This window comes from Lysinibacillus sp. NPDC096212 (assembly GCF_044763105.1).
GTDB lineage: Bacteria > Bacillota > Bacilli > Bacillales_A > Planococcaceae > Lysinibacillus.
Genome location: NZ_JBIWFQ010000024.1, coordinates 1 through 87,574 on the forward strand (window position 1 = coordinate 1; position 87,574 = coordinate 87,574).

The 87,574-nt window shown below is 36.6% G+C and carries 79 protein-coding genes, 1 rRNA gene, 3 pseudogenes and 1 other annotated feature; of the genes and pseudogenes, 64 read left to right on the forward strand and 19 right to left on the reverse strand.

Annotated elements, in window-relative coordinates; all coding sequences use genetic code 11:
* Positions 1 to 93: ribosomal RNA gene (gene rrf, locus ACIQ7T_RS20040) — 5S ribosomal RNA — on the forward strand; the annotation flags it as partial.
* Positions 94 to 718: 625 nt separating this feature from the next.
* Here rrf and ACIQ7T_RS20045 read toward each other — a convergent pair.
* Together ACIQ7T_RS20045 and ACIQ7T_RS20050 are read right to left on the reverse strand one after the other, a co-directional pair.
* Positions 719 to 1,267: a GNAT family N-acetyltransferase gene (locus tag ACIQ7T_RS20045; RefSeq protein ID WP_370077024.1), complete on the reverse strand. Its 549-nt coding sequence runs from the start codon at positions 1,265 to 1,267 to the stop codon at positions 719 to 721.
* A gap of 220 nt (positions 1,268 to 1,487) precedes the next feature.
* A complete protein-coding gene (locus ACIQ7T_RS20050) occupies positions 1,488 to 2,201 on the reverse strand; it encodes a hypothetical protein (protein ID WP_402872918.1) in 714 nt (237 codons plus the stop codon).
* Between the two features lie 239 nt (positions 2,202 to 2,440).
* On the opposite strand from ACIQ7T_RS20050, the gene ACIQ7T_RS20055 reads away from it, so the two are divergent.
* Together ACIQ7T_RS20055 and ACIQ7T_RS20060 are read left to right on the forward strand one after the other, a co-directional pair.
* Complete coding sequence (locus tag ACIQ7T_RS20055; protein WP_402872921.1) at positions 2,441 to 3,622, forward strand: PDZ domain-containing protein; 1,182 nt, start codon at positions 2,441 to 2,443, stop codon at positions 3,620 to 3,622.
* Positions 3,622 to 3,852, forward strand: coding sequence for a DUF2198 family protein (locus ACIQ7T_RS20060; protein WP_402872923.1), 231 nt, complete (start codon positions 3,622 to 3,624; stop codon positions 3,850 to 3,852). The genes ACIQ7T_RS20055 and ACIQ7T_RS20060 overlap by 1 nt, the downstream gene beginning before the upstream one ends.
* Positions 3,853 to 3,904: 52 nt before the next feature.
* On the opposite strand, the gene ACIQ7T_RS20065 is transcribed toward ACIQ7T_RS20060, so the two are convergent.
* Both ACIQ7T_RS20065 and ACIQ7T_RS20070 read right to left on the reverse strand, forming a co-directional pair.
* Complete coding sequence (locus tag ACIQ7T_RS20065) at positions 3,905 to 4,231, reverse strand: AzlD domain-containing protein (protein WP_370076690.1); 327 nt, start codon at positions 4,229 to 4,231, stop codon at positions 3,905 to 3,907.
* Positions 4,228 to 4,959 carry an AzlC family ABC transporter permease gene (locus ACIQ7T_RS20070; protein WP_402872926.1) on the reverse strand — a complete coding sequence of 244 codons (732 nt, stop codon included), beginning with the start codon at positions 4,957 to 4,959 and terminating at the stop codon, positions 4,228 to 4,230. Before ACIQ7T_RS20070 ends, ACIQ7T_RS20065 begins: the two co-directional genes overlap by 4 nt.
* Positions 4,960 to 5,083: 124 nt before the next feature.
* On the opposite strand from ACIQ7T_RS20070, the gene ACIQ7T_RS20075 reads away from it, so the two are divergent.
* The 8 genes from ACIQ7T_RS20075 to ACIQ7T_RS20110 all read left to right on the forward strand — a co-directional run bounded on the left by ACIQ7T_RS20075 (position 5,084) and on the right by ACIQ7T_RS20110 (position 18,835).
* Positions 5,084 to 5,635, forward strand: a complete 552-nt coding sequence (locus ACIQ7T_RS20075; protein WP_370076694.1) for a helix-turn-helix domain-containing protein — start codon at positions 5,084 to 5,086, stop codon at positions 5,633 to 5,635.
* A gap of 11 nt (positions 5,636 to 5,646) precedes the next feature.
* Positions 5,647 to 6,276 carry a TVP38/TMEM64 family protein gene (locus ACIQ7T_RS20080; protein WP_370076696.1) on the forward strand — a complete coding sequence of 210 codons (630 nt, stop codon included), beginning with the start codon at positions 5,647 to 5,649 and terminating at the stop codon, positions 6,274 to 6,276.
* 358 nt (positions 6,277 to 6,634) lie between these two features.
* Positions 6,635 to 10,144 carry a helicase-exonuclease AddAB subunit AddB gene (gene addB, locus ACIQ7T_RS20085; protein ID WP_402872931.1) on the forward strand — a complete coding sequence of 1,170 codons (3,510 nt, stop codon included), beginning with the start codon at positions 6,635 to 6,637 and terminating at the stop codon, positions 10,142 to 10,144.
* Position 10,145: 1 nt separating this feature from the next.
* On the forward strand, positions 10,146 to 13,862 hold the full coding sequence (gene addA / locus ACIQ7T_RS20090) for a helicase-exonuclease AddAB subunit AddA (RefSeq protein ID WP_402872934.1): 3,717 nt from the start codon (positions 10,146 to 10,148) through the stop codon (positions 13,860 to 13,862).
* Positions 13,863 to 13,961: 99 nt separating this feature from the next.
* A complete protein-coding gene (locus ACIQ7T_RS20095; RefSeq protein WP_370076704.1) occupies positions 13,962 to 15,128 on the forward strand; it encodes a DUF418 domain-containing protein in 1,167 nt (388 codons plus the stop codon).
* A 373-nt stretch (positions 15,129 to 15,501) separates the two neighbouring features.
* Positions 15,502 to 16,404 carry a fumarylacetoacetate hydrolase family protein gene (locus ACIQ7T_RS20100; protein WP_370076706.1) on the forward strand — a complete coding sequence of 301 codons (903 nt, stop codon included), beginning with the start codon at positions 15,502 to 15,504 and terminating at the stop codon, positions 16,402 to 16,404.
* Between the two features lie 184 nt (positions 16,405 to 16,588).
* Complete coding sequence (locus ACIQ7T_RS20105) at positions 16,589 to 16,954, forward strand: YisL family protein (protein ID WP_370076708.1); 366 nt, start codon at positions 16,589 to 16,591, stop codon at positions 16,952 to 16,954.
* A gap of 414 nt (positions 16,955 to 17,368) precedes the next feature.
* Entirely contained in the window at positions 17,369 to 18,835 is a 1,467-nt protein-coding gene (locus ACIQ7T_RS20110) for an alpha-amylase family glycosyl hydrolase (protein WP_370076710.1), read from the forward strand.
* A gap of 95 nt (positions 18,836 to 18,930) precedes the next feature.
* Here ACIQ7T_RS20110 and ACIQ7T_RS20115 read toward each other — a convergent pair whose 3' ends face one another.
* Positions 18,931 to 19,788: a DegV family protein gene (locus tag ACIQ7T_RS20115; protein ID WP_370076712.1), complete on the reverse strand. Its 858-nt coding sequence runs from the start codon at positions 19,786 to 19,788 to the stop codon at positions 18,931 to 18,933.
* 485 nt (positions 19,789 to 20,273) lie between these two features.
* Positions 20,274 to 21,083, reverse strand: coding sequence for a Cof-type HAD-IIB family hydrolase (locus ACIQ7T_RS20120; protein WP_402872939.1), 810 nt, complete (start codon positions 21,081 to 21,083; stop codon positions 20,274 to 20,276).
* Between the two features lie 120 nt (positions 21,084 to 21,203).
* Here ACIQ7T_RS20120 and ACIQ7T_RS20125 point away from each other — a divergent pair, with 120 nt between their 5' ends.
* Positions 21,204 to 21,968, forward strand: a complete 765-nt coding sequence (locus ACIQ7T_RS20125) for a prolyl oligopeptidase family serine peptidase (protein WP_370076716.1) — start codon at positions 21,204 to 21,206, stop codon at positions 21,966 to 21,968.
* A 53-nt stretch (positions 21,969 to 22,021) separates the two neighbouring features.
* A complete protein-coding gene (locus ACIQ7T_RS20130) occupies positions 22,022 to 22,330 on the forward strand; it encodes a metal-sulfur cluster assembly factor (RefSeq protein WP_370076718.1) in 309 nt (102 codons plus the stop codon).
* A gap of 554 nt (positions 22,331 to 22,884) precedes the next feature.
* Here ACIQ7T_RS20130 and ACIQ7T_RS20135 read toward each other — a convergent pair.
* The gene (locus ACIQ7T_RS20135; protein WP_370076720.1) at positions 22,885 to 23,571 is read right to left on the reverse strand and encodes a Crp/Fnr family transcriptional regulator; all 687 of its coding nucleotides are present in this window, start codon (positions 23,569 to 23,571) and stop codon (positions 22,885 to 22,887) included.
* Positions 23,572 to 23,840: 269 nt separating this feature from the next.
* Between ACIQ7T_RS20135 and ACIQ7T_RS20140 the strand changes: the two genes are divergently transcribed.
* The gene (locus tag ACIQ7T_RS20140) at positions 23,841 to 25,967 is read left to right on the forward strand and encodes an ATP-dependent Clp protease ATP-binding subunit (RefSeq protein WP_370076721.1); all 2,127 of its coding nucleotides are present in this window, start codon (positions 23,841 to 23,843) and stop codon (positions 25,965 to 25,967) included.
* Between the two features lie 48 nt (positions 25,968 to 26,015).
* On the opposite strand, the gene ACIQ7T_RS20145 is transcribed toward ACIQ7T_RS20140, so the two are convergent.
* Positions 26,016 to 26,210, reverse strand: a complete 195-nt coding sequence (locus ACIQ7T_RS20145; RefSeq protein WP_370076723.1) for a YjzD family protein — start codon at positions 26,208 to 26,210, stop codon at positions 26,016 to 26,018.
* A 992-nt stretch (positions 26,211 to 27,202) separates the two neighbouring features.
* Between ACIQ7T_RS20145 and ACIQ7T_RS20150 the strand changes: the two genes are divergently transcribed.
* Entirely contained in the window at positions 27,203 to 28,141 is a 939-nt protein-coding gene (locus ACIQ7T_RS20150; protein WP_370076725.1) for a beta-ketoacyl-ACP synthase III, read from the forward strand.
* A gap of 30 nt (positions 28,142 to 28,171) precedes the next feature.
* Positions 28,172 to 29,413 carry a beta-ketoacyl-ACP synthase II gene (fabF, locus tag ACIQ7T_RS20155; protein ID WP_370076727.1) on the forward strand — a complete coding sequence of 414 codons (1,242 nt, stop codon included), beginning with the start codon at positions 28,172 to 28,174 and terminating at the stop codon, positions 29,411 to 29,413.
* A gap of 793 nt (positions 29,414 to 30,206) precedes the next feature.
* On the opposite strand, the gene trpS is transcribed toward fabF, so the two are convergent.
* Positions 30,207 to 31,196 (reverse strand): tryptophan--tRNA ligase, encoded by a 990-nt coding sequence (gene trpS / locus ACIQ7T_RS20160; protein ID WP_402872946.1) that lies wholly within the window; start codon positions 31,194 to 31,196, stop codon positions 30,207 to 30,209.
* A 104-nt stretch (positions 31,197 to 31,300) separates the two neighbouring features.
* Positions 31,301 to 31,534, reverse strand: a binding site (T-box leader).
* A gap of 638 nt (positions 31,535 to 32,172) precedes the next feature.
* Here trpS and spxA point away from each other — a divergent pair.
* The 8 genes from spxA (at position 32,173) to ACIQ7T_RS20200 (ending at position 39,061) form a co-directional block, all read left to right on the forward strand.
* Complete coding sequence (gene spxA / locus ACIQ7T_RS20165; protein ID WP_024362527.1) at positions 32,173 to 32,568, forward strand: transcriptional regulator SpxA; 396 nt, start codon at positions 32,173 to 32,175, stop codon at positions 32,566 to 32,568.
* 435 nt (positions 32,569 to 33,003) lie between these two features.
* Positions 33,004 to 33,672, forward strand: coding sequence for an adaptor protein MecA (mecA, locus tag ACIQ7T_RS20170; RefSeq protein WP_370076731.1), 669 nt, complete (start codon positions 33,004 to 33,006; stop codon positions 33,670 to 33,672).
* A gap of 180 nt (positions 33,673 to 33,852) precedes the next feature.
* Positions 33,853 to 34,641: a competence protein CoiA gene (locus tag ACIQ7T_RS20175; protein WP_402872950.1), complete on the forward strand. Its 789-nt coding sequence runs from the start codon at positions 33,853 to 33,855 to the stop codon at positions 34,639 to 34,641.
* An 81-nt stretch (positions 34,642 to 34,722) separates the two neighbouring features.
* The gene (locus ACIQ7T_RS20180; protein WP_402872953.1) at positions 34,723 to 34,962 is read left to right on the forward strand and encodes a hypothetical protein; all 240 of its coding nucleotides are present in this window, start codon (positions 34,723 to 34,725) and stop codon (positions 34,960 to 34,962) included.
* 48 nt (positions 34,963 to 35,010) lie between these two features.
* Positions 35,011 to 36,822: an oligoendopeptidase F gene (gene pepF / locus ACIQ7T_RS20185; protein WP_370076735.1), complete on the forward strand. Its 1,812-nt coding sequence runs from the start codon at positions 35,011 to 35,013 to the stop codon at positions 36,820 to 36,822.
* A 472-nt stretch (positions 36,823 to 37,294) separates the two neighbouring features.
* Positions 37,295 to 37,435 carry a hypothetical protein gene (locus tag ACIQ7T_RS20190; RefSeq protein WP_402872956.1) on the forward strand — a complete coding sequence of 47 codons (141 nt, stop codon included), beginning with the start codon at positions 37,295 to 37,297 and terminating at the stop codon, positions 37,433 to 37,435.
* Positions 37,436 to 37,556: 121 nt separating this feature from the next.
* On the forward strand, positions 37,557 to 38,000 hold the full coding sequence (locus ACIQ7T_RS20195; protein ID WP_402872959.1) for a hypothetical protein: 444 nt from the start codon (positions 37,557 to 37,559) through the stop codon (positions 37,998 to 38,000).
* Positions 37,985 to 39,061, forward strand: a complete 1,077-nt coding sequence (locus ACIQ7T_RS20200) for a hypothetical protein (RefSeq protein ID WP_402872962.1) — start codon at positions 37,985 to 37,987, stop codon at positions 39,059 to 39,061. The genes ACIQ7T_RS20195 and ACIQ7T_RS20200 overlap by 16 nt, the downstream gene beginning before the upstream one ends.
* A gap of 487 nt (positions 39,062 to 39,548) precedes the next feature.
* On the opposite strand, the gene ACIQ7T_RS20205 is transcribed toward ACIQ7T_RS20200, so the two are convergent.
* From ACIQ7T_RS20205 to ACIQ7T_RS20220, 4 genes are all read right to left on the reverse strand, one after another.
* Positions 39,549 to 40,358 (reverse strand): DsbA family protein, encoded by an 810-nt coding sequence (locus ACIQ7T_RS20205; RefSeq protein ID WP_370076741.1) that lies wholly within the window; start codon positions 40,356 to 40,358, stop codon positions 39,549 to 39,551.
* Complete coding sequence (locus tag ACIQ7T_RS20210; protein ID WP_132363931.1) at positions 40,351 to 40,758, reverse strand: globin domain-containing protein; 408 nt, start codon at positions 40,756 to 40,758, stop codon at positions 40,351 to 40,353. Before ACIQ7T_RS20210 ends, ACIQ7T_RS20205 begins: the two co-directional genes overlap by 8 nt.
* 216 nt (positions 40,759 to 40,974) lie before the next feature.
* Complete coding sequence (locus tag ACIQ7T_RS20215; RefSeq protein ID WP_402872965.1) at positions 40,975 to 41,763, reverse strand: lytic transglycosylase domain-containing protein; 789 nt, start codon at positions 41,761 to 41,763, stop codon at positions 40,975 to 40,977.
* Between the two features lie 39 nt (positions 41,764 to 41,802).
* Positions 41,803 to 42,387, reverse strand: a complete 585-nt coding sequence (locus ACIQ7T_RS20220) for a CYTH domain-containing protein (protein WP_370076745.1) — start codon at positions 42,385 to 42,387, stop codon at positions 41,803 to 41,805.
* 357 nt (positions 42,388 to 42,744) lie between these two features.
* Between ACIQ7T_RS20220 and ACIQ7T_RS20225 the strand changes: the two genes are divergently transcribed.
* The 7 genes from ACIQ7T_RS20225 (at position 42,745) to ACIQ7T_RS20255 (ending at position 48,401) form a co-directional block, all read left to right on the forward strand.
* On the forward strand, positions 42,745 to 42,915 hold the full coding sequence (locus ACIQ7T_RS20225; RefSeq protein WP_402872969.1) for a hypothetical protein: 171 nt from the start codon (positions 42,745 to 42,747) through the stop codon (positions 42,913 to 42,915).
* 78 nt (positions 42,916 to 42,993) lie between these two features.
* A complete protein-coding gene (locus ACIQ7T_RS20230) occupies positions 42,994 to 43,377 on the forward strand; it encodes a UPF0738 family protein (RefSeq protein WP_370076747.1) in 384 nt (127 codons plus the stop codon).
* A 62-nt stretch (positions 43,378 to 43,439) separates the two neighbouring features.
* Positions 43,440 to 44,111: a GTP diphosphokinase gene (yjbM, locus tag ACIQ7T_RS20235; RefSeq protein ID WP_370076749.1), complete on the forward strand. Its 672-nt coding sequence runs from the start codon at positions 43,440 to 43,442 to the stop codon at positions 44,109 to 44,111.
* The gene (locus ACIQ7T_RS20240; RefSeq protein WP_132363921.1) at positions 44,108 to 44,902 is read left to right on the forward strand and encodes an NAD kinase; all 795 of its coding nucleotides are present in this window, start codon (positions 44,108 to 44,110) and stop codon (positions 44,900 to 44,902) included. Before yjbM ends, ACIQ7T_RS20240 begins: the two co-directional genes overlap by 4 nt.
* Before the next feature lies 1 nt (position 44,903).
* A complete protein-coding gene (locus ACIQ7T_RS20245) occupies positions 44,904 to 45,812 on the forward strand; it encodes an RluA family pseudouridine synthase (protein ID WP_402873017.1) in 909 nt (302 codons plus the stop codon).
* 757 nt (positions 45,813 to 46,569) lie between these two features.
* Positions 46,570 to 47,946, forward strand: a complete 1,377-nt coding sequence (gene mgtE, locus ACIQ7T_RS20250; protein ID WP_370076751.1) for a magnesium transporter — start codon at positions 46,570 to 46,572, stop codon at positions 47,944 to 47,946.
* A gap of 53 nt (positions 47,947 to 47,999) precedes the next feature.
* A complete protein-coding gene (locus ACIQ7T_RS20255; protein WP_370076753.1) occupies positions 48,000 to 48,401 on the forward strand; it encodes a hypothetical protein in 402 nt (133 codons plus the stop codon).
* Between the two features lie 64 nt (positions 48,402 to 48,465).
* Here ACIQ7T_RS20255 and ACIQ7T_RS20260 read toward each other — a convergent pair whose 3' ends face one another.
* Entirely contained in the window at positions 48,466 to 48,990 is a 525-nt protein-coding gene (locus ACIQ7T_RS20260; protein WP_402872974.1) for a CotY/CotZ family spore coat protein, read from the reverse strand.
* 134 nt (positions 48,991 to 49,124) lie between these two features.
* Between ACIQ7T_RS20260 and ACIQ7T_RS20265 the strand changes: the two genes are divergently transcribed.
* The 6 genes from ACIQ7T_RS20265 to ACIQ7T_RS20290 all read left to right on the forward strand — a co-directional run bounded on the left by ACIQ7T_RS20265 (position 49,125) and on the right by ACIQ7T_RS20290 (position 52,428).
* Entirely contained in the window at positions 49,125 to 49,529 is a 405-nt protein-coding gene (locus ACIQ7T_RS20265) for a YhcN/YlaJ family sporulation lipoprotein (protein ID WP_370076756.1), read from the forward strand.
* A complete protein-coding gene (spoVAC, locus tag ACIQ7T_RS20270) occupies positions 49,529 to 49,984 on the forward strand; it encodes a stage V sporulation protein AC (protein ID WP_370076758.1) in 456 nt (151 codons plus the stop codon). The genes ACIQ7T_RS20265 and spoVAC overlap by 1 nt, the downstream gene beginning before the upstream one ends.
* Positions 49,978 to 50,973 carry a stage V sporulation protein AD gene (locus ACIQ7T_RS20275; RefSeq protein WP_370076760.1) on the forward strand — a complete coding sequence of 332 codons (996 nt, stop codon included), beginning with the start codon at positions 49,978 to 49,980 and terminating at the stop codon, positions 50,971 to 50,973. Before spoVAC ends, ACIQ7T_RS20275 begins: the two co-directional genes overlap by 7 nt.
* A 16-nt stretch (positions 50,974 to 50,989) precedes the next feature.
* A complete protein-coding gene (gene spoVAE / locus ACIQ7T_RS20280) occupies positions 50,990 to 51,349 on the forward strand; it encodes a stage V sporulation protein AE (RefSeq protein WP_370077030.1) in 360 nt (119 codons plus the stop codon).
* A gap of 65 nt (positions 51,350 to 51,414) precedes the next feature.
* Positions 51,415 to 51,618 carry a YjcZ family sporulation protein gene (locus ACIQ7T_RS20285; RefSeq protein ID WP_370076762.1) on the forward strand — a complete coding sequence of 68 codons (204 nt, stop codon included), beginning with the start codon at positions 51,415 to 51,417 and terminating at the stop codon, positions 51,616 to 51,618.
* Between the two features lie 561 nt (positions 51,619 to 52,179).
* A complete protein-coding gene (locus ACIQ7T_RS20290) occupies positions 52,180 to 52,428 on the forward strand; it encodes a stage VI sporulation protein F (protein WP_132363905.1) in 249 nt (82 codons plus the stop codon).
* A 279-nt stretch (positions 52,429 to 52,707) separates the two neighbouring features.
* On the opposite strand, the gene ACIQ7T_RS20295 is transcribed toward ACIQ7T_RS20290, so the two are convergent.
* The 3 genes from ACIQ7T_RS20295 to ACIQ7T_RS20305 form a co-directional block, all read right to left on the reverse strand.
* Positions 52,708 to 53,136, reverse strand: coding sequence for a GNAT family N-acetyltransferase (locus ACIQ7T_RS20295; protein ID WP_370077032.1), 429 nt, complete (start codon positions 53,134 to 53,136; stop codon positions 52,708 to 52,710).
* A 1-nt stretch (position 53,137) separates the two neighbouring features.
* Positions 53,138 to 53,653 carry a YjcG family protein gene (locus ACIQ7T_RS20300; RefSeq protein WP_370076764.1) on the reverse strand — a complete coding sequence of 172 codons (516 nt, stop codon included), beginning with the start codon at positions 53,651 to 53,653 and terminating at the stop codon, positions 53,138 to 53,140.
* An 81-nt stretch (positions 53,654 to 53,734) separates the two neighbouring features.
* Entirely contained in the window at positions 53,735 to 54,454 is a 720-nt protein-coding gene (locus ACIQ7T_RS20305; protein ID WP_402872981.1) for an alpha/beta hydrolase, read from the reverse strand.
* Positions 54,455 to 54,566: 112 nt separating this feature from the next.
* On the opposite strand from ACIQ7T_RS20305, the gene ACIQ7T_RS20310 reads away from it, so the two are divergent.
* From ACIQ7T_RS20310 to ACIQ7T_RS20355, 10 genes and pseudogenes are all read left to right on the forward strand, one after another.
* A complete protein-coding gene (locus ACIQ7T_RS20310; protein ID WP_370076768.1) occupies positions 54,567 to 55,148 on the forward strand; it encodes a phosphatidylglycerophosphatase A family protein in 582 nt (193 codons plus the stop codon).
* A gap of 598 nt (positions 55,149 to 55,746) precedes the next feature.
* On the forward strand, positions 55,747 to 56,364 hold the full coding sequence (locus ACIQ7T_RS20315; RefSeq protein ID WP_402872984.1) for a thermonuclease family protein: 618 nt from the start codon (positions 55,747 to 55,749) through the stop codon (positions 56,362 to 56,364).
* Between the two features lie 952 nt (positions 56,365 to 57,316).
* Entirely contained in the window at positions 57,317 to 57,847 is a 531-nt protein-coding gene (locus tag ACIQ7T_RS20320) for a hypothetical protein (protein WP_402872987.1), read from the forward strand.
* 965 nt (positions 57,848 to 58,812) lie between these two features.
* Complete coding sequence (locus tag ACIQ7T_RS20325; RefSeq protein WP_402872990.1) at positions 58,813 to 59,490, forward strand: response regulator transcription factor; 678 nt, start codon at positions 58,813 to 58,815, stop codon at positions 59,488 to 59,490.
* Positions 59,491 to 59,889: 399 nt separating this feature from the next.
* Entirely contained in the window at positions 59,890 to 60,921 is a 1,032-nt protein-coding gene (locus tag ACIQ7T_RS20330) for a siderophore ABC transporter substrate-binding protein (RefSeq protein ID WP_370076778.1), read from the forward strand.
* Between the two features lie 19 nt (positions 60,922 to 60,940).
* On the forward strand, positions 60,941 to 61,957 hold the full coding sequence (locus ACIQ7T_RS20335) for an ABC transporter permease (protein WP_370076780.1): 1,017 nt from the start codon (positions 60,941 to 60,943) through the stop codon (positions 61,955 to 61,957).
* A complete protein-coding gene (locus ACIQ7T_RS20340; RefSeq protein WP_402872994.1) occupies positions 61,954 to 63,018 on the forward strand; it encodes an iron chelate uptake ABC transporter family permease subunit in 1,065 nt (354 codons plus the stop codon). The genes ACIQ7T_RS20335 and ACIQ7T_RS20340 overlap by 4 nt, the downstream gene beginning before the upstream one ends.
* The gene (locus ACIQ7T_RS20345; RefSeq protein WP_370076784.1) at positions 63,015 to 63,767 is read left to right on the forward strand and encodes an iron ABC transporter ATP-binding protein; all 753 of its coding nucleotides are present in this window, start codon (positions 63,015 to 63,017) and stop codon (positions 63,765 to 63,767) included. The genes ACIQ7T_RS20340 and ACIQ7T_RS20345 overlap by 4 nt, the downstream gene beginning before the upstream one ends.
* 311 nt (positions 63,768 to 64,078) lie before the next feature.
* Positions 64,079 to 64,399: pseudogene (locus ACIQ7T_RS20350) on the forward strand (thermonuclease family protein); the annotation flags it as partial.
* Positions 64,400 to 64,731: 332 nt separating this feature from the next.
* Positions 64,732 to 65,496 (forward strand): SDR family oxidoreductase, encoded by a 765-nt coding sequence (locus tag ACIQ7T_RS20355; protein ID WP_402872997.1) that lies wholly within the window; start codon positions 64,732 to 64,734, stop codon positions 65,494 to 65,496.
* Positions 65,497 to 65,745: 249 nt separating this feature from the next.
* On the opposite strand, the gene ACIQ7T_RS20360 is transcribed toward ACIQ7T_RS20355, so the two are convergent.
* Complete coding sequence (locus ACIQ7T_RS20360; protein ID WP_402872999.1) at positions 65,746 to 66,903, reverse strand: MFS transporter; 1,158 nt, start codon at positions 66,901 to 66,903, stop codon at positions 65,746 to 65,748.
* A 93-nt stretch (positions 66,904 to 66,996) separates the two neighbouring features.
* On the opposite strand from ACIQ7T_RS20360, the gene ACIQ7T_RS20365 reads away from it, so the two are divergent.
* The 3 genes from ACIQ7T_RS20365 to ACIQ7T_RS20375 all read left to right on the forward strand — a co-directional run bounded on the left by ACIQ7T_RS20365 (position 66,997) and on the right by ACIQ7T_RS20375 (position 69,928).
* Complete coding sequence (locus ACIQ7T_RS20365; RefSeq protein WP_370076790.1) at positions 66,997 to 67,371, forward strand: MerR family transcriptional regulator; 375 nt, start codon at positions 66,997 to 66,999, stop codon at positions 67,369 to 67,371.
* A gap of 305 nt (positions 67,372 to 67,676) precedes the next feature.
* Positions 67,677 to 68,657, forward strand: coding sequence for an aldo/keto reductase (locus ACIQ7T_RS20370; RefSeq protein WP_370076792.1), 981 nt, complete (start codon positions 67,677 to 67,679; stop codon positions 68,655 to 68,657).
* 14 nt (positions 68,658 to 68,671) lie between these two features.
* Positions 68,672 to 69,928, forward strand: coding sequence for an MFS transporter (locus ACIQ7T_RS20375; protein WP_402873002.1), 1,257 nt, complete (start codon positions 68,672 to 68,674; stop codon positions 69,926 to 69,928).
* A 185-nt stretch (positions 69,929 to 70,113) separates the two neighbouring features.
* Here the strand turns inward: ACIQ7T_RS20375 and ACIQ7T_RS20380 are convergent, their stop codons facing one another.
* Positions 70,114 to 70,986 carry a glycine betaine ABC transporter substrate-binding protein gene (locus tag ACIQ7T_RS20380; RefSeq protein ID WP_370076796.1) on the reverse strand — a complete coding sequence of 291 codons (873 nt, stop codon included), beginning with the start codon at positions 70,984 to 70,986 and terminating at the stop codon, positions 70,114 to 70,116.
* A 1,314-nt stretch (positions 70,987 to 72,300) separates the two neighbouring features.
* Here ACIQ7T_RS20380 and ACIQ7T_RS20385 point away from each other — a divergent pair.
* From ACIQ7T_RS20385 to ACIQ7T_RS20450, 14 genes and pseudogenes are all read left to right on the forward strand, one after another.
* Complete coding sequence (locus tag ACIQ7T_RS20385) at positions 72,301 to 73,794, forward strand: helix-turn-helix domain-containing protein (protein ID WP_370076798.1); 1,494 nt, start codon at positions 72,301 to 72,303, stop codon at positions 73,792 to 73,794.
* 159 nt (positions 73,795 to 73,953) lie between these two features.
* Positions 73,954 to 74,310, forward strand: a pseudogene (locus ACIQ7T_RS20390) (protoglobin domain-containing protein); the annotation flags it as partial.
* A 390-nt stretch (positions 74,311 to 74,700) separates the two neighbouring features.
* Positions 74,701 to 75,128 (forward strand): annotated as a pseudogene (locus ACIQ7T_RS20395) (methyl-accepting chemotaxis protein); the annotation flags it as partial.
* Positions 75,129 to 75,143: 15 nt separating this feature from the next.
* Positions 75,144 to 76,142: an HD domain-containing phosphohydrolase gene (locus tag ACIQ7T_RS20400; protein ID WP_402873006.1), complete on the forward strand. Its 999-nt coding sequence runs from the start codon at positions 75,144 to 75,146 to the stop codon at positions 76,140 to 76,142.
* A 435-nt stretch (positions 76,143 to 76,577) separates the two neighbouring features.
* On the forward strand, positions 76,578 to 78,296 hold the full coding sequence (locus tag ACIQ7T_RS20405; protein ID WP_370076804.1) for a methyl-accepting chemotaxis protein: 1,719 nt from the start codon (positions 76,578 to 76,580) through the stop codon (positions 78,294 to 78,296).
* 211 nt (positions 78,297 to 78,507) lie between these two features.
* Positions 78,508 to 79,077: a manganese efflux pump gene (locus tag ACIQ7T_RS20410; RefSeq protein WP_370076806.1), complete on the forward strand. Its 570-nt coding sequence runs from the start codon at positions 78,508 to 78,510 to the stop codon at positions 79,075 to 79,077.
* 249 nt (positions 79,078 to 79,326) lie between these two features.
* The gene (gene isdC / locus ACIQ7T_RS20415; RefSeq protein ID WP_370076808.1) at positions 79,327 to 79,932 is read left to right on the forward strand and encodes a heme uptake protein IsdC; all 606 of its coding nucleotides are present in this window, start codon (positions 79,327 to 79,329) and stop codon (positions 79,930 to 79,932) included.
* Entirely contained in the window at positions 79,932 to 81,401 is a 1,470-nt protein-coding gene (locus ACIQ7T_RS20420) for an NEAT domain-containing protein (RefSeq protein WP_370076810.1), read from the forward strand. The genes isdC and ACIQ7T_RS20420 overlap by 1 nt, the downstream gene beginning before the upstream one ends.
* Before the next feature lie 265 nt (positions 81,402 to 81,666).
* The gene (locus tag ACIQ7T_RS20425) at positions 81,667 to 82,941 is read left to right on the forward strand and encodes an NEAT domain-containing protein (protein ID WP_370076812.1); all 1,275 of its coding nucleotides are present in this window, start codon (positions 81,667 to 81,669) and stop codon (positions 82,939 to 82,941) included.
* 15 nt (positions 82,942 to 82,956) lie between these two features.
* Positions 82,957 to 83,874 carry a heme ABC transporter substrate-binding protein IsdE gene (isdE, locus tag ACIQ7T_RS20430; protein WP_370076814.1) on the forward strand — a complete coding sequence of 306 codons (918 nt, stop codon included), beginning with the start codon at positions 82,957 to 82,959 and terminating at the stop codon, positions 83,872 to 83,874.
* Positions 83,875 to 84,006: 132 nt separating this feature from the next.
* Positions 84,007 to 84,972 carry a FecCD family ABC transporter permease gene (locus ACIQ7T_RS20435; RefSeq protein ID WP_370076816.1) on the forward strand — a complete coding sequence of 322 codons (966 nt, stop codon included), beginning with the start codon at positions 84,007 to 84,009 and terminating at the stop codon, positions 84,970 to 84,972.
* A gap of 6 nt (positions 84,973 to 84,978) precedes the next feature.
* Positions 84,979 to 85,749, forward strand: a complete 771-nt coding sequence (locus ACIQ7T_RS20440) for an ABC transporter ATP-binding protein (RefSeq protein ID WP_370076818.1) — start codon at positions 84,979 to 84,981, stop codon at positions 85,747 to 85,749.
* A 12-nt stretch (positions 85,750 to 85,761) separates the two neighbouring features.
* Complete coding sequence (gene srtB, locus ACIQ7T_RS20445) at positions 85,762 to 86,520, forward strand: class B sortase (protein ID WP_402873014.1); 759 nt, start codon at positions 85,762 to 85,764, stop codon at positions 86,518 to 86,520.
* A 387-nt stretch (positions 86,521 to 86,907) separates the two neighbouring features.
* The gene (locus ACIQ7T_RS20450) at positions 86,908 to 87,435 is read left to right on the forward strand and encodes a YceI family protein (RefSeq protein WP_370076822.1); all 528 of its coding nucleotides are present in this window, start codon (positions 86,908 to 86,910) and stop codon (positions 87,433 to 87,435) included.
* The last annotated feature ends 139 nt before the right edge of the window (positions 87,436 to 87,574 follow it).

Here is an 87,574-nt window from a genome sequence, read left to right on the forward strand (position 1 = left end):
CACACCCGTTCCCATACCGAACACGGAAGTTAAGCTCTTTAGCGCCGATGGTAGTTGGGGGCTTCCCCCTGTGAGAGTAGGACGTCGCTAGGCACCTGAAAAAGCCGAGGATTTATTCCTCGGCTTTTTTATTTGCAATTTTTCAGCAGATTAACCCAAATAATACCATGAAATGGTTGTGGTTTCTGCCGACTATCTAGCCAAAGGTGAAAAATAGACGATGGAGCAAAATATCAAGCACCAGCTGACGAAGATGCAGGACCTAGAGATTTGTTTGGAATAAAGTTTGATTAAAATGCTTTCTTTTCCGGTAATTTAGTATACGGATTTTATAAATAAGTTTGATTTTTATTTGTAGTTCTTGTTGGACTAAAGAGCGGCATAAGGATACTCTGCCTTTTTAACCTCAAGCGTGTGAAGAGCGCTAGCCCAACGGTAGGTGGGAGATGAATTTCGGTTTAGCATAGCCAAAAACTTTTGATAACTAGCTATATGAAGTTCTTGGATCACTCGATATATGAGGTTGCTGGAAAGAAAATAGAGTGCGAAAACCAAGCGATTCGGTTCCTGTGTAAAATATCTAACGTACCAAAAGAGCGTCCACACGTTGGACATCTAGGGTCAGAACACTCCGAAGTAACGCTCAGGGAGACAAAAGGTTGCTTTCGTCGTGGAACTGGGAAGCTCTCACTTTAAGCTTTGCTAAGTGGCGAGCAGTTCACATTCGTTTGAGGTCTCCTTTAATGATTGAGTACATATATAAATCATCAAATTTTCCACAAGTATATTCATAATGCCTCAATAAACCTTCTCTTTTAAAGCCCTGATTTTCTACTAATTTTTGTGATGATAAATTCGCAGGATCAATTAGCGCCTCAATTCGTTCCATTTCAAAATGTTTATAGCCATATTTAATAACAGCTTCTAAAGCTTCACCAGCTATTCCTTGGCCCCAATATTTTTTATTTAATTCAAACCCTATTTCAGCTCGATAATGTTTAGGGTGCATATTAAGAAAGCCGCAACTACCTATAACAACACCAATATTTTTCTGTGTAATTCCCCACCTTATACCTGTACCTTCTTCCAATATAGATTTATACCATCTTATTTCGCTCAAGACGTCATTTGGGGATTCGTATGGTTCTAACCCCATATATTTAACAACGTCTTTATCTGATAGGTATTTATACATATCGTTAGCATCCTCTGGTGTCACTTCTTTTAAAATTAACCTTTCTGTTTCTATGATCGGAAATTTACTCATCATACAGTCTCCCTTTATAAATATTGGATTTAATAATCTTATAATATATTCTATTCTAGAATTTCTCACTTACATTATGACCAAACTATGCCCTTACGCAGCTAAACTGCATCGTTAGTAAAAAGCATCTCAAGTTGTAGAAACAACTTTGATAGCGCAATATGAAAAATAGCGACTTCTACAACTCAAGATTGTAGGAATTTTTATTATATTACTGGTATTATTTTTTTAGATTTGATAATTCATAGTTAATAACTTCCTTTATCTTATCGTTTCCAATTGCTCCATTATGGAATGTATTAGAATCGCTCCAGTAAAGCTGTCTAAATGAAACACCATTATTAAGTTCAATCCCCAAAAATATACGTGTACCTTCTAGCTTACCTACATCAATTAATGATTGTACATCTTCTAATTTTAATTCATAAAATGCGGCTAGGAACGTATCCTTGGAAGACTGTGAGAATGTGTGTATTCTCTTGCCATCTTCAGTGCTTTCAAAATAGATATTCTTCACCAACTTATCCATAGGGTAAAGTTCTCCTGCTGTTTTTGCCATTTTATTTGTGTTGGCTACATAAACATCATCATTTGCAGCAACAATCAAGGAAGTTGGATATCCTTTTATTTCAGAAATGATTGTTCCTTCTTTTAAATATGTCGCATCACCATTTTGCATCTTGTGATTACTGCATGCACTGTCAGCCATCTTATATGTCACTTTACCAAGTTCTTTACCTTTTTCAATCGTTATAGGGAGATTTTCATTTGCTGGCTCTGGAAAATAATGGGCATATTCTATATCATTAATCATCAGCACATCCACCCATTCAATTATCGCATCAGGACATCCTTTATGAAAAGTGAAGTTACTGCAAGAAGATAACAACAAAGCAAATACAGAAATCAATAGCATATTTTTAAAAACTTTCAACATAACACCTCCTAGTTATTAGACACTTATCACAGATTTAAGTTACAATTAAAATAGGAATATTCAGATTTATTCTTAGGGATGGAAATCGACACACCTGCAACGTTTTAACTTAAAATCCGCTGAATACGATAAAAAAATAAGAATAGAAAGCTTTCTACTAGATTGTACTACGCAAGAGTGTAGTCGTTTGATACAATAAAATCATAGTATTCAAGATAGAAACGGCGGGTGTTCGTATGGTTAGTGATATTTTAATAGAAATTGTAACAGCGATTGGCCGCTTTTTAATCAACCCATTAATGTATATCGCAATTTTATTTGCGGTTTTATTAGGTTATAGTCGTGTAAAGCAGGAGCGGAAATTTTTTAATAGACGTATTATTTGGGGTTGGACAGAGCTAATTGGTCAATGGAAATATGGGTGGCTAAATGCCCTCCTCATTTCACTAATAAGTGTTGGGTTAGGTTTAACAGTACCTAAAGCCTTTTTAATGATTTTAATCGCTATTTCTGCGTTGGCATTATTATTGTTCTTCATTAATGCACTTTCACCTATTTATACAATGGGGCTTGCGACATTAGCAATGTGGTTGATGTACCATTATAATTGGACATATTCTTGGTGGAAAATCTCTTTAGAAGGTGTAAATTTACTTGATGGTTCCATTATAACGATTACGATTTTAGCAGGTCTATGTGTGATTGCTGAGGGTATGTTAATTCGCCGAACAGCAATGAAGATAACGACACCGAGAGTTGAAAAGACGAAGCGAGGTATGCAGGCAATTGTCTATCGTTCAAGAAATGTATGGGTATTGCCAATTTTCTTTGTAATACCTGGTGATATTATTCCGGTAGATTTCCCTTACTGGCCGCAATTTACATTAGGAGAGAGTACCTTTTCACTCGTACTATTTCCACTTGTTATAGGCTTTTCAAAGCTTACTAGAAAAGAATTACCGACTTTGCAATTGCCTAAAATTGGCAGAGTAGTGCTAATACTAGGTCAGTTAATTTTAATAGGTGGACTTGCTGCAGCGCTGGAGCCATTTATTGGCATTATCACGTTGGCAATTGGTGTAGTGATTCGTATCATCATTTCAATCTTCTACGCGCTGCAGGATAAAACGGACATTTATGCGGTTGCACCAAGTTCAAAGGGCGCTATTATTGCGGCAGTTTTACCTGATTCACCAGCTGAAAAAATGGGCTTACTGGCAGGGGAATGTATTCGTAAAGTAAACGGTCAGGCCATTTTTACTGAAAATGATTTATACGAGGCTTTGCAATTAAATGCTGCCCATTGTCGTCTAGAAGTAGTAGATCGCAACAATGAAATACGCTTAACACAGCATGTTATCTATAACAATGATCATTATCGTATTGGATTATTACTAGCTGAGCCGAGGGATATTTGATGGATGTTTTCGGGAAAATGATGTTAGCGTTATTTTTACCAGCTTTACTCGTATTATTGTTTACTAGAATTACGTTTAATCGGTATGTCGCTTTAATATTGGCAATTGCTCTTATTGCGGCATCTGTCTATGCAGGTTATACTTCGCCGCCTATTATCTTCGTAATCGATGCATTTTCGTTAACAGTAGGCTTTTGGCTAGCGAGTAAAATGAAAAAAAACAAAAATTAATATAAAAGGTCAGTCAAAAGTGATAGCTTTCTCACTTTTAAGACTGACCTTTTTACATGAAAAACCTTACGGCTGCCATAATGATAACCCCTGCTACAACTGTAATAGATAAGCTTTTGGTAACAAGTGCAATCATAAGCGTTGGCACAAAGGTAATAAATACGGGCCAATTGAGTGTAACAATTTTTCCGCTTTCTGTATCCAATAAGTTTTCGATGACAAGAGCACTCAAAATACAAACTGGGATAAAGCTTAGCCATTTTAATACAACCTCAGGTAGCTTCACATTTCGGACGAATATAAACGGAATAATACGTGGTAGCCAGGTGACAAGTGCACAGCCAATGATGAGCCATACCATAGTAGCAGTTGTCGTCATTTATCTGTCACCACCCCTATAGTTGCTACAATAACTGTTGAAAGAAGAACAGCCACATGCGAAGGCATAATATAAGAAAGACCATACATAATAACAACCATATAGCCGATTAATATAAGATAATGCATTATTTTACTTTTACCTACACTGTTAAGCTGGAGAACAAGAAGTGCCACAAACATAGCAATCAATGCGAAATCTAAGCCCCATTTTTCAGGAGTTGCTACCCATTGTCCTAAATATGCACCAGTTACACAAGATAGAATCCAAAATGAGTAAGCAGTTATGTTCAGCCCATCCATCCATTTGCCATGTAATTTACCGGTTTGCATTTGCTTTGTAACGGCTACACCAAATGTTTCGTCCGTCAATAATGTGCCGAAACCAATATTTCTTAGCATGGAATAGCGTGTAAAATGAGGAGCTAATGTTAAACTCATTAATAAATGGCGTAGATTTACAACAAAAATGGTTACAATAATAGCAGAAGCAGGGCTATTCGTTAAAAGAAGTGCACAAAAAATAAATTGTGCGGAGCCTGCGTAAATGAGTATCGTTAAAAGCGCAATTTCGAGTACAGATAACCCAGAAGCGGAACCTACAACACCGAAAGCGAGTCCTATGCTAATATATCCGAGTAAGGTGGGGACACAATCTTTAACGCCTTGTAAAAAGCTATCGTCTGGCGTGTTTGCTGTTTCATTCTGAAAATCGGTTGTACTTGTCATAAATAGATCGTCCCTTCTTATAAATTTCCATGTATAATAATGGTGGAATAGTCTGATAGTTCGTGATGTTTATTAAAGTATACATATGTCTTATAAAATAAACAATAGAAATTGGTGAATAAAAATGGAGCAAATGAGTCGAAATTTGGCATTTCAATTAAAGAGGATCCGGCAGCAACGTCATTTAAGCTTAGATGATGTTGCCAAAGCTACAGGGGTAAGTAAAGCTCAACTTGCCCAAATTGAAAAAGGAGAGGCAAATCCTACAGTATCAACGATTTGGAAAATTGCTGCAGGAATGCGCACTTCATTTTCTTCATTATTACAAGCACCAACAGCACACTTTATGAAATATAGTAGTAAGGATGCGCCACGTGTAGATGAAGATGAGGGACGATATCGTGTGTATTCCATCATTCCTTATAATCCAGATCGTGGCTGGGAACTTTATAGGGTTGAAATGGAGCCCGGTGCTTTCAGGAGAAGTGAAGCCCATACAGAAGGGGTAGAAGAAACTGTGACTGTAATCCAAGGGCAGGCCATTATTTCTGCTGGTGAGATGCATGAATTACTAGAAGAAGGGGATACACTAGTATTCTCAGGACATCAGCCACATGAGTATAAAAATACTTCGGAAAAGTTAACGATTTTACATTTAATTTTGCAATATAAATAGAGGTGTCGATTTTGAGTGAATGGTTTACTGTAGATAATATTGAGCAAATTGCGGCACAATATCGAACGCTTGGCCCAATCATTGGTTTATTTTTAACGTTTATAGAGGCGTTTTTTCCGTTTTTACCTCTGGTCGTGTTCGTTGTCGCCAATGCGAGCGCATTTGGTTTATGGTTAGGTTTTTTATTATCATGGATAGGATCTGTAGCGGGGTCATATGCAGTATTTTTGCTTGTCCGACATTTTGGCAACCATCCAAGGCTTCGATTTGTAACAGGCAGTAAAAAAGTAGAGAAGCTAATTAAATGGGTAGATATGAATGGTATTAGTCCATTATTCGTGTTACTTTGTTTTCCTTTTACACCCTCAATCATTGTAAATATTGTAGCGGGGCTATCCCATATTCATAAAAAGTATTATTTTGTAGTGTTATTGGCTGGGAAGTTCGTTATGATTTTAGGAATGAGCGTGCTTGGTTACGATTTGAAATCGCTCCTAACAAGTCCTGTAAGACTGATTATTGCTGCTGTTGCGATTGTCTTGCTTTGGTGGGTTGGCAAGTTTATGGAGAAACGATTAAATGCGCGTGTAGAGAAAGACTTAAAACATGCGAGAAAATTGACGAAAAATCATCAACGTTAAAAGTTGAATATGCACATCTTACCCCTTTTATCATGTAAAATGAGAGAAGGGGTTTTTTATCTTCATTAATAAAGGTAAGGCAATGCTCGAAAAACATTGAGTAGCGCTTAGATAAAATATTTTAAAATGCATAGGTAGAGTAGCAAAGTGATCAGGTCAGTGCGAAAAGTGATCAGGTAGAGTAGCAAAGTGATCAGGTAGAACCGCAAAGTGATCGGGTCAGTGCGAAAGGTGATCAGGTAGAACAGCAAAGTGATCGGGTCAGTGCGAAAAGTGATCAGGTAGACCAGCAAAGGCCAGGTGTTCCACAACAACTATCACTTTTTAAAATAGATAATTAACAGGAGGGGAAAAGTACATGACATTGCGTATCGTATCAGGACGTTCAGGGACGGGTAAATCAACGTTTATTCATCAAGAGATTGTCGAGCAATTAAAAACAGAGCCGTTAGGTCATCCAATTTTTGTAATTGTCCCCGACCAAATGTCGTACTCAACGGAGTATGAGCTAACGAATAAGCATGGCTTGCAAGGCTTAATTCGTGCACAGGTCATGACATTTAAACGATTGGCATGGCTAGTGTTACAGGAAACGGGTGGTATTGCTCGAAAAGAAGTAAATGGCTATGGTTATCGAATGCTTATCCGTAAACTTTTAGAGGAACAAAAAAGTGAGTTTTCGTTATTTCGACAAGCAGCTGGGAAACGAGGCTTTACAGAAGAAATTGAAACGCTATTACGAGAGTTTAGTCGTTATAGTGTAAAAAGTTCGGTGTTAGCTGAAGTGACAGCGTCTTTGCAGGCCATTGATGCGCCTAATACATTGCAAGCGAAGGCTAATGATTTACAAGTAGTTTTGCAAGCTTTGGAGGAACGACTTGGCACGACATATGTCGATAGTGAGGGGTATTATCCGATTTTAACCGAGCAACTAAAATGCTCCGAGACGATGAAGCAGGCGTCCATTTATATAGATGGTTTTACAGCATTTACGGTAAGAGAATTAGAGCTTGTAAAAGAGTTATTGAAGGTGACGAAACAGGTAACGGTAGTTCTTCCCTTTGACCATATCGATGAAGTTTATGATGAGCAATCTTTATTCCATGAAGCCGCTTCTACGAATCAACGTTTACACGACATTGCATCTGAAGAAGGCATTGAAGTTGAAGCACCACTGCACTTCTATAATACGTATCGTTTCCAGTCTAGTGATTTACAACATATGGAAACTCGATTTGCTGATATGGTGCCTCAAGCGAAAGAAACTTCAGGTGATGTAATGGTGCTTGAAGCATCTAATCGACGTGCGGAGATACATGCCATTGCCCGGGAAATAACAAAGCTGACGAGAGAGAAGGGGTATCGTTATCAAGATATAGTACTTCTTTATAGACAAGCAGAAGTTTATGACCCGCTCATTACAACGATTTTCCAACAATACGAAATTCCTATTTTTACAAATTCGAAAAAGACGATGCTGCATCATCCTTTAATTGAACTTAGTCGATCTGCTTTAGAGGTTATTACTTCTAATTGGAAATATGAACCGGTTTTTCGTAGCGTGAAAACAGATTTATTTTTCCCGTTACATGCTGAATTAAATGTTTGGCGTGAGCGAGCGGATCGTTTAGAAAACTACTGTTTAGCACAAGGCGTCTTTGGAGAGCGCTGGTTTGAGGAAGCTCGATGGTTTTTCAAAAAGTATCGCGGACTTGAATTCCATTCACGCGTACAAACGGACGAAGAACGTGCTATGCAGGCAGAAATCGAGGCTATTCGCGACGAAATTCGGCAGCCGCTTAAATCATTACAGGACAAGCTGGAAGTGGCGACAACAGGTAGAGAAGTAGCGACAGCTTTATTTGAGTTGATTGAGCATTTAAATGTTTATGAAAAGCTTCAAGCAATGAAAGATCGTGAACTAGATCGAGGCGATGCATTAGCTGCAAGTGAGCATGATCAAGCGTGGAAAGAATGGATTGCAGTGCTCGATCAGTTTGTGTATATGTTTGGTGAGCAGGAGATGTCCGTGGAGGAAGCGGCGAAAATTTTAGATGAGGGCTTTGATACATTAGAATTTTCGCGTATCCCGCCTACATTAGATGAGGTCATGGTAGCGACAGTTGATTTAGCTCGTTTATCGAATATAAAAGTCGCTTTTGTCTTAGGAATGAATGATGGAGTCTATCCAACTCGTATGGATTATGAGGGATTGCTGTCAGATAACGAACGTGAATGGTTTAGTCAAATTGGCTATGAGCTAGCGCCGACGTCTAAAAATCGTTTACTGCAGGAAAATTTCTTGCTATATCGAGCTTTAACTACGCCATCCGATAAATTATATATGTCCTATCCAACGGCAGATGAAGAGGGCAAGGCACTACTGTCTTCACTCTATATAAAGAAAATTATCGGCAATGATAAAATGGCTGGCCTTTTGAGTGGTGTCGAGGTCGAGCGAGTTGTAATCGATCCAATTGAACTACTGGATGAAAGTGCATTACCGTATTTACGCCATCCACGTACAGCTTTAGCACATTTAATGGTGCAAAAACGCCAAGCTGAACATAGTCGTGAGCTAGCGCCAGAGTGGCTTGCCTTACAAAAATTTTATAGACAGGACCCTTATTGGGCACTTATTTATGATCGAGTTTTACATCCAATCACTCATAAAAATGAAGCTGAGCCCTTAGAAAACTACATCACTCAGGAATTATATGGTCAAAAGCTAACATCTAGCGTGTCTCGTGTTGAGAAATATTTCCGTTGCCCATTCTCGCATTTTACAACGTATGGGCTTCATCTTGAAGAGCGGGCAGAGTACAGACTAGAAACATTTGCAATGGGCGATTTATTCCATGAGGCATTGAAATGGATTACGGAGGAGACACACCGTCTGCAACTATCATGGATACGTTTAACAAAGCAGCAAATTAAACAATTAGCACGTCAAGCCGTAGAGCAAATTGTGCCGGTATTTTCTCATCAAATCTTACTATCTAGTGCACGTTATCGTTACATTCAACGCAAGCTTATACGTATTGTCGAGCGAACAATGACGGCACTTACGCAGCATGCGAATGTATCCCACTTTAAGCCAATTGCCATTGAGGCATCATTTGGACCGGGACAAAATGAACAGCTTCCTCCACTTGAAATAGATTTAACAGGTGGTAAGAAAATGTTTATGCGGGGTCGTATTGATAGGGTAGATAGTGCGTCTATTGATGACCGCTCTTATTTACGGATCGTCGATTATAAATCATCCGCTCGTGATTTAGATTTGAATGAGGTTTATCACGGTTTGTCTCTACAGGTACTAACGTATCTAGATGTGGCGATGGAAAACGCTTCTTATTGGCTGCCAGGTGAGGCGGAGCCAGCTGGGGTTCTTTATGTACATGTCCACAATCCAATGCTAAAGCTTGATAAGGATTTAAGCGACAGTGAAATTGAAGAAGACCGTTTAAAACAATACAAAATGAAAGGTCTTTTGTCGGAAAATGCGGAGGCCATTTTATCGATGGACGAGCAATTAGAGGAATCGAGTGGGCATTCAAAAATTATTCCTGTCTATATGAAGAAAGATGGGACACCATCAGAATCTCAGTCACGGGTTGTACCTGTAAATGATATGAAAAATCTACAGCATTTTGTACGGCGCAAGCATCAAGAGGCTGGTGATGGAATTTTAGCAGGGGATACGTCCATTAGTCCTTATAAACTTAAAACAAAAACAGCATGTGATTACTGTCAATTTACGGCGGTTTGTCAATTTGACCCATCTGATGGCAAGCAAAGCTACCGTCAGTTACAGCAAGCAAAACCGAATGATATCGTTGAGATAATTCGGAAGGAGATGAAGTAAGTTGGTACAAAAAATACCTGAAAAGCCAGCGGAAGTGACATGGACTGATGACCAGTGGAAGGCCATCTATGCAAGCGGCCAGGATACACTTGTATCGGCTGCGGCAGGCTCTGGTAAAACGGCAGTTCTCATTAATCGTATGATTGAAAAGGTAGTGGCGACAGAGAATCCCATCAATGTCGACGAGCTACTTGTCGTAACATTTACAAATGCATCCGCTGCTGAGATGCGTCACCGTATGGCGGAGGCGCTTGAAAAGGCTATTGCAGAAAATCCAACTTCCAACCATTTGCGACGCCAGCTAAGCCTTGTCAACAAAGCACAAATTTCAACGCTGCATTCTTTCTGCTTAGCTATTGTGAAGCAGTACGCCTATATGCTAGATATTGATCCAGGCTTTCGTATAGCAAATGAGGCAGAGGTCGCTTTGTTAAGGGACGATATATTAGCAGAAGTATTAGAAGATGCTTACGATTCTGAGGATGAAGCACAGGTTCAAGCAATCTACCGTCTTGTTGATAGCTTTACATCGGATCGTGATGATCAGGCGATAGAAACCTTAATAAGCAAGCTTTATGATACGTCTCGTGTTCATGCAGAGCCTCAAAAATGGCTTCGTAGTTTACCAGAGACATATGACTTAGCAGCGGACGTGACCATTGATGATTTAGAGCTGTCGAAATATGTAAAGTTAACCGTCAAGCATAGTCTTGAGGAGGCATTCGTCTTAATTTCTGAAATGCGTGCCATTACGCTACAGCCCGAGGGACCTGCACCATATGCTGAAACTGCAGAAATGGATTTTGCCATGATTCAGGAAGGCATTCGCATTAGTCGTGAAGGAACGTGGCAGGAACTCTTTGATTATTTTGGCACGGTGAAATGGTCAACTTTAAAGCGTGTATCAAAGGATGCTTTAGTGGATGTGGAGCTACAAGATCTTGCTAAGAAAAAACGTGAGGCAGCAAAAAAAATTGTGAACAAGCTTAAGGAGACTTTTTTCGTTCGGACACCTGCACGCTTGCTTGAAGAAATACGATTAATGGGTCCGACGATAGGAACATTAGTCGAATTGACGAATGTTTTTAGTGAACAGTTCCGCATGGCAAAATTAGAACGAGGAATTATCGATTTCTCGGATTTAGAGCATTTCGCATTGCAAATTTTAACTGTAGAAGTTGAAGGTGAATTACAGTCTTCACCGGTTGCACTAGATTTGAAAAAACGTTTTAAAGAAGTACTTGTTGATGAATACCAAGATACAAATATGCTTCAAGAAACAATATTGCAGCTTGTGAAAACAGGTAGTGAGCAAGAGGGAAATCTGTTTATGGTTGGGGACGTCAAACAAAGCATTTACCGTTTCCGTTTAGCAGAACCGAAGCTTTTTATGCGAAAATATAGCGAGTTTCTAGAGACCCCAGATTTAACGGGAATGCGTATAGATTTAAACGCTAATTTCCGTAGTCGACAAGAAGTGTTGAACGCTACAAACTATGTATTTGCACAAATTATGGGTGAGCGTGTAGGGGAAATTCTTTATGATGAAAATGCTTCATTAAAGCCAGCAGCGCCGTATGATGATAAAGAAGTTCCGGTAGAGCTAGTCATCATGCATCCTCCTGACGAAGAGGCGTTGGACGAAGAGGCGGAAGACATTGCAATCGACGCCTCTGAACTAGAGGAATTAAAAAAATCACAGTATGAGGCACGTTTTATCATTGAGCGTATTCGGCAGATGATGGAGGATGGGACAACCGTATTCGATACAAAAACGAAGACAGAACGGCCATTAAAATATAGTGATATTGTGATTTTAATGCGTTCAATGACATGGTCAACTGATTTAGTTGAGGAATTTAAGCTTGCGGGAATCCCTCTCTATGCGGAGTCCTCTAAAGGATATTTTGATGCGCTTGAAGTTATGATTATGCTGAATGTACTAAAGGTTGTCGATAATCCATATCAGGATATTCCTTTAGCTTCAGTGCTACGCGCACCATTTGTTGGCTTAACAGAAAATGAGCTAGCAAAAATACGGTTAGCAGATAAAAAAGCGCCATTTTATGATGCATTAAGGCAATTTATTCGAAGTGATGGACATGGTGTGCAATCAGACACTTTTGTGAAGCTTCAACGATTTATGCTAGCATTTGAAAACTGGCGAGATTTAGCACGACGTGGTTCGCTGTCAGATTTAATTTGGAAAATTTATTTAGACACGCATTATTATGAGATGGTTGGTGCTATGCCAAATGGTAAGCAGCGTCAGGCCAACTTACGCATTTTACATGACCGTGCTTTAATGTATGAGAAAACAGCCTTTCGAGGACTATTTCGCTTTTTACGTTTTATTGATCGTATGCGTACGCGTGGAGATGATTTAGGAACAGCTAAATCGATTGGAGAAAAGGATGATGTTGTGCGTCTTGTAACGATCCACTCTTCAAAAGGTTTGGAATACCCTGTTGTCTTTGTTGCAGGGATGGGGAGACCGTTTAATAAAATGGATTTCCACAATCCGTATTTATTCGATCAAGATTTTGGCCTTGCAGTGAAGGCAATTGATCCAGAAAATCGTATTACGTATACATCTCTACCATTTTTAGCGCTAAAGGAGAAAAAGGAGCTTGAAATGCGGGCTGAGGAAATGCGTGTATTGTACGTAGCGATGACACGTGCGAAGGAGCGACTTATTTTAGTAGGCTCCGTGAAAAATTGGAGTAAAACGCTCGATAACTGGCAGGATGCTCAAAGTTTACCGGTGGATGCCCCATTACAAGAGTATTTACGCGCGAGAGCTAATAGCTACTTTGATTGGCTTGGGCCTGCAGTTGCTAGACATGCAGATTTTGCAAAAATTGCTTCTTCTTCCTATAAGGCATCTGAAGATGTATCACATTGGTGGGTACGAGCTGTAGAAACAAGCCATTATGCGTATGACATACAGGCGTTAGAGGATGAGATACAGCCATTGCTAGAAACGCCAGAGGACGAAGCTTTGCTGTCGGAAATTACGATGCGTTTTCAAACACATTATGCATTTCAGAAATCAACACAAAAACGCTCTAAAACATCTGTAAGTGAAATAAAGCGTATAGAAAATCTACAGCGGCAGGAGGAGCCTGAATATTACTTTTCAGTACCTTCTAAGCAAAAAATGACGACTATTGCGCCCCGTCCAACCTTTTTACAGGACAAACAGATGACAGGTGCAGAAATAGGAACAGCTGTCCATACGGTCATGCAGCATGTACCTCAAAACGGCTTTACGGATGTACAGGAGGTTAAGGAGTTTGTCGCTCATTTAGTGGCAAGGCAGCTTCTGACCGAGGCTGAGGGCAAGGTTGTTCCATGGAAAAAAATATATAATTTCTTTACAACAGATATTGGACAACGCTTTAAAAAAGCAAAAACAATCCGAAGAGAACTGCCATTTACGATTAGTAGGGTAGATGAAGACGGCGACGCTCAAATTGTACAAGGGATTATTGATTGCTTATTTGAGGATGAGAATGGTGAATGGATTTTGCTTGATTATAAGACAGATCGTATCCAATCGCATTTTGCAGAGGAACCAGCGCTAACGAAGGAACTTTTAGACCGATATGGTGTTCAGCTCAGAGTTTATAGTGAGGCGATAGAATCTATCCTTCAAATCAAAGTGAGTGATAAAGTTCTATATTTATTCGATATTGAACGGGCTTTACATGCATAAGTGAACGAGGTGAAAACAGGGCTATCTGATATAGTTTCATAATAAGGGAATGAATTTAGAGAGCCTTGTTTTCGCCATATACATAGAGGAGGCTATTTTGTGGAGTTAAAACCGACAATGTTGCAGGAACGCATCGCAACATTAGATATTTTACGTGGTATTAGCTTACTAGGTATTTTACTCGTTAATATGTTTGCCTTTTATTTGCCAATGCCATATATTGATTTGGCATCATGGTTTACAACACCGTCAGATATGGTGTGGCAGCAAAATTTAGATATTTATGTACAAAGTAGCTTTTATCCACTGTTTGCCATGTTATTTGGCTATGGACTCGCTATGCAATGGCAGAAAGCACAAAGCCGTGAACAAAATTTTTATGCGATAGGACTGCGAAGACTTTCTGTATTGTTTGTATTTGGTTTAATACATGCTGTGCTCATTTGGTGGGGCGACATTTTAATGATGTATGCATTTTGTGGCATTTTTTTATTGCTTTTACTACGTCTACATCCTATTTGGTTATTGTCAATCGGTATTATGATTAACGGTGTTATGCAAGTTTTTATGTTATTTATTGTAGGGTATATTAATTTTAATACGAAAATTGATGAGTATTTAGATATCACTTCGGTAGAGCAGGCGATAACTGCTTACGGAACGGGTAGTTGGATGGATGCATTTATGCAACGTTTAACCGATTTATCTGTTCAGGCGGGAATCGGCATGTGGTTTGTGGTATTATTTACAATTTTACCATTTATGTTAATTGGTGCTGCGGCTTCTAAATGGCGTTTAGTGGAACGAGCGAAGGAGCTAAAATGGCTTTGGCTGGCATTAGCAATAGCTGGATTAGCAGTTGGTATTTTCATCAAGAGCTTACCGATTATGTTTACACGTACGTATTTATTAGACTACATGAAAGTTTACATAGGTGGTCCAATTTTAGCAGTAGGCTACATTGGGCTCATCGTTTTACTTTGTTTATTTCCAACTGTATCAAAGTTGCTTAGTCCTTTTGCCAAAATGGGACGCATGTCGCTAACGATGTACATACTTCAATCGATCATTGGAACATGTTTATTTTATCAATTCGGATTTGGCTGGTATGGAAAAGTGAGCGTCGCAACAGGCGTGTTAATAGCAGTCAGTATTATTATTATCCAAATGATTGTGGCAGAAATTTGGCTAGCGAAATGGCAACAAGGTCCGCTAGAGGCTTTATGGCGCAAGTTAACGTATAAAGAGAAAACTAAAGTAAGTTAATTGTATTCAGCGTGTCGGCAACATATAGTTAATGAATACGTCTTGTATAATAAGAATAATTAATCGTGACTTGGCTCATTATTAAAAGTTGGGATAGCATTTGTTAAAACGTATGTTATGTATATAAGTTGATTGTAGTGGAGGATGGGCGACTCCTTGGGGATCAGCGTCACAGATGAGACCCTGGAGCGATCAACGCGAGTGAAGCGGCTCATCGGACGCCCCCAGGAAAGCGCCCATCCGGAACGGAAATCAACCCACGTTATGGTGATGAGCCCACGATTTAATAGGAATAAAAATAGTTATCGCAAAAGTAAGGCAATTCCTATAATATTGTTGTATCATGTAGAAAAAAGAAGGAGCTCTGAAAATCATGAAAATTTTATCATTTAAATTAGGTGGACATGTAAGCTTTGGACCAAAAGTAAAAAAAGAAGAAGCGGTATGGGATGTACTCGCTATTCAAAATGAACTTCAAGTTCTCCCTTCTTTTTCAAGTTCAATTGTAGATGGCATTGCTCTAGGCTTTGATTTTGTTGAACAGATTCGTAAATTAGTAGAAGCCGCTGAAAAATCAGATCGCGCTAATAGCTTCAAACGTGAATTTACAGCGATCGAGTGGTTATCACCGATTCCACGTACACCAAAAAACATTATGTGTATTGGGAAAAACTATGATGAACATGCTAAAGAAATGGGAGCAGAGGCAGCTCCAACAGACTTAATGGTATTTACAAAATCTCCGACTGCTATTGCTGCTGATGGCCAAACAATATCTATCCATGCCGATCTTTCATCTAAAATGGATTATGAAGGCGAATTAGCTGTTGTCATTGGTAAACGCGGTAAAAATATTCCGAAAAACTTAGCATACGATTATGTATTTGGTTACACGATTGCCAATGATATAACAGCGCGTGATTTACAAGAAAAACATAAGCAATTCTTCATAGGAAAAAGCTTGGAAGGAACTTGTCCACTTGGACCTTACCTTGTAACAAAAGATGAAATTCCGAATCCACAAGATTTAACAGTGGTAACAAAAGTGAATGATGAAGTACGCCAAAACGGCTCAACAAAAGATATGATGTTCACTGTAGAATCATTAGTATCGATTTTATCTCAGCATGTAACATTAGAGCCAGGTGATGTTATTTTAACGGGTACTCCAGCGGGTGTTGGTAAAGGCTTGAATCCGCCACAATTTTTAAAAGCTGGGGATACTGTGAAAGTGTCCATTCAAGGCATCGGTACTTTAGTGAATCATTTTGAATAATTTTTTCAAATCCGCGTGAGTTTACCTCCGCGGATTTTTAACTTCTTTCAGTAGATTCCGGACACAATTATGCAGAGGCATAATTGATGTATATTATATGAACACTATTGTAATGTTTGAAACCCTTTCCATCACATGGTAGGATAGAGTTTGATAGAAAAAAGAATATGAGGTGGGGACAATAATGGATTTCTTAACTAGCCGAACGGATGCGCATATTACTACTTGGGTAGTTGCAATCGTAATCTTTTTAATTGCAGCATTAATGGGCAAGCAGTCAAAAGGCTTACATATGACATTACGTTTATTCTACATTTTAATTATTATTACTGGTGGGGCACTATTCTTTAAATACCAAGCTGGAGATCCAATGCTATATGGTCTTAAATTCTTAGGCGGTATTTTAGTCATTGGTATGATGGAAATGGTATTAGTTCGTCAAAAGAAAAATAAACCAACTGGCCTGTTTTGGATTTTATTTGCAGTATTCTTATTCATTACATTATTTTTAGGCTTCAAACTGCCAATGGGAATAAATTTCTTGGCATAATTATTTTGAAAAGTCGTGAAGATTTCGCTTCACGGCTTTTATTTTTGGGGGGAAGTTAAATCGCTCAGGTAGCTTGAAAAACTGCTCGGGTAAGCCGGAGAAGTGATCAGGTAGGTCGGAAAACTGCTCAGGTATGCCAGAAAAGTGAACGGGTAAGCCGAAGAAGTGATCAGGTAGCCCAGAAAAGTGATCGGGTAAGCCGAAGAAGTGATCAGGTAAGCTGAAGAAATGCTCAGGTCCCCAAAAAAATGCTTGGCTCCCCCGACCAAGCCCCAAATGAATTGATTAGGAGAAGTTGACACCTTTTTGTCGTAATTAATTTTGCATTTTCGGAAAATATTTTTAAATGATAGCGACGTGACTATTTTATTTGGTAAAATGACGATGGATTGGTTTGAAAGAGAGGGAATAATAGTGAAATTCAAGAAGTGGATAAGTGCGACAGCTGCATCGCTTTTACTAGCAACTACATTAGTGAGTGCTACACCAGTTGCACATGCTGATGAAGCAACGACAAGAACGATTGCAGAAGAAAGCATCTATGATTTACTCGTTGACCGTTTCTTTAATGGTTCGGGCACTAACGATTTTGATACAAATACGCAAGACCCTACTAAGTTTGCAGGTGGCGATTTTGCAGGTTTACAGGATAAACTAAAATTTATCGGAGAGATGGGCTTTACAATTGTTTCGATTGGCCCTGTTTTTGCCACTGAAAAATATGATGGATCGATGCCGACGAGCTACTCTACAATTGAGCGTCATTTTGGGACATCTGAGGAGTTCCAAAGCGTCATTGAGACCTATAAAGCTAAAAATGTATCGATCATGGTTGATTTCCCGCTAAACAATGTAAGTCCGAATCATGAGTGGGCAAAAGATCCAGCGAAAAAGGATTGGATTACTTCAACAAATAATGGACAAGTACAATGGGACTTAAAAAACAAAGATGTACAAGAAGCACTTATTAAATCTGCAACAGATTTTGTCTCTACATATGATGTTGGTGGGGTGCGTTTAACAAATATTGCTGGTGCCGATACAGGATTTATCAATGCAGTGATTAAGGCATTAAAAGATTCGAAAAAATCGCTCTATGTGATTTCTAATGAAGAAAGTGATGCAAACTTTGATGCAAGCATTTCACCGGCTACAGCTGATATTTACCGTAATATATTTAAAAATGTTGATATGGATTCTTCTAAGTTGATGGACCCATTAAAAGGTGAAAAGCCAACTCAAATTATGGTGGATTCGCTAGAAACACGTCGTTTTACATTTGATTCTGCAGCTGAAAATATGTTCCCACCAACGCGTTTGAAAATGGCTATGGGTGCTTTATTTATGATGCCAGGGATTCCAGTTGTGCAATATGGTACAGAAATTGCGATGAACGGGGAAACAAAGCCAGATACGCACCAAATTTTCAACTTTAAAACAGATGATGAGTTAATCGAATATATTAAAAATGTTCAATCGTTACGTAATAAATCTGAGACATTACGAAATGGTGATTTTGAAGTTATTACAAATGAAAATGGCCTACTTGTATTTACACGAACATCTGATAAAGAGAAATGGGTCATCATGGTTAACAACACTAGTAAAACACAACGCGTTGATTTAACACCTGCTCAGCTTGGGGAAGGTAAAATGCTAAATGGTATTATACATGAAGAAAAAGTTCGTATTAATGAAAAAGATGTGTATCCGGTTATTTTAAATCGTGAAATGGTAGAGATTTATCAAGTTAGAGATGATGAAGGATTAAATGTACCTTATATGGTAGCACTAGGATTAGTATGGGTTATATTCATAGGATTTGTAGTTGTTATTATTAGACGAGGTAAAGTACGTCGTAAGGAGCAAGATGTTCAATAATAAAGGGGCTTAATCCCTCATTGATTTTACAGGCAGTTAATACAAGATAAAATGATAACCCCCTTCAACACTTTTAAGTGCGGAGGGGGTTTTTGTTAAGCTTGATAGCTTTTATTCGTAAAGAAGATGGCAATTGTACCTGGTCCAACGTGTGAGCCGATTGCTGAGCCAATCATTGTTACTTGAATGGCTTTTGGCGAAAATCTTTTTTGGATAGAAGCCTTTACTTCGTTGGCAAAGTCCACATCATCACTATGACTAATACCAATAATTTTCTCAGAAAAATCATCGCCGCGTTCTTGCATTAAATCTAACATGCGAGTGATGGCTTTTTTGCGTCCGCGAGATTTTTCAATCGGCACAAGTTTACCGTCCTCTACATTTAAAATTGGTTTAATGCTTAGGAGCCCTCCAAGAAATGCGCTTGCCTTTGATACACGCCCACCTTTAGCAAGGTAATCTAAATCCTCAACTGTAAATAAGTGTTCCATTTGTGGGGTAAGAGCTGTGATTTTTGCTTCGATTTCTTCCAATGAAGCACCTGTATTTCGAAGTCGAACCGCTTCTTCGACTACTAGACCAAAACCAAGTGAAGCACATTTAGAATCGATGATCGCTAATTTAAGGGAGGGATATTGCTCCTGCACTTGATTGCGAATCATGACTGCCGTATTATAGGTGCCTGATAATTCCGATGAAAAGGCAATATAGATCCCTTCCTCTTCATTCTTTGCTAGATTTTCGAAATGGTTGAGAAAAATCTCTGGTGATACTTGGGATGTTTTTGGGCGAGCTCCTTGACGAATAGCATCGTAAATTTCTTTGGAATCAATTGAAATGACATCATCATATTCATTATTGTTCAATTGCACTCGTAGTGGAAGAAGTTCAACATTGTTTTCTTCATAGTAAAACTTTGGTAAATCACATCCACTATCAGTAAAAATTTTCATCATTTGTCCCCCTAATTTAATATTCTATATGAGAAGTTTTCAAATACCTATACTACATAACAGGTGAACAAGTGTCGAGCTTTCACTTTCCACTTTATGTTTCTCTAAACTATTTCTAATGAAATATTATATAGATATATTATCATATCGAGTTTCAGTATAATTGCAACCCAGGATTTTTAACTTTATTCAATAAGTACCTATCGAATAAAGAGTACTTCTGAATAAAGTTAAAATGAAAAAATGACTCATTACCATAACGTGGTTGATTTCCGTTCCGACTGGGCGCTTTGACGTGACAGCAACAGCACCGATGTTGGTCACGAAGGCGTTATCATAGGACGTGATGGTTTTAGCCTTCGTTCCTCTGTTGCTAATCCCCAAGGAGTCGCCCAATCTCCACTCCAATCAACTTGGTATACGTTTCAACAGGTGTCATCCACAATTTTTGGTGATGATCCAGAAAATGGGGTATCACTACTTAACTAGGTTAATTTCAAGCGATCGATGAGTATTTTAGCAATGCCATCGTCATTATTGGTTGTGGTAATTTCATTAGCAATATTTTTTAAAGTAGGAATGCCATTGCCCATTGCTACACCGATGCCGGCGTAATCGATCATTTCTAAATCGTTATCTTCATCACCGAATGCAATAATACGCTCGCGTGGAATACCTAAATCTTTTGCTACATGAGCGATTCCCACTGCTTTATTTAAGCCACGGCGAACAATCTCAATAATGTGAAGTGGAGCACCCCAGCGACGATGTTCAATGACCTCTGCATGAACAGCCTGTAAATGATCACGGATAATCGTGGAATTTACTTCATTCGCTTGAATCAGTAAACTAGTTGGGTTATCAAGTAAATGGGTATAGAGGTCTCCAAGAGTAATTTTTGGATTCCCCATATTAAAAATGTTTAATATCCGTTCATTCTCTGTATGCACATAAATATCGTCCTTAACTTCTGCAATGATATTTTCGTATTGATAGCTATTGATGGAATCAACGACATCATGCACTACGCCTAAATCAATAGGAGTATGCTTAGTCTGCCAAGCAGCATTTTTCGGGTGGTGGACGTAAGCACCATTAAAATTCACGATGGGCGTTGTAAGGCCAAGTTCGTGATAGTATATATCACTCGCACGATAAGGACGACCTGTAGCAATCATCACTTGATGACCTTGTTCCTTTGCCTGCAATAATGTTTTTTTAGTTTTGGCTGAAATTTGTTGTTGGTCCGTTAATAACGTACCATCTAAGTCTAAAACGATTAAATGCGGTTTCATAGCTCATTGCCCCTTTCCTATAATTTGAATAGTATCTCTTTGTAAACCATACGTCAAAATTTTGTCACATAGAGAAAAGTTTGCTAACATAAAGATAGACAAAAGTTGGGAGTGACAAAGATGATTGTTGAAAAAGAATTGTGGGGAGATATTCCTTTATTACATATACATACAGAAAATATGAATGAAAAAACCCCAGTAGTTATTTTTTTACATGGTTTTATGAGCGCAAAAGAACATAACTTACATTATGCATACCAATTAGTAGGCAACGGGGTGCGTGTCCTATTACCAGATGCAAAATTACATGGCGACCGTAGTGAAGGACTATCTGAGATGAAAATGAGCTTACATTTTTGGGATATTGTTTTAAATTCTATTCATGAAGTTGAACAATTATATAATGAATTAAAGAATAAAAAATTATTAGTGGATGATAAAATTGGCGTTGCTGGTACATCGATGGGTGGAATTGTAACATCAGGCTGTTTAAAGCGTTATGACTGGATTAAAACAGCAGCAGTATGCATGGGTGCACCAGGGTTTCTTAAATTAGCGGAGTATCAATTACAGCAATTCGCTAAAAGCGGTGTGAATTGGCCAATGTCAGAAGAAGAAGTACAACAAACGAATGAACTTCTTGCTAAATATGATGTCAGCCTAACACCAGAAAAATTCGCAGGACGACCTGTGTTATTTTGGCATGGGGAATTAGATAAAACCGTTCCTTTTAATGAAACGTATAATTTTTATTTAACTTTACGCAATTATTATGAAACAAATCCAGAAGACTTAAAGTTCTTAGCTAATAAAAGAGCGGGCCATGCTGTGTCACGAGATGGTATGTTAGCAGCAACTGAATGGCTTGCACAGCATTTGGCATAATAAGATGCATCTGCTATGATTAAGTTAACACTGTGACGGAAGGAGAAATACAGATGGATCAAGATATGAAAGACAGCATGTTCGGTGCATTAGAAAATGTAATTGACCCTGAGCTTGGTATTGATATCGTCAACTTAGGTTTAGTATATGATGTAGAGTTAGATGAAGAAGGTGTAGCAACCGTTACAATGACGCTAACGTCTATGGGCTGCCCAATGGGACCTGTTATTGTTGATCAAGTGAACACAGCTTTAGGTGAGCTTCCTGAGGTGAAAAGTACAAATGTCAACATTGTATGGAATCCACCTTGGTCAAAAGATAGAATGTCACGCTATGCCAAAATGGCATTAGGTGTACGCTAAGTCCACTTAAAGCACGATAAAAAATCCCCGCTTATAACACATAAGCGGGGATTTTTTCTGTTTTTGAAATACAAAATAGTTAAAGTAATCTTTGTGACTGTGGCGTGCTTTAAATGAAGAAGATTTCTGTTCCAAGCTACTCATCATAAAACAACAGAAGAAACTTATAATAATGACGCTATTGTATATCTGGTGTTGCTGACGCTTTACTATCTGAAATACAACAATTGTTGCTGTCGCTTCGCTTTCGCACAGACAAAACATTGTTGCTAAAGTTTTTTGTTGTATCACTATGAATTTTAGTAACATGCAAGAAGATACACGCTATGTGATGTGGTTGATTGGAGTGGAGGCTGGGCGACTCCTCGGGGATCAGCGTCACAGATGAGACCCTGCAGCGCAGCGAAGCGGCTCATCGGACGCCCCCAGGAAAGCGCCCAGTCGGAACGGAAATCAACCCCTCGCTTTGCAGAAGAGTCTTACTTTATTTCTTTACATAATAGAACACAAAATCCCCACTTATAACTCATAAGCGGGGATTTTGCATGTTGCTATTAATCAATACGACATATTTGTAACGGACAATTTTCACAGGCGATTTCATCCTTTAAAAATTGTAAATCGTGAATGGTAATATAACCTTTTTCGAAGGATATGATATTTTGCTTCTTTAAGTCATTAAGCATGCGATTAATCATTTCTCGACTCGTCGCACATAAATTAGCGATTTCTGTATTTGTTAATGGGAGATCAATATAAATAGTGTCATTTTCTAAAGGCTTACCATAAGTATTTGAAAGGCGGATAAGTGTTGAAAATAAAGCGCCCTTTTTACCATTTAAAACTAAATCGCGCAAACGACTTTGATGTTTTAAATTTTCTGTTTGCAACCACTTCATATATTCCACCATTAAATTAGGTTGTTCCACTAGTAAAAGTTCCAATGATTCACGGCTTAGTACATATAAACTAGAGGGTTCTAAAACTTTAGCAGTCATAGAATTATACGTAAGGTTACAAAATAATGAGCTTTCTCCAATAATACTGTCTGGACCACAAATACGAATGGTTAATTCTTTCCCATTCTCTGTTTCCTGACTAATCGAGATTGCTCCTGTTTTTATATAATAAATTTCTTTCGCACGTTCGCCCTCTAAAAAAATTTTACTATCCTTATTCACTTTAATAAAAACACCGTGTTTTTGAAAAAGATCGTGAAATTTTTCTTGTATATTATCCATAATAGTCATATCTTCAACACATCTCTTTCTTTTTACGTAAAAATTGTTTAATTATTACAAAATAAGGTGAACAATTTACTAAATCTAAGAAATATACTTTTATTATAACGTAATTTTCCAGTTATAAGTGAAGAAATTTTAGGACTATTTCTTTGCTATGATTTGTCGTGTGTTGTAAAATAAAGTTAGTCAAAAAAGGTCAAACATTTTTAATGAAACAGAATGGCGAACGGGATTCCGCTTAACATTATTGAAAAGGAGTGCTAAATATGCAATTTCAACAAACAAATGACAAAAAACCATTAGAACAATTTGGACGTAATTTAATTGAAGAAGTAAAAAACGGTAAAATGGACCCGGTAATCGGCCGTGATGAAGAAATTCGGAATGTTATTCGGATTTTAACACGTAAAACGAAAAATAATCCTGTCTTAATAGGTGAGCCTGGGGTTGGTAAAACAGCTATTGTAGAAGGATTAGCCCAACGTATCGTAAAGGGCGATGTGCCTGAGGGGTTAAAGGATTGCATACTGTATGAGTTAGATATGAGTGCCTTAATAGCAGGTGCTAGTTATCGAGGACAATTTGAAGAGCGCTTAAAGGGTGTTTTAAAAGAGGTAAAAGACTCAGAGGGGCGCATTATTTTATTTATAGATGAAATTCATACGATTGTTGGCGCTGGTAAAACGGAAGGTGCGATGGACGCTGGGAATATGCTAAAGCCAATGCTTGCACGAGGTGAGCTACATTGTATCGGAGCTACAACATTAGATGAATACCGTATGTATATTGAAAAAGATCCTGCTTTAGAGCGTCGTTTCCAACAAGTGCTTGTACGTGAGCCATCTATTGAAGATACAGTTTCCATTTTACGAGGCTTGAAAGAGCGCTTTGAGTTACATCATGCAGTACGCATTCATGACCGTGCGATTGTAGCGGCAGCAGAGCTTTCAGATCGCTATATTACAGAGCGTTTCCTGCCAGATAAGGCCATCGATTTAATCGATGAAGCATGTGCGATGATTCGAACAGAAATTGATTCCATGCCACAGGAATTGGATGCAGTAAAACGCCGTATTATGCAACTTGAAATTGAGGAACAAGCACTACGTAAAGAAAAGGACGAGGCAAGCAAAAAGCGACTAGAGCAACTCAGTGATGAATTAACAAAGCTGAAAGAATCTTCTGAGGGTATGCTTAAACAATGGGAAACCGAAAAAGGGGCGTTACATGGCATTCAGAAAAAACGTGAAAAACTAGATAAATACCGTCGTGACTTAGATGAAGCAGAAAGTAAATATGATTTAAATAAAGCAGCCGAACTACGTCATGGGAAAATTCCTACGCTTGAAAAGGAAATTCAAGAGATGGAAAAACAATTAGAGAATGGTACGGAATCACGTATTTTACGTGAAGAGGTAACAGCTGATGAAATCGCATCTATCGTCTCACGCTGGACAGGGATACCAGTGACGAAATTAGTAGAAGGTGAGCGTGAAAAATTATTGCGCTTAAAAGATACATTGCATGAGCGTGTAGTCGGACAAGATAATGCTGTACAACTTGTTACAGAAGCGGTATGGCGTGCTCGAGCTGGTATTAAAGACCCGCATCGACCAATTGGTAGCTTTTTATTCCTAGGGCCAACAGGTGTTGGTAAAACAGAGCTTGCGAAGGCACTAGCGGCACAGCTGTTTGATTCTGAGGATCATTTTATTCGCATTGATATGAGTGAATATATGGAGAAGCATAGTGTATCACGTCTTGTAGGGGCACCTCCAGGCTATATTGGTTATGAAGAAGGTGGACAATTAACAGAAGCTGTTCGCCGAAATCCATATTCAGTAGTATTATTAGATGAAATTGAAAAAGCTCACCCTGATGTTGCAAATATTTTACTGCAAATTTTAGATGATGGACGCATTACGGATAGCCAAGGTCGTATGGTCAACTTTACGAACACAGTGGTTATTTTAACTTCTAACATTGGCTCAAACTATTTAATGGAAGCAAAAGAAGAAGATGTAGCAGTTGAGGATTTAGTGATGGCTGCACTTCGTCAACACTTTAAACCAGAGCTGTTAAATCGAATGGATGATATCATTATGTTCCATGCACTATCGGCTGAGCACTTCACAGCGATTGCTTGGAAATATGTCGAACAGCTTATCAAACGAGTTGCAGAGCAAGAAATTACTTTACAAGTAGAACAAAATGTAATTGACTGGGTTGTAGAACAAGGAGCAGATGCTCAGTTTGGCGCTAGACCACTAAAACGCTTCGTGCAACGTTATATTGAAACTGCGGTTGCAAAAGAATTGCTTCGTGGTGAAGTATTACCAGGAGAAACATTGCACATTAGAATGCATGATGGCCAATGCATCGTTGAAAAATAACAAAAAAACCTGTTCCGCATTGAGCGAAACAGGTTTTTTCTAGTTGAATTAATGATTGTCTGCAGCTTCTGGAGTTGACTCGTTTGGAATAACTGCACCGATGATGAAAACAAGAATTGTAAATACAACTGATGTGACAACAGCAGTTTGGAAATCAAAATCTGCACCAAGTACAGCGCTTACTACGTAGTTTACCATTGAAACTAGTAGGAATGACCATATGAATGTTACGATATATTGCATTAATTTCACCTCAACCGAACTTTTTTATATCATTATCATATCATAACATAAATCGAAAAAAAAAGAACCTTTTCTGTGAAACATGGCGAATTTGTAACAACGATAATCATCAATTGAGAACATTTTAGATGGCAAAATATTCGATTGGTTCATATCTATTTTCGATTTCCTGCTGTTCTATTATTCAAACCAATGTTGTAGTTCTAAGTTATTTCATACCGAGGTGGCTTATTTTGGTCATCTGTGATGCGTTGGTCATTATTAATTTGAAACTTTTCTACGTACCATTCGTATTATAACTAGACAATTCTAATTTTATAGAACTGAATAAAGGGAGAAATGAATTTTTTGAACCATTGAATGAAACAATTACTTTTTGTGATTTACTTGATTACCATTGCGGATGCGTATTACTCAACGTTGTTTATTGAATCAAAAACACCACCGCAACACCAGACGATTAAAGCGTCAGCCATTACGTTGGCACAACTACGGTAGCAAACCTAACAAAAAGAAACGTACAACACGTCGTTTGAAACCTTCTGTGTTGCAACCCATCAAGCGATTTCTTCAGAGCACTAAGTGTTCAAAAGAAAACGTGATCCTTAACGACCTATTAGAGAATAGTTTGGACGTACGCAGATTCATGCGAGCCACCTTTCATCTTTTTACGATATCGACTTTTACGATGTTGATAATAGCAATTGTTAGACTAAAGCTGCAGATCTATTTGCAGCTTTTTTCATTAACCACCATTATTAAATTTTTCAGCCTCACTTATCCTCAAAAATACGCTTTTTCCTGCATCAGTTCTAAAAGTTGTAGATGACATTTGTTAAATCGTATGGCATGTATATAAGCTGATTGGAGACCATTGATACTACTAGTTTTAAGACGTTAAATTTAATTCATCTTGCACCTCTCCTTCATTATGAGTTATAATTATGACCAGTTACTAATAATTGATAGTAAGAAAGCAGAGGGGTTGCTAAATGAACGCTGGTATTATAGGAATTGGCAAATACGTTCCGGAGAAGGTCGTTACAAATTTTGATTTAGAAAAAATGATGGACACTTCGGATGAATGGATTCGAACACGCACGGGGATTGAAGAACGTCGTTTTGCCGCAGATGATCAGGATACGTCAGATTTAGCAGTAGCTGCTGCTAAGGAGGCTATTGCAAAAGCAGGTATTACGCCAGAGGAAATAGGCTTAATCCTTGTTGCAACTGTAACACAAGATCAAAACTTTCCAAGTGTAGCATGTATGGTTCAGGAGCAAATCGGAGCAGTCAATGCAGCTGCGATGGATCAAGCGGCTGCTTGTGCAGGATTTATATATAGTTTAGTGACAGCAAAGCAATTTGTAGAATCAAATGCTTATAAATATGTCTTAGTAGTAGGTGTTGAAAAGCTGTCGAAAGTACTTGATTGGGAAGATCGCAATACTGCTGTATTATTCGGTGACGGTGCAAGTGCAGCGATTGTTGGTCCAGTATCAGAAGGTAGAGGTATTTTATCATTTGAGCTTGGAGCTGACGGCACAGGTGGAAAGAACTTGTATTTAACACAGCAAGATACAATCGCTATGAATGGCCGTGAAGTATTTAAGTTTGCCGTTCGTCAAATGGGTGAATCTGCAGTAAACGTTTTAGAAAAAGTAGGTTTAACAAAAGAAGACGTAGATTTTTTAGTGCCGCATCAGGCGAATATTCGAATTATGGAATCAGCTCGTGAGCGTTTAGAGCTACCACCGGAAAAAATGTCAAAAACGATTCACAAATATGGGAATACGTCGGCAGCATCTATTGGTATTTCCTTGGTAGATGAGCTTGAAGCAGGTAAGATAAAAGATGATGATTTATTAGTACTTGTTGGATTTGGTGGTGGCTTAACATGGGGCGCCGTTACAATAAGATGGGGAAAATAAAAACGAAAAATGCTTGAGGGGAGTAAGACAATGAGTAAACGACGAGTAGTAATTACAGGAATTGGCGCAGTTACACCACTAGGAAATAGCATCGAAGAAACATGGACTAACATTAAAGCTGGAAAATCTGGCGTTGGCGAGTTAACACGTTTAAATAAAGATCTTTTCGCAGCGAAAATTGCTGCTGAAATAAAAGATTTTAATATAGAAAAGTATATCGAACGTAAAGAAGCCCGTAAAATGGATCGTTTTACACAGTATGCCTTAGCAGCGTCTATCATGGCGATGGAAGATGCACAATTAACAATCGATGAAGAACTAGCACCACGAGCAGGTGTCTGGATTGGCTCTGGAATCGGTGGGATGGAAACATATGAACAACAGTTTTTAACTTTCCAAGAGCGTGGAGCAAGACGTGTAAGTCCATTCTTTATTCCAATGATGATTCCAGATATGGCTTCAGGCCAAGTATCGATTCACTTTGGAGCAAAGGGTATTAACTCTTGTTCAGTAACTGCTTGTGCTTCAGGTACAAACTCCATTGGGGATGCTTTTAAAGTAATTGAGCGTGGCGATGCAGATGTTATGATTTCTGGTGGTGCAGAGTCGCCGATCGTTACGATGGCAGTAGCAGGCTTCTGCGCAAATACTGCATTATCTTTAAATACAGATCCGGAAACAGCTTGCCGTCCATTCGATAAGAATCGCGATGGTTTCATCATCGGTGAAGGTGCGGGTATTGTTATTTTGGAAGAGTATGAGCACGCAAAAGCCCGCGGTGCAAAAATCTATGCAGAAGTTCTTGGCTACGGTGCAACAGGGGATGCGCATCATATTACAGCTCCAGCTCCAGAAGGAGAAGGTGCTTCTCGTGCAATGATGCAAGCTTTAACTGATGGTGGCGTAGAAGCTTCTCAAGTAGACTATATTAACGCACATGGAACAAGCACACCATATAATGATTTATTTGAAACACAGGCAGTAAAAACAGTCTTTGGTGAACATGCCTATAAGCTTGCGATGAGTTCTACAAAATCAATGACAGGTCACTTATTAGGTGCAGCTGGTGGTGTTGAAGCTATTTTCACAGCGCTAGCACTGAAAGAAGGCATTTTACCACCGACAATTAATTTAACAGATCCAGATCCAGATTGTGATTTAGATTATGTACCGAATGAAGCTCGAAAAGCAGAGATTCAATATGCTATGAGTAATTCACTTGGGTTTGGTGGACACAACGCTAGTCTACTATTCAAAAAAATCGAGGAATAATAAAGTAAAACTTTAATCAGTGGGTTTCATCTCCCACTGATTTTTATAGTTCACCATTCGGGCTTTTACAGGCAGTTAATTAAGGTGTCATCATATTAAATAAAGTAAGGCTTTTCCGCAAAACGAGGGGTTGATTTCCGTTCCGACTGGGCGCTTTGTTGCTGTCGCTTCGCTTTCGCACAGAGCAAAGCTTCCTGGGGGCGTCCGATGAGCCGCTTCACTCGCGGTGCTCGCTCCAGGGTCTCATCTGTGACGCTGATCCCCAAGGAGTCGCCCAGTCTCCACTCCAATCAACCGCTCTGCAGCAAAACGTCTTTATATGCGGAAAAATAGTGGCAGTAACAACAGATGTACAGTCGCTTCACTGCTATAAGTCTATTCTGTTTGATTAGTCTTTCAACAACATAAAAAAACGTCAGCCAATTTACGTGGCTGACGTCTTTTTTTATAGTTTTGTGAATAGATGATAATTAAGAAGAAATAGAAAGGATGCCCTTATCTTGTTCCGACTCTTTTTATTTTTAATGAGCTATGGCTTATTGATTCTCTCAGTAGGGAATCTCATTTTGTATTTGAATTATCGGACACTCGGATATTCCTGGCTAGTAGTTTTTAAGTTCATGGCACAAACATCAGCATTTTATATGGCCATTGGTTCAGCCATTGTGTTATGCGCTGTTGTGCTTGATCTTGGTTATGATAAAACTTTCAATGAAAAAGATAAAATGTAACTCTTATGTTGCTCTCTTTTTGGCCAAGCTCTTACAATCATCTTTATGATAAAGTCTTCTTTTTAGCGACGTGCACGACCAAGGCCCATTGCCTCTTCCATGCGTTTTAATGTAGCACTTGCAATTGCATTTGCCTTTTCAGCACCTGCGTCTAAAATAATATCTAATTCTGATGATTCTACCAAATTATAGAACTTCTCTTGGATTGGTGTCAGGTGATCAATAACAGCTGCTGCAACGCCTTGTTTGAAACCACCATAGCCAACGCCTTCGTATTTTTTTACAAGGTCGTCAATTGATACGCCTGAAATGGCAGATTCGATTGTTAGTAAATTAGAAACACCAGGTTTATTTTCTACATCAAATGCCACAATACCATCAGAGTCAGTAACAGCAGACTTAACTTTTTTCTCAATATCTTTCGCTGTATCTAAAAGCTTGATTGTCGCTTTTGTATTTGGATCAGATTTACTCATTTTCTTAGTTGGTTCCTGTAGTGATTTGATACGAGCTCCCGCTTTTGGTAATTGAATTTCAGGAATCGTTAAAACGTCACCATAACGTTTGTTAAAGCGCTCTGCTAGATCACGAGTAAGTTCAATATGCTGCTTCTGATCATCACCAACAGGGACAATGTTTGTATTATACAAAAGGATGTCTGCTGCCATTAATGGTGGATATGTTAGTAGAGCGGCAGATACGCTTTCCTTACCGTGAGATTTATCCTTGAACTGTGTCATACGTTCAAGCTCTCCAATCGATGCGACACATTGTAGCATCCAGCCTGCCTGTGCATGTGCTGACACTTCTGATTGAATAAATAATGTAGATTTTTTAGGATCGATTCCAGTAGCGATATACGTAGCTGCTAGGTTGCGAATATTTTGACGTAATTCCTTGGGATCTTGTGCCACTGTTATTGCATGCTGATCGACGATACAATAAACAGCATCTCCTTCATCTTGTAATGCAGGGAATTGCTTAAACGCACCTAAATAATTCCCTAGAGTTACAATACCTGTTGGCTGTACGCCTGAAAAAATAGTTGTCATTGTCATTTCCTCCTTGAATTTTGTTACCTCAGCTAGTCTTTACATAAGATCTGATCCGTTGATCCAAAATAAAAAAACATCATGCGTCCTCATTAGTTTTCTAATGAAGGGACGAATGATGTTTGAATCCGCGGTACCACCCAGCTTGCCTAAATCGGCCACTTTGCTTCGTAACGTGAAGGGACGAGCTTTGCTAATAGACTCCAGTAAGGAAACTAAGACGTTCACAAAGCTAACTCGGAAGTCCATTCCAAATGCTTACACGATCTGTTTGCAGCAACCACAGACTCTCTTAACGTGTAAAATGCATATGTACTACTCTTCGTCAGCGTTTTTTTATTTAGTTCAATAACCGTCTTCCATCTGTATAGATGAGGTGAACCCACCAAAGACATAATTGATTGATTGCAAAAAATTATATTATAAAGGATCGGTAAAAAGCAAGTGGGTAAAGTCAGACTTTTGGCGGTGTTCATTATTGGAAAAAAATTATATGCTATTTTCGCTGGTTTTTTATTTCCGTGCAGCAATAAATGTGTTCTGTCGAAAGCGAAGCGTCAGCGACAAAGCGCCCAGCCGGAACGGAGATCAACCACACGTTATGGTAACAAACTATTTATTTGAAAATGCAACCAATATTAGTAAATATACGTCTATATTGTACACACGGAACTGACAATATTCTCGTTTAAATTTTTTAAATGAGAACAAAAATAATCACGAAATGAGTGTTTAAAACGTGCTGCGAATGGGAATATTATTAGTAGTTCATTAGACATGCCAAGAAGTAACCTGCTTTGAAAAGTTATATAAATAGACAGAAAATTTCGTGTGATAGGGTTATTCTTTTTTTTATTGGAACTATATTCAAACATCACAGAGTACTGTATAATGGTATGTAGATTACATTACATTAATTCTAATTTAACACGCTGGTTTATAGATAATGATTAAAAGGAAAGGATGTGTCAGTATGATAGTAACTTTATTTACATCACCAAGTTGTACGTCTTGCCGAAAAGCGAAAGCATGGTTAGAGGAGCATGAAATCCCATATACAGAACGTAATATATTTTCCGAACCATTAAGCATTAGTGAAATTAAAGAGATTTTGCGTATGACAGAGGATGGTACGGACGAAATTATTTCAACTCGATCAAAGATTTTCCAGAAATTGAATGTTGATGTTGAAAGCTTACCATTACAACGTTTATATGAGTTAATTCAAGAGTATCCAGGTTTATTACGTCGTCCAATCATTTTAGATGAGAAACGTTTACAAGTTGGCTACAATGAGGATGAAATTCGTCGTTTCCTACCTCGTAAGGTTCGTGCGTATCAATTGCAAGAAGCACAGCGCATGGTGAACTAATATCTCCATATTCTGCATAGAATAAGTATTAGATGTTACATATGCATCAAGCATATAGTGACATCTATTTTTTTGTGTTTTACTTATGTAAAACCTTCTATATAAAGTATAATAAATAGTAGGGAAAAGTCATATATTTCCGTAAAGTATGTTAAACTTGATTTAAACTTAATAGTTTACTACAATTTCAATAATTCAAATATCTTCTGTGAAACGGTGTATATCCTTTTCATTTTATGACAGAACAGCATACAATATAATTAGAGACAACTGTGGACAATTAATTTTTGATTTCGGTTGCTCAACGGTTTTACTGTAGTGTGGTCAAAGGTTGAAAAACAAAAACGGGGTATGAGGTTAAAAACAATGAATAAAAGCATACTAATGAAACAAAACTGTTTTTCGACAAATGACAGTGAAGGGAGATGAGGTCTAGTGGACATCGAACGTGTAAACGAAAATACACTCAAGCTCTTTATTACGTACAATGATATAGAGGATCGCGGCTATAGTCGTGAAGAAATTTGGTACAATCGAGCAAAGGGTGAACAACTTTTTTGGGATATGATTGATGAAGTAAACACGGAGGATTACTTTGATGTAGAAGGTCCTATTTGGATTCATATCAATGCGTCTGAAGTAGGCTTAGAAATCATTGTCACACGTGCACATATTTTAAAAGACGGTGAAACCTTAGATGGTTCTTCGCAATTTGGCGAACACAAAGAGATGTTTGCCCCATTTGAGGACGTTGGAGAAGATCTTCTCAGTCAACTAACTCAGTTTGGTGACTTAGATGAATCAGAGTTATTTATGGATACAGATATTTATGTTTATAAATTTAAAGATATTGATGAGTTAATCCCTGTAGCGAAACGCATAACAGATGAATTAGTGGATTCCTCATTATTTAAATATGAAAATTGGTACTATTTGGTAGTTGATTTCGCGAACGCAGATGAAGAACTAAATCATCACGATAGAAATGCCGTTATTAAAGAATTTTTAATACCATCAAATTTCACAATCCATCGCTTAGAGGAATATGGCGAAAAAATTATGGAATATAATTGCTTTGAAACAGTGCGAAAATATTTTATTTAAAGTAATAAGTACTTGATTCAGTGGCTTAGACTGTAAACAAACTTGGTGATTATCAAGTTTGTTTACAGTCTTTTTATTTCGTTTTAAAAGATAACAATTTTTAAATTTCAAGAAAAAGCAGTTCTTTATTTGTTGCTTTAAAAACACTCCTTTACAATCAGTCAAAAAGGAGATGGTTTTATGCTTATGGCCTATAACGAACTTCAGCAGATTTTCCTCCCATACCAGTATTCAAGGGAAGAATTACAACGATATAGGCGGCAGATGAAATTTTATTGTCCCCAATGCCAACAGCCTGTCCAATTAAAGATTGGCCAATATAATATCCCTCATTTCGCACATATTGCTAATAATAGCTGTGAGCAGTTATTTGCAGAGGGTGAATCAAAACTTCATTTACAAGGAAAAGTCCAATTATTTGAATGGCTAAGAAAACTTGGGCATACAGTAAGGCTGGAGCCTTATTTACAGAAACTTTCACAGCGACCAGATATGCTTCTAATAAAGGAGCAAAAGCAAATTGCTATTGAATTTCAATGTAGTACAATTTCCCATGAAAAGTGGCTATTGCGTACATCTGGATATGAGAAAAATTCTATACAGCCATTGTGGCTTTTTCAAACACCTCAAAAACAATCTACACAAGGTATTCAAAAAATTTCTATTTCCCCAATTATGCAAAAGATGATAATGGTCACAGCACAAGGCTTGACTTATTTAGTGACCTATGATGCAAACACTTCGAGATTTATTTATTGGACGAATCTTCTTCATGTTCATGGGTATACTTTTATAGGTAAAGTACAGGAACTAACGATTAACAAGCAACATTTCCCTTTTTATGAGCCTAAGCCAATTACGAAAGAGGAATTTCATCTATATTGGCAGCTTTATAAAAAGCAGTGTAAGCAATTCGTATACCAACGTTTATTACATAGTAAAAATGGAGTACAAGATTCATTTTTATGAAGTAGTTATGAGTTACGCTTTACTTTAACTGCAATGCCTGATTACGTAGGTGTTCCGGTAAAAGATGCAGAAGCGATACCGATGTTTTCTATTGAGTGGCAAACGATTTTCCTCTATTTTTGTCGTCGATTACAATTAGAACCTCATGAACTAGAGGAGAGAACTATTCGATCGTTTTTAATCCAACAAAATGTAGGGGTAACAAATCAAGCAGTACAAGCAATTAAAAATTTTGGAATGGTGCTGGCGAAAAGTTATGAAGAAAAGGATATTTGTGAGCAAATATACGCACATTTATTTGCAATTGCCACAATATACTGAGAAAATATGAGAGTATAGGAAAAGCTAACAAATTAAGGGGGCTGGCACATGGCTAGTAATCAAATTTTAGTAAGAAATGAAGTTCCGGAAGAGTTAACTTGGCGCTTGGAGGATATATTTGCAACTGACGCACTATGGGAAGAAGAGTATAAAGAAGTTGGAGAAATTGCAAAAAAGGCATCTAGCTATGCAGGTACTGTAAAAAATGGGGCAGATGCATTATTAGCAGTTCTAACTTATCACGATGATATTTATCAACGAGCAATGAAGCTTTACACGTATGCTCATATGCGTTATGACCAAGATACGACAAATAGCTTCTACCAGGATATGAATAGTCGTATTCAAACATTAGCGACTAGTATCTCAGCTGCCCTATCGTTTTTAACACCTGAGATTTTATCATTGAGTGAAGAAACAATAGAACATTACTTAGCAGAAAACAAAGACTTACAACTGTATAAGCAATCTTTAAAAGAAATAACGATGGCACGTCCGCACGTTTTACCAGCAGAACAGGAAGCATTACTTGCACAAATGTCTGAGGTTACAGGTACTGCTTCAAATACATTTAGTATGTTAAACAACGCAGATATAGTCTTCCCTAAAGTGAAAAATGAAGATGGAGAAGAAGTGCAGCTAACACACGGTAACTATATTAAGTTTCTAGAAAGTAAAGATCGCACTGTTCGTGAAAATGCCTTTAAAGCAATGTATGAAACTTACGGTAACTTTAAAAATACGTTTTCGTCTACAATAACTGGCAATGTTAAAAAGCATAATGTCAGCGCACGTATTCGTAATTATGATTCTGCACGCCACGCAGCAATGTCTAACAACTTCATTCCAGAAAGTGTTTATGACCAATTAGTAGAAACAATCCATAAGCATTTACCAGCTATGCAGCGCTATATCTCATTACGTAAGAAACTTTTAGGTGTGGATGAACTGCATATGTGGGATTTATTTGCTCCACTTGTTAAGGAAGTCGATATGAAAGTCACTTACGACGAAGCGAAGGATATTTTAGTAAAGGCTTTAGCGCCATTAGGTGAGGAATATCAAGGTATTGTTCAAGGTGGTCTTGATAACCGTTGGGTGGATGTCCTAGAAAACAAAGGGAAACGTAGTGGTGCGTACTCTTCAGGTGCTTATGGAACGAATCCATACATTTTAATGAACTGGCAAGACAATGTTAATAATCTGTTTACACTTGCTCATGAATTTGGTCATAGTGTACACAGTTATTATTCACGTAAAACTCAGCCGTTTGTTTATGGTGATTATTCTATTTTCGTGGCTGAAGTAGCTTCGACATGTAATGAAGAACTGTTAAATGATTATTTACTGAAAACAATTGAAGATCCACAACAGAAAATTTATTTATTAAATCATTGGTTAGACGGCTTTAGAAGTACTGTTTTCAGACAAACAATGTTTGCTGAATTTGAACACCTAATCCACCAAATGGATAAGAATGGTGAATCTCTAACAGCGGAGCGTTTAACCGAGGTTTACTATAATTTAAATAAACAATACTTCGGTGAAGATATTGTTGTAGATGAGGAAATCGGCTTAGAATGGGCTCGTATTCCACACTTCTACTATAATTACTATGTGTATCAATATGCTACAGGTAAATCAGCTGCAACAGCATTAAGTAAACAGATTTTAGAAGAGGGTACACCAGCTGTGGAACGTTATATTAATAACTTCTTAAAAGCAGGTTGCTCTGATTTCCCAATTGAGGTATTAAAGGCAGCGGGTGTTGATATGAACGTTGCTAAACCGATTGATGATGCATGTAAAGTATTTGAAGAACGTTTAAATGAGTTAGAAAAATTATTGTTGAATAATTAATTTTGAAGGCTGTAGGTATTTCACTACAGCCTTTTTTCTATGATTAATTAAATAATAAAAATTTAAGGAATAATGATTTTTTTTGATTTCTAAATGGTTTAAAAGTACGTATCTTGAAAAAATACTGTTTGTAATCGCTTTCTATTTGACAAATTTGTGAATCTATCATCGGACTTGTTGCTATATTTACTATTCCATGATAAATTGATTCATGTGAAATAAATCACAAAAACAAACATACACCCCTTTGTTTGAACGTGAACATTTCTCCCATCCCCTTTGTGAAAAAGAAGCGTCACTATCTGTCGAGGATAGTGGCGCTTCTTTGTTTTGTTTTATGTCGATGTAAGGTGTCAATTTAAATAAAGTATTGCTCACTGCAAAGAGAGAGTTGATTTCCGTTCCGGCTGGGCGCTTTGTTGTTGCTGTCGCTACGCTTTCGCACAGAGCAAAGCTTCCTGTGGGGCGTCCGATGAGCCGCTTCACTCGCTTTGCTCGCTCCATGGTCTCGGGCCAACACGATGTTGGTCACGAAGGCGTTATCACAGGATGTGGTGGTTTTAGCCTTCGTTCCTCTATTGCTAATCCCCAAGGAGTCGCCCACCCTTCATAGAATTGAGCTTCTGGAAGCCCACTTCTTCAGAGGTGGGCGGAATGAAGTGCATTTTTCTTTTTAGAACATATGTTTATATTGTATATTGTAAATAATCAAAAAAAGAAAGGGGTGACGGGTAATGACGAAAGGGAAGAAAGATTGTTTTGTTATAGAACTCAAGTTACTTATAGATACATGGCAAAAAGATATTCTATTAAAACGTTTTGAAATTGCCCGTACACTCTATAATATAACCTTGTCTTATGCAGTAAAAAAATATACTTTAATGCAAGAATCAAAACAATATCGAAAACAATTACGTTGCTACCAAAAAGCGAAAAAATCTAATGATTCAAAAGAATTGAAGCAGACCGCAAAAGAATTAGATCACATTCGTAAATCTTTTGGATTAAGTGAATATCAACTGCATGCGTATATTAAAAAGCATCAACATAACTATAAAAAACATATAGATAGCAATACTTCTCAGAAAATCGCCTCTACTGTCTGGAAAGCGGTTCAAGATGTTCTATTTAAAGGGAGTAAAGCACACTTTAACGTTACAGAATGCTTCATTCTGTAGAAGGGAAATCTCATAAAGCAGGCATTCGATTTAAAGAGAATATTGTCTATTGGAATGGATTAACCCTTCCTGTTCGTATTCGCAAACAAGATTTGTTTGTAAAAGAATCCCTTGCTCTTCATACCATTAAATATTGTCGTCTAGTCAAAAAAGTGATTCGTGGAAAACATACTTTTTACGTACAACTTGTGATCGATGGGATTCCTCCTGCAAAGAGAATTCCATCTACAGGAGCCTTTCGACATTCCTATCAAAAACAAAAACGAGTAGGTATTGACATTGGTCCTTCTACCATTGCGATTGTTTCAGAAGAAACAGTTTTCATGCAACAACTTGCACCAGAAGTACCTTTATTGGAGAAACAAAAAAGACGTTTATTACGCAAGTTGGATAGAAGTCGTAGAAGTACCAATCCTAACAATTTCAAAAAGGATGGTACTATAAAACATGGCGTCAAACTCCGTTGGACATATAGTAAAAACTATCAAAAAACAAAAAAACAAATAAAAGAATTATATAGAAAGAAAGCTTGCTACATCAAAGAAAACCATGGTGCGTTAGCAAATAAAATCTTGTCTCTTGGCGATGAGGTGTACATCGAAACCATGCATTTTAAAGGATTGGCAAAACGTACAAAAGAAACCAAAACAAATATACAGGGCAAAATCCAATCCAAAAAGCGTTTTGGAAAAAGCATTGGGAATCATGCCCCTGCCATGCTAGTGGAAATCATCCATCAAAAATTAGGTTACACAAAGCAAACAATACAGAAAGTAAATACGATCACCTTTAGAGCCAGTCAGTATAACCATGTGACGCATAGTTATGAAAAGAAAAAATTGCATCAACGTTGGAGTCAAATTGGAACTCATCTCGTACAACGAGATTTATATAGTGCGTTTTTACTGATGAATAGTGATACAAATTTACAACAAACAAATCAAGACTTATGCAATAAAACATTTCCTACCTTTTTAGAGTTACACAATCAACATATAGAAGACTTGAAACAAGTAAAGAAAACATTCCCTCTTAGCATGGGTATCAAACAAATCAAGTGAGGGGTATTCCCCCGTAGGTAGAGCTACCTGCCTTCGTTAAAACTTATTGCCAACACAACATCGGTTGTGTAAATAAGAAAGTCTTATGGAACAGAAGATAAATCAAAGATGTTGTACACAGGACATGGCAACACCATCTGTGGAGAGCTTTGTAACGCTTCTCTTAAGTACATAAGAACCCCACTGCTTTAGTTGTGGGAGTAGTCAGAAGAGCAAGGGAAAATTCCAAAAGGGAACTTTAAATATACTGCGAATTTTTTCTATTCTTTGCTGTCGTCAATTTTAGTTTTCCAATTGACATTACCATATATAAATGAGCATATTAATCCGGATATTGATGAGATGATAGATGAGGTTGTGCATTTATTTATTTTAAGTTTGTATAATCCGAAAGAAAGTAATGAAGAGGCTATAAAGAAAAATAAAAGCAAGTGAAGTTTTCTTCACTTGCTTTTATTTTGGAGCTTAGAATAATAGTATAATTGCATTATTTAATACGCCACAGTGTAGCGTTATTTGTCTGAATTCGTTCAATCTTTTGTTGCAACATACGCTTTTTTAATTCGCGTTCAGCGGTTTGTTCTGTTAATGAGTAGATGAAAGCTACTTCATTTGTTGAAAGTGTATGGAATTTTGTGAATAACTCTTCCATTGTTGGTAATGGTTGACGCACAAGCTGTTCATCCATCATTTCTTGTAAAATATGTTCATAAACTTCATAGGAATAGCTACCACTAACTTTTAGGCCCTCATCTTCAATACATTCATTGAAAAATACAATGCTAGGCACTTCATCAACTTCCATTTCACGTTTAATATATAAATCGCATTGGAAAGCACGTGCTGCTTCCTTTGAACCAAAGTCTGCTGAAAATTCATTCATGTCTAATTGAACATCTTCCGCAATTTTTAACAGCGTAGCATAAGAATTGACATCTTGCTGGTTTAATAATACATATTCTTGTAGTTTCGACAAATAGCGTGCTCCGACACGTTTGCCCTGTAATTCTGCAGCTTTAATAGCGATAGATGGTAGGACAGGATGATTAATGTCGAGTTCAATACCTGATAAACAACCTTTTACACGTTTGCTTAAACAATTCAAAGAGGCAAGCTCTGTACTTAGTACAAAGCGCCATGTAAAGTAATGATTGTACTCTAAATGTAACTTACGAAGAATGGCTTGCATATTATAAGCTTCTGGACAAAGTGGATCTACGAAAATATACAATTCAATAGGCTTATTAGCAGTAGAAATCTCAAGAGTTGGCTTCTGCAGCATTTGAATATTATTCACGTAACAATTCCCCCTCATCGTCATTTGGTGTATTAATCATGTGATGAGCTGTTAATACTAAACGTTGATAATATGTTTCTCGGAACTTCCCTTCCAACCCCACTTCATCCATCGCTTCGGACATACATTCAAGCCAAGCTTGGGCACGATCAGGTGTAATCGGAAAATTCATATGGCGTGCACGCATCATTGGATGCCCATGCTCCTCAGTAAAAAGATTTGGTCCACCTAAATACTGTGTTTGAAATTGAATTTGCTTGCGTGCTGTCTCTGTCAAATCTTTCGGAAAGATTGGAATAAGATCAGGATGCTGAGCAACTCTTTTATAGAATGCATGGATTAGCTCTGAAAGCTTTTCAGCCCCCAGCTCCTCATAAGGAACAGTGTATTTTCGATTCATAATTAAATGCCCCTTTAATTCTTTATATCGTAAAGTATATTTTTATACTTGGTCATCTTTACAAATGTGAATTTCTTGTGACTACCTTCATTCTATCAACGTCTTTTCGTTAACACAAACAAAGCGCTCTTCCGAAATGTTTTCGCTAAAAAAGCACAAATTTCACCACGTGGGTGAAATTTGCCGAAAAAGACTGTATTAACAATGTTTATGCGATTAAGCTGTATAGTAATTCATCACTTTTTGGACATAATTCTGTGTTTCTTTGAAAGGAGGAATGCCACCATACTTTGTAACGCGTGAAGCTCCTGCGTTATAAGCAGCTAACGCTAATGTAGGATCATTATCAAATTTATCTAGCAATTGACGTAAATATTTTGCGCCTGCCATAATATTTTGCTCAGGATCAAAGGCGTTTGTAACCCCTAAATATTGAGCTGTTTTTGGCATTAATTGCATTAATCCTTGTGCTCCAGCATGGCTAACCACGCTAGAATTAAAATTAGACTCTTGCTTAATCACTGCAGCGATTAGCTTCTCAGGTACATTATATGTAGTTGCTGCCTTTTGAATAATCGAAGCGTATTGGTTCGCACCAGCTAATGAATTGGCATACGCTGTTGAACCAATTACATTATCCGAAACATAGGAGTCGAGCTTTGTACTAGATTGTGTATTTGCTAATGCTGCCTGTACAGCAGATGGTATAAAGACGTCATTAGAACCATTATAAAGTAATGATTGATACGCACTATTTTGCATGTTTTCAGCTAACCCGTTTAAACTACTAAACTGGTTCATCAATGACGAAGCGCTTGATACGCCCCCGAGCAAACTAGATAATTTTGCACTGTTAGTAGTAGTTGAGTCGCCTAGCAATTCGCTAATCATATTAGAAAACATAGAATTGCTGTCTGTAAGATTGTTTGACGATGAATTTTCTGAAGATCCTAGTGTTTGTAATGCTTGAATGTCAAGTAAAGTTCTGAGTGATTGAATATCCAAGGAGTTGCCACCCTTTCTTGTATACTAGTTAAGCTACTGTTATTTATTCATTTGTAATGCTTTCATGAAACGTGCGATTTTTTTATCTGTAGCCCGTTTTTCAATACCATATTGCTGTAGAAATTCGTCGAAGATTGCATTTCCTTTTTTTGCATCTTTTGATTCATATTCTACCTCATAATCGTCGCACTGCAAATAGAAAGAATGATCGAATACTAGAAGACCATCCCTATAAGGAATTTCGACACGATCGGTTGTAAGTGAACCAAATACTGCTAAATTTTCTAAAGAAATGTTGAAGAGAGCTAGTCTTTTTGCTACTTCTTGGGCATAAAAACCTTCTCCAACAAGCATTTTCTTAGCTTGCTCAGCAGTTAATTCGTCAGTTGTTTCTAAATGAGCATGCTCTGCATTTTTTTCTTTTAAAGTACATTCAAAATATTTGTCGATTTGTCGAATACGGAGCCCACTTTGTAGTTTTCGAATAGCTTGAGAAGGTGTGTCGAAATAATGATTTGTTTGACGATGAATAGCATTTTCGGGAATGTTAAATGCTTGCAATAAGTGTTCGTATTGTTGTTTTGTTAAAAGATTTTTAAATTCTATTTCAAGTTGTTGTGCCATTATGATCACCTGTTTATTTTAATTTTTTATGGGTGTTGATTAGGGAAAGGTTCCTCAGCATAGCGTGTGGTTGATTTCCGTTCCAGCTGGGCGCTTTGTAGCTGCCGCTTTGCTTTCGCTACAGAAAACATTTGTTGCTGTCGCTTCGCTTTCGCACAGAGCAAAGCTTCCTGGGGGCGTCGGGCCAACAGGATGTTGGTCACGAAGGCGTTATCACAGGATGTGATGGTTGTAGCCTTCGTTCCTCTATCGCTGATCCCCAAGGAGTCGCCCAGCTTCCACTCCAATCAACTAATATGCATGGCATACATTTTGACGAAATATCATCCCTAATTTCCGATGAAGGACAATTGTTTTTTGTGCGAAAGCGAAGCACAGCAACAGCATGATGTTGGTCACGAAGGCGTTATCACAGAAAGTGATGGTTGTAGCCTTCGTTCCTCTATTGCTGATCCCCAAGGAGTCGCCCAGTCGGAACGGAAATCAACTACACGCTATGATAAAAAGTTTAGTTCGTTTTTTCATTGATTTAGTATTTACACACTGCAACTATTTACCCTCTATGCTAAAATAAGAGGAAGAGTACGACGAAAAGGGGAACCGCATGTGCGTAAAATTTATACAATAGAAACATTGAATTTTGAAAACGAGCAACTTCATTTTAGTTTAAACGACATTGAAGCAAATTTACAGTTAAAACCTGCTGCACAATTAATAGCAGACTCTGATGACTTTGCGTTTATTTATTTACTTGATGCAGGAGAGAATTATCATTACTTGCGTTTTCCACCGAGTAGTTGGGATGAACTTGTACATATTTTACAAAAAAAACAAAATCCAAAGCTACAACTAGGTACGGAAGTTATTGAGCTTTCTAATTTTTACGATGAACTGGAAATGCTCGTGTATAATATTGAAGGAAATTACAATTATGGGGCGGAATTTGTCCAAGAGGTGGAACATCACTTCAAGACAATTCTTGCTGAATAAAAAGACAAAACGAACAGACGGTGTTGGTTTTGTTCGATACCGATTGTCGGGAGGTTTTTGCGATGGGACAATGGGAAATATTTTTAAGTCCTTATAAACAAGCAGTAGATGAGTTAAAAGTAAAATTAAAGGGTATGCGTTCACAGTTTGGTATTGTTAATGCAAATTCACCAATTGAATTTGTAACGGGACGTGTAAAACCTTTAGCAAGTATATACGATAAATCATTAGAAAAAGGACTCGCATTTGAGCCTTCTAAACAGCTAGGTGATGAGTTAGGAGATATCGCAGGCTTACGTATTATGTGTCAATTTGTCGATGATATTTCAACAGTTACTGAGCTAATACGTCAACGTAAAGATATGCGTGTAGTGGAAGAGCGTGACTATATTACACATAATAAGCCAAGTGGCTACCGATCATATCATATGATTGTCGAATATCCTGTTGAAACGATACAAGGGAAAAAAGTGGTATTAGCTGAAATTCAAATAAGAACACTAGCTATGAATTTCTGGGCATCTATTGAGCATTCTTTAAATTATAAATATAAAGGCATGTTCCCCGAGGAAATTAAAAATCGCCTTCAAAGTGCAGCAGAGGCCGCCTTCCGATTGGATGAGGAAATGTCGTCCATTCGTAGTGAAATACAAGAAGCGCAGGCCTATTTTAGTGAATACAAAGAAGCATCGAATCCTAATTTACTTTCGGAGAAGGAGCGTGACATAAAATGAAATTTTCCATTCAATCACGTAGAGATGCACAGTCGAACGAATTAATGGAGCTAGCTAAAACGTATTTGCAAGACTTTGGGTTAACTTATGATGAAGAGGCTCCTGAGATTGTCATCTCTATTGGAGGAGATGGCACTTTACTACATGCCTTTCATCGATATGCTCATATGCTACATCAGGTTGCCTTCGTAGGTATCCATACGGGACATTTAGGATTTTATGCGGATTGGAAGCCATCTGAATTAGAAAAGCTTGTTTTGTCCATTGCCAAAAAGGACTTTAATGTTGTGGAGTATCCACTACTAGAGGTAAAGGTGGAACATCATAATGCAGAATCCAATACGTATTTAGCGTTAAATGAAGCAACTATAAAATCACCTGATGTCACGCTTGTTATGGATGTTGAGTTAAATGGTAATCAGTTTGAACGTTTCCGTGGAGACGGTCTTTGTGTGTCAACTCCTTCTGGTAGTACAGCTTATAATAAAGCCCTCGGTGGAGCAATTATTCACCCAACTTTAGCGGCACTCCAAATTACTGAGATAGCATCGATCAATAACCGTGTCTTCCGTACAGTTGGTTCACCACTCATTTTACCAGCACATCATCACTGTGTTTTACGTCCAGTAAATGAACAAAACTTTAATATGACTGTTGATCATTTACAAGTTACGCAAGGCGATGTGAAGTCGATTGCTTTTAATGTAGCAACTGAAAGAGTACGTTTTGCTCGTTTCCGTCCATTCCCATTCTGGGAACGAGTACATGAGTCATTCGTAGCAAATGAGTAAAATGGATACAAGATTTACACTGCATTTTATAGCGGAAAAGGAAGGCCAACTACTAAGAGAGGCCTTAACTGAATGGCGAATCTCCAAGCGGGCTTTAACGGCAATTAAATTTGATGGAGGCTTGCTAACCGTGAATGATGTTGAACGCAATGTTCGACATCATCTTCGCGTTGGGGATCGAGTTGAAGTTAAATTCCCTCCTGAAGAAAAAAGTGAAGGGCTCGCTGTTGAACATGGTGAACTTTCAATTATTTATGAAGATGAAGCGATTTTAGTGCTTAATAAGCCAGCGCATCAGAGTACGATTCCTTCGCGCGAGCATCCAACATATAGCGTAGCTAATTTAGTGTGTGGTCATTTTCAGCAACAGGGTCTAGCATCTACTGCTCATATAGTAACGAGACTTGATCGTGATACTTCTGGCTTGCTGTGCATTGCCAAACATGCCCATATTCATCATTTAACGGGACTTGCACAGCGCAGTGGAGAGATTTCTAGACAATATGAAGCCATTGTACATGGACATGTGGCACCAGATGTACAATCAATTATCGCTCCTATTGGACGCAAGGAGACGAGTATTATTGAGCGAGAGGTACGTGAGGACGGTCAATTTGCACATACAGATGTGTCAATTTTAAGGCACTTTTATTTACAGAATGAACCGATGACACATATACAGCTAAAGTTGCATACAGGGCGCACACATCAAATTCGTGTGCATATGGCCTATGTAGGACATCCACTTGTTGGAGATGAACTTTATGGTGGAAGTCGCGAGCATATAAATAGACAAGCCCTACACTGTGTGTCCTTAAAGATGCTTCACCCGTTGACAGATGAGCGTTTACAATTCAAAAGTAACTTAAATGAAGATATGCAGCGATTATTAATTGACTCCTTAATTTGAAGTTCGGTACAAAACCTATCTATGAACGAAGACTTCATTAGTTCACTAAGAGTGAAAACTATTACTGGATATGTTATATATTTAAGGAGATGTTCGCACAAACGGGCATCTCTTTATCATTTTATAGCCCAGTAAAAGTAATAGGTTTTTCATAACAGCACGTTAACAGTAAAGAAAGTGTTTGTATGAGACCTTGGAGCGAAGCGGGAGGGGAACGAAGGCTAAAAGCATCACGTCCTGTGATAACGCCTTCGTGACCAACATCCTGTTGGTCCGACGCCCCCAGGAAGCTTTGCTCTGTGCGACAGCAACATTTTATCTGTGCGAAAGCGAAGCGACAGCAACAAAGCGCCCAGTCGGGACGGAAATCAACCACGCGTTATGATAACAGGTGAAAAATAGAAACGTTTACCCGAAGATTTATCCAATTAGATAGTGGTAATGATGTAGGTTGTTATGTAGTAAAAAAAGGGTTTGCAGAAAAGGCACAATACACTCTATTATATATAAGGTAGATTTACGGCATTGCCCGTATCAATGATTTAACTTATTTCAGCAAATGTTTTCTGTACAGAAAGCAAAGCGACAGGTACAAATGAATTTACTTTTCGGCGGTTGGTCAAACACCCGCTGAAATAATTTAAAGCCTCCGGCGGATGTCACTGAATCGGAAAGGAGTTCTTTGTGCAAGCACAAAGCCGATTCTGGACGCAATTATGCCGAGGCATAATTGATTGCTCGGAAGGAGGGGACAAGCATGATAGAGGAAAGAAATGAAAAGGATGATGTGCAGTTCGACGAGGCACGTTTGCGAGAAATGCTCGAAGCACATGATATTAACGCATTCCGCGATGAGTTTTTAGAGCTTCATCCATATGATCAGGCAACGTTTTATGAGAAGGTGGAACCTGATATAAGGAAGATCATCTATTCGTACTTGTCTCCGACGGAAATGGCTGATATTTTTGAGGCAATCGAAATAGATGATGATGAATACACAGCGTATCTAGCTGAAATGGATCCGTCATATGGTGCAGAAATGCTTTCTCACATGTATGCAGATGATGCTGCAGACGTTTTAAATGAGTTGGATACGAAACAACGTGAAAGCTATTTAGGCATGATGGATGAGGAAATAGCTGAAGAGATCAATGAGTTATTAAGTTATGATGAAGGTACAGCTGGTTCTATCATGACGACTGAATATGTAGCGATACCAGAAAATTCTACTGTTCGTTCAGCAATGGCGATTTTACGGAAAGAGGCGCCAGATGCTGAAACCATTTATTATATATTTGTCGTTGATGAAGCACATCGATTAACTGGCGTTATTACGCTTCGTGATTTAATTATTGCTGATGAAGATACCCTTATACGTTCGATTATGAATGAACGTGTTGTGATGGTGCACGCAGGGGATGACCAAGAAGAGGTTGCTCAAATTATGAAGGACTATAACTTTTTAGCAACACCAGTTATTGACGATAAGGGTGAATTACTAGGGATTATTACAGTCGATGATATTATCGACGTTATTGATGAGGAAGCATCGGAAGATTACTCTAAATTAGCGGGTATTTCCGATATGGATAAATTTGATACAACCTCGTTCCAAGCAGCTAAAAAGCGTTTGCCATGGCTTGTCATATTATTATTTTTAGGGATGTTGACAGCAAATTTGATGGGACATTTTGAGGCAACATTAGAACAGGTTGCGTTACTCGCAGTGTTTATCCCTCTCATTTCAGGTACTTCAGGGAATAGTGGAACACAGGCACTAGCGGTAGCTATTCGAGGTATTGCAACAGGAGATGTCGAAGAGCATAGCAAGCTAAAATTACTACTACGTGAAGCCGGTACAGGCTTAATGTCTGGAGTTGTTTGTGGGTTGATTGTGATTGGCATCATCTATGTTTGGAAACAAGAGTTGATTCTTGGAATGCTGGTAGGAGCAGCGCTTTGTGGTTCTATTTTAGTAGCAACACTTGCAGGTTCTTTTATTCCACTACTAATGCATCGTATGAAAATTGACCCGGCTGTCGCATCAGGTCCATTCATTACAACTTTAAATGATATAACAAGTATTTTAATTTACTTAGGTTTGGCGACAGTATTCTTAAGTCAAATAGGCTGAGAACCAAACTTCTTCCTTTTGCATATTGTATGAAAAAAAGGGAAGTGAGTAATGTGGGTCAAGAGCCACGCTTGTTTATAAAGTCACCATCATATTTTCTCAATATTTCTAAGATGCTACATGAGCTTGAATTGGATGAAAGTACGTCAGTGTATAGTAAGGACGGCTATTTCAATGAGCAAACTATTGAAGAAAAAGAAGAAGTAGTTGAAAAAGTACAAATAGATCCGTATTTACTAAAGCAGCTTCAATTTTTAGAGAAGCCTTTTCGGCAAAAAGCCTATCAACCGTTACTTATATGTTTAAAGGATGGTAGAGAATTACGTGGTAGTGCATCTGATGTACAGACCGATTCATTGATGCTTACTTCTTACGAATTAAAGACGCAAGAGATTATCTATTTTGAGGACATAGATCAAGTATTATGGCGAGGTAAACAATTACCTACCTTATGAAAAAAGTGTACAGCAGAGGATGCTGTACACTTTTTTTATGTGTAGTGTGTCAAAGGTGAAAAGACTATTCACAAATCCCTAAGTCAACATCAGCAATACATTGTACAGCGCAGAAGCATGATAAATCTACAGTGATACAGCTCTCAGTTGAACTCCAATCATCTACTTTACATATTTTTTTCATGTTGACACAGCAGCCATCTCGACTTAATAGATCTACTGTACTTTCGCTGGAGTCAAATGAACATAAAGGCTCTAAAACACGCAAAGTAGCGCAGCACTCATCGAACATATCTTCTACACGGAAAAATACTGATGTACATATACATGGATCTGCTGTTGGTGAACTGAAAAATGCTTTAAAAGGAGTACCGTCTTTTGTAATTAACATGAATACACGTGTATCTGCATGAGAGCGTGCAGGACTTACTATGCCTCCAAGTGGTTCTAAGAAACAGTTAGCTGTACATGGTTGACATTCATCTCTCACCGCTTGATTCTGAATGTCTAAAATAGCGCGTACTACGTCACAAACGCAGCCTGCTGAATGGATTGGTCCAATAGGATTTGTTGGCTTGCCACAACCCATATTGTCACCTCCTTTCCTTGTTACTACTTCTACAATATGTGCTTCTGAAAAATGGACTCGGGCTTTCGTATATATAGTTAAATGAATAGTTTTTTTATGGTTGGAGAAACTTTAAAGAAAAGGAGGGTAAAAGCTTGAAGCTGTTAGGAATAATGTTACCTCTATTAGTCAGTTTATCGCTTTTAAGTGGTTGCGGTGAAAAAGAAAAAGTTATTGTCTATGGTTCACCGGAAAATGAAAGGGAAGTTGAAGCCATTTTAAAAGAACAGAAATATGTAGACAAAACAACGGTTATTCAATATGACAATAGTATGCTTGTGGCCGTGCAAATTAAACCATGGGATAAGTGGAAAAAGACTAAATTAGAGAAAAAGTTGCAAAAGAAATTTGATGAAAAATATCCAAACAAAGATGTTTTTGTTTCAGCTGATTATAAAATATTTTATGAAGCCAATAAAATAAAAAGGGAACAAGTTGAAGATAATAAACTGAAAGATAAAATTGTGAAATTGAAAAAGCTTGCAAAGGAGGAAACATAGTGGAAAAAGAACAATACCAGCAATTAGAGCAAAATGTCACGCCAAAACCGCCTTATTTTAAAAATGTTGCAAAGGCGTTTCTAATAGGTGGACTTATTTGTACAATCGGACAGGCCGTATCCCTTTTTTATATGATTTTCTTTGATTTTACCGAAGCGACAGTCGGAAATCCAACAGTTGCAACAATGATATTTTTCGCCATGATTTTAACTGGGTTTGGCTTATATAAAAAAATTGGTCAATTTGCTGGAGCTGGATCAGCTGTGCCTGTAACAGGGTTTGGTAATGCTGTTATTTCTGCAGCCATTGAGCATAGATCTGAAGGATTAGTACTTGGTGTCGGTGGGAATTTATTTAAATTAGCTGGATCAGTTGTATTATTTGGTGTTGTCTCCGCCTTTTTTATAGCACTTATTAAATTCATTCTTGTGACGATAGGAGTGGTTTCATGGTAATTGTCTTTCAATCGAAGCCGTCCTTAATAGCAGGTGGTGTGGTAGCAGGGCCGCTAGAGAAACGTAGTATATTTAGTCAACATTTTGATGCGACCTATGATGATGAGCGTTGGCAAATGAAAACAAATGAACAAGGTCATCGAAAAATGGTTGAAGAGGCCTGTGAATTTGCCATGAAAAAAGCGGGCGTGAAAAATACGGACATTGATTACTTTATGGGCGGCGATTTGGTTAACCAAATGACACCAACCAATTTTGCGGCCAGAGACTTAGACATTCCTTTTATCGGATTATTCTCAGCGTGTGCTACCTCTATATCCTCCGTAATTATTGCGAGCCTGTTAACAGAAGTAGGTGCCTCCAATTTATCGTTAGCCGGTGCATCTAGTCAACATAATGCGGTTGAACGACAATTCCGCTATCCAATCAATTATGGCTCACAAAAGCCCCAAACTGCTCAATGGACGGTAACGGCTGCTGGTTATGCTCTTGTTGGTAAACATCATGAGGAATACCCTTCTATTGAAGCAGCGACTATTGGAAAATCGGTTGATTATGGTATGGATGACCCTTTTCACATGGGTGCAGCGATGGCACCTGCCGCTTTTCAAACCATTCAATCACATTTAGAGCAGCGAAATCAAAAAATTTACCATTATGATCTAATTTTAACAGGTGATTTAGGTCAACTTGGCATAAAACTTTTAAAAGGAATGTTTGTTGAGAGTGGCATAAAGAGTGAAGAGTTAAAACCTTTACGTGATGCAGGTGCTGAGTTTTATGGACAGGATGAAACGTTCCAATCCGGTGCAAGTGGTGCAGGCTGTTCGGCAGCTGTTTTTTTTAGTTACGTGATCCAACAGATGCGAGCAGGTACCTATAAACGAGTACTTCTTGTGGCGACAGGAGCATTACTGTCTCCGCTTTCATTTCAACAGGGCGAGACAATTCCATGTACGGCACATGCGATTGAAATTACAATGAAATGAGGCAAAAGCTATGGTTATGACATTTGTGTTTGCATTTTTTGTAGGAGGCATTATTTGCGCTATAGGTCAATTATTAATGGATGTTGGTAAATTAACACCTGGACATACATTGAGCACTCTTGTAGTAGCTGGTTCGATTCTTGCCGGAATGGGCTTGTATGAGCCACTTATTAATTTTGCTGGTGCCGGTGCAACTGTTCCTATTACATCTTTTGGAAATTCCTTAACGCAGGGTGCAATTGTTGAAGCGGAAAAACATGGGCTTGTAGGTGTGTTAACTGGGATGTTTGAGGTGACAAGCTCAGGAATCAGTGCTGCCGTTGTTTTTGGCTTTATCGGAGCATTAATATTTAAACCTAAAGGAAATGTTAATTAGACGAATACCCCACCCATTTTTACAACGCTAACATATGATAGGTTGTAGAAGGGAGGGGTATTTTTATGGGATATCAAGGCTGGGGTGCGCATCCTTATGGAGGGCATGCTGATGGTTATTACGGAGGAGATTATGGAGGTTACTATGGCGGTCACCACGACGGTTGCCATGACGGTTACTATGGTTACGGACATGGACATAGTTCAACATTTATCTTAATTGTTGTCCTATTCATTCTTCTGATCATTGTAGGTGCCGCTTGCATATAATTTGAATAACTTCTTTCAGCATATCTCTTTTGTACCGAAAGCGAAGCGACAGGTACAGAAGTCTCCCACCTTTATAGGTGGTGAGATGAATGCGGGTTTAGCTATTTTTCAGCGGATGTCCAAACATTTGCTGAAATAGAGGAACTTAGTCTAAGAACGCCACGTCCTGTGGCAACGACTGAGTGACCAACCTCGTGTTGGCCTAAAGCCTCCGGCGGATGTTACGGAATCGGCAAGGAGTTAGTAAAGGATGTTGCCTAAAATCATCGCATCCATGCGATAACGGCTAACTAACCTGCATCGGTAAAAACGCCACGTCCTGTGGCATTACCGAAATGACCGACATCGTGTCGGCCCTCATGCAGGCCTAAGCACAAAGCCTATTCCGAACGTAATTATGCCGAGGCATAATCGATTGTGACAGTAGATAGAGGCTTTAGCTTTTCTTCAGAGTGCTTCATTTTCTGAATAAAGTTTAAAGCCTTCACTAGTTGTCATATGTTTCTTGCCTGAGAACAACAGTAGGAATAAATTTGAATTTTAACTGATAGGAGGGGGAACATGAATCGCTCGCTTTTTAATTCAATTGAACAAAAAACTGGAGTATCAATGGATGAAATCTTTGCACTAGCAAATGAAATTCAACATGCTGATTTTAAAAATGAAAAGCAAGTAAGAAAAATCGTACGACGCGTAAGTAAAATGTCCAAGAGACAAATTACGCAAGAGCTTGAAGATAAGTTAGTACAATCTATTATTCAAGATGGTAATTCACTAGATTTAGATAAAATTACTAAAATGATGAAATAACATGAATCTACTAGGCAAAGCAATATATCTAAAAGGTTGATTTAAATGGATTTTCATTTATAAATCAACCTTTAAAGCTTTGTATTGCAATAAAAAGGGTGTTACGATATGCTTCAGCATTTTCGTAACACCTATTTGATCAATTATGCCTCGGCTTAATTGCGTCCGTTTTTAGACTGAGTTTCGCTATTACAGCGGATGTTTGGACACCTGCTGAAATAAGCTTAAACTCGCATTTATCTCACCTATAGAGGTGGGATACTTCTGTTGCTGAAAGAGTTAAATCATTTTTTCCATAGCACGATGTGGGATACCAGCATCCATAAATTCAGGAGATGTTACCGTATAGCCAAGCTTTTCATAAAACGGAATAGCATAGCTTTGTGCATGAAGTTTTAGTTTTTTCTTATTAATTAAAATGGCGTGCTTCTCCATTTCCTTCATTATTAAAGCACCTAGTTTTTTACCACGCTGATCTTGTAAAATACAAACACGTTCAATTTTTGCAGCATCGTCCTCGATACTTCGTAAACGCGCAGCACCTACAGGGTCATTGTCTTCATACATAATGAAATGCGTTGCAGATGCATCCTCAGCATCACATTCTAGATGAAGTGGCACACCTTGCTCTTCAACAAAAACTTGCTTGCGGACTGCAAATGCATCCTCATGTTCTTTTGTTGTTTCAACAATCTTTACGTTATACAGATTACTCAGCTCCAGTCAATCGGAAAGTTTCATATGTTGTCCACGAGCCGTCTTCCAATTGATATAAAAGATGAATGCGATCAATTGTATCTTTTTCGTCAACACCTGTCATACGTAATTGCCCAAAGATATCATCGTGCTCGGAATCTGTCATTTTTTGAGCAATAGTAATATGTGGTACAAATACGTGTTTTGACTCACCAAAAGGTACTTTTTCTTCTAGAGCTTGGTGTAATGATGTTAATTGTTCAGTTGGTTCAATACGGAAATAAATCGCATTTGTTGTTGGGAAAAATGAACTTATGCGTAATGCATGAATGTTTAAAGGTGCATAATTGGCAGCAAGCCCATCTAATTGTTTTACGACAGATTGAATATCTTCTTCCGTTGCATCGAAGCTGTCCTTTAATGTAATATGCGGAGTAATCTTCGCATAATGAGAATCGTAACGTTTTCGATAAGTATTCGCTAGATCTTGTAATTTTTTTGATGGAAATGCCACAATACCATATTTCATAGGCCATTACCTCCCGAAAATAAACAATTTTTTATTTAAGTATAACAGAAATTTCCGATTTCGTAATTTGAATCGTCTAAATTAATTAAAATTTTCAATTAATGCGCGGCGTAAATCAGGTTTCCAATATTTCCATGTATGATTGCCATTAAATTCTTCATAAAATGTAGAGAATCCTTTGTTTAACATGAGATGATGAAGCTGACGATTGGGTGTTAAAAAATCTTTAATTGTTTTATCCATCGTGACAACTTTATCTTCTTCTTTTCCGACAATATGATAAATGGAAATTGCGCCTGGATCTTTAAAATTCTCTACAGCTTGCAAAACATCTTCGTCAACATACGGTGATTGTAAAATGACCTTGCCAAAAATATTTGGGTATTTTAATGCGACCATTAAGGAAGCGGTTGCAGCCATTGAGTCACCAATGACCCCACGACTCATTCCCACTTGATAGGTTGCATATTCAGCATCTAAATACGGCACAAGCTCATGAGCTAAAAAACGAAGATATGCTTCATGTTGCTCTCCGCTTGGAATATATTTATGACGTCGATCCTTAATGTCCTTATATGGAACGAAGGCAATGATCAAATTTTCGATTTCATAGTCATCGATAAGTTCATCAGCAAGTTTTGTAATACCTCCAAGTTGGAAATAATCTTTTCCGTCTGATGCAATTAAAATATTATATTTATATAGTGGAGAATAATTTGCAGGAACATATATAAATATCTGTAATTCCTCCTGCAATGCTTCACTATAGAACTTTAAATCCTGTACAGTTCCCTTATCCAATGATGACACTCCTTCTCGTGTTTGTAACGAAATTGTACCATATACCCAAAGTAAAGGTATAATAGGTTGGGCTAGCACTATTCTAGCAATAAAATCGAAGTGAGGGATAGTTATGCATGATAAAAATACTCGCATACACTCTGATGAAGTAGCGAAGGCAGCTCAGGCTGCACTTATTCGTCGTGGTGTATCGCTAGAGGATATTGCTAAAATCGTTTATGAAATGCAAAAATCCTATAATGAAGGCTTAACATTAGACCACTGTGTTCATTCTGTCGAGCGTGTATTACGTAAGCGTGAAGTTCAACATGCTTTATTAGTAGGTATTGAACTAGATGAACTTGCAGAGAAAAAGTTATTATCGGCACCGTTACAGCAAATAGTAGAATCCGATGAGGGTTTATTTGGTGTGGATGAAACAATAGCACTTGGATCTGTTTTTACATATGGTAGCATAGCGGTAACAACTTTCGGACACTTAGACAAGCAAAAAATCGGTATTATTAAGAAGTTAGATACAGAACCTGGTCATCATGTAAATACGTTTTTAGATGACCTAGTTGGCAGTATCGCAGCTTCTGCAGCATCCCGTATTGCACATCGTATGCGTGACTTGGAAGAAGAGGGCGGTACATTTGCTGATATTGAGCCCGAAGAGCTAGGACCAAAACCAAAATCACATAATGAGATTTAATAGTAATCATATATATAACAGAGCCTTCTCAATAATTTGAGGAGGCTCTGTTTAAGTTGTAATATGAGTATGGCGCTACGTCAAAACGAGGGTTGATTTCCGTTCCGACTGGGGACGATTCTTGGATGTTATCAGCGATCGGCATTCATCGCACGTTTCCTCCGCTTTTGTTGGTTGCTGACGCTAACGCTTTCGCACAGACAAAACCATGTGGTTGCTGTCGCTTCGTTAACACTCCGCATTAGCACAAAAAACATTTGGTGGCCAAAACGGATCATCGGACCACAATGAACAGAGCATCATCAATAATTTGAGGAGGCTCTGTTTTTTATTATGCTTAGCCGATTGTTTACTCATACACTTAATCAACAAAAATAGATACATAAAATAAGGATATGCAAAGATAGAAAATAGTCAGCTTGTTGAAGTATCTCCAAATCATTGGTTTGCTATTGCAACTACATAACTTGAATGTAGTAGCCTGATATTTTACAATAGAAACATCGTGAAACTTTTTAGGACTTTTGATGAATTATGGATTCTTTTAGAAGCTTCCTTAAAGTGTAATGAAGATGAATAGTTGTGAGGGACCTACTACATGAAAATGCAAGATATAAAAACGTTAATTACGAGTGGTACAATCATTCTTGCTGTTGCATTGTATATGATTTTTGGCAGATCACCAGCCCAAGAAAAAGATGCAACATCGACAAACCAGAATGGTACTATTTCTATTGAACAAGTTGAACAAAAAACAGGAAATAAACGCTTTGATGTAGATTATATTAAAGCATATGATGGTGATACAATTCAGGCGACAATAAATGGCAAGAAACAAAAAATTCGCCTATTGATGGTAGATACACCAGAGATGAATTATAACAAAGGTGAAGCTCAACCTTATGCTGAAGAGGCAAAGGACTATACGATTAAATTGTTAGAACACGCCAAAAAGGTTGAAGCGGTTTACGATGTTGGACCAGAGACAGATAACTATGATCGCTTATTAGCCTATGTCTTCATTGATGATGTAATGTTGCAGGAATCATTATTAAAAGAAGGACTTGCAGCAGTGCGCTTTATTCATAAACCAAACAATACGTTGGAGGATGAATTTAGAGAAATCCAGCAAGATGCGGAGAAAGAAAAATTAAATATTTGGTCACATCAAAATTACTTCCAAAAAGATGGTTTCCATCCAGAAGTATTAAAATAAAAGTGATCGATTAAGGGACTGTCCCAAAAGGCAATGAAAAATGCCTTTTGAGGACAGTCCTTTCTTTATTCAAAAAAAGTTGTAAATAAAGTGAAGCTAGTTAAGTTTGGCAAAAGGATTCACTTTATTCTTTTAAAAAGATAGATATGGGTTGATTGCTTATATATATCTAAAATCAGTGATTTGATGATATTTTTTATAAAACTTTATTACAAGTCTAAACTTATATATCAAACGCACCATTTTTTGTTTTCATTGTAAAAACTTCCATCGACAAACTTAATTTGAGGAGATAGTTGATAGAGTGACTGTATATGGGGGACAATCGTTGCTTGGTATATGAAAAGTACCCCCTTTGATTGATAGGTTCATCATCTAGGAGGTACTGCGTGATTAAATATGTTAATACAGGATTAAGGTGCTGGATGGATTTGAACCAACGATAAAAGAGTTGCAGTCTTTCAATTTACAATACCTATATTTTCCTTTACCGAAAGGGACTCACAGGATTTTCACAGAAGATATGGCTATACTTCTCCATAGAGCATTCAAACTGATATTGAAACTGGTACAAAGACAATTATTGAAAATGATGTCGTTCAGAAAAATGCAGATAATAATGGAAATAATATATTACTTAGATCTAGATGCTTAGTATCAAGTAGATGGTGGTATCCAATCTGAGAAAATGAAAATCGCAAAATAAATTAGAAGCGTTTAATTAATTCAACTTCACTTAAGTAGAAAATCCATGGGGTATTAACTCGTGGATTTTTTTCCAAAAACATTGATTTTATGAAGGCTCTATTAAATGCTCGCAGCATACTTTCGTTTATTTGAAAGTTTTGTATAGTTAAAAGTCAAATAAGTTATTTATATTTTGAAATTTTTACTGCTGTTCATTATAATTCGAAAGAGAACTAATGTTCTTGTTGTTTTAGGAGGATTGATTATGGGTGGTATAAAGTGGTTGTATATTTCTGAAGAAAATAAAATTTATAAGGTTCCTAATCCTAAAAATGGGAGATTCAAAGAAATAAAGGAGCTTTCAGAGCAGGATGTTTTAAAGGTTATGCTGTACTACAGAACAAAAAATAGAAAACCAGATAAACTAGTAATGGTTGAATTTGACCGAATTACTCTTGACTCACAAGGGGGGTATGAGGTGACTGATGAAAGGAATAGAAGGATGCTACAAAATGCCTTTCAGTTTATATATAATACTCCTCAACAATTGGCAGATAGCAAATCACCGTTCGAGTTGCCTCTAGCACCTAGCGTTCCATCCAATATTGAAAAAAAGGCTTTATATGAATTTTTAAATCAGAATTTCCCTAACTTAGGAAACGATGCTCCGGCAATCGTAGAAAATGCAATAAGCTCTCTAAAAAAAATACATCAAAAAAAAATTGACTTAATTAAAGAGGCTAATAAATTAAGAAAAAGTAATTTAAAATTGTACTTTGAATCAAAAAAGGTTTAATGAAATTACGGAGATTTAGAAGTGGTTGATTTGGATTACAAAATATTCTAGAAGAGAAATTCGGGAAAACTTTAAAGAAAAATATAAAAGAACTATCCAGGCAGTTGGGGCATGTCAGTAATAGAGATCACATGGAGAATTGGGATGTTAGAGTCATTTCTTAATTTTTGAAAGTGGTAAACTAAACGATCAATATATGTTTGAAGCAAGATATTTAAAGTGATTTATATTAAAATATAATTATATTAAATCGAACCCACTCATTTTGATTAGGCTATTTTCAAAACGACGGGTTTTTTAATTTTAATAGTAAATTTCTACATTTTAAACTTAATGTGTTTGCAGTAAACAAACTCTGAAAAGGTGTACGCCATTCTAAACAATGGTCAAATATTACTGTAGAAGTTATTTGTTTAAAGGTTTCATTCTGAATTGAATGTAAAAAATCACCAATAAATCTAGTTTTGCTTCACGCAATTCTTTTAATTGTAAAGCCAATCTTCTCTCATAATCGTCTTGTCCATCTCCTGGTGTTTATAACAATCAACTACTACTACTAGATTATCTTGAAGTCTAAACCTTGGAGCAATACCAATTCTAAATTAGTTTCTTTTGACATATACCATTGGCGGTATTCCGGTTACTTTATTAAACAATCTAGTAAAGTAAAATTCACTATTATAACTTATTGAAGTAACCCGATTTTTAATGGATAGTCCAGCTCCAAGCATATTGAAAGTCTAATAAACTTCTGTCAACAGATTCGCCAATATTTTGGTTAAATAACTGAAGTATTCTTCGGTTTAATTCCGTAGGTTTGATATTTTATACATATTTATTGTAAATTTTTCTAAATATATCCCGATAAGTTGTTTAATAGTTTTTTTAGAAATTTAAGATTTATAAATTCGATATTCTTTTTTGTGATAAATTATTTTATGTAATGAATTAGAGGTGAACCATAGGTGAAGCAGGTGTTGGTAATTAAGAATGAACGGTCTTTAGCAAAGAAAATCGTAAGCGGCCTAAAGCAAGAAGGCTATTTCATTTTAACACTTCACAATGAAAACAAAGGGTTAAATATAGTATATGAGCAAGATTGGGATATTATCATATTGGATTGGGATTCGTTAAGTATACCTGGACCGGAAATTTGCAGACAAATACGGGCTGTTAAAACGACACCGATAATCATTGTGACCGATAATGTGTCCAGCAAGGATTGTATAGCAGGATTACAAGCAGGAGCAGATGATTATATAAGAAAACCATTTGTGAAAGAAGAATTAGTAGCAAGGATAAAAGTTATTTTAAGAAGAGGGGACGGTATCCAGCCAATCGAGACTACTTTCTTTCGGTTTAAAGATCTCTTCGTTGATGCATCCCGCAATATTGTGACAAAAGATGGCGAAAATCTCCCGCTTACTAAGCGTGAGTATGACTTACTTTTATTTTTAACCAAGAATAAAAATAAAGTATTAAGCCGTGAAATGCTTTTGAATCAGGTTTGGGGATATGACGTAGCAGTCAATCCAAATGTAGTGGATTTATATATTGGGTATTTAAGAAAAAAGCTAAAGTGCGAGAAGAAAGACCGATATATTCAAACAATCCATGGTAGGGGCTATTCAATGATTGAATAGTAAAAATAAGATAATAGGTAAAGTACAATTTGTCACAATAATCAATATCTAACATAATCGAGAAAACACGAGTATAAACAGTTTCATCCTGTTTTGCTCGTTTTTTTGTTCTATTAAATCTGATAATCAAACAGTTTCTGGTAGATATTTTAAAGAGACGGAAACTATAAAAAGAATACTTCACGTATTACTTTTTTGTAGCCAATTTATGCTTGAAAGCAACTTTCTTTATAAACTTATATCTTTCACAAGATTTTCACATAATTAAAGACTATACTGATTCACAGAACAACCAAATGAAAATGATTATCAATAGCAATTGAGATGGTTAGCGATTATTATCCAATTCAATCTATAGACTTCATCGTTTTCAAAATAAATTACATAAGGAGTATATGTATGAAGAAATCTATGTTTTTAAAATTAGTTGGAATTTTGGCAGTTTTGACTTTGATGTTAGCAGCTTGTTCAAGTAATAAAACTAATGAAGAGTCAAAGTCTAATGAAGATAATGGAAGCGAAGAGGTTGCTAAGCCTACGACAGTTGAAATCACTGATGCCCATGGAACCGTTACTGTTCCTGTAAACCCAAAGAATGTAGTTGCTTTGGATAATAGAACTTTTGAAACTTTAGCTGATTGGAACATTGACTTAGTAGCTGTTCCAAAGGATGTAATGCCTGCGGATTCACCATATGTAAAGGACGATTCAGTTAAAAATATTGGAAATCACCGCGAACCAAATCTTGAAATTATTGCAGCTGCAAACCCTGAACTTGTAATCGTTGGTCAAAGATTTGCTGGTTATTACGAAGAGATCAAAAAATTAGTACCAAATGCAGTTGTTATTGATCTTAATGTAGATGTTTCTGAGGAAACTGCTACGCCTGGGGAAAACTTAGTAAATGGACTTAAAAATTCTACAATTGCTTTAGGAAAAATTTTCGATAAAAATGAAGAAGCTAAACAAGTGGTAGCTGATTTTGATAAAGTTATCGAAGATGCTAAATCTGCTTATAATGGAAAAGATAAAGTTATGAGTGTTATCGTTGGTGGTGGGGATATTGGTTTCTCAGCTCCTCATTCTGGACGTGTTTGGGGACCGATGTATGAAATTTTCGGTTGGGCTCCAGCATTAGAAGTTGCTGATTCTACATCAGATCATAAAGGTGATGAAGTTTCTGTTGAAGCTATTGCACAAAGTAATCCTGATTGGCTTTTCGTATTAGATCGTGATGCTGCAATATCTGGTGAAGAAGATTCAGTTCCTGCTCAGGATGTTATTGCTAACGCACCTGCTCTTCAAAAAACAACTGCTGTTTCTAAAAAACATATTGTTTATGCACCAGCAGATACTTACACAAATGAATCAATTCAAACTTATACAGAGTTGTTTGAAAACCTTGCAAATACTTTAGCTAAAGCTAAGTAATGTAAAGGGGTATAAAATAGTGCTGAAAAATGTAACTTCTAGGGTTGAGATAAATTCTCAACCCCAGTTTTATAACTACAATAAGATATGGACAAAACCTTTTATATTAGCGATTATAGTCGTTATTATTCTAGGCATTATATCACTGTTTACTGGAGTGTATGATATACGTGGACAAGAGGATGGAATGGAAATGTTTTTCATAACTCGTGTTCCGAGAACAGCTGCATTAATGCTTACTGGAGCTGCAATGTCAATGGCAGGACTCGTAATGCAACTGATCACACAGAATCGTTTTGTTGAACCTACTACAACAGGGACTATTGAATGGTCAGGTTTAGGGCTGCTTTTCGTTTATTTATTATTTCCTGCTCCGACTTTAGTGCTAAGAATGACTGGTGCAATCATTTTTTCTTTTATAGGAACTATGATTTTCTTTTTATTTTTAAGAAGAGTTAAACTTCGCTCGTCTTTAATTGTCCCGATTATTGGATTGATGCTTGGAGCTGTTATTTCTGCAGTGTCCACTTTTATGGGACTTCTTTTTCAAATGACACAAAGTATTGAAACTTGGTTTGTAGGTTCTTTTGCGCCTGTTCAGGTGGGAAGATATGAATATTTGTGGCTAATTGTTATCGTTACTTTGTTTATTTTTATTTATGCTAATAGATTGACTTTAGCTGGACTAGGAGAAGATGTCGCAACAAGCCTTGGCGTTAATTACAACAGGATTGTTCTTTTTGGTACTGTTCTCATTTCTTTTGCAGTTGGAATTGTTGCAGCTGTCATTGGAAACTTACCTTTCCTGGGTTTAATTGTCCCAAACATTGTTTCAATGTATAGAGGTGATGATCTTAGGAGTAATTTACCTTGGGTATGTTTGATAGGAATGGGGACTATAACTGCCTGTGACATAATTTCTCGAACAATTATAATGCCTTTTGAAGTACCTGTTTCTTTAATACTTGGAACAGTGGGGTCAGTCGTGTTTATTATTATCTTATTGAGACAAAGAAAACCAAGGAGGCTACGATGAGCACATTGGAATATAGAAATAAAGAAAATGTCGAAATCGATTCTAGCCTTCATAATAAAAATAGATCAGCTAGGGCTTTTCGTTCTAAGAAGGAAGAAAGGCGTTATTGGATTTTGCTAATAACATTGATTGCTTTTGGCATCCTTTCTTCATATGGACTTTTAGTTTATAACAATCCAGTTCCGATTGATTCACCTTCTTTTATCCCAGTTGTTAAGAGAAGGATAGTAGCTCTTGTTGCAATGATTATTGCTGCAGTTTGTCAGAGCTTGTCGACTGTTGCTTTCCAATCCATTACGCATAATAGGATTATAACTCCTTCGCTTTTAGGTTTCGAATCACTTTACTCAACAATTCAAACTAGTACTATATTTTTCTTTGGGGCTAGTGCATTGATAAATTTTACTGGGATTGGATCATTTTTATTTCAAGTTGTTGTTATGATCTTAATGAGCTTGATCCTTTATGGATGGCTACTTTCTGGTAAATACGGGAATCTACAACTTATGCTTTTAGTTGGAATTATTATTGGCACTGGGCTAAATTCTGTGTCAACTTTCATGAGAAGACTACTTGCGCCTTCTGAATTTGATATTTTACAGGCAAGATTGTTTGGTTCTGTTAATAATGCAGATTCTGCATATTTTCCTATTGTAATTCCTATAGTAATAATTGTAGCAATATTACTTCTTGCTCATTCTAAGAATCTAAATATATTGTCACTAGGAAAGGATGTTTCTACTTCTTTTGGAGTTAAATATCAATCTAATGTAATTTATACTCTTGTATTAGTTGCTATTTTGATGTCTATTTCAACAGCTTTGATTGGACCACTTACTTTCTATGGCTTTTTAGTAGCAACTTTGAGCTATCAGGCGGCGTCAACTTATGATCATAGATATATTTTTCCAATGGCTCTTGCTATAGGATTTTTGATAATAACGAGTGCATACTTTTTGATGTATCATGTATTCCATGCTCAAGGTGTAGTATCAGTTATTATCGAATTATTTGGTGGAATAATATTTTTAACTGTAGTTTTAAGGAAGAGGGCTTTATGATAAAAATTGATAATGTTAAAAAGTTCTATACGGATGAGGTAAAAATAGGACCTTTGGATATTGAAATACCAAAAGCGGGTTTTACTTCTTTAATTGGCCCAAATGGCGCTGGAAAGTCTACGACACTTTTGATGATTGGAAGACTGTTGGATATGGAGGAAGGTCAAATTCAGGTGGCAAATATGGATGTTTCTGAATCCAAATCAAAAGACTTATCAAAAATTTTGACTATATTGCGCCAAGAAAATCATTTTGTAACTAGGCTTACTATTAGACAACTAGTTGGATTTGGACGTTTTCCTTATTCAAAGGGAAGGTTAACTATAGAAGATGAAGTTATTATTTCTAAATATATCGATTTTTTAGACTTAACTGATTTAGAGAATAGATATTTAGATGAGCTTTCAGGTGGTCAAAGACAAAGAGCATATGTAGCGATGGTTTTGTGCCAAGAGACTGAATATGTACTTTTGGACGAGCCACTGAACAATCTTGATGTTGCTCGTTCTGTTCAAATGATGGAGCATTTGAGACGTGCGGCTAATGAATTTGGAAGAACAATTCTGACTGTGATGCATGATATAAATTTTGCAGCCAAATATTCTGATAGAATTTGTGCTATGAAAGATGGACAAATTGCCGCTTTTGGAACAGTAGAAGAGGTTATGAATTCGAAAATTTTGACAGATATTTTCGAAACAAAAATAGAAATTATCGAAGGTCCTTATGGGCCACTCGCTGTTTATTAGTTACGAAATTTTAAAAAAGAAGCATCTCAAAAAATGAGTATGCCAAAAAACTAATAGAGAATTAAATTATTCTAGTTGAAGTTGCTGTCTGTATTTTACAGGCGGCAGCTTTTTCGAATGCCATTGCTCACGATAATGAATTGAAGTATGTCATAACGAGAAGTTTAGTGATCTTAATATACTCTGACGTTTTTCAAGGAGTATTTCAAAAAAAGGATGAAAGATTACCCTCCCCCCAACATTTGAACTAGAAACAAAAAACAGCCTATGATCATAACACAACAAGCTGTTTCTATAACAAAGGTGAAGCTCAACCTTATGCTAAAGTGGCTAAGGATTATACGATTAAATTGTTAGAACACGCCAAAAAGGTTGAAGCAGTTTACGATGTTGGACCAGAGACAGATAACTATGATCGCTTATTAACCTATGTCTTCATTGATGATGTAATGTTGCAGGAATCATTATTAAAAGAAGGACTTGCAGCAGTGCGCTTTATTCATAAACCAAACAATACGTTGGAGGATGAATTTAGAGAAATCCAGCAAGATGCTGAGAAAGAAAAATTAAATATTTGGTCACATCAAAATTACTTCCAAAAAGATGGTTTCCATCCGGAAGTATTAAAATAAAAGTGATCGATTAAGGGACTGTCCCAAAAGGCAATGAAAAATGCCTTTTGAGGACAGTCCTTTCTTTATTCAAAATATATAATAGTAAATAAATGTTTTGGCGAAATGTATTAAAAGAAATAACTATGTTGAACAAGTATTTAAACAATATGATGCACATCGTCAAAAACGTATTCAAGATTTATATAAGCAATGCTGGCAACCAAGAGATGAACTAAGTTATCTGAAGCAATCGCCCCCTTGAAACCGAATAGGAGAGCAACATTTCAAATAATGTTCCATGATATAACTATCTATGTAATATAACTATGTTTGAACAAGGAGATGGAAGCATGAGTAAGTTAGCAGGCAAAATAGCTTTAGTTACAGGATCAAGTCGAGGAATTGGCCGCAGTATTGCATTGCGTCTGGCACAAGAGGGAGCCTTTGTCGTAGTTCATTACGGGAAAAGACGACATGAGGCAGAAGCAGTTGTTCACCTGATCGAGCAAAGCGGAGGAAATGCTTGCGCGATTGGTGCTGACCTTAGTACTCTAGATGGCATTCAAGATTTATTTACAACTTTTGATGATACTATTCGGGAATATATGGGCGGTAACGGATTCGATATTCTTGTCAACAATGCTGGAATTGGTCAAATTATCAGTTTAGAAGAGACGACGGAAGAATCATTTGACGAGGTAATGAAGATTAATGTCAAAGCACCACTTTTTGTTACTCAACAAGCTTTGCCACGTTTAAAAGATGGAGGACGCATTATTAATATTTCATCTTTTGTGACACGTGCAGCTTCTCCAAGTGTCTTCACGTACAGTATGTCCAAAGGTGCTATCGACACATTTACGCGTCTTCTAGCCAAACAACTAGGGAGCCGTAATATTACGGTAAACGCCATCCAGCCTGGAATTATTAATACAGAGATGAATGCTGAGACTTTGGAAAACCTTGATGGACAAAAATATGCGGCTAGTCTTTCAATCTTCAACAGATGGGGAGAACCCGAGGATGTGGCAGATATTGCCGCCTTTCTCGCTTCCTCAGACAGCCGTTGGGTAACTGGTCAATTGCTCGATGCAAGTGGCGGATCTCATCTATAGAACCTGTAAGATAACGAATTTATAAGGATCTTCAAATGAAGTGACCCCAAAAAGTTAGACACATATTTTAAGCAGTTACTGAGGAATGAACTCTGTATTGGACAGGGTTCATTCCTTTTTATTTTCCTTTAATTAGTTTGTTATTGTAAATAGGGGTCCTGCAAAACACAAAATTTCCATTTAGGGGGTACTTTAAAATCTTAGCTTAATGGGCATGAGGGCGTCCTCCTATCCTTTTAGTTATAGCCCCTAAATTGAAGAATTTTCTCTACGGTTTATTGTTAGCGAATAAATAGCAGAGATTAAGGCTAAAACTACCATAATACCAGCTACCCACGTGTTGATAGTTACAGAATAGTAGTCTACAAGTAAACCACCCAAACCAGAACCTAAAGCTACTCCAAGATGTAAAAATGAAGTATTTAAACCTAATTGGATATCTGAGGAATCGGGAGCAGACTCAGCTAGATAATATTGTACAGCTGGACTAAGTGCCCAAACCATCACACCGTATAGTACGACAACGATCAATAAACTGATCATTGATCCTGTAGAATAAGGTAATAGGAACAAGGAAACTGCAAAAAGTATAAGAAATGTGAGTATAGTTTTTGCTCCGCCAAATTTATCGGATGTCCAGCCACCTATCCAACCACCTGTTATTCCAGCTATACCAAAAACAAGTAAGACCATGCTAATCATATTTGTTGATAAGCCCATTGTTGTTTTAAGAAAAAGCGTGAAATAAGTATAAACTATGAAATGACCAGTCAGCTCCAAAACTGATATGAGCTGGATTGATGCGATTTTTTTACTTTTTAATGTGGCTATTTGCTTAAGTAAAGGAATGGCTGGTTGTGGTGGAACCTTAGGTAAAAACTTAATGATTCCTACCATAGAAACAATACTTAAGACTGAAACTAATACAAATGTCATTCTCCAACCGAAATTTTCACCGATAATAGTTCCTAATGGTACACCTAACACTAATGATGCACTTAAACCCATAAAAACTAATCCAATAGCTCTTCCTCTTAATTCCGTTGCAACAGTATTGGCAGCCATTGTTACGGAAGTGACAACCACGATAGAGCAGCTAGCTGCAAGAATAATTCTAGCTATTAATAAGGTTGTAAAATTCGGACTAACTATAGATAAAATATTACCTCCTAGAAAAGTTAACATTGCTATGAGCAGTAATTTACGTTTTTCTACTTTAGAAGTTAAAGCAATAAGTACTGGAGCCCCAAAGGCAAAAACCAATGAAAAAACTGAAACTAACTGACCGACTGCTCCTACAGAAACATGTAAATCTTCTGCAATCATGTTGATTATCCCAGCGATCACCAACTCCACTGTACCAGCAACAAATGTGGCAAGTGCTAAAACAAAAATCCCTATATTCATTAAAAATTCCTCCTAAAAACTATTAAAAAATGAATCTAGAATCAAAGATACTCCTTAGAGTGCACTATAAAGCAAGTGTGTTATAATAAAAATATGGAAAAATTATTAACTATTCAGGATATATCCTCAATCACGGGTCTTAGTTCTTACACTCTACGCTACTATGAAAATATTGGTCTTTTATGTGAGATTGAAAGAGATGAAAATGGATATCGTAAATACTCAAAGAGCGATATTTTATGTATAGACTTTCTCATTATGTTACGTAACACAGAAATGCCTGTAAGAGATATGAAAAAATTTGCAGACCTAAGACGTCAAGGGGATTCTACCGTTACTGAAAGACGAGAACTATTAGAAGCTCATCAAGAGAACGTTCTTAACCAAATTAAGCAATTAGAAAATAGTTTAATTAAGGTTAATGAAAAAATTGACTACTATAAAAATTTGGAGGAAAAAGTTAAGTAATATAATCAGGCGTGTTGATTAGGATAATATAGGTTTATTATTGAGCGATAAAAGGATTTTTTTGCAGATTGTAGCGAAAGGGCTACTCGACTCCCGCAGGAAAGCGAGTAGCCCATAGCGGAAATCAGCGTCTTCTAAACAATTAAAGTGGATAAAAACGGTTAATCAACACATCTGTAATATAAGTTTCTAGAGACCTTTCTAAAAGGTCTTTTTTTTTATGAGAAATGGGAAAAAATACATTTGCCTTAGAGTGCACTCTAATCGATATAATTTCATGCTAAAGAAAGATTGGAGGAGAAAAAATGAAATATCGATCTATTGGAGATTTAAGTGTTTCATCCTTAGGATTAGGATGTATGGGAATGTCAGAATACTATGGAACTCAAAATGATGAGGAATCGATTGCTACATTGCATTACGCCTTAGAACTCGGTGTTAACTTTTTTGATACAGCTGATCAATATGGAGTGGGGAAAAACGAAGAATTAGTCGGTCAAGCATTAAAAAATGTCAGACAACAGATAAACATAGCTACCAAATTTGCTTTTGAAAGAGATGAGAGTGGGAAGGTAATTAAAATTAACGGTAGCCCGGAATATGTAAAAAAGGCCTGTGAAGCAAGCCTAAGACGGTTAAATACTGACTACATCGATATATATTATCTACACCGTGTAGATCCCAGCGTTCCTATAGAAGAGACAGTTGGTGCTATGAAGGAATTAGTTGAGGAAGGTAAAGTACGACATATTGGGCTTTCAGAAGTATCTTCTCAAACGATAAAACGAGCACAAAAAGTACATCCTATAGCTGCATTACAGACAGAGTATTCAATATGGACTAGAGATATTGAAGAGGAAATATTACCACTTTGCCGTAAACTAAATATCGCTGTTGTACCATATAGTCCTCTGGGACGAGGTTTTTTATCTGGAAAAATTAAGTCAGTCGATAAATTCGTAGAGAACGATTTTAGAAGGAACGCACCTCGATTTCAGGGAGGCAACTTCAATCAAAACCTTGCTTTGATTCGACAGCTAGAAGAGATAGCAAACCAACTAAATATTAGTCCGGCACAACTAGCATTAACATGGTTAATGTCTAATGGATTAGATATCGTCCCTATACCAGGGACAAAAAGGAGATCCTACTTAAAAGAAAATATTGCTGCAATAGATTTTGAATTGCCAAAGGATGTAAAGGATTTCATAGATAAAGCTATACCGGTAGGTTCAGCAGCTGGTGATAGATATCCTGTACATTCTATGAAACTATTAAATCAGTGAGAGAAGGTATATAATTGGAAGTTTGGAAAAAGAATATGTATATTTTGAGCATTGCACAATTTTTAGTCATGTCTGCATTTAGCTTAATAATACCTTTTATTCCAGTGTATCTTAAAAGTGATTTGGATGTTCACTCTCAAGCAGATATTCAGCTTTGGACAGGGATGATTTTTGGAGCTACTTTTTTATCCGCTTTTCTTTTTCAACCGATATGGGGAAAGATTGCAGATCGAACGAGTAGGAAAACTATACTAATCCGTTCAGCAATTGGAATGGCATTTGCCACATTCTTAATGACCTATAGCACAACAGCTTGGCACTTATTAGTTCTACGTTTTATCTTAGGGATTTTTGGTGGTTTTATCCCTGCCTCTTCTCCATTCATCACAATGAATACGCCTAAAGAAAAAATAGGTTATGCACTCGGTATAGCTCAATCTGGTGCTTATACCGGGAATGTTTTTGGGCCGTTAATAGGTGGAGTTTTGGGACAGTGGATAGGATTTTATAAAATCCTTTATGTGTCTAGCGCTATGTTACTGATTTCAGGGGCACTTATATTATTTTTTTTAACAGAAATTAATAAACCTGAACCAAGTACATTGAAAATTCCGACGCCTAAGAGAGGACGTATTAATTTTTTCTCCGAATTACGGGAAATTACGAAAGGACCTCTAATTGGAACTTTGTTTCTAGTTGGATTTCTTATTCAGTTTTCAACGATGAGTACTTCACCATTTTTGGCCACATATGTAGAAAGTATGTGGAACAATGATGTCTTTTTAACAACGATGGTAGGTTTAGCGGTTTCTATCTCGGGTTTCTCTATTATAATCTTTTCTCCCATTTTAGGAAGGAAAGCAGATCAAGTGGGTTCTGAAATTATTTTGTTAATTTCGTTGTTAGGTAATTTTATTTGTTATGTTACCCAAGCTTTAGTTTCTTCTATATGGCTATTTCTGCTCGCTCGGTTCTTAATGGGAATATTTATAGGTGGTCTGCTTCCATCGGTCATAAGTTTAATACGAAAAAATGCACCTGAAAAAATGGAAAGTTTAACATTTGGTTATTATCATAGTGCTCTATTTTTAGGAAATCTAATTGGTCCTTTACTTGGGGGATATTTAAGTGGAATAATCCATATAAAAGGGGTTATTTTTTTGGCTGATCTCCTCTTTTTAGTAAATAGTTTAATTTTAAAATTTCATTTGTTTAGACAAGAGTCCTATGTATCTTTACTTAAGAGAGTCATTTCCATCCGGAGGTATTAACATAACATAAAAAGCTCCATTTACTGATTGCTCAGTGAATGGAGCTTTTTATGTTAATTACGTGCATCGCTAGTGTACTCCAACTTTTTGCGTGAGCTTTTGTACGATATTATATGTAGGGCCTGAAATTCATATATCTCAAAGTCGAATTGTTGGACAGAGTATATAAAAGTCTATCATGTGTATTATTTTACATCTTTTGTCCACTCTGAAACTTTATCCTCATTATCTTTAATCCATTTTTTTGCGGCCTCTTTAGGATCAGCGCCTTTCATAATATCAAACATTACACTTTCAATATCTTCCGGAGTCCAATGGAAGTTATTAAGAACACTATACGCTCCCGGATTATCCTCTTTTAATCCTTTACGTGCAAATGTACCAATATATTCTTCGGCTCCGTATATGCCTTTAGGATCGTCTAAATATTTTAAATCAAAAGCGTTAAATTTCCAGTGTGGAGACCAACCTGTAACGATGATTTCTTCATTTTTCGCAATAGCTTGAGTAAGGGCTGCTGTCATTGCACCTGCTGATGAGGTAACTACATTCCAACCTTCAAGGTTACTATATTCTTTATAAGCATTTTCCGTTGTAGCTGTCATATTTGCTCCTGGATCAATACCAGTTATCGTTTTACCAGCTTCATCTGTTAAATCTGCGATAGAATTTACATCCATATAACTAGGGACAACTAAGCCAATTTTTGCACCTTCAAGGTTTTTACCTAAATCTACTATTCTATCTTTGTACTTTTCAACTTGTGGGGCATGTGTTTGTGGTAACCAGGCTGACACCATACCATCAACTTCTCCTTTTGCAAGAGCTTCCCACATAATTCCGTTATCTAGTGGTGTTAGTGTTACATCATACCCTAAATCCTCTAGAACTTGTCCTACTACGTTTGTTGAGGCAATTTCAGTATCCCATTCAACATAGGCTAAGTTCACGTCCTTTTTTTCTTTGTTTTTCGTGCCTTCATCATCTGAGCTACAAGCAGTTAATACGAACATTAATGCTAAAGCCAATCCTATCTTTAATAATTTACCGACTTTCATAAAATCTCCCTCTCTTTATTATAGGATGAGATATATCTAAATATTAACAAGTAACAACTTAAAGTTATCAAAAGGTTGTTACTTTTGTCAAATCGGCTTCAATAGAAAAATTGTTTAAACTCTCATTATGAAGAGGGAAAATTATCCAAACCTACCTCGAATCTATGGGAAATGCGGAAATATATTAGGTTGCTTTACAGGTGAATTCAGATGAGTAAAGCGAGTATTTAATGTTTATTGCTATGGTTGATACATTTCGAGGTTACTAAAGTAAATAAAATATCATTGGGCTTTAGTTAGTGAAAGGCCCAAATGGCGCTGATTCTGACGAAACTTAATATTGCAACAAAAAAGATTATCAAAATTTGCTCGAAAACTAACAAATTTTGATTTTATCAATTTTATAATTAGTGATAGTTGAGTAAAATCTCATATGTGTAGTTTCAAAAGATATAACGCTATGCGATAAATGATTGGAAGCAGTTTCATCGTTACTTTTGATTCAAACGACAGCAGTAAAATTCCGATACCAACAAATGCTCATAAAACACGTGCCCAAATGGCAAAAATGATGTTGCTCGCATTTGGTGTAACGCCAGGAAGTTAGTAGAGTTTAGAAATCAAGACATTGCATTAGGCGATGTAAACGATACTTTTTTGACCAAACGAAAACGTAACACGCGCACAGATTTACAGTGTTTATGTACAGAGCACTTGGTTTATAAGTATTACCATGATGGGAGATGTATCATAATTTGATACATCTCTTTTCTGTTTGACAACGTGTTCAATTCTATATTTAACCTTGAAAGTCTATGGACGAAATTTCAGGAAAAAGCGTAAAGAAACACCCCCCTTTCACGATAGAAATCCAATAGATGAGCTCAAAAAATGAAGTCTTAAGATGAAAAACTAGAATTGAAACTCCCCCAAAAGATAGATGTTTTGAATGGAAATATAGGATTATCAAGTTTTGCTTGAAATCGAACAAAAAGTGATTTTGTTTGTTGTAAAATGCTTGTTATAGTGTAAATAACCTTGAAAACATGAGGCTATATTCACAGTTTCCCAAAATGAGTGAATATGATGAAAATAAGCTGTAATTGTTGTTTAAAAGAGTATTAATGAAGTGTTTATTGGCAATATGTAGTAACTAAAGTAGTTATAAAGTATCGAGAATATTGCTTTTTAATGTTTAGTGTCTTAAAAAACGGGGAATAGAATGTATTGATAAAAGATATATAAGTTAATCTAATACAAACTGTTAGTATGACACAGCTGGGTTTTACTGGTGGAAGACATTGAGGTGTTTTTATGTATAATTTTTTGGATCGTTCATCTTTACAAAAGGTGAATATTCTACATCATATTTATAAAGAACAAAGGCTATATTCAAGTTTAGAGTTATCTCAAATGATGGATTTGTCTGAAAGAACAATTTTGAAAATAGTAGATGAAATAGCTATTGATTTAGAATTTATTACAAAATCTGCTGTTATCCAAAAAGAAGAGCTTAAGTGTTTTCAATTAATTTATAAAGATAATTTTTCTATGAAGACTATAGAAAGATATTATTTACAAAACTCATTAACATATAAAGCTTTTGATGAGATGTTTTACAATAAATTTTTTGATATTAACATGTTTGTTTTGGATAATTTCACAAGCCCTGCATCCGTGTATCGACGAATAAAAAAAGTTAAGCCTTTGTTAGATCAATTTCACTTGAAGTATACATCTTATGCGGAAGTCAGTCTTGAAGGGACAGAAAAGCAATTTCGTTATTTTTATTTCTTGTTCTACTGGAATTCGTGTTGGGGAGAGGAATGGCCATTTGCTCTAGTTTCTAGAGAAGAAATACTAGAATTAGTGGAGGAAGTAGACATCGCCTATTCCGAACAACTTTTATATTGGCTCGCCATTTGCTTATCACGCGCAAAACTAGGTTGCTTAATTGAATATCATCCAATGTATGCAAACTTTACGAAACATCATTATAACTATGAGTCATTATCGGAAAAAATCAAGTATATATTTAGAGAATGTACTGATTTATCAGATGAAGAAATTGAATTAGAAACAATGTTTTCATTTTCCATCATTAGTTGCATGCGTCATTATCAAAAAAAAGATAGTGCAGTAAGTTTATTGATGAACTTTGCACAGCATCATAATCAAGAATTATTTATACAAGCGACTATATATTGGATGGAGATATTCATGGAGCATTTTTCAGTTACTTTAGATTTAGAAGAATATGGGGCACTCTTTGTAAACTTACTGCATCTTCATTATGGTATTTTATCTTTTTCTGGTCCAGCTAATTTATTTAAAGAAGATCTTTATAAAAAGCGATTAGAAATGCATGAAACGGCTCAAATAGAAATCATGAATCAGTTTTATAATCGACTATTGGAAAATAAGTCTTTCGCCATCGTATTTAAACGCAAAGAAATATTAATTGGTCGATATCATAAATTACTCAAACAAACAATTGATTTTGTAGATAGAGACAAGATCAAATTAAAAATATTTTCAATGATAAATGATGTTCCTTATCTATTCAGTCAAATAAAACGTGTTTTTATTCATGTAGAATTATGTGCTGAAGATGAAGAGGCGGATTTAATTATAACAGATCGCTTATATTTAAATATTAACAAAGACATAGAAGATATATTTGTTTGGAATTCAGTTCCGGACAGAGAAGACTATGATAGATTAGCAAGAAATCTACAGGAAATCTATTTCGATAAATACCAACAGCCAAATAAGCTATTATTGAAAACTTTATTAAGTGAAGTTTAAAGAAATTAATCGATATTTTGGGGATGGAGGTTATTCATGTTTTGGAAAAGTAAAGAGAAAGAGATAGGTAACGGCCATTTATTACTCGACAGTAATATAAAAATGAATATTCAATATGGCAGTGATATAGAGAAACAAATAAAAATGATTAATTTTTCAATGGCAGAGTTACAAGTAATAAAAAGCTTGCAGCCATTTATTAAAGAAGAAATAGATGACATTGTTGATCGTTTTTACAGGAATCTCAGCCTGGAAGAATCACTACAAATACTAATAAATAAAAATAGTTCAGTAGATGCTTTAAAGAGAACTTTAAAATCACATATTTTAGAAATGTTTTCAGGAATAATTGATGATGAATATTTTTTAAAAAGGGCTAGAATAGCACAAATGCATGTGAAAATTGGTCTACAGACAAAATGGTATTTATGTGCTTTTCAAAATTTGTTTATAACAATTATGGAGATTACCGAAAAGAATCTTTCTGAAAAGGAGCTTTATTCTACTAGTGTAAAGGCACTCTCAAAATTATTTAACTTAGAACAACAAGTCGTTCTTGAAGAATACGATAAAGAGATAAGTAGAATTAAAGAAAAGTTAGACGAACAGGCAGAAAAAACTAAAATTCAAGTGATGAATTCAACTGAAAATTTAGCAGCAATTTCAGAGCAAACTAATGCAGCATTCCAGGAATTACATATTCATTGCACAGAAATGGTAGAAAACGTGAATGCCGGAAAAGAGTTATCTGCGTTAGCAGAGGAGAGAGCGGAACATGGGAAGTTTCAAATAAGTGAACAGGATCGTAATATGAGGAATGTTCATGAGGCAGTTCAAATAATCTCCAATGATATAGAAGACTTGTTAAAGATAACAAAGGAAGTTCAAGGCATTATTGATATTGTAACGAAAATAGCGGATCAAACTATTTATTATCTTTAAACGCAGCAATTGAAGCTGCAAGGGCAGGTGAACATGGAAGAGGATTTGCAGTTGTAGCAGACGAAGTTAAAAAATTATCAGAAGTAACAAAAAAATCAGTCTCGAATGTAGCTCATTTAATTTTATCTACTGTATCTAAGGTAGAAAAGTTAGCTGCCTCACTTGACTTGATTAATCAATCTGTTCAAGACGGAAAACAAACAATGGAGCAAACTGACATATATTTTGAGCAAATTTTACAATCTATGAAAGAAACACAAGAACATAATGAACATTCACAAGAAAAAATTGATATTTTCGCTAATGTTGTCAATGAGTTAGGTAAAGCATTTGAAGAAGTTGCATTGTCGGCTGACCGGCTTGCTAGTTTTGCTAATGAATTAAACAATTGATGAGGAGTTGTTTAAATGTGTAAAAATATACCAAAGGAATTAACGTATTATTTAAAATTGGGTGATGCTGTTGTAATCGTTGATGAAGATCAATTAATTATCGATGTAAATCAACAATATGAAACGATCACCGGCTATAAAAGAGAATTTCTTATCGGATTACCGGTAGAGTGTTTAAAATCGAGTGTAACACCATTCGTTATGTATAAATCGTTAAATAGTACATTAAAAAAAGGACAACCATGGTCTGGGACAATGGTGAATGTCAACAAATCATTAGAGCTAAGGTACTCATTTATAACGATTACGCCAATTGAAATAAAAGAAATTGTTTATTATGTAGGAGTAATGCGCTTAGCGGAACAATTATTGATAGAAGAAGTGAAGCAGAACCAAATAGACAAAAAGGAGCTATTTAAGTTGTTAGCTCTATCAAGTGAAATGCGCGATGTAAGTATAGCAGAACACCTTTTAAATGTGCAAAAGTTATTAGAGGAATTCTTACTAAGCCTCTTTGAAGATAGAACATATAATTTATCGTTAGAGTATATTAATAAAGTTATAGAATACAGCGTTTTACATGATATTGGAAAAACAAGTATACCAGAATCGATACTGTATAAAACTGGGCCACTAACAGTCTATGAAAAGAAAATTATGAAGATGCATCCTCTTATGGGGGTGGATGTATTGAATAAACTATCTGATGAAATGAACAATAAAGTTTTTAATGACAAAAAAATAGCTGAAAATATTATTAAATATCATCATGAGAATTGGGATGGAACAGGATATCCAATGGGTTTAAAAGGAGAAGAAATTCCTTTTGAGGCGAGAGTCATATCAATAGTAGATGTATACGACGCTTTAATAAGTAATAGAGCTTATAAAAAAGCTTGGACAATAGAAGAAGCTCTTTCTTATTTAAAAGAACATAAGGGTATTAAGTTTGATCCTAATTTAGTAGAAGTGTTTGTCGAAAAAATTATTCATAAAAATAGTATTGTTCTATAAGCCCAAAACTTTGAGTTATAGGGGAAACTATAATACTTAATTTCCATAATTAATCTATATTGTAAAAAAGATGTCATCATCATAACGTGTGGGATTGATTCCCGGGCGCTAGGGGCGTCCGATGAGCTGCTTGGGGCAACAAATGTTTTCTGTGCGAAAGCGAAGCGGCAGCAACAAATGTTTTCTGTGCGAAAGCGGAGCGGCAGCAACAAAAGTTTTCTGTGCGAAAGTGTAGTGCTAACGTAGCGGTAGCAACAGGATGTAGGTCACGAAGGCGTTTATCAGAGGACATGATGGTTTAACCTTCGTTCTCCTCCCCCCCAAGGAGTCGTCCAGTCTTCACTCCAATCAACTTATTTATGGCACGTTTAAACAATTGTTATCCACAACTTTTGGTGATGAGCCAAAATAATAATAAATATAACGGAGGATCATATGAAGTTTTTTAAAAATTCATCATTGGTTGGGAAATTCGGAATATTGAACACTGTTATGTTGATTGCAATTGTCATCATAGGGTTTACTGGAATCTATGGCGTTAAAGAAATGAATGATAATGCAAAGCATATTTATGAAGAAAATTTAACATCTGTCTATTTATTAAGCAATCTTTCAATTAACCAGCAAAAAATAACTAATTTAAAGTTCAAAATTTTTTATAATTCACAAGATAACGACGAGAAAATGGAATATTACGAAAAAATAGCTGCTTTAGAAGAAGAAAATAGTCGCACATTTCAAGATTTAAAAAATACAAAAATGAGTAGCGAGGAAGAAAAGTTAAGTAAGAATTTAGAACAAGTACTTGAAAGTTATAAAGGTACATTAGAATCCATTTTTCAACAAGTTATCTCTGATGCAGATATAGAAGATGCTGATTCATTACTAACACCTCTATTAGAAATAGAGAAGCAAAGAGATGCTCTTATGGAACAAATAGAAAAAATTAATATTAAAAGTGCTGAAATAAAAAGCGAAGAAAATAATACAGCATATTCTAAAACTCTTTATAGAAACATCGTTATTATGGCTATTGTTTTAATATTTAGTGTAAGTTTCTTAATTTATTTAAGCAGATATGTTAAAAAGGCAATCTCCAATATTAAGAATGTTATATCTGCACTTGAAAATGGTGATTTATCACAACATGCCCCGGTGATATTTTCTGATGACCTTGGGAAAATTACTGAAGGGTTGAACAATTCTGTTTCGCATATTCAGGAACTTGTTTCTAGTGTTAGTAGCACATCAGCACAAATGAGTATTTTAAGCGAAGATTTAACTGCAACTATTGAGGAAATTACTGCTTCAATGGATGAAATTGATACAACTACAAAGGATGTTGCTATGGGTAGTACTACACTAGGTGCAACAACCGAGCAATTAAATGCTACTGCAATTGAGGTACTAGATAGTGCGGAAAAATTAAATGAGAAAACAGAATATAGTCTTGGTTTCTCGCAAAAAGTAAAAGAGAGAGCAATTGATATTAAGGAAACAGCTGTTCAAGCATACAGTACAGCTCGTAATCTATATGATGAAAAACAAAGGTTAGTTTTAGAGGCAATTCAAGCCGGAAAAATCGTATCCGAAGTAAAAGTAATGTCTGACACAATAGCAGATATTGCAGATCAAACCAATTTATTAGCATTAAATGCAGCTATTGAGGCTGCGAGAGCAGGGGAGCAGGGTAAAGGTTTTGCTGTTGTAGCTGATGAAGTACGGAAATTAGCTGAACAATCATCTGAGACTGTTCAAAAAATACAAACTGTTACTAGTGAAGTAGAAGAAGCATTTACGAATGTGTCTATTAATGCGCAAGAGCTTTTACACTTTATAGATAATAAAGTAACACCTGATTATGAGCTTTTCCAAAACAGTGGAATTCAATATGAAGAAGATGCTATGTACTTTAATAAATTAATAACTGAAGTGACAACATTTGTTGGAACGATGAAATATTCTATGCTAGAAATACAAAATGCAATTGAAAATGTATCAAATGTCGCAATAGAGTCATCTGATCAGTCGAATGATATAGCAAAGAGTATTTCAGAAACTTTACAAGCAATACAGCATGTAGCAGAGTCATCCGTTGAAACCGCAAATATTGCTGAAAAGATTTCCAAACAATTGAATAAGTTCAAACTATAGGATAACAGTACCCGCGGGTAAAAGACGAAAAAACGTAAGTAATATCAAGTCTTCCGCGGGTTAAAAGTGTTAAAGCATGTGAAATAGTCATTGTATCAATGGCAATCCTAATTTCTCAGCAATTAACTCTGTTCAAAACATAGATGAACAAAAATTTTATTCCTTCATATCCTATGTGAGAATGGATTTTACGTTATTGAGGAGGAAAAGAATGCATTGGATAGCCATCATTCTTATTGGGATAGCTGCCAACTTAGATAATTTAGGAATTGGTCTCGCCTATGGTATTAAGCGAGTGAAAATACCCATATTATCCAATGCGGTTATTGCCCTTATTTCAATGATCGTCACTTACGCAGCAGTAACAGCTGGAAGTGTAGTTATTAATTATATCTCTCCAGATTTCGCAAATTTAATAGGAAGTCTTTTACTTTGTGCCATAGGGATATGGACGTTATTATCTAGTCGCTTTTCTAAACAAGGAATATTGGGAAACCCGGAAGTATTTGATGAGGATAAAAATTATATAATTTCAATTCGAGAAGCAATGACGCTCGGCTTTGTCTTATCAGCCAACTGTTTAGCTGGAGGAATAGCGCTTGGAGCCAATGGTATTTCTGCGATCTGGACAGTTATTTCTATCGGTTTTTTTTCGTTCATCACAGTAGGCGCTGGTGTTCATTTTGGAGTCTTACTTACCAAGACTTTTATTGGAAAACACTCAACCGCTATTTCTGGTTGGTTGCTTATACTTATAGGGGTCATTGAAATAATTTCTTAAATTCAGTAGATGTCTAGTTGAGATGAATAAATAGAAAGAGGCTATTCTATATAATAGGAAATATCACATGTTTTTTTCGTGATATTTTCTTTTTTTGAGGCAATTTTGACATGTTGAGGACAAATTTGATTTTGTTATTGACATACACTGGCAATAACGATTATTCTTGGTAACAGAAGTATAATTGAGAATGATTTTCGTTTTCAATAAAATACTTTCAATTATGTTTTCAGAGGAGGCGTACAACACATGAAGAAATTGATGATGCTCGTTATGCTTATAACTTTGCTTGTATTTAACATTGCGCTACCGCAAGCATCGGCTCAACTAGCTGACGGCACTCATTCGATAAAATATCAGGTCAATAAACCAGAGAACAACTCTGTATCCATTGCAAACGATTATTTTATAAAACCAGCAAAGGTCACATTGAAGAATGGGACAGCTACTGTTCAAATTACATTAAAAAATAGTGCATGGATCACAAAGTTCCAACCACCAGGTGGAGCAACTGTAGTAAGTGAAGATAAAGCAGCAGATACACGTACTGTGCAATTTACTGTTAAAGATTTAACGAAACCAGTTGTGACTTCTATGAAAATTGATATTGACGATATTAATTATCATCACGAATACAGCGTTTCACTAGTATTTGATGCAGCATCTGTAGGAAGCACAACCATAACGGAAGCATCTGATTCGAAAACTACTAATGCTCCAGCAAATTCTTCTGAAAGTCATGCGCCAAATCCACAAACAAGTGATGCGACTCCATATTTATTAATTGGAGCATTAGTTGGATCAGCATTTTTACTTTATAGAAAAAAACTACAAACAAAAACGGAGGGTCAATAATGGCTAAAAAACGACAATCACGCGCAACAAAAATAGTACTAGCTTCATTGCTAGTAGCATCACTTTCAGCACCATTATTTGCGTCTGCAAAGGCTGAAGTAACGACTACAAATACTGCAATAAAAGTAGAGGCTGTTAAATCAGAGAATACTAGCACTATTGTTGATTTTCAAATCTTTAAGCCTGGTACAACAGAACCACAACCTGCAATTAGCTCTCATCTTGTAACCCAAGGCACAATCGTTGAGAAGGATGGAAAATTTGAGGCGAAATTAACGGTAGCAGCAAAATCTGCCCCAATGATTGCAGGCTTAGAAACAAAGCAAGGTGATAAGTTTGTAGATGCTACTGAAGTGAAAAATGCAGATGGAACAATTACATACAGTTTCCCAGTAGTAGCTGGTGAAATATTACAAGCAAAAATTCACGTTGTCGTAGCTTCAGCTAATATGGACAAGTGGTATGATTTTGATTTAAAAGCAGTAGAAAATAAGGAAGTAACTACTACAGAGGGAAATGGTAAATCTGAGGAGGTTAAAGAAGAAGTTAAAGTAAATGAAGTAGCTGTCACTGTTTACAAAAACGGTACTTCTGAAGAATCTATGATGAAGCAATATATTAACCCAAAAGTAGACGTATCAGTAGTAGATGGTAAAAACATAGTTACTATGACATTCCCTCAAGGTCAATATGTTAAAGGATTCTCAGTAGAGGGAAAAGAAGCAACTTTAGTAAGTAAAGACGATGCAACAAATATAAGTAAGTATTCATTTGAAGTGGCAGACTTAAAAAAACTTGTGAATGCCCAACTGCATATTGTTGTGAATGAACCGGGCAAAGGCGTGAACTATGACTCGAACCACCAAGTGCAATTTAGTTTTGCTGTGGAAGGCGCAGTGAGACCAGTGGTGAATCCATTTAAAGATATTAGCAATGATGCTAATAAAGAAGCAATCTTAGCATTATACAGTAAGGGAATTGTTAAGGGGCAAGATAATTTTAAACCATATGACAATATTACACGCTCTCAATTTGCGTTAATGATTGCACGTTCATTAAATTTATCTACTACAACAGATGCTGGATTTAAAGATACAGCGAAACTTGACACAGAACGTGTACAAGCAATCAATGCTTTAGCTAATGCTGGAATTGTTGTGAAAGCAGAGAACTTTAATCCAAATGGAACACTTACTCGACAACAAGCTGCAGTGATGATTTATCGTGCAGTAGCACATGTTGCAGGAAAAGAAATGAACTATGGTGATCCAAGCTTATCTTATTATGCAGATGGTGCAACTGTCACAAGTGAAGAAGCTAAAAAAGCTTTTGCGTTTCTATACGCAGGTAAAATCATGACTGGATCTGTAAATGCTGAAGGTAAAACTGTTATTAATGCAAGTAGCCCATTGAAACGCACACAAATGGCAAAAATTTTAAATGGTTCATTACAATACATGAATAAATAGCGCGGTTACAGCAACTTCCTTTCTCGCTTATTTGAGGAAGGAAGTTACTGTTATGTTAACTTCTTTCAGCAAGTGTTTTATGTAATGAAAGTGAAACGGCAGTTACAAGTGTTTTATGTAGCGAAAGCGAAGCGACAGGTACAGTAGTCTCCCACCTCTATGATGGTGAGATGAATGCGGTTTTAAGTCACTTTTTAGCTCTTGTCCATACATCCACTGAACTTATGCCGAGGCATAATTGATAGATATTGGAGGGATTTACACAGTGAATAGAAAAATATTTCGAGGATTCATTTTCAGCACTATCTTACTGATGTTTTTTTCTCCATGTTTTTCGTTTAAGGCAAAAGCTGAAGAATCTGTATTAGTAAATGGGAGCTATCAAGTTGAACTAAGTTTTTCATCTCTAGATGGAGCAAAAGACAATATTTTTAGCGAATTGGCGACAGTTGATGTAAAGAATAGTCAGTATAAATTAAATTTAGCTATAAATAAGCCATTGAGTATAAGAGATATACATATCGAACAGTTGGAAAATGAGCTTTCGTTAAACATTCAGACTGAAAATTTAGTTCAATTTGATGTCAAGGATTTACAACAGCCTATTATCATTAAAGGCGAGATGGCACTTTCATCCTCCGAGGAATATTTCTTTTTTTCACAGGAGATTCAATTACAGTTAACAACCCTTTCAACAATTGTGCCAAAGGATGAGGAAGCTATTCCAGAAAGTGAAACCAAAGAATCTACTTCAGAAGAAACCTATGATAAGGAATGGTCATTGAATTACATATTGTTAGTAGATGGAAAAGACGAACAATCTATTATGAATACATATGTAAATCCTGTTGCAAAAATAAAAGGAAAAAACGGCAAATATTATGCCCATATGACAATTTTAAAATCTATGTGGATAACAGGCTTAACCGTAGATCAACAAGGAAAACAGGTAGAGCCAAAGCTTATTTCACCTGAAGACAATGTCCGAATTGTCGAATTTGAAATTCACAATTTTGAACAGCCAATACGAATGTGGGTGAAGGTAGATATTCCTGAGATTTCTTATCATCATCAATATTTCGTAAATTTAAAATTCGATCAACAGCAGGTAGCAAAGTTTTTAAATACGCCTGCTGTGACAGCACCCGCTAAGCAAGTAACGAGTGAAAAGCCTTCCGTTATTGTTAAAGAAGAAGTGAAAAAGGCACCAGTGGTAGCACAACATGAGACGGTGGTAAAACCAACTCAGCTGACACGGCCAATTCCATCATTTCAGACTACTTTAACTGTGCCAAAGGAGGAACCGTTAGCATTTGATCGTACACTTGACGCGTCTATTGAGGATGCTGTTAAAGATGAAGCCAAGAAATCTGATGTTAAAGAGGAAACTACTGAAAAAGTGGTGAAGAATACTAAAGTCGATCAGCAGCTTGCTCAGCTGAATATCATAAAGATAGTTTTGCTTGTAGTAATCTGTCTTTTGTCGGGCTGGTTGCTCGTTCGTCGTATCAGAAATTCTAAAAAAGATGTGACTGAATAAGTAGGAGATGACTTTATGCAAAAGAATTGGAAATGTTGGTTGCTTATAATGGTGCTTATGTCATTACTTTTGGTAATTGCTGGCTGTAATAATGGAGATAAGCAAGAAGAAACAGAGACATCTACTGAAAAGCAACCAGTTAAAGCAGCTGAAGAGAATGAACATCGTATTATTGTAGGTACAGTTGTTATTGCAGAAATTTTAGATAAGCTTGATTTAGATGCTATAGCAGTACCTGAAACAGAAAAAACATTAGCAAAACGTTTTGATGGTCTCCCTACTATCGGTAATGCAATGGAGCCGGATATGGAGATTGTTAAATCATTAAATCCAACAGATGTGTTATCGGTGTCAACGTTAGAATATGACTTACAGGATAAATTTGAGCAGTTAAAAATTCCAGTTAATTTTTTAAACTTTCAAAGTGTAGATGCTATGCTTTCCGAAATTAGAACTCTCGGTGAACGTTATGATCGCGAAGCACAAGCCGAGGAGTTAGTGAATGGCCTGCAAAAAAATATTGATGCTGTACAAACAGTTGCTGGTAACAAAAAGGGACCTCGTGTACTAATTTTACTTGGCATTCCAGGTAGTTATTTAGTTGCAACTGAAAACTCCTATGCAGGTGATCTTGTGAAACGGGCAGGCGGTATTAATGTAATGGAAGGGCAGGATGCTGAATATTTGGCTTCAAATACTGAGTATCTGCACAACAGCAACCCTGATATAATTTTACGTTTATCACACGGTATGCCAGATGAAGTTGTAAAAATGTTTGACGAGGAATTTAAAACGAATGATATTTGGAAACATTTTGACGCAGTAAAAAACGGTAAAGTGTATGATTTAGAGGAAGAGTTGTTTGGTACTACAGCGTCCTTAAAAGTGCCACAGGCTTTAGGACAGCTAATGGAAATCTTTTATCGTGAATAGTCATTAGAAAATGTCGCTCATATCGCAAGCATAGTCTTGCTATAGAGCGATCTTCTATTTAGTAGGGGATCACTTTGGGAGTGAATTGTACAAATAACATGACGGAATTTGAAAAGAAAAAGGAAATCTAATATGACAAAAAAAATTATAAGCTTTTCAATTGTAATTGTATTATTACTAGTTTCAACAGTTTATGCAGCAACAACAGGTAGCATTAAAATGGGGTTCTTTGAATTTATTGGTGCATTATTTGATAAAGAAAATAGTCAAATGGATGCTATCCGCGATTTGAGATTTCCAAGGATCATTGTTGCGCTATTTGCTGGTGCAGCACTTTCTGTTTCAGGGGTCCTGTTACAATCTGTGATGCGTAACCCGTTAGCGGATGCAGGTGTTATTGGTATATCTTCAGGAGCGGCATTTGTACAGCTCTTAATTATTTCTTTCTTTCCAACATTATTTTTTATGACACCTGTATTAGCATTTATAGGTGGAGCATTTGCCTGCGCACTCGTCTTTGCGTTGTCATGGAAGTCAGGCTTAAGTCCATTGAAGCTTATTTTAGTCGGAATTGCTATTAATGCAATATTCACTGGGTTAACAGAGGCTTTCATTAGTTTAGGTGGCTCATTGAATACTTCAGCTGCCAGCGTTGTAGGTTCAAACTTAACGATGCGTACATGGAAGGATGTATCAACAATCGTTACTTATGGTACTGTCGGATTAATAGCTGCCTTTGCGTTATATAGCTGGTGTAATCTCCTAGTATTACAAGATAAAACAGCGAAAAGCCTAGGCTTTCATGTAGCTCGTGCTCGTCTATTAATAGCTGCTGTTGCGGTATTATTATCGGCTGTTTCTGTTGTCGTAGCAGGGGTTATCTCGTTCGTTGGTCTGTTAGTGCCACATATTTCTCGTCGTTTAGTTGGGCACGATCATAAGGTACTCATACCTTTTACAGCTTTAGCTGGAGCATTATTAATATTAGTGGCAGATACGATTGGTCGCACAATTGCTACACCGATTGAAATACCAGCTTCAACCATTATGGCGATTATCGGTGGACCATTCTTAATATTCCTATTACGAAAAGAGTGAGGAGACATGGAAATACAAGATATTATCGTATCGCATGATAATACTCGAAATCATTTAGATGGAGTATCGACAATAATTCAAAAGGGCAAAATCACAACGATTATTGGTCCAAACGGCTGTGGAAAATCAACATTATTAAGTGTTATGTCCCGTAACAATAGGCCGATTTCGGGGAATGTATCATTAGAAAACAAGGATTTGGTACACTACAAGCCAAAAGAGTTTGCAAAAAAACTAGCAATTGTCTACCAACAAAATGATGTACCAAAGGATTTAACAATAGAAAAATTGGTGAGCTTAGGACGTTTACCGCATCATACAATGCTAAAAAGAAATGAAGAGGAAGATGCCAAAGCTATTGAATGGGCACTTGCTTGTACGAATTTACTAGAAAAACGAGATACCGATTTAGAAGCTTTATCAGGTGGGGAACGTCAGCGAGTGTGGATTGCTATGGCTTTAGCCCAACAATCAGAAATTTTATGTTTGGATGAGCCGACAACATATTTGGATATTTATTATCAAATTGAGTTATTGGAGCTTGTAAAATCATTAAATGAGGAGCATGGCTTAACAATCGTTATGGTGCTTCACGATATAAATCAGGCGATTCGCTATAGCGATCAGATCATTTTGATGAAAACAGGACAAATAATAGCTGAGGGAGCACCACGCGACGTCATTACTAGGGAAGTTATTAAAGAAGTCTATGGAGTAGAAGCAGTTTTCAATGAGGATGAGCTGCTTGGATTTTACATGGTCCCCCTTGGAATATAAATAGGTGATATGATGAAAAAATGGACATCTAAGTTTTTAACATTTATATATTTAGCTATATTCTTATACTCAGGATTTTCATTAGCCAAATACTTATACACGTACTATGAGACTTCAAAATCACTGGAAGAAGTACAAATAATTTATCAATCAACATTGGCTACTCTAGAAGATGAAGCTGTGGAAACCTCATCAACGCCTTTTACGATCCGTCCACAATTCAAAGATTTACTAACTGTCAATAACAATATTGTTGGATGGATTTCTACAGACGGGACAAAGCTCAATAATCCAATCCTGCAAGCTGAAAATAATGATTTTTATTTGAATCATAATTTTAAAGATCGAGAAAGCCGTGCAGGCAGTGTATTTATGGATTATCGTAATAATGTGCAGGATATAAACCGAAATACTATTTTGTACGGCCATGCCATGAAGAATAGTACGATGTTTGGGAGTCTTAAAAATTACTTAAATCAGCAATACGCAGATGAGCATCCTATCATTTATTTAGACACACTGTATGAAGGCTATGACGTTGAAGTCTTTGCTGCTTATGAAACTACAATTGATTTTTATTACATTGAAACAGAATTTAAGGGCAATGATGCTTTCCTAAAATTTTTGGACGAAATCCAAGCACGCTCTGCAATCGAAATGAATGTAGAGATTGGACCAGAAGATAAAATTCTTACACTATCCACTTGTAAGGATTCTGTCATGAGTAACGACCATCGTTTTGTCGTCCAAGGTAAATTAGTGAAACGTTAATAAGATAGGCAGTATCCTATTTCATTGGAGAGCTTCTTTTTATATAGCCAAAAGTAGTTAGTGTATTTCTGTAGTCGAGAGAAATCAGTCGGGTAGCCTATAGAACTGCTAAAGTAGAACTCGCTACCTGTGAAGAAAACGCTTGGTATTATTGATTTTAAAAAAACTTATTAAAAATTACTTGACGCAATAAACTTATTAATATATAGTAAGTTACATAAAGTAATCAATTACTTTTCGTAACTGTTATTAACTAAGATGTACGTAAGAAGTAACTACGAATGTTTAACCCTTTAAATTTTAGGGGACATAATTAATGTAGTTACTTCATATTTTATAATATATCTCGAATTCGAGATAAAAACAACCTAATTGGAGGAATTTAAAATGACAAAATGGAACATTGATTTAGGACACTCAGCAATTAATTTTCAAGTAAAACACATGATGGTATCAAAAGTAAAAGGTGTATTCGATACTTATTCAGCAGATATTGAAGCGGCAGATCTTGCAGATTTAACAACAGCAAACATTAGCTTTACAATCGATCCAGCTAGCATTAATACACGTAGTGAAGATCGTGATAATCACTTAAAAGCAGCAGATTTCTTCGATGCTGAAAAATATCCGACAATTACATTCAAGTCTACAAACATTGCAAAAAAATCAGATGATGAATATGCGGTTACAGGTGATTTAACAATTAAAGACGTAACGAAATCAGTAACATTTGATACTGAATTTAATGGTAAGGGTACAAATCCATGGGGCCAAGAAGTTTATGGCTTTGAATCTACAACATCAATCAATCGTGAAGATTTTGGCTTAACTTGGAACGCTGCATTGGAAACTGGCGGTGTTCTAGTTGGGAAAGATATTAAAATTACAGTTGAATTGGAAGTAAACCCAGCTTAATTTTGTAAATGTGCTCGTTTTCATATCGAGCACATTTTTTTTAGTTGATGATTTGTCAAATTAAGTGCAACAATTGCTCATTAAAAGCCTCGTTTGCAGTTTTCCAACCAAGACATTTTCTTGGTCGGTTGTTGATATA

Coding starts and splice junctions, on each gene's coding strand:
- ACIQ7T_RS20385 (WP_370076798.1), top strand. CDS start 72,301: ATGTATAATTTTTTGGATCGTTCATCTTTACAAAAGGTGAATATTCTA.
- ACIQ7T_RS20075 (WP_370076694.1), top strand. CDS start 5,084: ATGGAGCAAATGAGTCGAAATTTGGCATTTCAATTAAAGAGGATCCGG.
- ACIQ7T_RS20300 (WP_370076764.1), bottom strand. CDS start 53,653: ATGAAATATGGTATTGTGGCATTTCCATCAAAAAAATTACAAGATCTA.
- ACIQ7T_RS20200 (WP_402872962.1), top strand. CDS start 37,985: ATGCTTCATTCTGTAGAAGGGAAATCTCATAAAGCAGGCATTCGATTT.
- ACIQ7T_RS20435 (WP_370076816.1), top strand. CDS start 84,007: ATGACAAAAAAAATTATAAGCTTTTCAATTGTAATTGTATTATTACTA.
- ACIQ7T_RS20175 (WP_402872950.1), top strand. CDS start 33,853: ATGCTTATGGCCTATAACGAACTTCAGCAGATTTTCCTCCCATACCAG.
- ACIQ7T_RS20370 (WP_370076792.1), top strand. CDS start 67,677: ATGAAATATCGATCTATTGGAGATTTAAGTGTTTCATCCTTAGGATTA.
- ACIQ7T_RS20070 (WP_402872926.1), bottom strand. CDS start 4,959: ATGACAAGTACAACCGATTTTCAGAATGAAACAGCAAACACGCCAGAC.
- ACIQ7T_RS20290 (WP_132363905.1), top strand. CDS start 52,180: ATGAATCGCTCGCTTTTTAATTCAATTGAACAAAAAACTGGAGTATCA.
- ACIQ7T_RS20125 (WP_370076716.1), top strand. CDS start 21,204: ATGATTGTTGAAAAAGAATTGTGGGGAGATATTCCTTTATTACATATA.
- ACIQ7T_RS20210 (WP_132363931.1), bottom strand. CDS start 40,758: ATGAATCGAAAATACACTGTTCCTTATGAGGAGCTGGGGGCTGAAAAG.
- ACIQ7T_RS20135 (WP_370076720.1), bottom strand. CDS start 23,571: ATGGATAATATACAAGAAAAATTTCACGATCTTTTTCAAAAACACGGT.
- srtB (WP_402873014.1), top strand. CDS start 85,762: ATGAAAAAATGGACATCTAAGTTTTTAACATTTATATATTTAGCTATA.
- ACIQ7T_RS20320 (WP_402872987.1), top strand. CDS start 57,317: ATGGGTGGTATAAAGTGGTTGTATATTTCTGAAGAAAATAAAATTTAT.
- ACIQ7T_RS20190 (WP_402872956.1), top strand. CDS start 37,295: ATGAGCCGCTTCACTCGCTTTGCTCGCTCCATGGTCTCGGGCCAACAC.
- ACIQ7T_RS20245 (WP_402873017.1), top strand. CDS start 44,904: ATGGATACAAGATTTACACTGCATTTTATAGCGGAAAAGGAAGGCCAA.
- ACIQ7T_RS20240 (WP_132363921.1), top strand. CDS start 44,108: ATGAAATTTTCCATTCAATCACGTAGAGATGCACAGTCGAACGAATTA.
- ACIQ7T_RS20310 (WP_370076768.1), top strand. CDS start 54,567: ATGCATGATAAAAATACTCGCATACACTCTGATGAAGTAGCGAAGGCA.
- ACIQ7T_RS20405 (WP_370076804.1), top strand. CDS start 76,578: ATGAAGTTTTTTAAAAATTCATCATTGGTTGGGAAATTCGGAATATTG.
- ACIQ7T_RS20285 (WP_370076762.1), top strand. CDS start 51,415: ATGGGATATCAAGGCTGGGGTGCGCATCCTTATGGAGGGCATGCTGAT.
- ACIQ7T_RS20355 (WP_402872997.1), top strand. CDS start 64,732: ATGAGTAAGTTAGCAGGCAAAATAGCTTTAGTTACAGGATCAAGTCGA.
- ACIQ7T_RS20105 (WP_370076708.1), top strand. CDS start 16,589: ATGGATTTCTTAACTAGCCGAACGGATGCGCATATTACTACTTGGGTA.
- mgtE (WP_370076751.1), top strand. CDS start 46,570: ATGATAGAGGAAAGAAATGAAAAGGATGATGTGCAGTTCGACGAGGCA.
- ACIQ7T_RS20360 (WP_402872999.1), bottom strand. CDS start 66,903: ATGAATATAGGGATTTTTGTTTTAGCACTTGCCACATTTGTTGCTGGT.
- isdC (WP_370076808.1), top strand. CDS start 79,327: ATGAAGAAATTGATGATGCTCGTTATGCTTATAACTTTGCTTGTATTT.
- isdE (WP_370076814.1), top strand. CDS start 82,957: ATGCAAAAGAATTGGAAATGTTGGTTGCTTATAATGGTGCTTATGTCA.
- ACIQ7T_RS20400 (WP_402873006.1), top strand. CDS start 75,144: ATGTGTAAAAATATACCAAAGGAATTAACGTATTATTTAAAATTGGGT.
- spoVAE (WP_370077030.1), top strand. CDS start 50,990: ATGACATTTGTGTTTGCATTTTTTGTAGGAGGCATTATTTGCGCTATA.
- ACIQ7T_RS20195 (WP_402872959.1), top strand. CDS start 37,557: ATGACGAAAGGGAAGAAAGATTGTTTTGTTATAGAACTCAAGTTACTT.
- ACIQ7T_RS20220 (WP_370076745.1), bottom strand. CDS start 42,387: ATGGCACAACAACTTGAAATAGAATTTAAAAATCTTTTAACAAAACAA.
- ACIQ7T_RS20440 (WP_370076818.1), top strand. CDS start 84,979: ATGGAAATACAAGATATTATCGTATCGCATGATAATACTCGAAATCAT.
- ACIQ7T_RS20410 (WP_370076806.1), top strand. CDS start 78,508: ATGCATTGGATAGCCATCATTCTTATTGGGATAGCTGCCAACTTAGAT.
- trpS (WP_402872946.1), bottom strand. CDS start 31,196: ATGACAACTATTTTTTCAGGCGTACAGCCAACAGGTATTGTAACTCTA.
- ACIQ7T_RS20145 (WP_370076723.1), bottom strand. CDS start 26,210: ATGCAATATATCGTAACATTCATATGGTCATTCCTACTAGTTTCAATG.
- ACIQ7T_RS20065 (WP_370076690.1), bottom strand. CDS start 4,231: ATGACGACAACTGCTACTATGGTATGGCTCATCATTGGCTGTGCACTT.
- ACIQ7T_RS20315 (WP_402872984.1), top strand. CDS start 55,747: ATGAAAATGCAAGATATAAAAACGTTAATTACGAGTGGTACAATCATT.
- fabF (WP_370076727.1), top strand. CDS start 28,172: ATGAGTAAACGACGAGTAGTAATTACAGGAATTGGCGCAGTTACACCA.
- ACIQ7T_RS20180 (WP_402872953.1), top strand. CDS start 34,723: ATGTTTTCTATTGAGTGGCAAACGATTTTCCTCTATTTTTGTCGTCGA.
- ACIQ7T_RS20420 (WP_370076810.1), top strand. CDS start 79,932: ATGGCTAAAAAACGACAATCACGCGCAACAAAAATAGTACTAGCTTCA.
- ACIQ7T_RS20100 (WP_370076706.1), top strand. CDS start 15,502: ATGAAAATTTTATCATTTAAATTAGGTGGACATGTAAGCTTTGGACCA.
- ACIQ7T_RS20130 (WP_370076718.1), top strand. CDS start 22,022: ATGGATCAAGATATGAAAGACAGCATGTTCGGTGCATTAGAAAATGTA.
- ACIQ7T_RS20380 (WP_370076796.1), bottom strand. CDS start 70,986: ATGAAAGTCGGTAAATTATTAAAGATAGGATTGGCTTTAGCATTAATG.
- ACIQ7T_RS20045 (WP_370077024.1), bottom strand. CDS start 1,267: ATGAGTAAATTTCCGATCATAGAAACAGAAAGGTTAATTTTAAAAGAA.
- ACIQ7T_RS20345 (WP_370076784.1), top strand. CDS start 63,015: ATGATAAAAATTGATAATGTTAAAAAGTTCTATACGGATGAGGTAAAA.
- pepF (WP_370076735.1), top strand. CDS start 35,011: ATGGCTAGTAATCAAATTTTAGTAAGAAATGAAGTTCCGGAAGAGTTA.
- ACIQ7T_RS20120 (WP_402872939.1), bottom strand. CDS start 21,083: ATGAAACCGCATTTAATCGTTTTAGACTTAGATGGTACGTTATTAACG.
- ACIQ7T_RS20115 (WP_370076712.1), bottom strand. CDS start 19,788: ATGAAAATTTTTACTGATAGTGGATGTGATTTACCAAAGTTTTACTAT.
- ACIQ7T_RS20055 (WP_402872921.1), top strand. CDS start 2,441: ATGGTTAGTGATATTTTAATAGAAATTGTAACAGCGATTGGCCGCTTT.
- ACIQ7T_RS20340 (WP_402872994.1), top strand. CDS start 61,954: ATGAGCACATTGGAATATAGAAATAAAGAAAATGTCGAAATCGATTCT.
- ACIQ7T_RS20275 (WP_370076760.1), top strand. CDS start 49,978: ATGGTAATTGTCTTTCAATCGAAGCCGTCCTTAATAGCAGGTGGTGTG.
- addB (WP_402872931.1), top strand. CDS start 6,635: ATGACATTGCGTATCGTATCAGGACGTTCAGGGACGGGTAAATCAACG.
- ACIQ7T_RS20140 (WP_370076721.1), top strand. CDS start 23,841: ATGCAATTTCAACAAACAAATGACAAAAAACCATTAGAACAATTTGGA.
- yjbM (WP_370076749.1), top strand. CDS start 43,440: ATGGGACAATGGGAAATATTTTTAAGTCCTTATAAACAAGCAGTAGAT.
- ACIQ7T_RS20450 (WP_370076822.1), top strand. CDS start 86,908: ATGACAAAATGGAACATTGATTTAGGACACTCAGCAATTAATTTTCAA.
- ACIQ7T_RS20060 (WP_402872923.1), top strand. CDS start 3,622: ATGGATGTTTTCGGGAAAATGATGTTAGCGTTATTTTTACCAGCTTTA.
- ACIQ7T_RS20260 (WP_402872974.1), bottom strand. CDS start 48,990: ATGGGTTGTGGCAAGCCAACAAATCCTATTGGACCAATCCATTCAGCA.
- ACIQ7T_RS20365 (WP_370076790.1), top strand. CDS start 66,997: ATGGAAAAATTATTAACTATTCAGGATATATCCTCAATCACGGGTCTT.
- ACIQ7T_RS20330 (WP_370076778.1), top strand. CDS start 59,890: ATGAAGAAATCTATGTTTTTAAAATTAGTTGGAATTTTGGCAGTTTTG.
- ACIQ7T_RS20150 (WP_370076725.1), top strand. CDS start 27,203: ATGAACGCTGGTATTATAGGAATTGGCAAATACGTTCCGGAGAAGGTC.